At 65.7% G+C, this 112,905-nt stretch carries 102 protein-coding genes and 3 tRNA genes (1 of these 105 cut by a window edge); 51 read left to right on the forward strand and 54 right to left on the reverse strand.

Annotation, left to right across the window (positions count from 1 at the left end):
- The 3 genes from H7A85_RS09310 to H7A85_RS09320 all read right to left on the reverse strand — a co-directional run.
- On the reverse strand, positions 1–170 hold the 5' end (the start) of the coding sequence (locus tag H7A85_RS09310; protein WP_182085659.1) for an ABC transporter ATP-binding protein. It extends 508 nt beyond the left edge of the window; the window shows 170 of its 678 coding nt (coding positions 1–170); the start codon lies at positions 168–170; the stop codon falls past the left edge of the window.
- Positions 167–730, reverse strand: coding sequence for a biotin transporter BioY (locus H7A85_RS09315; RefSeq protein ID WP_182085660.1), 564 nt, complete (start codon positions 728–730; stop codon positions 167–169). The genes H7A85_RS09310 and H7A85_RS09315 overlap by 4 nt, the downstream gene beginning before the upstream one ends.
- 92 nt (positions 731–822) lie before the next feature.
- The gene (locus H7A85_RS09320) at positions 823–1,680 is read right to left on the reverse strand and encodes a D-amino-acid transaminase (RefSeq protein WP_182085661.1); all 858 of its coding nucleotides are present in this window, start codon (positions 1,678–1,680) and stop codon (positions 823–825) included.
- A gap of 191 nt (positions 1,681–1,871) precedes the next feature.
- On the opposite strand from H7A85_RS09320, the gene xylB reads away from it, so the two are divergent.
- Positions 1,872–3,329: a xylulokinase gene (gene xylB / locus H7A85_RS09325; protein WP_182085662.1), complete on the forward strand. Its 1,458-nt coding sequence runs from the start codon at positions 1,872–1,874 to the stop codon at positions 3,327–3,329.
- A 98-nt stretch (positions 3,330–3,427) separates the two neighbouring features.
- On the opposite strand, the gene H7A85_RS09330 is transcribed toward xylB, so the two are convergent.
- From H7A85_RS09330 to H7A85_RS09355, 6 genes are all read right to left on the reverse strand, one after another.
- Positions 3,428–4,537, reverse strand: a complete 1,110-nt coding sequence (locus H7A85_RS09330; RefSeq protein WP_182085663.1) for a branched-chain amino acid ABC transporter substrate-binding protein — start codon at positions 4,535–4,537, stop codon at positions 3,428–3,430.
- 143 nt (positions 4,538–4,680) lie between these two features.
- A complete protein-coding gene (locus H7A85_RS09335) occupies positions 4,681–5,049 on the reverse strand; it encodes a DUF6867 family protein (RefSeq protein ID WP_182085664.1) in 369 nt (122 codons plus the stop codon).
- On the reverse strand, positions 5,049–5,819 hold the full coding sequence (locus H7A85_RS09340) for an ABC transporter ATP-binding protein (RefSeq protein WP_182085665.1): 771 nt from the start codon (positions 5,817–5,819) through the stop codon (positions 5,049–5,051). The genes H7A85_RS09335 and H7A85_RS09340 overlap by 1 nt, the downstream gene beginning before the upstream one ends.
- Entirely contained in the window at positions 5,816–6,802 is a 987-nt protein-coding gene (locus tag H7A85_RS09345) for an ABC transporter ATP-binding protein (protein ID WP_182085666.1), read from the reverse strand. The genes H7A85_RS09340 and H7A85_RS09345 overlap by 4 nt, the downstream gene beginning before the upstream one ends.
- Before the next feature lie 2 nt (positions 6,803–6,804).
- Positions 6,805–8,190 (reverse strand): high-affinity branched-chain amino acid ABC transporter permease LivM, encoded by a 1,386-nt coding sequence (gene livM, locus H7A85_RS09350; protein ID WP_182085836.1) that lies wholly within the window; start codon positions 8,188–8,190, stop codon positions 6,805–6,807.
- Between the two features lie 77 nt (positions 8,191–8,267).
- A complete protein-coding gene (locus H7A85_RS09355) occupies positions 8,268–9,170 on the reverse strand; it encodes a branched-chain amino acid ABC transporter permease LivH (RefSeq protein WP_182085667.1) in 903 nt (300 codons plus the stop codon).
- A gap of 258 nt (positions 9,171–9,428) precedes the next feature.
- Between H7A85_RS09355 and rirA the strand changes: the two genes are divergently transcribed.
- Positions 9,429–9,917, forward strand: a complete 489-nt coding sequence (rirA, locus tag H7A85_RS09360) for an iron-responsive transcriptional regulator RirA (protein WP_182085668.1) — start codon at positions 9,429–9,431, stop codon at positions 9,915–9,917.
- On the opposite strand, the gene H7A85_RS09365 is transcribed toward rirA, so the two are convergent.
- The 5 genes from H7A85_RS09365 to H7A85_RS09385 all read right to left on the reverse strand — a co-directional run bounded on the left by H7A85_RS09365 (position 9,918) and on the right by H7A85_RS09385 (position 17,683).
- On the reverse strand, positions 9,918–11,147 hold the full coding sequence (locus H7A85_RS09365; protein ID WP_244631071.1) for a glycosyltransferase family 4 protein: 1,230 nt from the start codon (positions 11,145–11,147) through the stop codon (positions 9,918–9,920).
- 86 nt (positions 11,148–11,233) lie between these two features.
- Positions 11,234–12,619: an HlyD family type I secretion periplasmic adaptor subunit gene (locus H7A85_RS09370; RefSeq protein WP_182085669.1), complete on the reverse strand. Its 1,386-nt coding sequence runs from the start codon at positions 12,617–12,619 to the stop codon at positions 11,234–11,236.
- A gap of 25 nt (positions 12,620–12,644) precedes the next feature.
- Positions 12,645–14,423, reverse strand: a complete 1,779-nt coding sequence (locus H7A85_RS09375) for a type I secretion system permease/ATPase (RefSeq protein ID WP_244631072.1) — start codon at positions 14,421–14,423, stop codon at positions 12,645–12,647.
- Between the two features lie 694 nt (positions 14,424–15,117).
- Entirely contained in the window at positions 15,118–15,993 is an 876-nt protein-coding gene (locus tag H7A85_RS09380) for a sulfatase-like hydrolase/transferase (protein ID WP_182085670.1), read from the reverse strand.
- Between the two features lie 79 nt (positions 15,994–16,072).
- Positions 16,073–17,683, reverse strand: coding sequence for a calcium-binding protein (locus tag H7A85_RS09385; protein WP_182085671.1), 1,611 nt, complete (start codon positions 17,681–17,683; stop codon positions 16,073–16,075).
- A gap of 942 nt (positions 17,684–18,625) precedes the next feature.
- Here H7A85_RS09385 and H7A85_RS09390 point away from each other — a divergent pair.
- The 9 genes from H7A85_RS09390 (at position 18,626) to pssA (ending at position 28,617) form a co-directional block, all read left to right on the forward strand.
- The gene (locus H7A85_RS09390) at positions 18,626–20,986 is read left to right on the forward strand and encodes a hypothetical protein (protein WP_182085672.1); all 2,361 of its coding nucleotides are present in this window, start codon (positions 18,626–18,628) and stop codon (positions 20,984–20,986) included.
- The gene (locus tag H7A85_RS09395; protein ID WP_210270238.1) at positions 20,976–22,151 is read left to right on the forward strand and encodes a glycosyltransferase; all 1,176 of its coding nucleotides are present in this window, start codon (positions 20,976–20,978) and stop codon (positions 22,149–22,151) included. The genes H7A85_RS09390 and H7A85_RS09395 overlap by 11 nt, the downstream gene beginning before the upstream one ends.
- A gap of 186 nt (positions 22,152–22,337) precedes the next feature.
- Positions 22,338–23,078 carry a FadR/GntR family transcriptional regulator gene (locus H7A85_RS09400; protein ID WP_182085673.1) on the forward strand — a complete coding sequence of 247 codons (741 nt, stop codon included), beginning with the start codon at positions 22,338–22,340 and terminating at the stop codon, positions 23,076–23,078.
- A gap of 114 nt (positions 23,079–23,192) precedes the next feature.
- Positions 23,193–23,282 (forward strand) — tRNA-Ser (locus tag H7A85_RS09405).
- Positions 23,283–23,399: 117 nt separating this feature from the next.
- On the forward strand, positions 23,400–23,606 hold the full coding sequence (locus H7A85_RS09410) for a hypothetical protein (RefSeq protein WP_182085674.1): 207 nt from the start codon (positions 23,400–23,402) through the stop codon (positions 23,604–23,606).
- A 167-nt stretch (positions 23,607–23,773) separates the two neighbouring features.
- Positions 23,774–25,015, forward strand: coding sequence for a LysM peptidoglycan-binding domain-containing protein (locus H7A85_RS09415; RefSeq protein WP_182085675.1), 1,242 nt, complete (start codon positions 23,774–23,776; stop codon positions 25,013–25,015).
- 177 nt (positions 25,016–25,192) lie between these two features.
- Positions 25,193–27,043 carry an ABC transporter ATP-binding protein/permease gene (locus H7A85_RS09420; protein WP_182085840.1) on the forward strand — a complete coding sequence of 617 codons (1,851 nt, stop codon included), beginning with the start codon at positions 25,193–25,195 and terminating at the stop codon, positions 27,041–27,043.
- A gap of 41 nt (positions 27,044–27,084) precedes the next feature.
- Entirely contained in the window at positions 27,085–27,834 is a 750-nt protein-coding gene (locus tag H7A85_RS09425; RefSeq protein WP_280514914.1) for a phosphatidylserine decarboxylase, read from the forward strand.
- Positions 27,835–27,837: 3 nt separating this feature from the next.
- Complete coding sequence (gene pssA / locus H7A85_RS09430; RefSeq protein WP_182085677.1) at positions 27,838–28,617, forward strand: CDP-diacylglycerol--serine O-phosphatidyltransferase; 780 nt, start codon at positions 27,838–27,840, stop codon at positions 28,615–28,617.
- Here the strand turns inward: pssA and H7A85_RS09435 are convergent, their stop codons facing one another.
- The 4 genes from H7A85_RS09435 to radA form a co-directional block, all read right to left on the reverse strand.
- A complete protein-coding gene (locus tag H7A85_RS09435) occupies positions 28,618–29,358 on the reverse strand; it encodes an SDR family NAD(P)-dependent oxidoreductase (protein ID WP_182085678.1) in 741 nt (246 codons plus the stop codon). It lies immediately after the preceding gene.
- Positions 29,359–29,401: 43 nt separating this feature from the next.
- A complete protein-coding gene (gene purF, locus H7A85_RS09440; protein ID WP_182085679.1) occupies positions 29,402–30,877 on the reverse strand; it encodes an amidophosphoribosyltransferase in 1,476 nt (491 codons plus the stop codon).
- A gap of 151 nt (positions 30,878–31,028) precedes the next feature.
- Positions 31,029–31,664: a CvpA family protein gene (locus H7A85_RS09445; protein ID WP_182085680.1), complete on the reverse strand. Its 636-nt coding sequence runs from the start codon at positions 31,662–31,664 to the stop codon at positions 31,029–31,031.
- A 78-nt stretch (positions 31,665–31,742) separates the two neighbouring features.
- Positions 31,743–33,131 carry a DNA repair protein RadA gene (gene radA, locus H7A85_RS09450; protein ID WP_182085681.1) on the reverse strand — a complete coding sequence of 463 codons (1,389 nt, stop codon included), beginning with the start codon at positions 33,129–33,131 and terminating at the stop codon, positions 31,743–31,745.
- A gap of 200 nt (positions 33,132–33,331) precedes the next feature.
- Here radA and poxB point away from each other — a divergent pair, with 200 nt between their 5' ends.
- A complete protein-coding gene (gene poxB / locus H7A85_RS09455; RefSeq protein WP_182085682.1) occupies positions 33,332–35,050 on the forward strand; it encodes a ubiquinone-dependent pyruvate dehydrogenase in 1,719 nt (572 codons plus the stop codon).
- 6 nt (positions 35,051–35,056) lie between these two features.
- Here poxB and H7A85_RS09460 read toward each other — a convergent pair whose 3' ends face one another.
- From H7A85_RS09460 to H7A85_RS09490, 7 genes are all read right to left on the reverse strand, one after another.
- Positions 35,057–36,541 (reverse strand): replicative DNA helicase, encoded by a 1,485-nt coding sequence (locus H7A85_RS09460; protein ID WP_182085683.1) that lies wholly within the window; start codon positions 36,539–36,541, stop codon positions 35,057–35,059.
- Between the two features lie 120 nt (positions 36,542–36,661).
- Entirely contained in the window at positions 36,662–37,942 is a 1,281-nt protein-coding gene (locus tag H7A85_RS09465; RefSeq protein WP_182085684.1) for a cyclopropane-fatty-acyl-phospholipid synthase family protein, read from the reverse strand.
- Positions 37,943–38,102: 160 nt separating this feature from the next.
- The gene (gene rplI, locus H7A85_RS09470; protein WP_182085685.1) at positions 38,103–38,687 is read right to left on the reverse strand and encodes a 50S ribosomal protein L9; all 585 of its coding nucleotides are present in this window, start codon (positions 38,685–38,687) and stop codon (positions 38,103–38,105) included.
- 27 nt (positions 38,688–38,714) lie between these two features.
- A complete protein-coding gene (locus H7A85_RS09475) occupies positions 38,715–39,656 on the reverse strand; it encodes a hypothetical protein (protein WP_182085686.1) in 942 nt (313 codons plus the stop codon).
- 134 nt (positions 39,657–39,790) lie between these two features.
- Positions 39,791–40,039 carry a 30S ribosomal protein S18 gene (gene rpsR, locus H7A85_RS09480; RefSeq protein ID WP_062011642.1) on the reverse strand — a complete coding sequence of 83 codons (249 nt, stop codon included), beginning with the start codon at positions 40,037–40,039 and terminating at the stop codon, positions 39,791–39,793.
- Positions 40,040–40,486, reverse strand: a complete 447-nt coding sequence (gene rpsF, locus H7A85_RS09485) for a 30S ribosomal protein S6 (protein WP_182085687.1) — start codon at positions 40,484–40,486, stop codon at positions 40,040–40,042. It lies immediately after the preceding gene.
- A 266-nt stretch (positions 40,487–40,752) separates the two neighbouring features.
- Positions 40,753–42,456: an EAL domain-containing protein gene (locus tag H7A85_RS09490; RefSeq protein ID WP_182085688.1), complete on the reverse strand. Its 1,704-nt coding sequence runs from the start codon at positions 42,454–42,456 to the stop codon at positions 40,753–40,755.
- 279 nt (positions 42,457–42,735) lie between these two features.
- On the opposite strand from H7A85_RS09490, the gene fabD reads away from it, so the two are divergent.
- The 7 genes from fabD (at position 42,736) to gmk (ending at position 49,064) form a co-directional block, all read left to right on the forward strand.
- Positions 42,736–43,677: an ACP S-malonyltransferase gene (gene fabD, locus H7A85_RS09495; protein ID WP_182085689.1), complete on the forward strand. Its 942-nt coding sequence runs from the start codon at positions 42,736–42,738 to the stop codon at positions 43,675–43,677.
- Positions 43,678–43,716: 39 nt separating this feature from the next.
- On the forward strand, positions 43,717–44,454 hold the full coding sequence (gene fabG / locus H7A85_RS09500) for a 3-oxoacyl-[acyl-carrier-protein] reductase (RefSeq protein ID WP_182085690.1): 738 nt from the start codon (positions 43,717–43,719) through the stop codon (positions 44,452–44,454).
- A 178-nt stretch (positions 44,455–44,632) separates the two neighbouring features.
- The gene (locus H7A85_RS09505; protein WP_009209380.1) at positions 44,633–44,869 is read left to right on the forward strand and encodes an acyl carrier protein; all 237 of its coding nucleotides are present in this window, start codon (positions 44,633–44,635) and stop codon (positions 44,867–44,869) included.
- 41 nt (positions 44,870–44,910) lie between these two features.
- Positions 44,911–46,176 carry a beta-ketoacyl-ACP synthase II gene (fabF, locus tag H7A85_RS09510; RefSeq protein WP_182085691.1) on the forward strand — a complete coding sequence of 422 codons (1,266 nt, stop codon included), beginning with the start codon at positions 44,911–44,913 and terminating at the stop codon, positions 46,174–46,176.
- A gap of 152 nt (positions 46,177–46,328) precedes the next feature.
- Complete coding sequence (gene mltG / locus H7A85_RS09515) at positions 46,329–47,453, forward strand: endolytic transglycosylase MltG (protein ID WP_244631092.1); 1,125 nt, start codon at positions 46,329–46,331, stop codon at positions 47,451–47,453.
- A gap of 34 nt (positions 47,454–47,487) precedes the next feature.
- On the forward strand, positions 47,488–48,378 hold the full coding sequence (locus tag H7A85_RS09520) for a YicC/YloC family endoribonuclease (RefSeq protein WP_182085692.1): 891 nt from the start codon (positions 47,488–47,490) through the stop codon (positions 48,376–48,378).
- A complete protein-coding gene (gmk, locus tag H7A85_RS09525) occupies positions 48,375–49,064 on the forward strand; it encodes a guanylate kinase (RefSeq protein ID WP_182085693.1) in 690 nt (229 codons plus the stop codon). The genes H7A85_RS09520 and gmk overlap by 4 nt, the downstream gene beginning before the upstream one ends.
- On the opposite strand, the gene rsmA is transcribed toward gmk, so the two are convergent.
- From rsmA to H7A85_RS09555, 6 genes are all read right to left on the reverse strand, one after another.
- The gene (rsmA, locus tag H7A85_RS09530) at positions 49,061–49,888 is read right to left on the reverse strand and encodes a 16S rRNA (adenine(1518)-N(6)/adenine(1519)-N(6))-dimethyltransferase RsmA (protein WP_182085694.1); all 828 of its coding nucleotides are present in this window, start codon (positions 49,886–49,888) and stop codon (positions 49,061–49,063) included. The two genes, gmk and rsmA, sit on opposite strands and share 4 nt — an antisense overlap.
- A complete protein-coding gene (pdxA, locus tag H7A85_RS09535) occupies positions 49,888–50,934 on the reverse strand; it encodes a 4-hydroxythreonine-4-phosphate dehydrogenase PdxA (RefSeq protein ID WP_182085695.1) in 1,047 nt (348 codons plus the stop codon). Before pdxA ends, rsmA begins: the two co-directional genes overlap by 1 nt.
- 2 nt (positions 50,935–50,936) lie before the next feature.
- A complete protein-coding gene (locus H7A85_RS09540) occupies positions 50,937–51,878 on the reverse strand; it encodes a peptidylprolyl isomerase (protein ID WP_182085696.1) in 942 nt (313 codons plus the stop codon).
- 101 nt (positions 51,879–51,979) lie between these two features.
- Positions 51,980–54,427, reverse strand: a complete 2,448-nt coding sequence (locus H7A85_RS09545) for an LPS-assembly protein LptD (protein ID WP_182085697.1) — start codon at positions 54,425–54,427, stop codon at positions 51,980–51,982.
- A gap of 3 nt (positions 54,428–54,430) precedes the next feature.
- Positions 54,431–55,510, reverse strand: a complete 1,080-nt coding sequence (gene lptG, locus H7A85_RS09550) for an LPS export ABC transporter permease LptG (protein ID WP_182085698.1) — start codon at positions 55,508–55,510, stop codon at positions 54,431–54,433.
- Entirely contained in the window at positions 55,510–56,700 is a 1,191-nt protein-coding gene (locus tag H7A85_RS09555) for an LptF/LptG family permease (RefSeq protein WP_182085699.1), read from the reverse strand. The genes lptG and H7A85_RS09555 overlap by 1 nt, the downstream gene beginning before the upstream one ends.
- Before the next feature lie 245 nt (positions 56,701–56,945).
- On the opposite strand from H7A85_RS09555, the gene H7A85_RS09560 reads away from it, so the two are divergent.
- Positions 56,946–58,448 carry a leucyl aminopeptidase gene (locus H7A85_RS09560; protein WP_182085700.1) on the forward strand — a complete coding sequence of 501 codons (1,503 nt, stop codon included), beginning with the start codon at positions 56,946–56,948 and terminating at the stop codon, positions 58,446–58,448.
- 7 nt (positions 58,449–58,455) lie between these two features.
- Entirely contained in the window at positions 58,456–58,908 is a 453-nt protein-coding gene (locus H7A85_RS09565; RefSeq protein ID WP_182085701.1) for a DNA polymerase III subunit chi, read from the forward strand.
- A gap of 1 nt (position 58,909) precedes the next feature.
- Here H7A85_RS09565 and H7A85_RS09570 read toward each other — a convergent pair whose 3' ends face one another.
- The 3 genes from H7A85_RS09570 to H7A85_RS09580 all read right to left on the reverse strand — a co-directional run bounded on the left by H7A85_RS09570 (position 58,910) and on the right by H7A85_RS09580 (position 62,281).
- Positions 58,910–59,704 (reverse strand): alpha/beta fold hydrolase, encoded by a 795-nt coding sequence (locus H7A85_RS09570; protein ID WP_182085702.1) that lies wholly within the window; start codon positions 59,702–59,704, stop codon positions 58,910–58,912.
- A gap of 116 nt (positions 59,705–59,820) precedes the next feature.
- On the reverse strand, positions 59,821–61,722 hold the full coding sequence (locus H7A85_RS09575) for an ABC-F family ATP-binding cassette domain-containing protein (RefSeq protein WP_182085703.1): 1,902 nt from the start codon (positions 61,720–61,722) through the stop codon (positions 59,821–59,823).
- Between the two features lie 52 nt (positions 61,723–61,774).
- Positions 61,775–62,281, reverse strand: coding sequence for a DinB family protein (locus H7A85_RS09580; protein ID WP_182085704.1), 507 nt, complete (start codon positions 62,279–62,281; stop codon positions 61,775–61,777).
- A 26-nt stretch (positions 62,282–62,307) separates the two neighbouring features.
- On the opposite strand from H7A85_RS09580, the gene H7A85_RS09585 reads away from it, so the two are divergent.
- Entirely contained in the window at positions 62,308–63,006 is a 699-nt protein-coding gene (locus tag H7A85_RS09585) for a glutathione S-transferase family protein (RefSeq protein WP_182085705.1), read from the forward strand.
- 81 nt (positions 63,007–63,087) lie between these two features.
- Positions 63,088–63,510, forward strand: coding sequence for a nucleoside-diphosphate kinase (gene ndk / locus H7A85_RS09590; RefSeq protein ID WP_182085706.1), 423 nt, complete (start codon positions 63,088–63,090; stop codon positions 63,508–63,510).
- A gap of 58 nt (positions 63,511–63,568) precedes the next feature.
- Here ndk and H7A85_RS09595 read toward each other — a convergent pair whose 3' ends face one another.
- The 4 genes from H7A85_RS09595 to uvrC all read right to left on the reverse strand — a co-directional run bounded on the left by H7A85_RS09595 (position 63,569) and on the right by uvrC (position 67,067).
- On the reverse strand, positions 63,569–64,030 hold the full coding sequence (locus H7A85_RS09595; RefSeq protein WP_182085707.1) for a molybdenum cofactor biosynthesis protein MoaE: 462 nt from the start codon (positions 64,028–64,030) through the stop codon (positions 63,569–63,571).
- Position 64,031: 1 nt separating this feature from the next.
- Entirely contained in the window at positions 64,032–64,283 is a 252-nt protein-coding gene (gene moaD, locus H7A85_RS09600; protein WP_182085708.1) for a molybdopterin converting factor subunit 1, read from the reverse strand.
- A 37-nt stretch (positions 64,284–64,320) separates the two neighbouring features.
- The gene (pgsA, locus tag H7A85_RS09605; RefSeq protein ID WP_182085709.1) at positions 64,321–64,902 is read right to left on the reverse strand and encodes a CDP-diacylglycerol--glycerol-3-phosphate 3-phosphatidyltransferase; all 582 of its coding nucleotides are present in this window, start codon (positions 64,900–64,902) and stop codon (positions 64,321–64,323) included.
- A gap of 122 nt (positions 64,903–65,024) precedes the next feature.
- Entirely contained in the window at positions 65,025–67,067 is a 2,043-nt protein-coding gene (gene uvrC, locus H7A85_RS09610; protein WP_182085710.1) for an excinuclease ABC subunit UvrC, read from the reverse strand.
- 384 nt (positions 67,068–67,451) lie between these two features.
- On the opposite strand from uvrC, the gene H7A85_RS09615 reads away from it, so the two are divergent.
- Positions 67,452–68,105: an outer membrane protein gene (locus H7A85_RS09615; protein WP_182085711.1), complete on the forward strand. Its 654-nt coding sequence runs from the start codon at positions 67,452–67,454 to the stop codon at positions 68,103–68,105.
- A 57-nt stretch (positions 68,106–68,162) separates the two neighbouring features.
- On the opposite strand, the gene H7A85_RS09620 is transcribed toward H7A85_RS09615, so the two are convergent.
- The 3 genes from H7A85_RS09620 to rlmJ form a co-directional block, all read right to left on the reverse strand.
- Positions 68,163–68,759 (reverse strand): glutathione S-transferase, encoded by a 597-nt coding sequence (locus tag H7A85_RS09620; protein WP_182085712.1) that lies wholly within the window; start codon positions 68,757–68,759, stop codon positions 68,163–68,165.
- A gap of 35 nt (positions 68,760–68,794) precedes the next feature.
- A complete protein-coding gene (locus H7A85_RS09625) occupies positions 68,795–69,247 on the reverse strand; it encodes a hypothetical protein (protein WP_244631074.1) in 453 nt (150 codons plus the stop codon).
- A 73-nt stretch (positions 69,248–69,320) separates the two neighbouring features.
- Complete coding sequence (gene rlmJ / locus H7A85_RS09630; RefSeq protein WP_182085714.1) at positions 69,321–70,163, reverse strand: 23S rRNA (adenine(2030)-N(6))-methyltransferase RlmJ; 843 nt, start codon at positions 70,161–70,163, stop codon at positions 69,321–69,323.
- Between the two features lie 122 nt (positions 70,164–70,285).
- Here rlmJ and H7A85_RS09635 point away from each other — a divergent pair, with 122 nt between their 5' ends.
- The 3 genes from H7A85_RS09635 to H7A85_RS09645 all read left to right on the forward strand — a co-directional run bounded on the left by H7A85_RS09635 (position 70,286) and on the right by H7A85_RS09645 (position 75,893).
- A complete protein-coding gene (locus H7A85_RS09635) occupies positions 70,286–71,398 on the forward strand; it encodes an alkene reductase (RefSeq protein WP_182085715.1) in 1,113 nt (370 codons plus the stop codon).
- 113 nt (positions 71,399–71,511) lie between these two features.
- Positions 71,512–73,617, forward strand: a complete 2,106-nt coding sequence (locus tag H7A85_RS09640) for a molybdopterin oxidoreductase family protein (RefSeq protein ID WP_182085716.1) — start codon at positions 71,512–71,514, stop codon at positions 73,615–73,617.
- 194 nt (positions 73,618–73,811) lie between these two features.
- Entirely contained in the window at positions 73,812–75,893 is a 2,082-nt protein-coding gene (locus tag H7A85_RS09645) for an ATP-binding protein (RefSeq protein ID WP_182085717.1), read from the forward strand.
- A gap of 4 nt (positions 75,894–75,897) precedes the next feature.
- On the opposite strand, the gene purN is transcribed toward H7A85_RS09645, so the two are convergent.
- Complete coding sequence (gene purN, locus H7A85_RS09650; protein ID WP_280514911.1) at positions 75,898–76,578, reverse strand: phosphoribosylglycinamide formyltransferase; 681 nt, start codon at positions 76,576–76,578, stop codon at positions 75,898–75,900.
- Entirely contained in the window at positions 76,575–77,645 is a 1,071-nt protein-coding gene (gene purM / locus H7A85_RS09655) for a phosphoribosylformylglycinamidine cyclo-ligase (RefSeq protein ID WP_182085719.1), read from the reverse strand. The genes purN and purM overlap by 4 nt, the downstream gene beginning before the upstream one ends.
- Before the next feature lie 293 nt (positions 77,646–77,938).
- On the opposite strand from purM, the gene H7A85_RS09660 reads away from it, so the two are divergent.
- The 4 genes from H7A85_RS09660 (at position 77,939) to H7A85_RS09675 (ending at position 83,713) form a co-directional block, all read left to right on the forward strand.
- Positions 77,939–79,111, forward strand: a complete 1,173-nt coding sequence (locus H7A85_RS09660; protein ID WP_182085720.1) for an AI-2E family transporter — start codon at positions 77,939–77,941, stop codon at positions 79,109–79,111.
- Entirely contained in the window at positions 79,108–79,785 is a 678-nt protein-coding gene (locus tag H7A85_RS09665) for a hypothetical protein (RefSeq protein ID WP_182085721.1), read from the forward strand. The genes H7A85_RS09660 and H7A85_RS09665 overlap by 4 nt, the downstream gene beginning before the upstream one ends.
- A 222-nt stretch (positions 79,786–80,007) precedes the next feature.
- The gene (locus tag H7A85_RS09670; protein ID WP_182085842.1) at positions 80,008–82,206 is read left to right on the forward strand and encodes an RNA degradosome polyphosphate kinase; all 2,199 of its coding nucleotides are present in this window, start codon (positions 80,008–80,010) and stop codon (positions 82,204–82,206) included.
- Positions 82,207–82,243: 37 nt separating this feature from the next.
- Positions 82,244–83,713, forward strand: coding sequence for a Ppx/GppA phosphatase family protein (locus tag H7A85_RS09675; RefSeq protein WP_244631076.1), 1,470 nt, complete (start codon positions 82,244–82,246; stop codon positions 83,711–83,713).
- A 69-nt stretch (positions 83,714–83,782) separates the two neighbouring features.
- On the opposite strand, the gene H7A85_RS09680 is transcribed toward H7A85_RS09675, so the two are convergent.
- Together H7A85_RS09680 and rnd are read right to left on the reverse strand one after the other, a co-directional pair.
- Positions 83,783–84,727, reverse strand: coding sequence for a hypothetical protein (locus H7A85_RS09680; RefSeq protein ID WP_210270239.1), 945 nt, complete (start codon positions 84,725–84,727; stop codon positions 83,783–83,785).
- Positions 84,728–84,782: 55 nt separating this feature from the next.
- Positions 84,783–85,934, reverse strand: a complete 1,152-nt coding sequence (rnd, locus tag H7A85_RS09685; RefSeq protein WP_182085723.1) for a ribonuclease D — start codon at positions 85,932–85,934, stop codon at positions 84,783–84,785.
- A 189-nt stretch (positions 85,935–86,123) separates the two neighbouring features.
- Between rnd and aspS the strand changes: the two genes are divergently transcribed.
- Positions 86,124–87,914, forward strand: a complete 1,791-nt coding sequence (gene aspS, locus H7A85_RS09690; protein ID WP_182085844.1) for an aspartate--tRNA ligase — start codon at positions 86,124–86,126, stop codon at positions 87,912–87,914.
- 45 nt (positions 87,915–87,959) lie between these two features.
- On the opposite strand, the gene H7A85_RS09695 is transcribed toward aspS, so the two are convergent.
- Positions 87,960–88,469, reverse strand: coding sequence for a 2'-5' RNA ligase family protein (locus tag H7A85_RS09695; protein WP_182085724.1), 510 nt, complete (start codon positions 88,467–88,469; stop codon positions 87,960–87,962).
- Positions 88,470–88,487: 18 nt separating this feature from the next.
- On the reverse strand, positions 88,488–89,663 hold the full coding sequence (locus H7A85_RS09700) for a hypothetical protein (protein WP_182085725.1): 1,176 nt from the start codon (positions 89,661–89,663) through the stop codon (positions 88,488–88,490).
- Between the two features lie 192 nt (positions 89,664–89,855).
- On the opposite strand from H7A85_RS09700, the gene parC reads away from it, so the two are divergent.
- Complete coding sequence (gene parC, locus H7A85_RS09705) at positions 89,856–92,105, forward strand: DNA topoisomerase IV subunit A (RefSeq protein WP_182085726.1); 2,250 nt, start codon at positions 89,856–89,858, stop codon at positions 92,103–92,105.
- 138 nt (positions 92,106–92,243) lie between these two features.
- The gene (locus H7A85_RS09710) at positions 92,244–93,455 is read left to right on the forward strand and encodes a multidrug effflux MFS transporter (RefSeq protein WP_182085727.1); all 1,212 of its coding nucleotides are present in this window, start codon (positions 92,244–92,246) and stop codon (positions 93,453–93,455) included.
- Between the two features lie 45 nt (positions 93,456–93,500).
- On the opposite strand, the gene H7A85_RS09715 is transcribed toward H7A85_RS09710, so the two are convergent.
- The 3 genes from H7A85_RS09715 to hemB all read right to left on the reverse strand — a co-directional run bounded on the left by H7A85_RS09715 (position 93,501) and on the right by hemB (position 95,940).
- Positions 93,501–94,250 carry an arginyltransferase gene (locus H7A85_RS09715; RefSeq protein WP_182085728.1) on the reverse strand — a complete coding sequence of 250 codons (750 nt, stop codon included), beginning with the start codon at positions 94,248–94,250 and terminating at the stop codon, positions 93,501–93,503.
- A gap of 119 nt (positions 94,251–94,369) precedes the next feature.
- Positions 94,370–94,837, reverse strand: coding sequence for an RDD family protein (locus H7A85_RS09720; protein ID WP_182085729.1), 468 nt, complete (start codon positions 94,835–94,837; stop codon positions 94,370–94,372).
- 80 nt (positions 94,838–94,917) lie between these two features.
- Positions 94,918–95,940, reverse strand: coding sequence for a porphobilinogen synthase (gene hemB / locus H7A85_RS09725; RefSeq protein ID WP_244631079.1), 1,023 nt, complete (start codon positions 95,938–95,940; stop codon positions 94,918–94,920).
- Between the two features lie 243 nt (positions 95,941–96,183).
- Here hemB and H7A85_RS09730 point away from each other — a divergent pair, with 243 nt between their 5' ends.
- The 9 genes from H7A85_RS09730 (at position 96,184) to nusB (ending at position 103,675) form a co-directional block, all read left to right on the forward strand.
- The gene (locus H7A85_RS09730) at positions 96,184–96,612 is read left to right on the forward strand and encodes a DUF6163 family protein (RefSeq protein ID WP_182085731.1); all 429 of its coding nucleotides are present in this window, start codon (positions 96,184–96,186) and stop codon (positions 96,610–96,612) included.
- Positions 96,613–96,787: 175 nt separating this feature from the next.
- Positions 96,788–97,303, forward strand: a complete 516-nt coding sequence (locus tag H7A85_RS09735) for a MarR family winged helix-turn-helix transcriptional regulator (protein ID WP_182085732.1) — start codon at positions 96,788–96,790, stop codon at positions 97,301–97,303.
- A gap of 283 nt (positions 97,304–97,586) precedes the next feature.
- On the forward strand, positions 97,587–98,915 hold the full coding sequence (locus tag H7A85_RS09740; protein ID WP_182085733.1) for a L,D-transpeptidase family protein: 1,329 nt from the start codon (positions 97,587–97,589) through the stop codon (positions 98,913–98,915).
- A gap of 145 nt (positions 98,916–99,060) precedes the next feature.
- The gene (gene glyA / locus H7A85_RS09745) at positions 99,061–100,380 is read left to right on the forward strand and encodes a serine hydroxymethyltransferase (RefSeq protein ID WP_182085734.1); all 1,320 of its coding nucleotides are present in this window, start codon (positions 99,061–99,063) and stop codon (positions 100,378–100,380) included.
- A gap of 9 nt (positions 100,381–100,389) precedes the next feature.
- Positions 100,390–100,869 (forward strand): transcriptional regulator NrdR, encoded by a 480-nt coding sequence (nrdR, locus tag H7A85_RS09750; RefSeq protein ID WP_182085735.1) that lies wholly within the window; start codon positions 100,390–100,392, stop codon positions 100,867–100,869.
- On the forward strand, positions 100,862–101,971 hold the full coding sequence (gene ribD, locus H7A85_RS09755; RefSeq protein WP_244631080.1) for a bifunctional diaminohydroxyphosphoribosylaminopyrimidine deaminase/5-amino-6-(5-phosphoribosylamino)uracil reductase RibD: 1,110 nt from the start codon (positions 100,862–100,864) through the stop codon (positions 101,969–101,971). Before nrdR ends, ribD begins: the two co-directional genes overlap by 8 nt.
- A 2-nt stretch (positions 101,972–101,973) precedes the next feature.
- On the forward strand, positions 101,974–102,588 hold the full coding sequence (locus tag H7A85_RS09760) for a riboflavin synthase (protein ID WP_182085845.1): 615 nt from the start codon (positions 101,974–101,976) through the stop codon (positions 102,586–102,588).
- A gap of 138 nt (positions 102,589–102,726) precedes the next feature.
- On the forward strand, positions 102,727–103,173 hold the full coding sequence (locus H7A85_RS09765) for a 6,7-dimethyl-8-ribityllumazine synthase (RefSeq protein ID WP_182085737.1): 447 nt from the start codon (positions 102,727–102,729) through the stop codon (positions 103,171–103,173).
- Between the two features lies 1 nt (position 103,174).
- On the forward strand, positions 103,175–103,675 hold the full coding sequence (gene nusB, locus H7A85_RS09770) for a transcription antitermination factor NusB (protein ID WP_182085738.1): 501 nt from the start codon (positions 103,175–103,177) through the stop codon (positions 103,673–103,675).
- Positions 103,676–103,733: 58 nt separating this feature from the next.
- Here the strand turns inward: nusB and H7A85_RS09775 are convergent, their stop codons facing one another.
- The gene (locus H7A85_RS09775) at positions 103,734–104,207 is read right to left on the reverse strand and encodes an outer membrane protein assembly factor BamE (protein WP_182085846.1); all 474 of its coding nucleotides are present in this window, start codon (positions 104,205–104,207) and stop codon (positions 103,734–103,736) included.
- 221 nt (positions 104,208–104,428) lie between these two features.
- Between H7A85_RS09775 and H7A85_RS09780 the strand changes: the two genes are divergently transcribed.
- From H7A85_RS09780 to H7A85_RS09810, 7 genes are all read left to right on the forward strand, one after another.
- A complete protein-coding gene (locus H7A85_RS09780) occupies positions 104,429–104,974 on the forward strand; it encodes a ubiquinol-cytochrome C chaperone family protein (RefSeq protein ID WP_182085739.1) in 546 nt (181 codons plus the stop codon).
- The gene (locus H7A85_RS09785; protein ID WP_182085740.1) at positions 104,975–105,544 is read left to right on the forward strand and encodes a DUF177 domain-containing protein; all 570 of its coding nucleotides are present in this window, start codon (positions 104,975–104,977) and stop codon (positions 105,542–105,544) included. It abuts the gene before it with no gap.
- A 40-nt stretch (positions 105,545–105,584) separates the two neighbouring features.
- Positions 105,585–106,667 (forward strand): phosphate acyltransferase PlsX, encoded by a 1,083-nt coding sequence (plsX, locus tag H7A85_RS09790; RefSeq protein WP_280514912.1) that lies wholly within the window; start codon positions 105,585–105,587, stop codon positions 106,665–106,667.
- Positions 106,664–107,638 carry a beta-ketoacyl-ACP synthase III gene (locus H7A85_RS09795; RefSeq protein ID WP_182085742.1) on the forward strand — a complete coding sequence of 325 codons (975 nt, stop codon included), beginning with the start codon at positions 106,664–106,666 and terminating at the stop codon, positions 107,636–107,638. Before plsX ends, H7A85_RS09795 begins: the two co-directional genes overlap by 4 nt.
- Before the next feature lie 108 nt (positions 107,639–107,746).
- Entirely contained in the window at positions 107,747–108,088 is a 342-nt protein-coding gene (locus tag H7A85_RS09800) for an integration host factor subunit alpha (RefSeq protein WP_182085743.1), read from the forward strand.
- Between the two features lie 16 nt (positions 108,089–108,104).
- Entirely contained in the window at positions 108,105–108,647 is a 543-nt protein-coding gene (locus H7A85_RS09805; RefSeq protein ID WP_182085744.1) for a MerR family transcriptional regulator, read from the forward strand.
- A gap of 74 nt (positions 108,648–108,721) precedes the next feature.
- A tRNA-Pro gene (locus H7A85_RS09810) sits at positions 108,722–108,798 on the forward strand.
- Between the two features lie 22 nt (positions 108,799–108,820).
- Here H7A85_RS09810 and H7A85_RS09815 read toward each other — a convergent pair.
- Complete coding sequence (locus H7A85_RS09815) at positions 108,821–109,456, reverse strand: isochorismatase family cysteine hydrolase (protein ID WP_182085745.1); 636 nt, start codon at positions 109,454–109,456, stop codon at positions 108,821–108,823.
- Positions 109,457–109,615: 159 nt separating this feature from the next.
- On the opposite strand from H7A85_RS09815, the gene H7A85_RS09820 reads away from it, so the two are divergent.
- Positions 109,616–111,709 carry an NAD(+) synthase gene (locus H7A85_RS09820; RefSeq protein WP_182085746.1) on the forward strand — a complete coding sequence of 698 codons (2,094 nt, stop codon included), beginning with the start codon at positions 109,616–109,618 and terminating at the stop codon, positions 111,707–111,709.
- Positions 111,710–111,878: 169 nt separating this feature from the next.
- Here H7A85_RS09820 and H7A85_RS09825 read toward each other — a convergent pair.
- Both H7A85_RS09825 and H7A85_RS09830 read right to left on the reverse strand, forming a co-directional pair.
- Positions 111,879–111,953 (reverse strand) — tRNA-Val (locus tag H7A85_RS09825).
- An 81-nt stretch (positions 111,954–112,034) separates the two neighbouring features.
- Positions 112,035–112,832, reverse strand: a complete 798-nt coding sequence (locus H7A85_RS09830) for an HAD hydrolase-like protein (RefSeq protein WP_182085747.1) — start codon at positions 112,830–112,832, stop codon at positions 112,035–112,037.
- Between the last annotated feature and the right edge of the window lie 73 nt (positions 112,833–112,905).

Consider the following 112,905-nt stretch of genomic DNA (forward strand, 5'->3'; position numbering starts at 1 on the left):
ACCGAACCTTCGCTGGGGGCGAGCAGTCCGTTCAGGAGCCGCGCGAAGCTGGATTTTCCGGACCCGTTCGCGCCTACGACGCCGATGCGCCGCTCCACCAGTTCGAGGTCGAGACCCGACAGAACGCGGCGGCCGCCGCGCTCCAGACCAACACGATCGAAGCGGATCATCCCGCTCGGCGGGCCGAGCGTGCATCCATCAGCGGATAGGCCTTGGCGACGGTAACGACGATCGCGGCAGCCAGTCCGGCCTTGACGAGGTCGCCGGGAATGAAGGCCATCGAGCCGGCGGCAGCCTTCAAAAGAGGAACGCCGGCGATCAGCGTGATGGCGGGGATGCCGCAGGCATAGAGCGTGACGATGCCGCCGACGACGGCCGCGAGGAACGCGGTGACGAAGTTCAGACGGGGCAGGAAACGCTCGGTCAGTGCGCCCGTGACGAAGGCGGCCGGCAGCCAGCCGAGGAAAAAGCCGACCGTAGGCCCGGCCAGCACGGCAAGACCGCCGCGCCCGCCCGACAGAAGCGGAAGGCCGGTGAGAACGAGAACGATGAACAGGATGATCGCCAGCGTTCCGCGCCGCGCACCGAGCATGCCGCCGGCCAGCATCACGCCCATCGACTGCGCCGTGATGGGAACGCCGATCACCGGGAGCGTGATGGCGGGAAACGCGCCCAGCACCGCCATCAGCGCGGCGAAGAGAGCGATCAAGACGATGTCGCGGGTGCTCATTCCAAGGATACTCCTATCGGCATCTTGCACTGTGCCGCGTTGCACAAAGTCTCTTAGCCGGGCGGTCGGAAGGCGTCGAGATGACGGATGCGTCAGATCGCCTTGGCGATCGCCTCGGCAAGATAGGTCGCCCGCAGGCGACGCGCGATTGGTCCGGGGCGCCCATCGCCGATCGGCTGTCCATCGATCTCGACGACGGGGGTCACGAAGGCCCCGGCCGAGGTGATGAAGGCTTCTCGGGCCAATTGCGCGTCGGTGACGGTGAAAGGCTGCTCCTCCACCCGCAATCCGGCTTCCGCAGCGACCTTCAAGAGCGCGGCCCGGGTAATGCCGTGCAAGATATCGTGGCTGAGAGCGCGGGTGCGGATCGCGCCGTCCTGCGTCACGATATAGGTGTTGTTGCTCGTGCCCTCGGTAACGAAGCCGTCTTCCACGAACCAAGCGTCGTCCTTGCCCTGCGCCTTGGCCGCCATCTTCGCCATCGCGGGGTAGAGAAGCTGCACCGTCTTGATGTCCCGGCGCGCCCAGCGCAGGTCCGGCACGGTCGCGATGCGTAGGCCCCGTTCCACCTCCGGCGTTTCGATCGCGCCCCGCGCCTGCGTGAAGAGAACGAAGGACGGTGCCGTTCCCGTGGGCGGAAAGGCGAAGTCGCGGTCCGCTTCCCCGCGCGTGACCATCATATAAACGTGACCGAGTTCCAGCGAATTGCGAGCCACGAGTTCCCGGTGCAGCACGAGGATCGTCTCGTCGTCCGCCGGGGAGGGGAGAGAAAGTTCGGCGAGCGAGCGACGAAGCCGGGAGCAATGGGCCGGGAAATCGATCAGCCTGCCGCCGATCACCGCCGTCACCTCGTAGACCGCATCCGCGAACAGAAGGCCGCGATCGAACACGGAGACCTTGGCGTCCGCTTCCGGAACGAAGGCGCCATTCACATAGACGGTTCGGCTCATCGGTGCTCTCACGGCTCGTGTCGTCGAGCCGAACTCCTATCCCGCCGCGCCACGAATCGAAAGAAGCGCAAGCCCGCGCCCGTGTTAAATCGCATCGGGTGTTGAAGGCGGCCGCGATCCGCAGTTACCTGTCGGCCACAACGGAATCGACGCGTCGCGATCGGTTCCCACGCGGAGGAGAAGGCGTTCGCATGGGCCATTATCTTGGGCTGGATCTCGGCACATCGTCGCTGAAGGCTCTGATCATCGACGAGAACCAGACGCCGCTGGCCACCGTCAGCGCGCCGCTCGAAGTGGCCCGGCCGCACTTCGGCTGGTCCGAGCAGGCCCCGGCGGACTGGATCGCGGCGTGCGAACGGGTCTTCGAGCAGCTTAAGGCAGAGCACGGCCAAGCGCTGTCGGAGGTGGAAGGGATCGGCCTGTCCGGCCAGATGCATGGGGCGACGCTTCTGGATGAACGGGACGAGGTGCTTCGCCCCTGCATCCTGTGGAACGACACCCGCTCGCACGAGGAAGCGGAGGAACTCGACGACGAGGACGCGCGCGCCATCACCGGCAATATCGTGTTTCCCGGCTTCACCGCCCCGAAGCTCCTCTGGGTCGCGCGCAACGAGCCGCGCCTGTTCGACGAGGTTCGCCGCGTTCTCCTGCCGAAGGATTATCTTCGCCTTTGGCTGACGGGCGAGGCAGCATCGGACATGTCGGATGCCGCTGGCACGGCTTGGCTCGACACCGGCGAACGCCGTTGGTCGGCGGAGATGCTGCGCCGGACGCGGCTGTCCGAGGACGCGATGCCGCGCCTCGTGGAGGGCAGCGAGGCGAGCGGCACGCTGCGCGCCGAACTTGCCCAGCGCTGGGGGCTGCGCCCCGGCATCGTCGTGGCGGGCGGAGGCGGCGACAACGCCGCCTCGGCCTGCGGCGTCGGTGTCACGCGGCCTGGAACCGGCTTCCTGTCGCTCGGCACGTCCGGGGTCCTGTTCACCGCAAGCGCGGGATACGATCCGGTTCCCGACACCGCCCTCCATACGTTCTGCCACGCAATCCCCGGCCTGTGGCACCAGATGGGCGTGACGCTTTCGGCCGCCGGTTCGCTGGAATGGCTATCGGGCGTCCTCAAGGAAAAGCCCGGCGACCTCGTCGCCAGTGCCGGTAGCGAGCTGACGGCGCCCGGCCGGCTCCTCTTCCTGCCCTACCTTTCCGGCGAGCGGACGCCGCACAACGACGCCGCCGTGCGCGGGGCCTTCATCGGGCTGGAGGCGAGCACGACGCGGGCGGAAATGGTCCGTGCGGTTCTGGAAGGCGTCGCCTTCTCGATCCGCGACTGCCTCGACGCGGCGCCCGATGCGTCCTGGGTGCGCCAGCTGATCGCGGTCGGCGCGGGGTCGCGCTCCGAACTCTGGCTCCGGATCATGGCGAGCGTCCTGGAAACGCCCGTCGCACTGCCGGCGGCCGGCGACTTCGGCGCGGCCTTCGGCGCTGCCCGCCTCGGCCTGTGTGCCGCGACGAACGCGGACCCGAGCTCGGTGATGACCGATCCGCCGATCGCCGCGCGCTACGAGCCGGAGGAGCGCCTCGTGGAGGCTTTCGGCCACGCGCACCGCCGCTACCAGTCGATCTACCCGGCGCTGAAGACGGCCGCCCGCACTTAAGAAGCCGGCGCGCGACTCCTGCGCGCAGTTTCAACGACCCACACAGCAAGAAGCCCGGCATCCTGCGATGCCGGGCTTTTTCACCTCGAGGCCGACGCTTACTTCGCGGCGGTCTGGATGTAGTCGTACTTGCCAGCCTTCCACTCGTAGATCACGTAGCCCGGCAGGGTGACGTCGCCCTTGTCGTCGAACTTGAGATCGCCGATCACGGTCGGGAAGGTCTCGGAATCGAGCGTCTTGACGACGTCCTCGTACTCGGTAGAGCCCGCCTTCTTCACCGCATCGGCCCAGGCCTGGATCGCGGCGTAGGTGTAGAGGACGTAGCCTTCGGCCGTCTTGCCGGACTGGGTGATCTTCTCGACCACCGGGGCGGCGATCGGGTTCTTGCGCGGATCGGGCGAGAAGGTCATCAGCGTCCCTTCGCCGGCATCGCCGGTGATCGCCCAATATTCGTCGGTGACGATGGCATCGCCCGACATGATCTTGGCCGCGACGCCCTGTTCCTTCATCTGGCGAGCGATCAGGCCGGCTTCGGTGTGGTAGCCGCCGATATAGACCAGCTTCACGTCGGCCTGCTTCAGCTTCGACACGAGCGCCGTGTAGTCCTTTTCGCCAGCGGAGTAGGACTCGACGAGCGTCGGCTTCTTGCCGTTGGCTTCCATCGCCTTGGCGGTCTGCTCGGCGAGGCCCTTGCCGTAGGCCGACTTGTCGTCGAGCACGGCGACGTTCTGGTCCTTGTAGGTTTCGGCGATGTAGGCGCCGGCAACCTCGCCCTGCTGGTCGTCACGGCCGCACACGCGGTAGATGCCGTCCGACGGGCGCTTGTCGGTGAAGTCCGGGTTGGTGGAAGCCGGCGAAATCTCGACGATGCCTTCTTCCGAGTAGACCTGGCTCGCGGGGATCGAGGAGCCCGAGCAGAAATGACCGGCGACGAAGCCGACGCCCTGCGAGGCGAACTGGTTGGCGACCGCCACGGCCTGCTTCGGATCGCAGGCATCGTCACCGATCGAGAGCTTCAGCATCTCGCCATTGACGCCGCCCGCCGCGTTGATATCGGCCACGGCCTGCTCGGCGCCGACGCGCAGCTGCTCGCCGAAGGTCGCGTACTGACCCGTCATCGGGCCCGCGACGCCGATCGTGATGTCTGCGAAGGCGGCGCCGCCCAGCACGACGTTGAGGGCCACACCGGCCAGAAGCGCTTTCATCATCTCTTTGTTTTCCCTGTTGCTTCGCGGACCGCGATCCCGGTAGCCGTGCCGATCGGAACCACGCGTCAAGGGCGAGTAAAGACCAAGGCGGTGGTTTGCGGAATAGGGATTCTCATTTCGATGGACGAATTCGGCCGATTTTTTCAGCGCTGAACGGCCTGCACAAGTCTTGAGCCCTCGAACCGGTACTGACGCGCCATCTGCCCCTTCCGGGTGAGCATTCGCCCGAGGGAAGCGAACAGGAGAATCACCACCGCGTCGACGATGCCGTAGTGCAAGGCCGTCGCGATCGTCGCGGGTGGGAGGAAGAACGTCCCGTTGAACAGGCTGAAATGTAGGAAGCGTATCGCCACCGTCAGAAGCAGGCAGTAGAACACCATCATGCCCCAACCGCTCCAACTGCGGGCGGTGGAACGGCCGATCGCGAAGGCGAGGGCGCCGCCGATGACGACGCTGACGAGAAGAAACTCGAAGAACGTCACTTCCCAGAGAAAGGCGAGTTCCTTTTCCATCAGTGATGCCCCCCTTCGAGATAGGCGCTGCGCACTTCCTCGCGGGCCAGAAGCTCGCGCCCCGTTCCGCTCATGGTGATGCGCCCGTTGACCATGACATAGCCGCGATGGGCGAGGCGAAGCGCATGGAAGGCGTTCTGCTCGACGAGGAACACGGTCAGACCTTCGGTCTGGTTGAGTTCGCGCACGGCCTCGAAGATCTGCTTGACGATCAACGGCGCGAGGCCAAGCGAGGGCTCGTCCAGAAGAAGAAGACGAGGCCGGCTCATCAGGGCACGAGCGATCGCCAGCATCTGCTGCTCGCCGCCCGACAACGTCCCGCCGCGCTGTGTCGCGCGCTCCTTCAACCGCGGGAAAAGATCGAAGACGCGGCGGAGGTCCTCGTCGAAATGGTCCTGCCCGACGAGCGTCGTGCCCATCTGCAGGTTTTCCATCACCGTCATGCGGCCGAAGATGCGCCGCCCTTCGGGCGACTGCGCGATGCGCCGCGTCATGATCGTGTGGGTGGGAAGCTGCGAGATGTCCTCGCCGTCGAAGAGGATCTGGCCGGACCGCGCGCGCGGGTTGCCACAGATCGTCATCATCAGCGTCGACTTGCCCGCGCCGTTGGCGCCGATCAGCGTGACGATCTCGCCTTCGGCGACATCGAGATCGACGCCCTTCAGCGCCTGGATCTTCCCATAGAAGGTCTCGACGTTGCGGATCGACAGAAGCGGTCGCGCATCGGCGGGCAGGGCGGACACGGTGCGCTCGGAACTCAGCGTGCTCATGCGCCGACCCCTCCCGCCAGCCCCGCGTCGCGGACCGCCCCGTCGATGTCGCCTCGATCGAGCTTTTCTTCCACCGCTTCGACCTCCTCGTCGTCGACCCCGAGATAGGCCGCGATGACGCGCGGATCGTTGCGCACGGCGTGGGCTGTCCCGTCCGAGATTTTCTGTCCGTAGTCGAGGACGACGATATGGTCCGAAATTTCCATGACGACGCCCATGTCGTGCTCGATCAGGAGAATCGACACACCGAAATCGTCGCGCAGCGAGCGCAGGAGCGTGTTGAGTTCGGCCGATTCGCGCGGGTTGAGGCCGGCGGCCGGCTCGTCCAGGCACAGGAGCACTGGGTCGGTGCACATGGCGCGCGCGATCTCGAGGCGCCGCTGATCGCCGTAGGACAGGTCCGCCGCCGGGTCGTCGGCGCGGTGCAGGAGCGCGGTGCGCTTCAGCCAGTCCACCGCCAGATCCTGCGCCGCTTGCCTCGCCCGGCGGTATCCCGGCAGGCCGAGAAGACCGCCGATGGTGAAGCCGGAGGCGGCCATCAGCTTGTTGTGCTGGGCGACGAGGAGGTTCTCGAACACGGTCATCCCGCCGAACAAGCGGATGTTCTGGAACGTGCGCGCGACGCCCGCGACCTCCGTGATCCGGAAATCGCTCATGCGCTCGAGCAGGAAGATCTCGCCGCCGTCCGTCTTGAGGCTCTGGGCGCCGGAACGGGTGACGCGGTCGACCGCTTCGGCGCCGAAATCCTTGCCGCGACGAAGCGCGATACGGCCCTCGGTCGGCTTGTAGAAGCCGGTGACGCAGTTGAACACGGTGGTCTTGCCGGCCCCGTTCGGGCCGATCAGCGCGGTGATGTCGCCGCGCCCGACCTCGAAGGACAGGTCGTTGATGGCGACGAGGCCGCCGAAGCGCATCGTCAGATGCTCGACGGTCAGCACCGGGTCGCGGGTCCAGCGACCCGCCGTCGGGTGAAGCTCAGCCATGATCAGTGTCCTTCGCCCTGGGCGACCATGTCCGCGCCAATGGCCTTGCGCTCCTTGTAGACGGCCGACGGTTGGCGCGAGGACACGAGACCGCGCGGCTTCCAGACCATGATGCCGACCATCGCGACGCCGAAGATCAGCATGCGGTACTGCGTCGGATCGAAGCCTGCGCCGAAGATCGCCTGGAGGAAGCCGAGGTTTCGAAGTAGCTCGATGCCGCCGATCATGACGATCGAGGCGATCACCACGCCGATCTGCGAGCCGAGGCCGCCCAGAACGACGATGGCGAGGATGATCGCCGATTCGAGGAAGGTGAAGCTTTCGGGCGAGATGAAGCCCTGGCGCGTGGCGAAGAAGGAGCCGGCAAAACCGCCGAACATGGCGCCGGTGGCGAACGCCGTCAGCTTGACGTTGGTGGTGTTGATGCCGAGCGCCCGGCAGGCGATCTCGTCCTCGCGCAAAGCTTCCCAGGCGCGCCCGACCGGCATGCGGCGCAGCCGCAGGGTGACGAAGTTGGTGAGGAGGGCGAGTGCGAGGATGATGTAGTACAGGAAGATGAAGCGGTGGATGGCGTCGTAGGGAATGCCGAAATAGTTGGAGAACGAGCCTTCGCCGCGGCCGAAGTCCAGCCCGAAAAGCGTCGGGCGGGGAATGCCGAGAAGACCGTTGGGGCCGCCCGTGAACTGGTACCAGTTCAGGAGGACGACGCGGATGATCTCACCGAAGGCGAGCGTGACGATGGCGAGGTAGTCGCCGCGAAGACGCAGGACCGGGAAGCCGAGAACGATGCCCCAAAGTGCGGCGAAGAGCCCCGCCATCGGCAGGCAGACCCAGAAGCCGAGCTCGAAATTGATCGCCAGAAGCGCGAAGGAATAGGCGCCGACGGCATAGAAGGCGACGTAGCCGAGATCCAGAAGCCCGGCGAGACCGACGACGATGTTGAGGCCCCAGCCGAGCATCACGTAGGTGAGGATCAGGATGGCGAGGTCGATCAGGTATCGATCGCTCGACGGCGCGAGGGCCTGAACGAGGAAGGGCAGGGCGAGGGCGACGATCAGGAGACCGAGGCCGAGAAACCGACCGAGACCGGCGCCCTTCGTCGATACCGTCTTGTTGGTCTTGGGAAGCGCGGCCTTACGCTCTCGGCGCTGGAACACGAGAAGGCTGAGAAGGAAGCGGACACCGAAGGCGATCGCAACGGCGACGAGCCAGAGATCCCAGCGCGCCCAGAAAACAAGACCGCCGGGTGCGATGTCGGTTCGCAGCGCCAGGAAGAAGAGCGTCAGCGCGGCGACGATGGCGGCGGTGATCAGGGCCTCGCGCAGGGCGATGGCGACGGGGCTGGCGGTCGGGGGTGGGGGAGCTGCGAAGGGAGGTTCGCCGCGCATCGCGTCGCGGACGCCCTCGCGCTGGACCTGAGCGCCCTCGGGCAAGGCGCTGGTGGTGTTGCTGAGATCCGTCATGATCAGACCTTCTCGACTTCCGGGCGGCCGAGCAGGCCGGAGGGCAGGAAGATCAGAACGATGGCGAGGATCGAGAACGCGGCGACGTCCTTGTATTCTACCGAGAAGTAGCCGGACCAGAAGGTTTCGATGAGCCCGATCGCCAGCCCGCCGAGCATTGCGCCGGGCAGGGAGCCGATACCGCCGAGAACGGCAGCGGTGAATGCCTTAACGCCGGCCAGGAACCCGATGTAGAAGTCGATCACCCCGTAATACAGAAGATACATGGTGCCGGCGACGGCGGCGAGTGCCGCGCCCATGACGAAGGTCAGCGAGATCGTCCGATCGACATTGACGCCGAGAAGCGCCGCCATCTTCGAATCCTGCTCGCAGGCCCGCTGCTGCCGGCCGAGCGGTGTGCGCGAGATGATCAGCGAGAACACCGTCATCAGAACGAGCGTCGTCACGATGATCAGAATCTGCATGTAGGAGATCTGCACGCCGTCGATGACGCTGACAGCGCCCTGGACCTGGGGCGGCAGCGGCTTGACGCGCGCGCCCTGCGACACCTGGACGAAGTTCTGCAGGAAGATCGACATGCCGATGGCCGTGATCAGCGGCGCCAGACGAAACGAACCCCGAAGCGGGCGATAGGCGATGCGCTCGATCGACCAGCCCCAAAGCGCGGTGAAGACCATGGCCGCAACGATCATCAAAAGGAGAATGATGGGCAGAAAGGTGAGGCCGGCCGCAACCAGCAGCAGGAAGGTCGTGAGGGCGATGAACGACCCGATCATGAACACCTCGCCATGGGCGAAGTTGATCATGCCGATGATGCCGTAAACCATGGTGTAGCCGATCGCGATCAACCCGTAGATCGATCCAAGCGTCACACCGTTGATCAACTGCTGGAGAAAGTATTCCATGAACCCTCTTCGATTCGGCCGACCGCTGGAATCCTTCGGTCGCAACCGCCGGAAGCCGCTCAACCCTGATGCATGTCGGTTTTTTTAGCAATCGGCCACGCGACGGCCAAATCGGTGATCCATGAAATGAAGGTGGAAAAACTCCGACATATGCGATCTCGTGACCGGCGCAGAGGACGCTGGCCGCTTCTCTGGAATTGCTCTAAATAATTGCCACATGACGAGAATGGCGAACGGCCTACCTTTGGGAGACGACCGATGCGGCTGACCCGCCAGACGAACTATGCGATCCGCCTCCTGATGTATTGCGCAGCCAATCCCGATCGTCTCAGTCGGGTGGGGGAGGTCGCCGCCGCCTACAACGTGTCGGAACTGTTCCTGTTCAAGATTCTCCAGCCCCTGGTGGAGGCGGGCTTCGTCCAGACCGTACGCGGCCGCAACGGAGGCATCCGTCTGGCCCAACCGGCTGAAGCGATCACGCTGCGCGCCGTGGTGGAGGTGACGGAAGAGAGCTTCGCCATGGCGGAATGCTTCGAGACCGGTGCCGTCGATTGCCCGTTGATCGACAGCTGCGCCCTGAACGCCGCCTTGCGAGCGGCGCTCGATGCCTTTCTCGGCACGCTCGGCGGCTTCACGATCGAAGGGCTGGTCTCGTCCAGCGGTTCGATCCGGCATCGTCTGGGGCTCGCCGACCCGGTTCCATCCTCGTTTGGCGCTCCGCCCGCGCTTGTCCCTCTGGCCGGCTGATCAGCCGAGCATACGCTCGATCAGCGAGATCTGACGAGGGAGTGCGACGCGCTTCAGATCGTAGTCGCGCACCACCGTCTCGCGGGCTGCCCGGCGCATGTCGCGGAACCGCTGCGGGTTCGCCAGCGCCTCGACCACGGTATCGGCAATTTCCTGCGGATCGAAGAAGTCGACGAGCAGGCCGTTTTCGCCATGGCGGACGACCTCCTCCACCGGCGCCGTCCGCGAGCCGATCAGGAGGCATTCGGTCGCCATCGATTCCAGCATCGACCAGGACAGGACGAACGGGTAGGTCAGATAGACGTGCGCGTCCGACACTTGAAGCAGCTTCTTGAAGTCGTCGTACTCGACCCGGCCGACGAAGTGGACCCGGCTTTCATCGACCGGGTTCTCCTTCAGGAAGCGCGCCTTGTAGGTTTCGCCCTCCGGCAGGCGCGCGCCGTAGGAAACCCCGTCGCCCCCGACCAGCACGATATGTGCGTCCGGCGCCTTCTTCAGGATGCGGTCGATCGTGCGCATGAAGATGTGGAAGCCGCGATAGGGCTCCAGATTGCGCGCGACATAGGTGACCAGCGGAAACGAGCCGTCGAAGGTCCGGCCGTTCAACGTGACGCTCGGGCGTTCCGAGGGCCCGATCTGGTCGGTATCGACGCCGTCGTGGATGACCTCGACCTTGGACTGGAAGATTTCTGGAATTCGGCTGTGCTGCCAGTGTGTCGGCGATAGGCCGACATCGGTCGACTCGAGGCAGGACAGAATCATCTGGTTGCGGCAGCGCAGCTGGAACTTCAGCTCCGGGTTGCTCGGGAACTCCGGATCGAACCCGACGTCGGCCCCCTGGGCGCTATAGTAGAACTCGATGTAGCTGAGGAGGGGAACGTCGGGAAAGATGTCTTTGACGAACTGCGTCTCGCCCCAGCCGCTGTGGCCGATGATGATGTCCGGCCGGACGTTTTCCTTCTGCATCTGAAGAAGCAGCCGCGCCACGCCTTGGCCGTGCAGGATCGCGTCTTCGGTGGTGCGCAGATAGTTGTGGATCTGCGGGTTGGGTGCGCGATGGGGCGTGTATTCCACCAGCCGGACGCCGGGTAGCCGGTTCTTGGTCGGCTTGGTGATGAAGAAGATGCGGTTGTCCGCTGCGAGCGCCCGGCAAAGGTGGAGGAACTGGCCGGGGAAGTTCTGATGGATGAAAAGAAGGGTCTTGTTCTTGATCATGTCGGGACAGGCCATACGCAACGGGACTTCATCCCGGCGCGTCTGTCACGAGCGGGACAGGCGGGGCGGCGCACTCCCGAAGAGGCGCGCCGCCGAAAGGCTCATTCCTCTCGGAAGGCGCGATCCATCGAGTTGGTGATGGGCGACAGGAGATAATCGAGCGCGGTGCGCTCGCCGGTCGGCACCATCACTTCTGCCGGCATGCCGGGATAGAGGCGGATGTCGTGCGACAGGTGGGAAAGCGCCGTCGGGGGAACTTCGATATCGGCCTTGAAGTAGGCGGTGCCGTTCTCGGTGGTGAGGCGGTCGGGCGAGACGCGCAGGATCTTGCCTTCCACGGACGGGGTGACACGCTGGTTGTAGGCGGTCAGCTTCACCATCGCCATCATGTTCGGCTCGACCTTGGCGATGTCCTGCGGATTGATCATCGCCTCGATCACGAGCTGCGTGTCGTCGGGGACGATATCCATGATGCGCTCGCCGGCGCCCACCACGCCGCCGTTGGTGAACTGGGTGAGCCCGAGAATCGTACCCTTCACCGGGGCGCGCACTTCCGTCAGGTCTAGCGTCGCCCGGGCCGATTGGAGGCGGGGCACGATGTTGGCCATGTCGGACTGAACGGTGCTGATGCCTTCGTTCGCTTCCGTCAGGCGGTCCTGCTTCAGACGGTTGATCTGCATCTCCGCTTCGCCCTGCGTCTCGCGAGCTTCGGCGATCTGCGAGCGGAGGCTTCCGGTCTGGCCGCCGAGATCGACGGAGGCGCGCTCCAGCGCCAGAACCTGCGTCTTGGGCGCGAGGCCCTTGGCGAGGAGGGAGGCGACGCCCTTCTTCTCTTCCTCGATCAGCTCCTGCTGCCGGTCGATCGAATTGATCTGCACCTCGTAGCCGCTGATGCGTGTCGAAAGCTGCTGCTTGCGCTGCTCCAGGATGTCGATCTGGGTTTCCAGGCCCTGCTTGCGGGTCTGGAAGAGGATGGTCTGATCGGTGACCAGCTGCTCGATCGACGGGTCGTCGCGGCGCTCCAGAACTTCGGGCGGGAAGGTGATCTGGTCCTCGCCCTTGCTTTCCGCGGTGAAGCGGGCGCGGCGGGCGAGGAGGTTCATCAACTGGTTGTCGTAGACCTCGTAGGCCGAGCGCGCCTGCACGTCGTCCATGCGCAGGAGGATGTCGCCGGCTTCGACGCGCTGCCCGTCGCGCACGAGAACCTGCGAGACGATGCCGCCGTCGCGATTCTTCACGACCTTGCGGCTGTCTTCCACCTTGACGACGCCGCTGGCGACAACGGCGCCGCTGAGCGGCGCGAACGCGGCCCAGACGCCGATGCCGACGATGAAAACGGCGACGATGGCAGAGCCGAGCACGATCGGGCGCCGAAGGCCGAAGTCGAAGGCGGCGTCGTCGCTCATCGGCGGGGGTGGGAGCTTGGCCGCCTCGGGCGAGACGTTCGGGTCGAGCTCGGGCTTTTTCCTGAAAGCGATCACGGACATGGCTGTATCTCTTGCGGCTTCAGGTTCAGGAGGAGGCCGGAAGCGCCTTGGCCTCCGGCGCCTTCGCAACGGCGGAGGGCTGCTGCTGAGGCGCGGCAGCGGGGGCGGCGCCGGTGGGTGCGGGGGCGACGACGCGGGCGAGGACTTCGTCGCGCGGGCCGAAGCGCTCCACCATGCCGTCGCGCAGAAGGAGGATCTTGTTGGAATAGTTCAGCGCCGACATCCGGTGCGAGATGACGACGACCGTGGAGCCGATGCGGCGTAGCGCAACAATGGCGGCCAGAAGCGCCTGCTCGCCTTCGGAATCGAGCGAGGCGTTGGGCTCGTCGAGGACGACGAAGGAGGGCTTCTCGTAGACCGCGCGGGCGAGCGCGACGCGCTGGCGCTGCCCGACCGACAGCATGGCGCCGCCTTCGCCGAGTTCGGTGTCGTAGCCTTCCGGCAGGCGCAGGATCAGGTCGTGGACGCCGGCCATCTTGGCGGCTTCCAGCACGGCCTCGTCGTTGGTGTCGGGCGCGAAGCGGGCGATGTTCTCGCGCACCGTGCCGGAGAAGAGTTCGACGTCCTGCGGGAGGTAGCCGATGTGGCGGCCGATGTTGGAGCGCGACCAGGAATGCATCTCCGCGCCATCGAGGCGCACGGAGCCGGAGGAGGGGCGCGCGACACCGATCAGGAGGCGGGCGAGCGAGGACTTGCCGGCGCCGGACGGGCCGATGAGGCCGAGGCAGTCGCCCGGCTCCAGCGCGAAGTTGAGGTTCTTGAGGAGCGCCTTGTTGGTGGCGGGGAAGGCGTAGAAGCAGGCTTCCACCGACAGGCGGCCGGCCGGGCGCGGCAGGGCCATGCCGGCTTCGGGAGCCGGGAACTCCTTGAGAAGGGAGTTGAGGCGCTCGAAGGCCTGGCGCGAGGCGGTGATGGCGGACCAGGAGCCGACGGCGCGCTCGACCGGGGCAAGAGCACGCGCCATTAGCATCATCGAGGCGAACATGACGCCGGGGCCGGTCAGGCCTTCGATGACGAGGACGGCGCCGCCGGCCAGAATCGCGACCTGGAGGAACTGGCGGGTGAAGCGGATGGTGGCCTGGATCGTGCCGCCGCGCTCGGAGGCGAGCTCCTGCGCCGAGAGCATGGCCATGCGGTCGCGGTTCCAGCGCTTCGACAGGCCGGGCAGCATGCCCATCGCGTAGATGACTTCGGCGTTGCGCAGGCCCGAATCGGTGGCCGAGTAGGAGCGCTGGCCGGCGACGTTGGCGTCCTTGAGGGCGGGCTTCGTCAGATGCTCGTTGAAGAGGGCGAGGCCGAAGAGGACGACGGCGCCGATCAGCGACAGGAGGCCGAGGCGCCAGTCGATCGCCATGATGACGATCAGGAAGATCGGGGCCCAGGGCGCGTCGAGGACGGCGTTGGTGACGTTGCCGGCAAGGCCCTGGCGGAACGTGTCGAGATCGCGAAGCGCGGAGGAGCGGACGGGGCGGCCGGCACGAAGGCCGGCGTTGACCACCGCGTCGAGGAGGCGCGGGGCGAGGCGGCGATCGAGCATGGAGCCGATCTTGATGAGGATGCGCCCGCGCAGCTCCTCGAGTGCTGTCATCACGCCGAAGGCCATGACGACGGCGATCGTCAGATACAGAAGCGTTTCCTCGGAATGCGAGGTCACGACGCGGCTGTAGACCTGCGTCATGTAGATCGGCAGCGCGAGGTAGAGGAGGTTGGATCCGAAGGAGAAGAGCGCGGCGAAGGCCATGGGCCGGATGCCGGACTTCAGCGCGTCGCGCATTTCAGGCGCGAGATCGGAGGGCTTCTGCATGGATCGCCTTTGCGCACGGACGCTGCGGAACACGACGCTTCCGCGAGGAGCCCGCCCACACCAGCCAAACGCGGCTTCTTGAAGGCGAAAGGCGGCCCTGCGCACAAGCGACGGGGCGACCATATAGACAAAGTCTTATTTTTCCTACGCCCGTTCTGCAATCCCCGCGTGCATATCCCAAGCCCGGACGCGCGAAAGCGCCCGCACCGCTGATCGCGGCCGGGGTGATGGGGTCGATAGGTGTCGCCCTTTTGATGGTGGGCGACGGGACGCCGGAGGCGAACCTCCGTGGGTAGTGTAGTTGAGTGGTCCGCCTCCGGCGTCCCGCGCGGTGTTGATCGGTTCCGGACCGGGGTGCGAAGCCGGCCCTGGCCGTTTGTCGAGGGTTACGCAGGGCATCTCGGCCTGTTGGGCGATCGCGCTCTCACTCGCATCGCTTCGAGGCTGTCTCCGACGCCGTAGTTGTCCAAGAGCCGCTTCGTTTTGAGCAGCCAACCCTCATGTGCTCTTCAGGAACCGTCCGGGCCAGCGCATCCTCCGGCAGGATGCGTGTCGCGGACACCGCTCGCCAGCCCCTCCGAACGATCCCGGTGATCATTCGCGCCCATCCAGATCGGGCCGGCGATGGGAGCCAAGATAGAAGAGGCGGCAAGGGGCAGGGATAGAAGGAGGGAAAGTTTTCCGGTCCGATCCGTCAGCGTGACGACAGGAGGCGTCGCAGCCAGGGCTGTTTGACGGCTGAGGGAGACGTGCCCTGGTTCGGCTGGCGCTCGACGGGCTTTCCCTTGAAGCGGATCAGGAGCGGGACCGTCGTGGTCATCGGATGCATGATGCCGTGCTCCCACAGACCGTCTTCGCCCCAGCAGTCGCCGTGGTCGCCGCAGATGATGATCGTGCCGTCCATGTGGCGCTCGATCAGGGGGGCGAGGAGGCGGTCGGCGAACTCGAGGCAGGCGGTCTGGCGCGAGCGGCATTCGGAGGAGCGGTCTACCGTCTGGAAGGGGTGGCAGGGGTTGTCGTCCGCCGACCAGGGAGCGCCTTCGTGCCAGTAGGGGACGTGGGTTTCGCCGACATTGACGAAGGTGAAGGTGTTGCCCTCCGCTTCAGCCAAGCGCTCGTTCACCCACGCCATCTGGTTTCCCAGGTAGTAGGCGCCGGCATAGAAGAAGTGTTCGAAGCTGTCGCTGAGATGGCCGCCGGTGACGGTGGCGGGATCGAACCAGCCCATGGCGGCGGTGCCGATCGTGGTGTAGCCGAGACGTCGGAAGCCGTCGACGATGTTGCGGCCGACGAGTTCGTAGCCTTCCGTGCCCTTGCCGGGATGACCGGCACCCACGATCTTGAAGAGCTTGCCGAACTTCGGATCGAGGAGAGGCTGGGCAGCGCCGGAGATGCCGGGCGTGAAGCCGACGAACATCGCGGAATGGGAGCCGTAGGTGAAGTAGCTCGGCGACTGGGCCTTATGCAGCGGCGCCACGGCCTTGATGTTCGGCGCGGCGCCGGCCGCGAACGTGTCGTAGCGGCAGGAGTCCAGGGTAACGAAGAGGACGTGATCCGAGGCGTCTGACATCGAAGGCTGCTCCACAAACACAAAGGGCGGCCGAAGCCGCCCTTTGCTCAACTACTGAATGTAGTTGGACTTCGCTAGATTAAGCGACCGAGAACGAGTCAGCCGAGATCGTGCCGGTGAAGCCGGTGACCTCAACGACCTGATCGTCGTACACCGCGTACGTGCCAGCCAGATCGCCCGACGAAACCGTCACAAGGGTAACTGCACCAGCAGTAGCGCTGGCAGCACCCGTGATCGCCGCGAAGTCACCAGTTGCCAGGGTCGTCTGCACAACACTCGTCACAGCAGCGGCTGCATCGAACACGATCGTGTCTTCGCCGAACGTGAAGTCGGTGATGGAAACGATTTCGTCCGCAGCCGTCGTGTCAGCAGCACCTGAGAAGTCGAACGTATCATCACCAGCACCGCCGGTCAGGACGTGGTTCAGCGAGCTGTTGATGATGAGGGTATCATTGCCCTGACCACCGAAGACGGTCGCAAGACCAAGGCCATCGATGGTGATCTCGTCGTCGCCACCGTTGCCGTAGACAACAGCGGTGTCGTCAGCGGTCGTCAGCGTGACCGAGATGATATCGTCGCCGTCAGCCGCGTCCGTGGTGCCGTTGCCACCAACAACCGTCACGGTTGCATCGGAGCCAGCGGTAGTGACAGTAAGCGTGTCACCGCCAAGACCACCAACGATCGATGCGGAGTTGCCAGTGAAGGTGATCTGATCATCATCAGCGCCGCCGAATACGGTCGCATTGCCAAGACCCGTCACAGTGATGACGTCTTCGCCAGCATTGCCGTAGATCACAGCCGAGTCACCATCAGCCGTCAGGCCAACGTTGATTACATCGGCACCGTCGAGGCGATCATTGTTGCCATTGCCGCCATAGACGGTGACAGCTGCGTCATCACCAGCGGTGGTGACCGTGATCTCATCTTCGCCGAGTCCGCCGACGATCGACGCAGAGTTGCCGGTGAAAGCAACCGTGTCGTCACCCTGTCCGCCGAAGATCGTTGCCGAACCCAAGCCGGTTACAGTGATCTCGTCGCTACCGCCGTTGCCGTAGATAAGGGCAGTGCCGGTGTTGGAAAGCGCAGCAGTGATGGTGTCGGCGCCGTCCGTCGGATCATTGGACTCGTTGCCGCCATAAACCGTCACATCGCCAGAATATGCGAATGCGGTCCCAACGGTGATCTCATCGAGACCGAGACCACCAACGAGTAGCGAGCTATCGTTAGCGGAGTCAGCCGCAGCGGCGAAATCGAGCGTGAGGGTATCAGCATCCTGGCCGCCGTAGAGGCGAACGTTGCTGAAGCCGGCGTTGTCGAGTTCATCGTTGCCCTGATTGCCGAACAGAACCGAACCGTCCGCCGAAGCGGCCAATTCGTCGTTGCCAGCGAGGCCGAGAACTACGTTACCCTCGAGAGAGTTGAGGCCGGCATCGTCACCAGCCGTGCCGTAGTCGAGGACGATGTCCGACTGAAGGCCAGCAATGATGTTCGAGGTTGTCAATGCCGCAAAAGTCACGCCGGTGAGCGTGAGAACCGCACCGCTCGTCGAAATGATCGAGATCGAGTTACCGCGGGCGTCTTCCGAGATCGAAGCGATGTCCGCAGCGTTGAGGTTCAGGATCACGCGGTCCTGAGCCGGATCGAAAGCAACGGTCTGGCTTTCGGTGCCATTGAAAGGATAATTAGCCATGTGGTCTCCTGGAGCCCCAAAGGATGGACAGGATGCGAGCGTGCACACTGCGCACCCTCCCTGCGGTTGAGACCATTACCCTTCGGCAATGGAATCTGCCGGGAGGATATGCATGTGGAGGATAGAGGAGGCAATATGCAAAACGGCCTATTTCTCCTGCCGTTCAACCATGTGATGCAGGCGCGCCACAAAAGGGCGCGGATATGAGATTTCAACGGGCTGCGAGATCAGGTTTACGCAAGTTTAGGAATTCGTACGGCATGGCGTGGGGCCTACGAAGCCTTGTGTTGCCGTTCGTTCAGCGGGGCGCGAGTGGATGCGTTGGTGCGTCGTCGAAAGGTCGCCCCGATCGCGTTGCTGGTCCGGACTGACCGGCGGTTCGCTCCGGTTCTAGGACGACGTCATTGTGAAGCGGCCGGTCTCAGTTCGCGTCAGGGTGGTGCTTACGCGAGGCCAAGTCGCGGATGCGCGGGCCGGTAGTCGAACGCTGCCGTCAAGTCGTTCGGGGCCCATTTGGACGCTCGAGACCGCTCGCACCGAATGGAAATCCGTTTCCCGGTTTTCGGCGTTCGCCGATCCGTTTTCTAGGCTGCGGCTTAACGATGGATTAGTCCTTGTGTTGCGGCAGGTTGACAAGGAATGGAGCCGCTTCCACACAGAGCGTGACCGACGGGGTGTTGCGTCCTGTCGGCCGCTCGATCTCGCCCCCATGCCGAATCCCCGCGCTAAGCGCTTCGCGCTAAGCGCCTCGAAGAAGCGATACACGCCTTGAACTCATCCTCCAGCCGTCCCGCGACGCCTCTCGGCCTGCTCGTTTTTGGAATGCATCGAAGCGGGACGTCCGCCCTCACCGGAGTGCTGGAGCGGCTGGGAATTCCCGTATCGGGCGAGCTGCTGCCGGCCGAAGAGTATAATGAGAAGGGAATTTATGAAAACCGCGCGGTGAACGCGTTCCACGGCGAGCTCCTGGCCCATCTCGGATCGAGCTGGGACGACCCGATGCCGGTTTCCAACGCGTTCGTCGAAACGCCAGCGGGGGAGGGGTTCGTCCGGCGACTGGCGGCGATCATCGACGGTGAACTCTTCGCGGGTGCGCCGATCTTCGCGGTGAAGGACCCGCGCATGTCGCGCTTCGTGCCGCTGTGGCGCGCGGCGATGAAGGCCGTCGGCGCCGAGCCGAAGGCGCTCCTGCCGCTGCGTCATCCGCTCGACGTGGCGGCCTCGCTCGGCCGGCGGGACGGATTTCCCCGGGCGAAAAGCCTTCTCCTCTGGCTCGACCATACGTTGGCGGCGGAGGCGGAGACGCGAGACATGACCCGCGCGGTTCTGTCCTACGACGATCTCCTGGCTGATTGGCGCGGCGTCATGGACAAGGTCGGGCGCGAGCTCGACCTGACCTGGCCGAAGGAAAGGGCGCGCGCCGAAGCGGACATCGACGCATTCCTCAGCCGAGACCTTCGTCATCATGCCGAGCGCGGCGAGATCGGCAGCGGGACGCGGCTGGACGCGCTGACGACACAAGCGTGGTCCGCCCTGATGCAACTCGCGGCCGGCGACGCCCCGTCTGCAAGGGCGGCGCTGGACGCGGTTCGCGACGAGGTGGCCGCGGCGTCCTCTCTTCTTTCACCTTACGTGGCCTGGGAGTTCCGCGCGCTCGAGGCGAAGACGAAGGAGGCCCGCGATCTCGACTTCCATTTGCGGGCGCGGGAGAACGAGCTGGCTGCAGCGGTGGCGACGGGTCGCGGCGAGTTGCGCGCCGCCCAGGCCGAGCACGCGCGCGAACATGCCCGCATGCGGAGCGAACTCGCGCTCGCCAGTGCCGAAAACGATCGGCTGAAGCTGTTTCCCGAGCAGCTGCGCGACGCCGAGTTCCAGATCAGCAGTCTGCGGCAGGACATCCTCCAGCGTGAGGCAGCGCTGGACGCGCTGACGAACTCGACGTCGTGGCGCGCCCTGCAGCCGATGCGAAGAATGGCACAGGCACTTCCGCCCGAAAGCCGCGCAGCCCTACGCGCCCTGGCGCGCGGCGGCTGGCAGCTGATCACGCCTTGGCGGGCGGGAGCCCGGCGCGAGGTGGCGCGCACGCGACTGGCGATGCAGGCCGGGCTGCCGATGCATCCCGTAGACCATTCGCTGCATGCGTCCGCCACGGAAGGGGGTGCTGCCTGGCGGCCTCATCTCGGGCAGCCGCCGCTGAGTGTCTTCGAAGCGCCGGCCGATCGTCCTCGCGTCTCGATGGTCACCGACAGCATCAACGAGGGAAGCCTGTTCGGAGGCGTGGCGACCGCGCTGATCTTCTCGGCCCTGTTCGCTCAGCGGACCGGGCGCAAGCTGCGCATCGTCACCCGCACTCAACCCCCGGCGGCCGAGAACGTCGCGGCGTTGTTTCGCGCGCAAGGCATCCAATACGACGACAATATCGACTTCGCCTTCGCCGACATCGCCTCGGCGGATGCGCAGATCGACATCTCGGCGGACGAGCTTTTCATTACGACGAGCTGGTGGACGACACGCGCCACGCTTCAGTCGATCGCCGAGGAGAAGGTGATCTACCTCCTCCAGGAAGACGAGCGCATGTTCTATCCATTTGGCGACGAAGCGCTTCTGAGCGCGGAAACGATGGGTCGGAAGAGGGTTCGCAAAGTCATCAACTCCGAACTCCTGCACCGACATCTGGTGGCGGACGGCATCATCGATGCCGACACGCCCTTTTTCGAGCCAGCGTTCCCCGATCGAATCTATTTTCCGAACCGACAGGCGAAATCCAAAAAGGTCTTCTTCTTCTACGCGCGGCCCAACAATTCGAGAAACCTGTATGCTCGGGGCCTTGAGGTCATCGAGAAGGCGATCGTTCAGGGCATTCTCAGCCCCGACGAGTGGGACATCGTGTTCGTCGGCAAGGATCTCCAACCGCTGAGCATCGCCGGCGTCCGGCCGATCATCAGGCAGGGCATGGCGTGGGAGGAATATGCCGAGTTCACTCGTTCCGTGGATCTCGGTCTGACGCTGATGTATACGCCCCACCCCAGCTATCCCCCGCTCGACATCGCCGCTTGCGGAGGGGTTGCCGTCACCAACACGTTCGGAGTGAAGACGGATCTGGCGCAATACAGCCGTTCCATCCTGTGCGTCGAGGGCGAAGTGGACGCTCTGGTCGAGGGATTGCGCGATGGCGTGGCGCTGGCCGCCGATCTGTCGAAACGCGATCAGAACCTATCCGAAAGCGGTTTGAAGCGCGACTGGAACGATACGCTCACCGCGTCCATCGAGCATTTGGCGCAGGTCGATTCCATTGTTCATTGATCTGCCGGCCGACGAGCCTTACGCTGACCCCTGGCATGCGTCTCTTTCCTACCGTCTCAGCAAGTTGAGGAGGGGAGGCTACCGGGTCGCGTATTTCTACGAGCAGCCGGACAACAGTACCTTCCGCTATCGCGTCTTCAACATGATAGAGGCGATCGACAAGGGATTGGCCGGGGTTTCCGCATCCTACTTCCATCTTGGAGATAGCGGATCTTTCGACGAGATCGTGTCGGCAGCCGACGTGCTCGTCATATGCCGCGCGCGATACGGCGATGGAGTCGCGACGCTTATTTCTCTGGCGCGACAGCGGGGCGTGCGCGTCCTCTTCGATGTCGACGACTTGGTTTTCGACACTCAGTACGTCCATCTGCTCACGAAGAGCCTAGCACAATCCATGAGTACAGACGCGGATTGGGACTTTTGGTTCGCCTACGTTGGCCGCATCGGAGCGACGTTGCGGCAATGCGATGGTGCGATTTGCACGAACGCCTATCTTGCAGAACGCATCAAGGAGTTCGCGAAAGTCGAGGTTTGCATCGTTCCCAATTTCCTCAACGATCTGCAGTTGACGCGCTCGGAGGCCATCGTGCGTGCCAAGCGCGCTTCGAACTACGCTCGCGACGCGGATCTTCACATTGGGTATTTCAGCGGGTCTCCAACGCACAAGAGAGACTTCGACATCGCGGCAAGTGCGATAGCGGCCATCTTGGACGAATTTCCAATGGTTCGGCTGCGCATGGCGGGATATCTCGAAGTTCCCGAACAGCTATCTCATCATTCTGACCGCATTGATCGCCTCGGTTTTACCGATTTCGTCAATCTTCAAGGCCTGATTGCTTCGACGGAGATTAATATTGCCCCTCTACAAGATAATCGATTCACCAATTGCAAATCAGAACTTAAGTATTTTGAAGCTGCTGCAGTTGGTACTGTTACGATAGCTTCTCCATCCTACACATTCAAGGAGGCAATTTATCATCGTCGGAATTCATATATTTCCAACAACCATGAATGGTATTCGTCCATAAAGAGTGTAGTCGAGGGCATCATCGAATTTAACGGCGAGTACAAGACTGTCGCGGAAAATGGTGTCGAAGATGCGCAATCCCATTTCACGTCTGCGAATCAGGCAAAAAGGTTGAGCGAAGTGCTCGTTCACCGTTGAACTTCAGCAAGCTAACCAGGCATGTATGAGCTTTGAGGGCCATGGTTCTTTCACGTTGGTAAGCTTTGCTGCGTTTGAATGATCGAGTACCCCATCAAGCGATCTCTACAGGTGGGTAGATCCGACGGATGACGTGCTTTGCAATGTCCAGGGGAGTTCCAAGCCCCTGCCGCCTCGGAGGCGAAGATGATCGCTGCTAGCACGCTAAGAGGGCGAGCCCAGAGGCTTCATGGATCCATCGCGCAGGATATCGGGACGGCGATCCTCACCGGGACTTATCGACCCGGTGATCTTCTGGCCAACGAGGTTTCGTTCAGCGAGAAGCTGAGCGTTTCACGGACGGCCTATCGGGAGGCTGTGCGAATCCTCGCTGCGAAGGGGCTGGTCAGCAGCCGGCCGAAGGCGGGGACGCGGATCAACCCGAGAGCCAACTGGAACTTCCTCGATCCCGAAGTGCTGCGCTGGGTGTTCGAGAACGGTCCCCCGCCGCCCGCCTTCGTGCGCGATCTGTTCGAGTTGCGACAGATCGTGGAGCCTGCGGCCGCTTCCTTCGCAGCGGACCGCCGGACCGCCGCGCATCTTCTGGCAATGCGCGAGGCGCTGGACGCCATGTCGCGGCATGGTCTCGGCGTCGAAGAAGGGCGCAATGCCGATCGACAGTTCCACGAAACCATCCTCCTGGCCACCGGCAACGAAGTTCTGGGCACACTGGCCAGCGGCATATCAGCGGCGGTGCGCTGGACGACGCTGTTCAAGGCAAGGGACGGGCGCATGCCGCGCGATCCCGTGCCCGAGCACGCAAGGGTTCTGACGGCCATCGAGGACGGGAACGCCGTCGCCGCGCGCTCGGCCATGGCCATGCTCGTCGAACTCGCCTTTAACGACATCCGCTCGGTGGACCCGAGACTTGTGGACGTCGCGGTTTGACGAGTGCGCCTTTCGCGCGGCGTACGCGACCAGAGTTGCGGCCGGGCATTCGATCCGAACGCCGCCGCTTTGCCCTTGATCATTTCCGGTGCTTCCGCTAGTCGGAACAGCGTCGGAGAGGTGGCCGAGTGGTCGAAGGCGCTCCCCTGCTAAGGGAGTATACCGGGAACGGTATCGTGGGTTCGAATCCCATCCTCTCCGCCATTCGAAATCTTCTCGTATCGGTTGACGGTCGCCGTGCCGACAGCAGCGCCCAGCCGGTTGCGGCTTCAGGCTGATGCCAGCCCGGGGAGGGAGAATGCGCTCCGAAGGAGCCGTCTCATGGAAGAAACTCTCGACATGAACAGTCTCGCGCAGCGTCTCGGGCAGACGCTGGCGCTGATCGAAACGATGTTGCGGGACGACCGCGCGGAGGCGGAAGCCAAGCGGGCGCATTATTTCGATGCCCTACGCCGCAAGGCCGCCGGCGAGCACAACGACAACGTGACCTCGCAGTTCTTCTCGGACGCGATCCTGACGGCGGGATGACGCTGTTTTGGGGTGGTGCCGGGAATTGGGCCGCGGCTGGGTCGTTTCCATCGCGCCGCCGGAACAGGCTTCATCTCATTCAAAGCAAAGCATGATTCGCATTGTGAGGCGTGTCCGCGCCTTATATGGTCGGCGCTCGATGAAACCACGCGGGGACGGACGGCGCGATGATCAGACGAAAGGGGCCTCTTCTGGCGGTCGCGGTGATCGCGGCCTTTGCCCTTGGATGGTATCGCGGCTTGTTCGGGCTGGATCAGGTGGTCGAAACGGCGGGCACTCCGGTCGCGCCGCCAAGCGCGACGCCTCCCGCGGCGCCGAGCCCATCACCGCCCGCCGCGCAATCACCGGCAAGTGCCGAGGTGCCTCCGGCTGCCGAAGCGGCGAAGGGGAGCCAAGCGCCGGGCTTCGACGTCGTGCGGGTCGAGCCGGACGGGTCGGCCGTGATCGCCGGACGCGGGGCGGCGAACGAGAAGGTTGCCCTCAGCGACGGCGTTCGTAGTTATGGAGAGGCGCAAACGGACGCCAACGGCGACTTCGTCATGACGCTGTCGCTGCCGACCGGCTCACGCCGGCTGCAACTGGAGCAGCCGGGCACGGGCGGCGTGTCGCAGGATGCGGCGGTGGTCAACGTGCCGCCGAAGGATCGGTCGCACGAGCTGCTGGTGATGATGGAGCGCGCGGGCCAGCCTGCGGAGGTTCTGGTGCGCCCCGAGGCGGCGCCGGCGCCGTCGCCGTCGATTGCCGCGCCGACGCAACCGGATACGGCCGAGGTCGCTACCGCCGAGGCCAAGGCTGCCCCGGCGCCTGCTCCCGTTGCTCCTCCTGGCACTTTGGCCGTGGAGGCCGTGGAAGTGGAAGGCGGCAAGCTGTTCATCGCCGGTGCCGCGCCCGAAACGTCGAAGGTTCGCGTTTATCTCGACGACAAGCTCGTCGCGGAAACGAAGGGTGGCGAGGGAGAGCGCTTCATCGCCAGCGCGGCCGCGCAGGTGCCGATTGGCGACCATACGATCCGGGCGGACGAGGTGAATGCGAGCGGTCAGGTGGTGGGCCGGGTCGAGGTGCCGTTCCAACGGCCGAACGACGAGCCGATGGCGGCTGTCGCCTCGGCTGCTTCGCCCTCGATCAAGGCCGGAGATGTGCCTGCGAGTGAAGCGGCGACCGCTGGAAGCGCTGCCGATCTATCGGGCCTGCGAACCACCGTTCAGGCGCCCCTCGAAGCGGCGCCTCCGCGCGTCATCATCCGCCGGGGGGACACACTATGGCGCATTTCGCGCGCGACCTACGGTCGCGGCAGTCGATACACGGTGATCTATCTGGCCAACGGCGACCAGATCCGCGACCCGAACCGCATCTATCCCGGGCAGATCTTCCGGATGCCGAACGGCGACGAGGCGGAGCGGAAGGGCTGACGCCGCACGGCCAACAAGTCGTGCCGCCGGGCCATCTTGGGCTGGTTCATCGGCCGGCAGAGGTTTAGAAGCGGTCGAAACATGAGACGGGCGTTTCGCCGTCCGCCGTTCCCGCACCGGAAATCTTTGACCTTGTCCGATCCCGATACTGCACCGGCCGCCGGTGAGAGCGGCGCCATGTGGCGCACGCTCCAAAGCCTCTGGCCCTACATGTGGCCGGAAGGCCGACCCGATCTGCGGGCGCGCGTCGTCTGGGCGAGCTTCTATCTCGTTCTGGCGAAGCTCCTGACGGTCGGCATTCCCTACTTCTTCAAATGGGCGACCGACGCGCTCGACGGAACGAACTCGGCCATCCAATGGCTGCCGCTGGTTCTCACCGGCGCGGTGACGCTGGTGGTCGCCTACAATGTGGTGCGGGTCCTCTCGGTGGCGCTCAATCAGCTGCGCGACGCACTGTTTGCCAGCGTCGGGCAGCATGCGGTGCGCATCCTCGCCTTCAAGACGTTCGTCCACATGCATCAGCTCTCGCTGCGCTTCCATCTGGAGCGGCGCACCGGGGGCCTGAGCCGCATCATCGAGCGCGGCACCAAGGGCATCGAGACGATCGTTCGCTTCGCCGTTCTCAACACGGTGCCGACGATCCTCGAATTCGCGCTGACGGCCGCGATCTTCGGCTTCGCCTACGGCTGGCGTTATCTCCTCGTCGTCACCGCCACGGTGGTGGCCTACGGCTGGTTCACGGTGAAGGCCAGCGACTGGCGCATCGCGATCCGGCGCGAGATGAACGATTCGGACACGGACGCCAACACCAAGGCGATCGACTCGCTCCTGAACTTCGAGACTGTCAAATATTTCGGCAACGAGGCGATGGAAGCCGAGCGCTTCGATCGCTCCATGGCGCGATACGAGAAGGCGGCGACGCAGACCTGGACCTCGCTCGGCTGGCTGAATTTCGGGCAGGGCGTGATCTTCTCCGCCGGCATGGGCGTCGCGATGGTGATGTCGGCGCTCGAAGTGCGGGCGGGGACGCAGTCGCTCGGCGACTTCGTCTTCATCAATGCCATGCTGATGCAGCTCTCCGTGCCGCTGAACTTCATCGGCTTCGTGTACCGCGAGATCCGTCAGGGCCTGACGGACATGGAGGAGATGTTCCGCCTCCTAGGGCTCCGGCAGGAAGTGCGCGACCGGGCGGGGGCGCCCGACCTCGCGGTCGGCGAAGGGACGATCCGCTTCGAGAACGTCCACTTTTCCTACGAGCCGGAACGGGCGATCCTAAAGGGGATCTCGTTCGAAGTGCCGGCCGGCAAGTCGGTCGCCATCGTCGGCCCGTCGGGGGCCGGAAAGTCCACCATCTCGCGGCTTCTGTTCCGCTTCTACGACATCCAGAGTGGGCGCATCACCATCGACGGGCAGGACATCGCCGAGGTGCGGCAGGCCAGCGTTCGCTCGGCCATCGGCATCGTTCCGCAGGACACGGTTCTGTTCAACGATACGATCGCCTACAACATCCGATACGGGCGCACCGAGGCGGCCGACGATCAGGTGCGGCAGGCGGCGGCGCTCGCGCAGGTCGATCGCTTCATCGAGAGCCTGCCGGACGGCTACGATACGATGGTCGGCGAGCGGGGCCTCAAGCTGTCGGGCGGCGAGAAGCAGCGCGTCGCCATCGCGCGCACGATCCTGAAGAGCCCGCCGATTCTCGTTCTGGACGAGGCGACCTCCGCGCTCGACACGCACACCGAACAGGAGATCCAGAGCGCGCTACAGCTCGTCTCGCATCAGCGCACGACGCTGACGATCGCGCACCGCCTGTCGACGATCGTCGATGCGGACGAGATCATCGTCTTGCGCGCCGGCGTGATCGTCGAGCGCGGCTCGCACCGGGCGCTGCTGGCCGAAGGCGGTCTTTACGCCGAAATGTGGACCATGCAGCGCGAGGAGAACGAGGCCGAGGAAGCGCTTCGCCGCGCCCGCGACGCGGACGCGCTCGGTGTCCTCAACGCCAAGCGGACCGCGCCGGTCGAATGAGCGTGAACGGCGCGGCGTTGAGCGCTGCGCCGTTTCCCCCTATGTGTCGACCCCAGGCCGATTTGCGGCGATGCAGAAGGAAATTTTCGCCGATGGATATGATCGCCTCGATCCGCAACGTCTTCGTGCCGATCCATCGCGCAGGCTATCCCTTCATCATCGGCTTCTTCGTCGCTTCCGTGCTGCTCGGCCTCCTCTGGGAACCGCTGTTCTGGATCGGCCTCGTATTGACGGTCTGGTGCACCTACTTCTTCCGCGACCCGCACCGCGTGACACCGGTCGGCGACGACCTCGTGGTGAGCCCCGCGGACGGCAAGGTCTCGCTCGTCGGTCTCGTGCGCCCGCCTGTCGATCTCGGCCTCGGCGACGAGCCGCTGCTTCGCGTGTCGATCTTCATGAACGTCTTCGACTGCCACGTGAACCGGGCGCCGGTGCGTGGGCGGATCGAGCGGATCATCTACCGGGAAGGCCTGTTCAAGAACGCCGAACTCGACAAGGCCAGCGAGGTCAACGAGCGCTCCGGCATGGTGATCGACACCTCGCATGGCGAGGTCGGCGTCGTGCAGATCGCGGGCGCCGTCGCGCGGCGCATCATCGTCTTTTCGCGCGCGGGCGAGCATCTGGAGACCGGCGAGCGTTTCGGCCTCATCCGCTTCGGCTCGCGGCTCGACATCTACCTGCCGGACGGCGCGGTCGCCCGCGTGGCGGAGGGGCAGAAGGCGATCGCGGGCGAGACCGTGATCGCCGAGTTCGGGGCGGGCCGCGCCGCCTGGTCCTGGCGCCGGGACTGATCGATGCCCGATCTCGACCCCGCGCCAGCGCCCGTGGCGTCTTCGCGCATCCCGTTCCGGCAGATCCTGCCGAACCTGATCACTATCCTGTCGATCTGCGCGGGCGTCACCGGCATTCGTCTAGCCTTCGAAGGGCGGTTCGAGCTGGCGGTCGGGCTCGTGCTCGGCGCGGCATTCCTCGACGGGATCGACGGGCGCATCGCGCGCCTCGTCAACGGGCAGAGCCGGTTCGGCGCGGAGATGGATTCGCTGGCCGACATCGTCAATTTCGGCGTCGCCCCCGCGCTTCTCCTCTACGCCTACACCTTGAACGACGCCGGGTCCTTCGGGTGGATCTGCGCGCTTCTCTACATTTCGGGTTGCGCGCTGCGTCTGGCGCGCTTCAACACGATGCTGGACGAGCCGAACAAGCCAGCCTGGAAGAGCGCCTATTTTACCGGCATTCCGTCGCCGGCGGGCGCGGGTCTCGCGTTGTTCCCGATGTATCTCGGCTTCACCAGCAACCTCGCATTTCCCGATGTGACGCCTGTCGCAGCCTCGGTCTATCTCGTGATGGTGGGCGTGCTCATGGCGAGCCGGATCCCGACCTATTCGGGCAAGACGTTCAGCATCCCTCTGCGCCGCGAATACGTCGCGCCGGCGATCCTGTTCGTGGTTCTGTATATCGCGCTGCTGCTCAGCTTCTTTTGGGAAACGCTGACGGTCTCGGCGATCGTCTACTACGCGACGATCCCGTTCTCCATCCGATCCTATCGCCGGCAGGCGCGCCGGGACGCCGCCTGATCAGTCGGGCGCGTGGTAGGTGAGGAAGCGGTTCTGCCGGACGTCGAACAGGCGTCCGGTTTCTGTCATCGAGGGGAGTGCCAGCGGCACGATGCGCGCGGCGACGTCGGCGGGCTTGGGCAGCGTTTCCGGGTCCTCGCCGGGCATGGCGAGCGCACGCATGGCGGTGCGCGTGCCGCCAGGATTCACCGAATTGACGCGCAGGGGCAGGTTCTGCGTTTCCGCCGCCCAGGAACGTCCGAGCGCTTCGAGAGCGGCCTTGGTGGCGGCATAAAGGCCCCAATAGGCCTTGCAGGAATGGGCGGCGCCCGACGACAGCAGAACGGCGCGCCCGGCGTCGGATAGGCGCAGAAGCGGGTCCACCGAACGGATCAGGCGCCACGCCGAGTTGACGTTGATCGCCATGGTGCGATCGAAGGTCTTGGCTTCGATATGGCCGATCGGGCTGAGCGTGCCCAGCGCGCCGGCATTGATTACGAGAACGTCGAGCTTGCCCCAGCGCTCGTGGATCGCGCCGCCGAGGCGATCGATGCCCGCCATGTCGGTGAGGTCCAGCGGCACGAGGGTCGCAGCGCCGCCCGCCGCCTTGATCTCGTCGTCCAGCTCTTCCAGCCCACCCACCGTGCGAGCGACCGCGATGACGTGAGCGCCCTCGGCGGCCAACTGCTTGGCAAGGTGGTAGCCGATGCCGCGCGAAGCGCCGGTGACAAGCGCGACGCGCCCTGCGAGCTGGCCGGACATGGGCGAAGACTCCTGGAACTCTGAGATGCGATGAAGGGGCGGCTCAGCCGCTCGCCATCACCGCGAGGCGGTGAACGTTGCCAGTGCCTTCCTTGTCGAGAAGGCGGGTGGGATAGTCGCCTGTGAAGTAGTGGTCGGTGAACTGCGGCCGCGCCGCATCGCGAGGGCTCCCGCCGACAGCGCGGTATAGGCCGTCCAGCGACAGGAAGGCGAGCGAGTCGGCGCCGATGTGTCGGCCCATCGCTTCGACCGACTCGTGCTGGTTGGCCAGCAGCTTCTCGGCGTCCGGTGTGTCGATGCCGTAGAAGTCGGGATAGTGGATCATCGGGCTGGCGACGCGGATATGCACTTCGCGCGCGCCGGCATCGCGGATCATTTGGACGATCTTGACCGATGTCGTGCCGCGAACGATCGAATCGTCGACCAGCACCACGCGCTTGCCCTCGATCATCGCCCGGTTGGCCGAGTGCTTCAGCTTCACGCCGAAGGCGCGGATCTGCTGCGTCGGCTCGATGAAGGTGCGGCCGACATAATGATTGCGGATGATGCCGTATTCGAAGGGGATGCCGCTCGCCTGCGCGAAGCCCAGCGCCGCCGGTGTTCCGCCATCGGGCACGGGCACGACCACGTCGGCCTCGACCGGGGCTTCCGCCGCGAGATTGATGCCCATGTTCTTGCGCGCGACATAGACGCTGCGCCCGCCCACCACCGAATCGGGCCGTGCGAAGTAGACGTATTCGAAGAGGCAGAGGCGCTCAGGCGCTGCTTCCGGGGCCTTGCGGCTGTCGATCGAGATCGAGCCGTCCGGCTGGATCTCGCAGATGACGACTTCGCCGTTCTCGACGTCGCGCACGTACTTCGCACCGATGATGTCGAGGGCGCAGGTTTCCGAGCAGAAGATCGGCTTGCCGTCGAGCTCGCCCATGACGAGCGGGCGGATGCCGATCGGATCGCGCGCGGCGATCAGCTTGGTGCGGGTGAGGGCGAGCATCGAGTAGCCGCCTTCGACCTTGCGGATCGCGTCGATGAAGCGATCTGAGGAAGAGGTGTGCTTGGAGCGAGCGATGAGGTGGAGGACGACCTCGGTGTCGGAGGTCGACTGGCAGATCGCGCCGTCGGCGATCAGTTGGCGGCGCAGCGTCAGGCCGTTGGTGAAGTTGCCGTTGTGGGCGACGGCGATGCCGCCGACCTCGAGCTCGGCGAACAGCGGCTGCACGTTGCGCAGCGCGACCTCGCCCGTGGTGGAATAGCGCGTGTGGCCGATGGCGATGAAGCCGGGGAGCTTCGCCAGCGTCGCCGGGTCGGTGTAGTGGTCGCCGACAAGGCCCATGCGCTTTTCGGTATGAAACTGCTGCCCGTCGAACGTGACGATGCCGGCCGCTTCCTGTCCGCGATGCTGGAGCGCGTGGAGGCCGAGCGCGGTCAGCGTCGCGGCGTCGGGATGGCCCAGAATGCCGAACACGCCGCATTCCTCATGCAGCGTGTCGCCGTCGAGTTCGTCGAAGGAGAGCTTGGTCATCTCGATTCCGTTCTGGCCGATCCGGGCCCGGTGACCGGTTCAGCCCGCCATATGGGGGCGTGGACCGGATTTCGCGAACAAAAAGACGATCGGCGCGGGTGCCGCGCCGACCCATGCTGCTCCCCCATGACCGCCGGGTCGCCCCGTTCGGTCAGTTGGCCGGTGCTTCGGCCGGTTGCTCTTCGCCCTGCTCGATCGCGTCCTCGATCGAGTTCGGTTGTTCGGCGGTCGGGTTCTCGCCTGCCGCGCCGGCGTCGCCGGGCGCGGCGGGCGTGCCGAAGCGTTCCTGGATGGCTTCCTGCGGGTTTTCCGGAAGAAGCGCGACGAGCTGGCCGCCGAGATCGTCCAGCATCGGCTTGGAGCGCGCGTTGGCGACCCAGGGCGGCTGGTTGCCGGACTGCGGCGGGGTCAGCCAGTTGAAGAACACCATGGCGACCACGACCAGCAGCAGACCGCGCGCCGCGCCGAAGAGGAAGCCAAGCGTGCGGTCGATCGCGCCGACGCGCGAATCGATGATGAAGTCGGCGATCTTGAGTGTGATGAACGAGACCACGATCAGCGTCAGCAGGAAGATCCCGGCGGCCGAGGCGGCGAGCGCCAGCTTCTCGTTGTGGATGTACTGCGCAGCAAACGGCGTGACCCGCTCGTAGAGCAGGAAGGTGGCGGCGGCCGCCGCGACCCAGCTCAGGACCGAGAGGATCTCGCGGGAGAAGCCACGCACCATCGCGAGCAGCGCCGAGACGAGCATGATGACGATCAGAATCGCATCCAGCAGAGTGACGGTCATTCGATACCCGGTCTGACTTGAGTGTTGCGTCGCAAACGTCGCTTGCTTGTCGTCTTACACTGCGAAGGCTTTGAAAAATCAAGTCTCCGATTGCACCTGACGCCCGGCGACCCGCGCCACGAGATGGGGCAGGCTCTCGATCTCGTGGGCCGCGACGTCCCGGTTGCGAGGCAGATCGGCGCTGGCGGAGGGCAGGACGGACTGCCGGAACCCCAGCTTTTCCGCTTCCTTCAGGCGCTGCCCGGCGTGAGCCACCGGACGCACCGAGCCCGACAGGCTGATTTCCCCAAAATACACGCAGTCGGACGGCAAGGGCTGGCCGGAGAGCGAGGACACGAGCGCGGCGGCGACCGCGAGATCGGCCGCCGGCTCCTGGATGCGATAACCGCCCGCGACGTTGAGATAGACGTCGTGCTGGCCGAGGCGCACGCCGCAATGGGCTTCGAGGACGGCAAGCACCATGGCGAGGCGCGGCTGGTCCCAGCCCAGCACCGAGCGACGCGGCGTGCCGAGCGTCGAGGGGGCGACGAGAGCCTGGATCTCGACGAGGACCGGACGCGTGCCCTCCATGCCGGCGAAGACGGCCGCGCCCGGCGCCTGGCCGTTGCGCTCGCCCAGAAAGAGTTCGGATGGGTTCTGAACCTCGCGCAGGCCGATGTCGCTCATCTCGAAGACGCCGATCTCGTCGGTCGGCCCGAAGCGGTTCTTCACCGTGCGCAGGATACGGTAGTGATGGCCGCCTTCGCCCTCGAAATAAAGGACGGCATCGACCATGTGCTCGACGACGCGCGGGCCGGCGATCTGGCCTTCCTTGGTGACGTGGCCGACGAGGATCACGGCTGCGCCGCTGGATTTCGCGTAGCGGATCAGCGCCTGCGACCCGGCGCGAACCTGGGTGACCGTCCCGGGAGCGGACTCGGCCATGTCGGTCCAGACGGTCTGGATCGAATCGATGATGACGAGATCGGGGCGCTTGTCCTGACCGAGCGTCGCCAGGATGTCCTCGATATTGGTCTCGGCCATGAGCTGGACGCTGGTGTCGGCCGCATGGAGCCGCTGGGCGCGAAGACGGACCTGCGCCACCGCTTCTTCGCCTGATACGTAGATGACCTTGTGCCCGCCGCGCGCCAAGGCGGCGGCCGCCTGCATCAGAAGGGTCGACTTGCCGATGCCGGGATCGCCGCCGACAAGGAGCGCCGAGCCGCGCACGAAGCCGCCGCCGGTCACCCGGTCGAGCTCGGCGATGCCGGACACGATACGCGGCGCCTCCTCCGTTTCGCCAGAAAGGGGAAGGAGCGCAGCGGGGCGGCCCTTGCGCTTGGAGCGGATGGGGCCGCCGCCAATGCCGTTGGTGTCGCTTTCCTCGACGATCGTGTTCCACTCGCCGCAGGCTTCGCACTTGCCCTGCCAGCGGTTGAAGACCGAGCCGCAGTTCTGGCAGATGAAGGTAGTCTTGTTCTTGGCCATGCCCGCCGCCGCATCCTGTATCGACCCCTAGATGCCATGCGAACAAAAGGGAAACAAGCGCCGAGCCCCTTCGCGGGTCGGGCAGCACAGCCTTGCGCGGGGTACATGCCAGCCCTGACCGCGCTTCGAGGAACGAGGCTTCCGGGCAGCCGTTCTACCCGGCACCACGCCATGCGCGGCATGCGGACCGGAGCCAGCAGATGACCACGATTTCCGAACTCCTGATCGAAACGCTGGCAGAGGCCGGCGTTCAGCGGATCTGGGGTCTGACTGGCGATAGCCTGAACGCCGTGAACGCCGCGCAGGCGAAGGACGGGCGCATCGCCTTCATGCATGTCCGCCACGAGGAGGCCGCCGCCTTCGCCGCCGGGGCCGAAGCCGCCGCGACGGGCCGGCTCGCCGTGTGCGCGGGTAGCTGCGGCCCCGGCAACCTGCATCTGATCAACGGTCTCTACGACTGCCAGCGCAACCACGTTCCCGTGCTCGCCATCGCCGCGCAGATTCCCTCCAGCGAGATCGGGCTCGGCTACTTCCAGGAGACGCATCCGACCGAACTGTTTCGCGAGTGCAGCCATTTCTGCGAGCTGGTGACGAACCCGAAGCAGATGCCGGAGGTGCTGCATCGCGCCATACGCACGGCCATCGCCCGGAAGGGCGTCGCGGTGATCGTGCTGCCGGGTGACGTGTCGATGCTGGAGATCGAAGGTGCCGCACCGGCGTTCGCACCCCCGATCCCGGCGCGCAAGCTGCCGGACGAGGCGGCGCTGGCGCAGGCCGCGGCGATCCTGAACCTGTCCGAGCGCGTGACCATTCTGGCCGGCGCGGGGACGGCCGGGGCGCACGATGCCGTCGTGGCGCTGGCCGACCGGCTGGCCGCGCCCGTGGTCCATGCCTATCGCGGCAAGGAGCACGTGGAATGGGACAACCCGTTCGATGTGGGGATGACCGGACTGATCGGCTTCTCGTCGGGCTACCATGCGCTGATGGACTGCGACGTCCTTCTGATGCTCGGCACCGACTTTCCCTATCGCAACTTCTATCCCAGGGGCGCCAAGATCATTCAGGTGGACGTTGATCCGAGTGCGCTCGGCCGCCGCGCCGTGCTCGATCTTGCGGTTGAAGCCGACGCGGGCGCGTTCGCCTCCGCTTTGGCGGCGAAGGTCCCGGACGGTCGTGATCGGCGCTTTCTCGACGCCGCACTGGCGCATTATCGCAAGGCGCGTGAGGGGCTGGACGATCTTGCGACACCGCGCGGAGAGGGCAAGCCGCTCCATCCGCAATATGTCGCGCGGCGCGTCAGCGAGATCGCCAGCGACGATGCAGTCTTTACCGCCGATGTCGGCACGCCGTCCGTCTGGGCGGCGCGTTACCTCCAGATGAACGGCAGGCGCCGGCTGATCGGCTCGTTCAATCATGGCTCGATGGCGAACGCGCTGCCCCAAGCGCTGGGAGCGCAGGCGGCCTTTCCGGATCGGCAGGTCGTGTCACTGTCGGGCGACGGCGGGCTGGCGATGCTGATGGGCGAGCTTCTGACGGCGGTGCAGTCTCGCTTGCCTGTGAAGGTCGTCGTCTTCAACAACGGCTCCCTCGGCTTCGTCGAGATGGAGCAAAAGGCGGCCGGCTATCTGCCGACCTATGTCGACCTCCAGAACCCGGACTTCGCGGCGATGGCGGAGACGATCGGCCTCCGCGGCATCCGCGTCACCGATTCGTCGGCTCTGGACGGAGCGCTGCGCGACGCCTTCGCGCATGACGGGCCGGCGCTGGTCGACGTCGTCACCGCGCGCCAGGAACTGTCGCTGCCGCCGAAGATTCAGGCCGAGCAGGCCAAGGGCTTCAGCCTCTACGCGCTTCGGGCGATCATGACCGGGCGCGGCGACGAGATCGTGGAGCTCGCCGAAACCAATCTGTTCCGCTAGTTCGGCCTACTCGTAGCGCTCGGGCAGGTGACTGTCTTCGGCGAGATCCGTGAAGCGCGTGAACTCGGCCTGGAAGGCGAGGGGGACCGAGCCCGTCGGGCCGTGGCGCTGCTTGGCGATGATGACCTCGGCCTTGCCGCGCGCCTCGTTCATGCCCTGCTGCCATTTCAGATGGTCGTCGGTGCCGGGCTTCGGCTCCTTGCTCTGCAGGTAGTATTCCTCGCGGTACACGAAGAGCACGACGTCGGCGTCCTGCTCGATCGAGCCGGATTCGCGAAGATCGGAAAGCTGCGGGCGCTTGTCGTCGCGGTTCTCGACCTGACGCGACAGCTGCGACAAGGCGATGATCGGGACGTGCAGTTCCTTGGCGAGCGCCTTGAGGCCGGTGGTGATCTCGGTGATTTCCTGGACGCGGTTGCCGGACGACTTGGACGAGCCCTGCATCAGCTGGACGTAGTCGATCACCATCACGTCGAGCCCGCGCTGGCGCTTGAGGCGGCGGGCGCGGGCGGCGAGCTGGGCGATCGAGATGCCGCCCGTCTGGTCGATGAAGAGCGGCGCCTTCTGCATCATCTCGGTGCAGGCGACGAGCTTGGAATATTCGGCGTCCGTGATGGAGCCGCGACGGATCTTCGACGAGGACACTTCCGACTGCTCGGAGATGATACGCGTCGCCAGCTGCTCGGCCGACATTTCCAGCGAGAAGAAGCCGACGACGCCGCCGTTCGCCGCCTTGAACGAGCCGTCCGCCTGCTCGGCGGGCTCGTAGGCCGAGGCGATGTTGAAGGCGATGTTGGTGGCAAGCGACGTCTTGCCCATGGCGGGGCGGCCGGCGAGGATGATGAGATCCGAATGCTGGAGGCCGCCGAGGCGCTTGTCCATCTCGCGAATGCCGGTGGAGATGCCCGACAAGCCGCCGTCGCGGTCCTTCGCCGCGCCCGCCATCTCGATGGCCGTGGCCATCGCGTCCTCGAAGGACTGGAAGCCGCCGTCGTAGCGCCCGGTCTCGGCGAGCGAGAACAGCGCCTTTTCAGCCTCCTCGATCTGCTGCTTCGGCTCGGCGTCCACCGGCGCTTCGAAGGCCGAGTTCACCATGTCCTCGCCGATGCGGATCAGCGAGCGGCGTAGCGCCATGTCGTAGATCGCGCGGCCGTAGTCGTTGGTGTTGATGATGGTCGTCGCCTCGGCCGCAAGGCGGGCAAGGTACTGCGCCATCGTCATCTCGCCCACGCGGTCGTTGGCGGCCAGAAACGTCTTCAGCGTCACGGGCGTCGCGATCTTGCCCATGCGGATCATCGTCGAGGCCTTCTCGAAGATCTCGCGGTGGATCGTCTCGAAGAAGTGCTCCGGCTTCAGATAATCGTGGACGATGTAGTAGGCATCGTTGTTGACGAGGATGGCGCCCAGGAGCGCCTGCTCGGCTTCGATATTGGCCGGGGCCTCGCGATAGAGGGGGGACTCCTCCTCGAACTTGCGTGCGGCTTCCGCCATCGCGCGGGTCTCCTCGGACTTGGGTAAAGATTCCTCATACCCGAGATCGTGCGCAAGGGCCACCGATGCGAGCCTCAAAGAGGCGTTACGGCGGGAAAATCGAACGTCCGCTAAGCCGTTCTAGTGGACCGCCGGCATCGGCTCCTGCGGCCGATGAAGGACGCGTGGCGAGGGCGCCTCGCGCGCGCGAAACCGGTTCTCGCCCTCCGCGATGTAGTCCCGCGTGATGGGCAGGGCTTCGACCCGGCGCGTGAGCTGGATCTGGAAGACGACGAGCCCCTGCCAGCGGAAGCCGGCTTCCGCGATGGCGAGATAGAACTCCCACATCCTGCAGAAGCGCTCGTCATAGGTCGAGCGAGCCTCCTGCCGCCGCGCCATGAAGGCTTCGCGCCAGGCGCGGCAGGTTTCGGCGTAATGGAGGCGCAGGACCTCGACATCTGTGACGATCAGCCCTGCCTTCTCGATCGCGGGAAGAATTTCGGACAGGGCGGGCGTGTAGCCGCCGGGGAAGATATGCTTCTCGATGAAGGCGTTGGTGTTGGCGGGCGCGGTGGAGCGGCCGATCGTGTGGAGGAGCATGACGCCGTCGTCCTCCAAGAGGTGCTCGGCCTGCGCGAAGAACGTGTCGTAGAAATCGCGCCCGACATGCTCGAACATGCCGACCGAGACGATCCGGTCGAACCGCTCGTGGATATGGCGATAGTCCTGCAGGCGGAAATGCACGCGGTCGTCGCGGCCGGCGGCGTGCGCGCGCTCGCGCGACAGCGCGAGTTGCTCGTCCGAAAGCGTGATGCCGGTGACGTCCGCCCCCGCGACGTCGGCGAGATACAGGCCCATGCCGCCCCAGCCGCTGCCGATGTCGAGAATGCGCAGGCCCGGCCGCTGGATGTTCAGCTTGGCGGCGATGTGCCGCTTCTTGGCGAGCTGGGCCTCCGAAAGCGTCTGATCGGGCCGCTCGAAATAGGCGCAGGAATATTGCAGGTCTGGGTCGAGGAAGAGCGCGTAGAGCTCGCGCGACAGGTCGTAGTGGTGCTGGACGTTGCGGCGCGAGCGTTTGGGCACGTTGTTCTGCGCGGTGCGCCGGAACAAGAGACGGCCGCGCTCCAGCGCGCGCATCCAGGGCTCGCGCGTCGCGTCCTTTCCGGCGTTCTCGCAGGCGAGGCGCACGAGATCCATGATCGTACCTTCGACCATGTCGAGCTCGCCGTTCATGTAGCATTCGCCGAGTGCCAGCGCCGGGTTGTGCGCGATGATGAGCTCGGCCTTGCGGGATCTGAGGCGCAGGGCGACCCGCTGTCCCGAACCGTCGCCGAAGCGGTGGATACGGCCGTCCGCCGTTTCCAGCTGGAGTTCGCCGTGCTGGAACAGGCGGCGAAGATAGAATGCGAGCAGAGGATACATGCGAAACGCTTCCCCAACGCAGACGAGGCCGCTCGTTCCGGCGGCGATGGGAAAAGATTGGCATGCGTTCACGAAAAAGAAAGGAGCCCGTGATCGCTCACGGGCTCCTTTCCCACAATATTCGTAAGGCTTGCGGACAAAACGTGTCCGCCAGCTCGGGTCAGGCCTGTTCGGCTTCTTCTTCGCCGACGCCTTCCTCGAAGACGTCCTGGTCGTCGGCGACTTCCTCTTCCTCGTCGATGCCGTAGATAGCGTCGGCCGAGGTGAGCTTCTCGCCGCGCGCCTGGCGCTCGGCCTCATCCTGCGAACGGGCGATGTTCACCTCGATCGAGACGTCGACTTCCGAGTGGAGCGCGATCTTAACCTTGTGGATGCCGATCGCCTTGATCGGGAGGTTGAGCTCGACGGCGTTGCGGTTCACCTGGAAACCCTGCTCGCGCAAGATGTCGGCGATGTCGCGCGCCGAGACCGAACCGTAGAGCTGGCCGGTTTCGCCCGCCGAGCGCACGATCACGAGACGCAGGCCGTTGAGCTGGTCGGCAACACCCTGAGCTTCCGTGCGGCGCTCTTCGTTGCGCGCGACGAGCTGGGCCTTCTGGGCCTCGAACTTGGCGCGGTTCGCTTCGTTGGCGCGAAGCGCGCGGCCGGTCGGCAGGAGGTAGTTGCGGGCGTAGCCGTCGCGAACGCGAACGGTGTCGCCGAGGCCGCCGAGACGGGTGATGCGCTCGAGAAGGATGACTTCCATGGGTTTGTTTCCTTGAGGGTTGGAGTTTCAGGTTCGGGTTTCGTCCGCTGTCCGGTTTCGCGCCGTGTCGAAGACGCCGAGAACCAGGAAGGCGAAAAGCGGAAAGGACAGAAGCAGGATCGCGGCGTAGGTCGTGAACAGGAGAAGACCACGGGCCGCGCGCCCACGGGTGCGCCGATGGATGAAGGCGAGGCCGACGAGGGTGAAGGCCATCGCGAAGGCGCCTGTCACGACGGCGCCGAGCGTACCGACAAGACCGGGCAGGAAGGCGAGCGCCAGCGCCACGGCGAAAAGCGGAAGCGCCAGCTTCGGCAGGCCGGCATGGGCGGGGATGTCGTCCTTGGGGCGCGGAAGACGCCCGCTCAGGCGCACGACGGCCACCGATACGTAGAGGCAGGCGACCAGCGTCAGCACCTGGAAGGCCGGCTGCACGAAGGGGATCGCGGCAACGACAAGCCGGACGAACTCCCCGACCTGCTGCGGATCGGCGATCGAGCTGTCGGCCTGCGCGGCGACGGCGGCCGCGACTGCTGCGTCGAGCGCGGCCGGATCGTATCCGATGATGGTGCCGAGCGCGACGCAGGAGGCGGCGGCCAGAAGCACGATGGCCAAAAGCAGGCGCGGCAGGGGATACCAGTCCAGCGCCACAGCGCCTCCGCCATCAATGCGGCCTTCCGCCGGGCGGGCAAGGCCGGCCATGTGCCCGATCAGGGCGGCGGGAAGCGCGGAGCCGAGAAGCATGGTGAGGCCGGCCAGAACCGTGCCCATGAAGGCGGCGATGGCGATGGCGGAGGTGGCGGCTGCAATGAAGCCGGCGCGGCTGCCCCAGCCGAGGCTGGCGATCAGAATGGGGATGGGGGCGGCGAGCGCTAGAACGACCGCTCCCGGCGACTGGGTGACCAGTCCGGCAAACAGGAGCGCCGCGGCCATGCCGGCGACGATTCCGATCGGGAGGGATGCAAGGTTCATGCGGTTCGTTTCGCTGTCCTGCCTTGAGGCAGTTAGGGGACGGGATGCCCCAACTCGGCTGGTGGTCTCCTCCCGTCGGCGCCGAACTTAAGCGGGAAGTAGGAGGCGGCGGGCCGGAACCCGCCGCCGTTCGATTACTTCAGGACGTAGGGCAGGAGGCCCAGGAAGCGGGCGCGCTTGATCGCCTGGGCGAGGGCGCGCTGGTTCTTCTGGGAGACCGCCGTGATGCGGGACGGAACGATCTTGCCGCGCTCGGAAATGTAGCGCTGCAGGAGACGGACGTCCTTGTAGTCGATCTTCGGCGACTCTCCGCTCGCGAACGGGTCGGACTTGCGGCGACGATGGAACGGGCGACGCGTGGGAAGCTGGGCGATGTCGACCATTTAAGCGGCCTCCTCGTTGCGACGGGGGCGATCTTCGCGCGGACGGTCGTCGCGCGGGCGATCGTCGCGGTCACGACGGGGCGGACGGTCGCCGCCGTCGCGGTCGCCGCGACGCGGACGGTCGTCGCGCTTCTGCATCATCGCGGACTGGCCCTCGTCGTGCTCCTCGACGCGGATCGTCAGGTAGCGGAGGATGTCCTCGTTGAAGCGCATCTGGCGCTCCATCTCCTCGACCGCCGCCGAGGGGGCGTCGATGTTGAGGAGCGTGTAGTACGCCTTCCGGTTCTTCTTGATCCGGTAGGTGAGGGTCTTCAGACCCCAATTCTCGACCTTGCCGACCTTGCCGCCATTGGCCTCGATCACGCCGCGGTACTGTTCCACGAGCGCCTCGACCTGCTGGCCGCTGATGTCCTGTCGGGCAAGGAAAACGTGCTCGTAGAGAGCCATGGCGTTTGCCTTTCCTTCGGTTTCGCATGCCCGGCGCCAGCGGCTAAGCCTCTGCGACTCTCCTGGATGGCCTAAAAGGCCGAAGGGGAAAGGCGCTGCAAGTGAGACGGTCGAGAGCGGGAACACGGGAGGTCGAAGAGCCTGGAAATGCCCTCCATCGGCCTGGAAACCAAGCCGTCCTCCGTTCAGCCCCCGGCTGACGGTCGGGCATTGACGGGGCAGGCCATAGCCGAAACGGCATGCGATGGCAAGCCGGCGCATGCACCTCAGTGCCGGCGGCGATCCGCCTCCGTCCCATCGCGCAGGCGACGGGCGATCTCGTCTTCGCTGTCGGGGTGGCCGAGGAAGTTACCCTGACCGCGCAACGGCCCGAACCCGCGCAGCGTCTGCCACTGTTCGGCCGTTTCCACGCCTTCCGCCGTCATCTCGATGCCGAGTTCGTGGCACAGGGCGCGGATGGCGCTCATGACGCCCGGCGCCTCGGAGCCGGCCATCACGCGCTTCGTCAAGGCGCGGTCGACCTTGATGCGTTCGACGCCGAGCGAACGGACGAACGCGAAGTTCGCGCGCCCGGCGCCGAACGAATCGATGACGATCCGAACCCCGATCTCGCGTAGCTGCCGAATGGCGCTTTCGAGTTCGTCGCTCCCCGACAAAGCGGCCTGTTCCGTGATCTCGATCTCGATCCGACCGGGATCGAGACGCGTTTCCGCCAGAACGCGCCGGAGCGCGACGGGTATCTCGTGCGTCTGCAGCGAGACGGTGCGCAAGTTGATCGACAGAACCGGACAGTCCCATCCCGCCCTTGCCAGGCGGGCATAGCCTGGAATCGCGTTGCGGATCACCCAGAGATCGACGAGATGCATCAAGCCGAGCTGTTCGGCGATGGCGATGACCTCGTCCGGCATGATCAGCCGGCCGAGGCGCGCGTTGTGCCAGCGCAGCAGCGTTTCGGCGCCGTGCAGCGCCTGCGTGTCGGCGTCGATCTGGGGCTGGAACACGAGGTCGAAGCCGCCGTTGGCGATCGCCAGGATAAGGTCGGTCTGCAGGAGCCGACGTTCCAGGAGATGCTGCTCCTGGAGCGGTTCGAAGCAGGCGACGCTTCCCCGCCCGGAGCGCTTCACCTCGTAAAGCGCGAGGTCCGCGCAGCGATGGAGCTGATCGCGCGCCAGCCCGTCCGCCGGCCCGGACGCCACGCCGATCGAGCATCCGATCCGAAGTTCCATTCCCTGCACTTCGAAGGGTGCCTGGAGAAGCTTCACCACGCGCTCAGCGACGCGAACGGCCTCCGCCCGGTCGACGCCGGGAACGAGCGCGAAGAATTCGTCGCCGCCGAAGCGGAAGATGTCCGCGCTCGCGCCGATCGCGGCGCGAAGGCGCTCGGCGACCTCGCGCAGGAGCACGTCGCCGATGGCATGGCCATGCAGGTCGTTCACCTGCTTGAAGTGATCGAGGTCGAGCGCGAGGGCATGGACCTCCATCGACCCGTCGGCGAGCCCGGCCTCCACTCCTTCCCATGTGGAATTCAGGAGCGTGCGGTTCCCCAAACCCGTCAGCGGGTCATGGTGCGCAAGAAACTCGATCCGCGCGTTGGCCTGCTTCAAAGGCGTGATGTCGGTGACGCTGACGACCGTCAGGTCCCCGAAGCTCGCGTCCGTCGCGACAGACAACATGACGTGCCGGTCGAGATAAGGACCGGGAATCACCGCCTCGACCTGACCGCCCTGTGCGAGCAGCGCATCGAGGTCGAGGCCGCTGGTGGTCCGCACGCAGTCGGCGAAGCTGGCCGCCTCGTCGCAGCCTTCGAAGAGCCGGCCGGCGGCCTTGTTCATGTATCGGGTCGTGCCGTTCCGCTTTACCAGGACGATGCCCGTCGGAACGTCGTCCAGAATGGCGAGCGCGTCGCGGCCGCCGATCGGATGCTCGGCTTCTCCAGACAGGTTCGCGGCAGCGCGTTCCATACGGTTCATCACTCGATGGTGCTCCCCGACCTTGTTTCGCTTCGATGTTCGGTTGAAATCGTTTGACCGGTCCTGGACCGGGACGAGCGCCCGCTTTCCTCCGAAAGTCGGGGCCGTTCAAGGAATGACGCAACGTAAGCCTTCGGGGGTTGCCTGATCCTTAATGCTGCGGTGCGGATTCGCGTCGAGCCTACGAACTCCGGTTGAAAACCTCCGGCCCGCGCGCCTTGACAGGTCGGGGTCATCTCCCCAAGACCCCCACGCAACGGAAGTCGGAAGGAGCCAGCGATGACGCTTGCAGTCATTTTTCCCGGACAAGGCAGCCAGTCCGTCGGCATGGGACGCGAGCTTGCCGACGAATTCGTTGAAAGCCGCCGCGTCTTCGAGGAGGTCGACGACGCGCTGGGCGAAAAGCTGACCGACGTCATGTGGAACGGGCCGGAGGACCAGCTGACGCTGACCGCCAACGCGCAGCCGGCGCTGATGACGGTTTCGCTTGCCGCCCTGCGCGCGATGGAGGCGAGGGGCTTCGATCTCGGATCCTCCGCAGCCTTCGTCGCCGGCCACTCGCTCGGTGAATATTCGGCGCTCGCGGCCGCCGGTTCGCTATCGATCTCGGATGCTGCGCGGCTCCTGCGCATTCGCGGCGAGGCGATGCAGGCGGCCGTGCCGCTCGGGGAAGGGGCGATGGCGGCGATCCTCGGTCTCGACGCCGATCGGCTTCAGGCGATCTGCGCCGAAGCCGGCCAAGGCGGCGTCTGCCAGATCGCCAACGACAACGGCGGCGGACAGATCGTGATCTCCGGATCGAAGGCGGCGGTCGAGCGCGCGATGGCGGCCGCTACCGAGGCCGGCGCCAAGCGAGCCATTCCGCTTTCGGTCTCTGCGCCGTTCCACAGCGCGTTGATGCAGCCGGCGGCCGAGCGCATGCGTGAGGCTCTGGCTTCGGCCGATCTTGCCGCACCGCAGGTGCCGCTCGTCGCCAACGTCCTCGCTTCCGCCGTTTCGGACCCGGAGGAAATCCGCTCTCGGCTGGTGGAGCAGGTGACCGGGCAGGTCCGCTGGCGCGAAAGCATGGCGTATCTCGCGGACGCGGAGGTCGATCTCCTGTTCGAGGTGGGCAGCGGCAAGGTGCTGGCCGGCCTTGCCAAGCGCATCGATTCGCGCCTTTCGGCACTCAGCATTGGAAAGCCGGCCGATATCGAACCGGCGCTGGCGCGGCTTGGCTGAGATCGCTACGAAGACCGATCGATATAAGGAATCCGTGAGATGTTCGATCTGACCGGCCGAAAGGCCCTCGTTACCGGCGCCAGCGGCGGAATCGGCGAGGCGATCGCCCGCACCCTCTACGGCGCGGGCGCGACCGTCGGCCTGCACGGCACGCGGCGCGAGAAGCTCGACGAACTGGCCGGCGAGCTCGGCGAGCGGGCCCATGTGTTCCCGGCCGATCTCGGCAGCCGGGATGGGCAAAAGTCGCTGGCCGAGGCCGCCGAGGCCGGTCTCGACGGCGTCGACATCCTCGTCAACAACGCGGGGATTACCAAGGACGGCCTGTTCGTGCGCATGTCGGACGACGACTGGGACCGCGTGATCGAGGTCGACCTGACCGCCGTGTTCCGCCTGACGCGCGGCCTGACGCACCAGATGATGCGCCGCCGCTACGGGCGCATCGTCAACATCACCTCGATCGTCGGCGTGACCGGCAACCCGGGGCAGACGAACTATTGCGCCGCCAAGGCCGGGATGATCGGCTTCTCCAAGTCGCTGGCGCAGGAGATCGCCTCGCGCAACGTGACCGTCAACTGCATCGCGCCGGGCTTCATCCAGAGCGCGATGACGGGCAAGCTGAACGAGAAGCAGACCGAGGCGATCATGGGCGCGATTCCGATGAAGCGCATGGGTCAGGCCGCCGAGATCGCGTCCGCCGCGCTTTATCTCGCCTCGGAGGAGGCGTCCTACGTCACCGGCCAGACGCTGCACGTCAACGGCGGCATGGCGATGATCTGAAGCTCTTGAGCTTGGCCCGGGCATGAACGGCATGCTAAGGGCCGGGCTTCGCCGAAATCCGTTGGCCTTTGCGCTGCAGCAAAAGCCGGAGGGGAACAACGACGACCGGGTAATGCTTGATTAACGCGGCACCGGCGTCTAACGAAACGGCGAAAGCCATCGCAACAGAGGAATGACCATGAGCGATACCGCTGAACGGGTGAAGAAGATCGTCGTCGAACACCTGGGCGTCGAGCAGGAGAAGGTGACGGACAACGCTTCGTTCATCGACGACCTGGGCGCGGACAGCCTCGACACGGTCGAGCTCGTCATGGCTTTCGAGGAAGAGTTCGGCGTCGAGATCCCGGACGATGCCGCCGAGACGATCCTCACCGTGGGTGACGCGGTGAAGTTCATCGAGAAGAACCAGGCCTGACGCGCTGGCGGGCGCGCCCGCCTTTGTATGAAGAGTTCGGAATGAGACGAGTCGTCATTACGGGCGTCGGCATGGTCAGCCCCCTCGGGGCCGGTGTCGACGCAACCTGGAAGCGTCTTCTGGAGGGCCGCAGCGCGGCCGCCCGGATCGAGAACTTCGAGGTTGCCGACCTGCCTTGCCAAATCGCCTGCCAGATCCCGCGTGGAGACGGCACGGACGGCACGTTCAATCCCGACCTTTGGATGGAGCCGAAGGAGCAGCGCAAGGTGGACGATTTCATCGTCTACGCCGTGGCTGCCGCGGCCGAAGCGCTCGACGATGCCGACTGGCATCCCGAGACCTACGACGATCAGATCGCCTCCGGCGTTCTGATCGGCTCGGGGATCGGAGGCCTTCAGGGCATCGAGCGCAACTCCCTGATCCTGGCGGAGAAGGGGCCCCGCCGCATCAGCCCGTTCTTCATTCCCGGCAGTCTGATCAATCTGGCCTCCGGCCACGTGTCGATCCGCAACGGGTTGAAGGGGCCGAACCATTCGGTCGTCACCGCCTGTTCCACCGGCGCCCACGCGATCGGCGACGCCGCGCGCCTGATCATGCTGGGCGACGCCGAGGTGATGGTCGCGGGCGGCGCCGAATCGCCGGTCTGCCGCATCTCGATGGCCGGCTTTGCCGCCTGCCGCGCCTTGTCCACGAGCTACAACGACGATCCGACCGCCGGATCGCGCCCTTACGACAAGGGCCGCGACGGGTTCGTGATGGGCGAGGGCGCGGGCATCGTCGTGCTCGAGGAACTCGAACACGCGCAGAAGCGCGGCGCGCGGATCTATGCCGAGCTCGTCGGCTACGGCCTGTCGGGCGACGCCTACCACATCACCGCTCCGGCCGAGGACGGCGACGGCGCTTATCGCTGCATGAGCGCCGCTCTCAAGCGCGCCGGCATCACGCCCGACCAGATCGATTACATCAACGCCCATGGAACTTCGACGCCGCTCGGCGACGAGATCGAGCTTCGCGCGATCGAGCGGGTTCTGGGCAGTGCCGCTTCGACGATCAGCATGTCGTCCACCAAGTCGGCGATTGGGCATCTGCTGGGTGCCGCCGGTTCGGTCGAGGCGATCTTCTCGGCGCTGGCCATTCGCGACAACGTCGCCCCGCCGACGCTCAACCTCAACGACCCCTCGGTGGAAACGCCGATCGACCTCGTGCCTCTCGTCAAGCGCGAGAAGCCGATCGATATCGCGCTGTCGAACTCGTTCGGCTTCGGCGGCACCAACGCCTCGCTCGTTCTGCGCCGCTTTGCGGCGTAGGCTTCGGTCTTTCGCCACATTCGGATGATGGTTGCTGGGTTCGCGATGGGGCGGTGACCCTCGTTCCCGCCGCGAGCTCGATAAGGCATGCCGTCGATGTCGCCATGCGAGGCGGCGTCCGGCCGAAGAACACAGGAGACGCCCGCGTGACGATCGGTCCCGACGAACGGTTCGAGACGGCGCCCGACGCGGGTGACGGGCGCCGCAAGAAACCCAAGCGGCGTTCGCGCCACGCGCGCAACGGCCTCGTCATCTTCCTGAGCTGGATGTTCTCGCTGGCGCTGATCGCGGTGATCGGTGCCGGGTTCCTTCTCTACTGGGGGCAGCAGCAGTTCGACGGTCGCGGTCCGCTGGAAGCCGACGCCACCTATCTCGTTCAACGCGGCGCGGGCGTCGCCAACATCGCGGACGGGCTGGAGCGGGCCGGCATCGTCAGCAATGCGCGCGTGTTCGAATATGGCGTCCGGCTCAACAAAGGTGGCCCGGACCTGAAGGCTGGCGAATATGCCTTCGCCCCCGGCGCCAGCATGCGCGACGTGTTGGACACGCTGCGCAGCGGTAATTCCATCCTTCATGCCGTCACCATCCCCGAGGGGTGGACGGTCCAGCAGATCTACGCACGTCTCGCCGGCGACCAGGTGCTGGAAGGGGATATGCCGGCAATGGTTGCCGAAGGGTCGCTCCTGCCTGAGACCTACCGTTTCACGCGCGGCATGACCCGCGCGCAGATGGTCGATCAGATGAAGGACGCGCAGTCGAAGCTGGTGCAGGAAATCTGGGATGGGCGGCAGGACGGATTGCCGGTGCGCGATATCGGCGAGTTCGTCACGCTCGCGTCCATCGTCGAGAAGGAAACCGGCATCGCCTCCGAACGGCCCCACGTCGCCTCGGTCTTCGTCAACCGGCTTCGCGACGGAATGCGCCTTCAGTCCGATCCGACCATCATCTATGGCATCTGGGGCGGGGCGGGGAAACCGGCGAACGAGCCGATCCGCCAGTCCCATATCGCCGGCGAAACACCCTACAACACCTATGTGATCCGCGGCCTGCCGCCGGGACCGATCGCCAATCCGGGGCGCGCCTCGCTGGAGGCGGTGGCCCATCCGCTCGACACGCGGGATCTCTACTTCGTCGCCGACGGCACCGGAGGCCATGCCTTCGCCGCGACGCTGAACGAGCACAACGCCAATGTGCGCCGCTACCGACAGATCGAGCGGGACGCGGCCGCCGCGCGCGCACAGACGCCGGCCGACCCCGCTGCGACGCCCACTCCTTGAACGAAGCACGCTGCGACGCGGAAAGGACGAGCGAATGCCCGTGACCAGCATGACGGGCTTCGCTCGTGCCGACGGCGTGACGGGCGAGGAGACGCTCGCCTGGGAACTGCGCTCGGTGAACGGCAAGGGGCTGGAGGTGCGGCTGCGGCTGCCCCAGGGCCTGGAAGGCCTCGAGGCCGATGTTCGGCGCATGGTCGCCGGCCGCCTGTCGCGCGGCAACGTCCAGGTTTCGCTGAGCGCCCGCCGGGGCGAAGCTGCGGCACCCCCGTTCACCATCAATCGCGAGATGCTCGATGCGGTGCTGCGCTTGTCTGACGAGCTCGTTCGCGGCGGACACGCGACGCCTCCATCCGCCGATGGACTGCTGGCGCTGCGCGGCGTGATCGACGTCGTCGAAACGCCGCCGACGACGGAGGCGCTTGCCGCGCGAAGCCGCGACGCGCTCGCGCTTCTTGATGTGGCGCTCGACGGACTGGTCGATTCCCGCCGAACGGAAGGGGCGCAGCTCGAAGCGATCCTCCGGCAGCGGATCGACGAGATCGAAGCGCTGACGATGCGCGCGGAAGCGGATCCCAACGGGAGTCTCGGTGTAATCCGCGAGCGCATGGCGCGGCAGGTGGCCGACCTTCTCCAAGCGTCTCCATCGCTCGACCCCGCTCGGCTCCACGCAGAAGCGGCGTTGATCGCCACGCGCGCCGATATCCGCGAGGAACTCGATCGGCTGCATGCCCATGTCGCGGCAGCGCGCGATCTCCTGACCGGCGGCGGGCCGATCGGGCGACGGCTGGACTTTCTGGCGCAGGAATTTAACCGCGAATCGAATACGCTCTGCTCGAAGTCCAATGCGGCTTCGCTGACGGCGATCGGGCTGGAGCTCAAGGTCGTCGTAGATCAGTTTCGCGAACAGGTACAAAATCTCGAATGAAGCCGCTGTCCGACACCGACTCGCAAGTTCAGATCGCCCGTCGCGGCTTGATGCTGGTGATCTCCTCGCCATCGGGCGCCGGCAAGTCGACGATCGCCCGCAACCTTCTGGAGCTCGACCAGCGCTTCTCGCTCTCCGTCAGCGTGACGACGCGCACTCGGCGGCCGAGCGAGATCGACGGCGTGCATTATCACTTCATCTCGCGGGACGAGTTCTTCCGCCTGCGCGACGGGGATGCGCTTCTGGAATGGGCCGAGGTTCACGGCAACCTCTACGGCACGCCGCGCGCGGCCGCCGAAAAGGCGATGCGCGAAGGGCGCGACATGCTCTTCGACATCGACTGGCAGGGCGCCCTACAACTGCAGGAGCAGGCCAAGGCCGACATCGTGTCGATCTTCATCCTGCCGCCGTCCATGCAGGAGCTGAAGTCGCGCCTCCTCCGGCGTGCTGAGGATTCGGACGCCACGATCGCCATGCGCCTGCGCAATGCCAAGGTCGAGATCGAGCGCTGGCGGGACTACGAATACGTGGTGGTCAACGACGATCTGAACAACGCCTTCTCGGCGGTTCTCTCCATCGTCAACGCCGAGCGCCTTCGCCGCGATCGCCGCCCCGGTCTGTTCGACTTCACGTCGAGCCTTCTGGAACAAGCGTCGAAGGATCTCGACCAGTTGGGCAGCGCTTAAGCGAGGGCGTTGGCGAGCGCCACGAATTCCGCGACATCCAGCGTTTCTGCCCGGCGCCTGGCGTCGATACCGACCCGCTCCAGCAAGGCTTCGCCGCCCAACGGCTTGAGGCTTTGGCGCAGCATCTTGCGGCGCTGGCCGAAGGCGGCCGCCGTCACCGCTTCGAGCTTTGCGAGATCGACGGGCAGGGGATCCTCGCGCGGGCGCAGCTGCACAATCGCGGAGGTGACTTTCGGCGGCGGGGTGAAGGCCTCGCGCGACACATCGAAGAGGATTTCCGCCTCCGTCCGCCAGCCGCACAGGACGCCGAGGCGCCCGTAATGGTCGTCGTCGGCACCGGCCACGATGCGCTCGGCGACCTCCTTCTGGAACATCAACGTCAGATCCGTCCAGCGCGGCGGCCATTCGGGAACGGTGATCCAGTTCAGGAGAAGCTGCGTGCCGACATTGTAGGGCAGGTTGGCGACGATCTTGAACGGGCCGTCGCAGAGCGAGGACGGATCGATCCGCAGCGCGTCGCCCTCGATCACCTGGAGGCGACCGGGATAGTGCTTGGCGATCTCGGCAAGCGCCGGCAGGCAGCGCGCGTCCTTCTCGATGGCGACGACGCGAGCGGCTCCGTGCGCCAGGAGCGCCCGGGTCAGGCCGCCGGGGCCGGGACCGACCTCGATCACCGTCTGCCCTTCGAGCGGCAATGCCTGACGCGCGATGCGGCCCGTCAGGTTCAGGTCTAGGAGGAAGTTCTGGCCGAGCGCGCGGCGCGGGTCGAGCCCGTGCGCTTCCAGCACCTGCCGGAGCGGTGGCAGACCGTCGAAGGCGACCATCAGACGGTGGGCGCGATGTCGGCGCCGACCGCGCCGATGCTGGCCATACGCCCCGCCAGCCGAAGGGCGGCGATGAAGCTGTTGGGCCGCGCGGCGCCGGTCCCCGCGAGGTCGGCCGCCGTGCCGTGGTCGGGCGAGGTGCGGATGATCGGGAGCCCGAGCGTGACGTTGACCGTCTCGTCGAAAGCCAGTGTCTTCGCCGGGATCAGCGCCTGATCGTGGTACATGCAAAGGGCGACGTCGTATCGGCTGCGCGCTTCCGGATGGAACATCGTGTCGCCCGGCAGTGGGCCGGAGACGTCGAAGCCTTCGGTGCGCAGGATCTCGATCGCCGGGCGGATCACCGTCTCGTCCTCTTGGCCGATCGCGCCCTTCTCGCCGGCATGCGGGTTGAGACCCGATACGGCCAAGCGGGGCCGCGAGAGGCCGAACCGCTCGGCAAGGTCACGCGCGACGATGCGAGCGGTGGAAAGGATCAGCTCCTGCGTCAGCGCGCGCGGAACCTCGACGAGGGGTATGTGGATCGTGACGGGAACGCAGGAAAGCTCCGGCCCTGTCAGGAGCATCACAGGCTGAGACGGGTGCCCCGTCAGTGCGGTGCAAAGCTCGGCGAGATATTCGGTATGGCCGGGGTGGCGAAAGCCCGCGTCGTAGAGCGCCTTCTTGTCGATCGGATTGGTGACGAGCGCGCTGGCCGCGCCTTCGAGCACCAGCCGGGTCGCCCGGTCGATCGCCTCGATCGTGCCCGCCGCGTTGGCCGGGTCGGGGCGCCCGGGAGCCTCGCCGTGCGGATTGACGAGCGGGAGAACGGCGAGGCTTTCACGATCGGACGACGTTTCGGACGGCGCGCCGATGGTTCGGATCGCAATGTCGAGACCGAGGCGCTCTGCGCGACGCGCCACCATCTCGGGGTCGGCGAGGAGGAAGAATTCCGGAAGCCCCAGGCTTTCGCGTTTGGCGAAGGCTGCGAGCGTGATGTCGATGCCGACGCCGGACGGTTCTCCCGCGGTGACGGCGAGCGGAGGGCCTTCGGGGGAGGAACTCACCGTCAGCGCCGGACGATCGTCGCCTTCTTCTTCAATTCGGCAAGGAAGTCCTTGTCGGGCTCCTTCTTGCCCATGGCTTCCAGGTCCTTTTCTTGGAACACCATCGCCGCCGTCTGATCATCCGACACGGTGCGCGTGTCGCAGATGCCGATCAGCTCGACGCCGCGCTCGGTCGCCTGCGGCTTGGTCGCGCGGCCTCTGGAGGATTCCATGATGTCCTTCTTCCAGCGCGGCGGAAGCTCTGGCTCGGCGACGCGGCCGAGGTCGCGGACGGTGACGTCGCGCAGGCCCTTGGCCGTCTCGTAAGTGGCCGGGCAGCTGGTGAAGCGCTGGCGCAGGCTGTTGGCTTCCGCCATCCGGCGGTCGAGCTGGGCGCCGCGCTTGTCGTTGGGTACGACGAAGATGACCTGCTGCAGCGTGTATTCCGTGGTCTTCGGCTTTTGGCCGCCCTGGCTCAGCATGCGCTGCACCACGTCCTGTTCGGACAGGCGATCGCGCTGGCGAACGTTGGCGACCACGGCCTGGCCCCAGCCCATCTGGACGCGGATATAATCCTTGAAGGCCTTTTCCGAGAAGCCGGCCTGGCCGAGAACCTGGGACAGCTGAGCGACCGTCAGCTTGTTGCTTTTGGCGAAGTTCCCGAAGGCCTCGTCCACCGCCGCGTCCGGGATGGCGATGCGGCGACGGGCGATCTCCTGCCGCTTCAGCATCTCGTCGATCAGCTCGTCCGTCGCCGCCTCGTTGCCGCCGGCCATGCGGCGGAGCTTGAGGAAGGCGGCGCGCTGCTGGATCTGGTAGGAGGTGATCGGCTGCTTGTTGACGACGACCTTCACTTCGGAGGCGGCCGAGGCCGCCGTGGAAAGAGCGGCGGTCGTCACGGTCGCCGCCGGAATCGCGAGGAAGGAACAGACAGCCAGACGGGCGGCGAAGGAACGTGCGATCATGGCCTCTCGAAACTCCCGGTCGGGGCGAGGTGCCCGAACGAACCTGTCAATTCCGCTTCCTAGCGGCGAGCTTTGGCGAAACGATGGTCTTTTAGCCCCAATCAGCCGCCGCTTCCAAGCCCATATCCGAAATCGGCATCCACCAGCGTGCGCAACTCGAACTTGAAGAGAACCTTGGTCTCCGACGAGCTGAGGTTGTACCGATCGTTGGTGTTCTGGTATTCGGCGATCAGGCTGAAGCATTCGTCGGCATAACCGATGCCGAAGGACCGGTTGATCAGCGCATCGTTCTCGATGTCGTAGGACAGGGAGCCGAAGGTGCGGATTTCGTCGGTGACCTTATAGGATGCCGATGTCGTGATCTGATTGCGATCCTCGGGGAAGCTGTAGATCGGCTGGGCGCCGATCAGCGAATACGTGACCGCCGTATCCAACTTGCCGATCGTCAGGCCGGCCATCACGTCGGCGCGGTTGACGTCCAGCGTCTTCTCGTCGAACCGGCCTTGCGCCCCGAGGCTGATGCCGTAGGGCGTCGCGAGCGAGACGGCGGATACGTAGTCCGAACGGTCGGTTTCCAGACCGGAGTCGAAGCCGACGAGCGCGTAGTCGAGCTGCGAGTACGGGTTCTCGCCGGCCAGATGATAGGACTGGCCGACCACAGCATCGAGGGAGTATCCGGCGCCGAAGACGCCCGAGTACTGGACGCCGACATTGGCTCGCGTCCCGCCCTCGATCCGGTCGTAGCCGGAGAACTTGTCTTCCTCGAAGAGGTTGAACGCGTTGAACACGAGGCTCTGCGCGTCCTCGTTCGGCAGTCGGCCGGCGTCCATCTCGTTCGGCCGAACGAGAACTTGTGCGATCGGCGTGATCACGTGGGAGGTATTGGCCGTCTCGATCAGATAGGGGTAGCGCGCTTCCAGCCCGGCCGTCGCCATGGCGCGCCCGCCCGCTTCGTCCACCTCGACGCCGCCGAGGCCGTAGGCGGTGCCGTCCGGATAGCCCGTCGCGCTCATGTCGGCGCGGTAGAGGTCGCCGCGCGCCGAAAGGGACGGGGTCAACTGGAGACCGGCGTCGGTCGTATAGGTCCGGCGCCAGCGCGCATCGAAGCTGGCGCGCGAATAATCGCCCTCCAGCGCGTTGCGGCGGAAATAGTCGGTGCGGAACGGGAAGCCCGAGCTTTGGTCGCAGACGCCCGAGATCGTGTATTCGCTCTGGCACAGGAGCAGGAAGCCGGGGCTCGAGGCGTTGCGGCTGAGATTGGCGACGTTGACGTTGTATTCCAGCTGTCCGCCGAGAACCGGATTCTCCTCGATGCGCTGGTAGTCCAGCGTCGGCCAGACATAGGGCTGGACGCGGTCCGTCAACGTATTCTCGGTCTGCACGTCGAACTTCTGGGCGCGCAGATCGAAGAAGCTCTGGTCGCCGAGACCGGTCAGGTAGATCTCGGACGTGCGGTAGATGTTCGAGAAATTCTCGATCTCGTAGACGTTCGAAAAGTTCGAATCGGTCTGGGCGAGGACGTCCCAGCCGAAGGTCCAGCGCTCGTTCAGCGCGAAGCGGCCGGTGGTGCCGATCATCCCGCGACCGTCGTCGACCGGATCTTCGAACGCCGTCACGTTGTCGGAGCGGAAATCGTTGAACCGGTCGGGGTTGGATTGCGAGATGCCGGCGGTCTGCAGCGTGATGTAGCCGTTCTCGAACGCCTTGCGGTATTCGGCCTCGGCGAGGAAGCCCTGCTTGGAAAAGTAGGTGCCGGCAACCGTCGCGTCCGAGCTTTCGTCGATCGCGAAGTAGTAGGGGATGCGCACGCCGAAGCCGGTCTTGCTCGACGACTTGAACGAAGGCGCCAGCAATCCGCTCTGCCGCTTCACCGTCGGGTCGGGCGAGGCGAAGTAGGGCAGGTAGGCGAGCGGCTTGCCGAACAGTTCGAACCGGGCACCGTAGTAGCGGATGACCTTGTCGTTCTGGTCCCAAACGATGCGCCGCGCCTTGACCTGCCAGAGCGGGGGGCGATCGGGATGCTTCTCGCAGGCTTCGCAGGCGGTATAGACGCCGCGTTCGAACGTCGTCACCGCGCCATCGCGGCGCACGGCCTGTCCGGCGGCGAAGCGCGTGTTGTCGGGCGTTTCGATACGAAGCGCTTGGACGAAGCCGTTGGCGAAGTCGTCGGTGACGTCGATCGAGTCGGCATAGATGCGGTTGCCGGTCGGCTCGACCAGTTCCACGTCGCCCGACGCCACAAGCCTCCGGCTAGCTTGGTCGTAGACGATATTGCGGGCGACGAGCTTGTAGGCACCGTAGTCGATCTGGACGCCGCCAGCGGCGGTGACGACCTGTTTGTCGCTGTCGTAGGTGACCGTGTCGGCTTCCAGGAAGAGCTGGGTGCCTTCGGGTACGGATACCGAAGCGCCGAGTTCGCCGAGCGCGGCCTGCGCGAAGACGGGCGTCGAGAGGCCGAGCGCGGTCAGAGCCACGCCGGCCAAGAGAGCGCCCTTGGCCGACGACCAACCCCCGGTCCCGGCACGGCGCGAGTTCCCCCTCGCTGTCATACTCTACCCATCCTCTTGGTGGAGCAGGATCGTCGTCCCGAACAAACCTGCCGCCACGACCGGGAACCACGCCGCGATGATCGGCGGAATCACGGAATTGCTTCCCAGCGCCTGCGCCAGGAACGTAACGACGTAAAGCACGAAGCCGGCTGCGACGCCACTGACGATCATGCGGCCGGATTGTCCGATGCGGGTGTAGCGCACGGCCACCGTGGCGGCCACCAGCGTCATCGCCACGAAAAGCGCGGGACGGGCCAGAAGTGCATGAAGGCGCATGGCGAAGGCTTCGGCGTTGTAGCCGAGACTGCGGGCGACTTCGATCTTGGAGCCGAGCTCCCAAATCGAGATGGATTCGGGGTCCGCCAGCCTTTGCTCGATATATTCCGGCAGAAGGGTCGTCGGAATCAGCCGTTCGCCCTCGCGGATCGGCGGAGAGCCGATGCGGGTCACGGTGGCGTCGTCGATGTGCCACGCGCCGTCGCTCAAGGTGGCGCGCGGCGCGTCGATGCGCTCGCGCACCGTTCCGTCGCGGTCGAGCAGGAACGCCGTGACCCCGCCGAGCGTCGCGCCCCGATCGGCCACCGCCTTGGCGCCGATGATGGACTCGACGCCTTGACCGACCTGCCGCAGCCAGGGCGCGCGATCGGCCGTGGTCGGGATCGCCGAGGCGTTGGCCGTCTGGAGGAGGGCGGCATGGCTCTGCGCGATGGCGGCCAGCGGATTGTAGAGCGTGACCGACACGACGCCGATCAGGAAGGCGCCGACCGCGAAGGGCGCGAGGATCTGCCAGACCGACACGCCCGAGGCACGCGCCACCACCAGTTCCATCTTCCGGTTCAGCGACACCATGGTGAAGATGGCCGCGAACAGGACGATGAAGGGAAACGCCTGCTCGATGAAGGCGGGAACGCGCAGCGCGGAAATGGTCGCGATCGTCTCGAACCCGACATCGCCCGGAAGCCCGCGGCGGCTGACCTCGACCATGTCGATCAGGTAGGTCAGCGCGAACACGGCGACTAGCGTCGACAGGAAGCTGACCACGAAGCGGCGAAAGAAGTAGATGTTGAGCGTGCGCCGGGACATCAGGACGAAGCTCCGCCTGTTGCCGCGCCGCCCGGCATCAGCCGTTGCAGATACCGTCCGATCCAGCGCGCGCATTCGGTCAGGGCGCGGATGGCCCGCATCTCGGTGACGTTGACGTTGCGCCAGAGGAGCCAGAGATCGAAGGCGATTGCCCCGATCGGCAGTCCATAGACCGCCGCCGTGTATCGCGGATCGTCGCTGACGAGCGACAGGCTGACGAAACCGAGCGCCTTCAAGGCGAGCGCCCCGGCCAGCCCCATCGCCATCGCCGGGCCGGGACCCTGCCGATTGGTCCGCGGATGTCCCGCCACCACCAGCGCCCAGAGGGCGAAGGCGAGGGGATAGAGCCAATCGGAACGGCGCTGGGCCAGCTCCTCCGTAAAGCGGTTGGGGTGGAGCTGGTAGACTCGGTCGTTCGGGTCCGGGTTCAGAAGTTCGCGCGTCGATCGCTCCGACATGCGCACCCAGTCGCGCGTTTCCACCGGCCGAAGGTTGGCGAGGTCGAAGGCGTAGGTCTGGAACTCGATGATCGACACCGACCCGTCGGCATTGCGCTTGCGGTGAAGCTGGCCGTCGTCGAGCACGAGGTAGGACTGGCCTTCTCGTTCGACGATGTGTGCTTCGCGCGCGAAATAGGTGAGATCGAGCGTCGGATCGCGGGTATCGGCCAGAAACAGGCCGCGCACGTTGGGCCCACGCGCCTCGTCGATGCTCATGACCAGCCCGTCCTGCACCTGCTCGAAGCGACCGGGCTGGAGGAAAAGGCTGATCGCATCGGCGTTGATCGTGCGGATGCCGTTTTGAAAGGCGCTGGAGGCGGCCGGGCCGACGATGTGCGAGTTCAGAAGGGTCAGCGCCGAGGCGACGAAGGCGAGGATGAGGATCGGCTTGGAGATCACCATGCGCGATCCGCCGGACGCGGCGATCACCGCGCGCTCCGAATCGGCGTTCAGCGAGTTCAGCGTCTGGATGGCGCCGATCAGGATGGCGAAGGGCAGGACGCCCGCCGCCAGATCCGGCATCAGCATCAGGGCGATCCAAACGATGTCGCCGGCCGCCGTCGCACTGGTGCGGACGATGTCGAGCCGCTGGAGGACCTGAACGATCCAGACGATCAGAACGAGGGCGGCGAGGGAGCCTGCGCTGAAGGCGAGGGCTCGCCGGAAGATATATCGTTCGATCAGCTTCATGCGTTCGTCGTCTCGACAGTCCCGTTCAAACCGCCGAACCCGGCGAAGTACCGAACCGCCGCGGTTCGACATTCCTGGCCGGGGTAGAGTGGGCCAGCTTGGCTAAAGAAGGGCAAACAAGGATGGTTACCCGTTTCTGAACCATGTCGCCACACTTGCATTACAACACACCGTCCCCAGAATGAGAGGGATTCGTTTCCGCTGCCGAGCGCCGGAACGAGGCGATTCCATGCACTGGAGACATCATGTCCGTTCAGCCGACCGTCGACTTCTCGCCTCTGGAACTGCCCAAGAGCGGAACGCTGGTAATCCTCGCGGGTGCGGAAGGGCAGTTGGCCGCTTCGGTGCCGTCGGAGATTTCCGGCGCCGTGGAAAAGGCGATTGCGATCGGCAAATTCAAGGGCCGCAGTCTTTCGAGCGTCGAAGCGGTGGCGCCCGGCGCTTCCGCGCTCGAACGGATCGTGGTGATCGGCACGGTCGGCGAGCAGCCCTTCGGCGAGGAGGACTGGCTCAAACTCGGCGGCACGATCGCCGGTGGGGCGAAAGGCTCGGGCCCGGTCACCGTCTGGGCGGACGGCGCGGCGACCGAAGCCAGCGCGCGCGACGTCGCGACGATCGGTCTCGGCATTCTCCTGCGCTCCTATAAGTTCGATCGCTACAAGTCGCGCAAGGCCAAGCCCGGCGAAGAGGCTGATGCCGGTGATGAAGCGAGGGCCTACACGATCGCCACCGGCGCGGCGGACGCGGCGAAGGCGGAATATGCGGCGGCCCGAGAGATCGCCGAAGGCGTGATCCTGGCTCGCGATCTCGTCAACGAGCCGACCAACGTCCTGACGACCACGGAATACGCCTCGCGCATCGAAGCGCTTTCCTCGCTCGGGCTCGAGATCGAGATCCTCGACGAAGCGCGGATGGCCGAACTCAAGATGCATGCGCTTTTGGGCGTCGCGCAGGGCTCGCCGATGCCGCCGCGCCTCGTCATCATGCGCTGGAACGGTGGAGCCGAGGGTCAGGCGCCGGTCGCCTTCGTCGGCAAAGGCGTCGTGTTCGACACGGGCGGCGTTTCGATCAAGCCGGCGGCCGGCATGGACGAGATGAAGGGCGACATGGGCGGCTCGGCCGCCGTGGTCGGTCTGATGCGGGCGCTGGCCGGGCGCAAGGCCAAGGTCAATGCCATCGGCGTCGTCGGTCTCGTGGAGAACTCGGTGGACGGCAACGCCCAGCGCCCGGGCGACATCGTCACCGCCATGTCCGGCACGACTATCGAGGTGCTCAACACCGACGCGGAAGGCCGTCTCGTTCTGGCCGACGCGCTCTGGTACACGCAGGAGCGGTTCAAGCCGCAGTTCATGATTGACCTTGCGACCCTCACGGGTGCGATCATCGTCGCGCTCGGCAACCACCACGCCGGCCTCTTCTCCAACAGTGACGAGCTTTCCGAGCGTCTGACGCAGGCCGGTCTCGACACGGGCGAGAAGGTCTGGCGGATGCCGCTCGGCAAGGAGTACGACAAGCAGATCGAGGGCAAGTTCGCCGACATCAAGAACATCGGCAATGGGCGTTCGGGCGGCTCGATCACCGCCGCGCAGTTCCTCCAGCGCTTCGTCAACGACGTGCCTTGGGCTCATCTCGACGTCGCCGGCACGGCGATGGGCTCGCCCGCCAACGAGTACAACCAGTCCTGGGCTTCGGGCTACGGGGTGCGTCTTCTCAACAAGCTGGTGGAAGACCACTACGAGACCCGCTGAGGCCGCCATGGCCGAGGTGCTGTTCTATCACCTGACGGAAAGCCGCATGGAGGAGGCCCTGCCGGACCTTCTCGAGCGGTCCGTCGCGCGCGGCTGGCGCGTCGTAGTCCAGGCGGCGACGCCCGAGCGCCGCGACGCGCTGGACCAGCACCTTTGGACCTACAAGGACGACAGCTTCCTGCCGCATGGATCGGACGCCGACGGAAGCGGCGCCCTGCAGCCGATCCTCCTGACGGTGGAAGCCGAACAGCGCGCCAACGATCCGCATGTGCGCTTCATGGTGGAAGGCGCCGTCCCGCACGATCTTTCGGCCTACGAGCGCGGGGTCTACCTCTTCGACGGCCACGATCCCGACCAGCTCGCCACCGCGCGCGAGCGCTGGAAGGCGGAAAAGGCGGCCGGCCATGCCGTCACCTATTGGCAGCAGACCGAGGACCGGCGCTGGGTGAAGAAGGCCTGAGCTAGCTGCCGATCCCGTCGACGAAATCGAGCACGGCGGACGCATAACCGCTCGGGTCCTCGACCGGGGCGGAGTGGCCGACGTCGGGCAGGATCAGGAGCCGGGCGCCGGGAATGGTGGCGGCCATGTATTCGGTGTGCTCACGACTGATCGCCTCGTCGTGGTCGCCGATCGCGATCTCGGTCGGCACGGGGATTTCAGCGAGTTCCTCGGCCGTGAAGTTCGGCTCGTTCGCCCAAAGGGCATGGATCTCCTGCACCACGTCGTCGTAGTGCTTGAGTTCTGGCCGGGTCGAATCGTCCGGGTTGTAGGCAAGGGCGCCATCCGGCGTCGCGTTCGCGGCTTGGACGAAGAGGCTGGACAGGCGTTCGGGATGGTGAATGGCGATGTCGAGGCCGATGATGCCGCCGTCGCTCCAGCCGACCAGCGCGACCTTGTCGATATGCAGCGCGTCGAGAAGGCCGAGATAGTCCTCGGCCATCAGGTCGTAGGTGATCGTGTCCTCGGTCGAGGTCGAGCGTCCCTGGCCCCGGCTGTCGGCGACGATGACCCGGTGATGCTGGGAGAGCGTCGCGATCTGCGAGTGCCAGATCCGGCTGTCCGACAACCCGCCATGGATCAGCAGGAGCGGTGGCCCTTCACCGTAGACGCGGAAGAAGAGCTGGATGCCGTTGACGTCGGCAAAGCCGGTCTGCTCGGGGACCGGCTCGTTGGACGCCTGCCCGCCGCGGATGCCGAAGGGGAGTGCCGTCGCCAGGGCGAGCGCCAGGATGGTGGTGCCGATCGTATGCCGCATGGGTCCGGGCCTCGCGACAGGCGGTGAGACTTCGTTCACCGCGAGTTGATAAGCCAGACCTAGCGCTCCACCCGACCACCCTCAAGCGGTCGGCCGTTGGTTTTCCCCCGCGACCTTTAGTCCGCCATCGCGAGATCGTGCTGCTCCGTCAGGTCGAGCCATTCGGCTTCGGCCTTTTCCAGCGTCTTTTCGGCCGTGGACTTGCGCTTGCCGAAGTCGGCGGCGGCCGCCGGGTCCTTGGTGTAGAGGGCAGGGTCGCCGAGCTTGGCGTCGAGGTCGGCGATCGTCGCCTGAAGGCGCTGCATCTGGATTTCGAGCGCGGAAATCTTCTTCTTCAGCGGCTTGAGCGCCTCGCGCTTTTCCGCCGCCAGCCGTCGCTGATCCACCTTGGACACGGCGGCGGGCGCCGGCGTGTCGTCGATCAACTCGCCCTGGTTGCCGCCGCCCGAACGCGCGCCGGACAGGATCAGCTTCTTGTAGTCATCGAGGTCGCCGTCATAGCGCGACACCGTGCCGTCGCCAACGATCCACAGGCGATCCATGGTGGATTCCACCATGTGCCGATCGTGGCTGATGAGGATGACGGCGCCGGGAAAATCGTTCAGCGCGTGGACGAGGCTTTCGCGCGCCTCGATGTCGAGGTGGTTGGTGGGCTCGTCGAGGATCAGGAGGTTGGGCGCGTCGATCGTGGCAAGGCCCATGAGGAGGCGCGCCTTCTCGCCGCCCGACAGCGAATCGGCCACCGTGTCCATCTTCTGCGTCGGCAGACCCATCTGCGCGACGCGGGCGCGCACCTTGGCTTCCGGCGCGTCCGGCATGAAGCGACGCACGTGCTGGACGGCCGTCTCGTTCGGCCGGAGGTCGTCGATCTGGTGTTGCGCGAACATCGCGATCTTCAGCCCTGGCGCGCGGGTGACGCTCCCGGCCTGCGCGGCGAGGCGCTCGGCGATCAGCTTGGCGAAGGTGGACTTGCCGTTGCCGTTGGCGCCGAGAAGCGCGATCCGGTCGTCCGCGTCGATGCGGATGTCGAGCCCGCGCAGGATGGAGCGTTCGGCCGAGTAGCCGACCGACACGCCCTCCATGCGGATGATCGGCGAGGCCAGGATCTTTTCGGGCTTGGGAAAGACGAAGGGCGTAACGTGTTCTTCGACGATCGCCTGGAGCGGCTTCATACGCTCCAGTGCCTTGAGGCGGGACTGCGCCTGACGCGCCTTGGAGGCCTTAGCGCGGAAGCGCTCCACGAAGGCTTCCATGTGCTTGCGAGCGGCTTCCTGCTTGACGATGGCCTTGCCGAGCAACTCCATCTTCTCGGCGCGCTGACGCTCGAACGAGTCGTAGTCGCCCCGGTAAAAGACGAGCTTCTTCTGGTCGAGATGGATGATCGCGTTGACCGCGTTGTTCAGAACGTCGCGGTCGTGGCTGATGATGAGGACGGTATAGGGATATCGGGAAACGAAGTTCTCCAGCCAGAGCGTGCCCTCGAGGTCGAGATAGTTGGTCGGCTCGTCGAGAAGCAGAAGGTCCGGCCGCGAGAACAGGACCGCCGCGAGAGCGACGCGCATGCGCCAGCCGCCAGAAAACGACGAGACGGGTCGGGCCTGCGCCACCGCGTCGAAGCCGAGGCCGTCGAGGATCGCGGCGGCGCGTGCTTCGGCCGAATGGCTCTCGATATCGGCCAGGCGAAGGTGGATCTCGGAAATGCGCTGCGGATCGCTCGCCGTTTCCGCCTCGGCCAGTAGCGAAACGCGCTCCAGATCGGCCGCAAGCACGACTTCGAGCAGCGATTGCTCGGTGCCCGGCGCTTCCTGCGCCACCTGACCGATGCGCGTGTTACGCGGGATCGAGACACCGCCGGTCTCGGACGCGAGATCGCCGGTGATGACGCGGAAGAGCGTCGATTTGCCGGCGCCGTTGCGCCCGACCAGCCCGGCCTTGGTCCCCGTCGGGAGCGAAAGGCTCGCATGGTCGATCAGGAGGCGGCCGGCAACGCGGGCGGACAGGTCGTTGATCTGAAGCATGGCGGGCTTTTGCCATGTTTGAAAAAAAGGCGAAAGACCGCCCGTTCGGGGTTCAGGCGCGCCCGGTTTCCCGCAGGAAGGCGATCATGTCGAGCGAGGGTGCGTCAACGCCGAAGCCCGTGAGCACCGCATGCGCCTGTCCGCGATGATGGGTCTGATGGTTGAAGACATGAAGAAGCGTTGGGCCGACGCGCCCTTCGACGGGTTCGGGCCGGGTGATCGGCGAATAGCGGAACGTTGATGCCAGATCGGCTTCGGAGAGTGAGACGACGTAGGTTTCGAAGCGCGCATCCTCGCTTCGGCGCGCAGCGCGCAAGGCGTCGAAGTCCTCGAACAGGATGGCGTCCAGGCGGTCCGGCGCCTCGCCGGCTCCGGTCAGGCGACGAAGCCAGATCCGGTCGGCGGTGAGGATGTGGTTCAGCGTGCCGCAGAGCGAGCGGAAGAAGACGCCGCGATCCTCGTGGAAGCGCGCGTTGTCCATGGAGGCGACGACATCGTAGAGACGGGCGTTCGCCCAGGCGTTATAGGCGGCGAGCGCGACGAACTGTTCATGATACATCGAGTGAACCGGGCAAAGAGGTACTGATGGCGATCCTACTCTACGATCTCGTCGGTCGCGATCCGTCGCGACCGTTTTCGCCCCACTGCTGGAAGACCCGCATGGCGCTGGCCCACAAGGGCCTACCCGTCGACATCGCCCCGGTCCGCTTCACGGACGTGCCGGCGATCGAAGGCGGGGAAGGCAAGCGGACGGTACCGATAATCCGCGACGGCGACGTCGTGGTCCAGGACAGTTTCGCGATCGCCGAATATCTCGACGACACCTATCCCGATCGCCCGGCTTTGTTCGAGGGCGCGAGCGGGCGGGCGCTCGCGCGGTTCGTGGAAAGCTGGTCGCAGCGCACGATCCATCCGGCCGTCGTTCGCGCTTCGATCATGGATATCCACGACGCGCAGGACGATGAGAATCGCGCCTACTTCCGCCGGTCTCGCGAGGCATCGTTCGGTCGATCGCTGGAGTCGGTTCAGGACGGGCGGACGGACGAGCGGCTGAAGGCCTTTGCAGAAGCGCTCGCGCCGCTTCGCGCGACCCTGGCGCGGCAGCCCTTCGTGGCCGGAGCCCAGCCGATGTTCGCCGACTACATCGTGTTCGGCGCTTTCCAGTGGCTGCGGATCATCTCCCGCTTCGAGCTTCTCGCATCGGACGATCCGATCCGCGACTGGTTCGAGCGGTGCCTCGATCTGCATGGCGGGATCGGGCGTTCGGTTCCGGCGGCGGCGTGAACACGCCCTGCCTTGCCTTTGCGGCCGGCACATGGGTATAGAGCGCGCCATCTCCAGCCCTTATCAAGAGGACTACGGCCTATGGCGATCGAACGCACCTTCTCCATGATCAAGCCCGATGCGACCCGTCGCAACCTGACCGGCGCGATCACCAGGATCCTGGAAGAGGGTGGCCTGCGCGTCGTCGCTTCCAAGCGCGTCTGGATGAGCCGCCGCGAGGCCGAAGGTTTCTACGCCGTCCACAAGGAGCGCCCGTTCTTCGGCGAGCTCGTCGAGTCCATGTCGTCGGGCCCGACGATCGTGCAGGTCCTGGAAGGCGAGAACGCCATCTCGCGCAACCGCGAGATCATGGGCGCCACCAACCCGAGCCAGGCCGCCGAAGGCACGATCCGCAAGGTGCACGCGCTTTCGATCGGCGAGAACTCCGTCCATGGTTCGGACGCCGCCGAGACGGCGCGCGAGGAGATCGCCTACTGGTTCTCCGAGACCGAGATCGTCGGCTGAGCTGAAGCCCGACCCGTTTTTCGTATCGACGCCGGCCTTCGGGCCGGCGTTTTCGTTTTCAAAGCCGATGCCAGCGTCCGGCCGCCGCGTCGTCCGTGTCCTTCGCCTCGACCCAGCCGCCGACCGAGCCGTCGCTGAGGTGCTCGCGCTTCCAGAATGGGGCCTTGGACTTCATGAAATCCATGACGAAGCCGGCCGCCTCGAACGCCGCATGTCGATGCTTCGAGGAGCAGGCGACGAAGACGATCTCTTCGCCCGGCGCGATCATGCCGTAGCGGTGGATGCAGCGCAGGTTCAGAATCGGCCAGCGCCCGGCGGCCTCGGTCGCGATACGCTCGATCGCCCGCTCGGCCATGCCGGGATAATGCTCGATTTCCAAAGCCTGGAGCCGCCCGTCCTCGTCACGGCAATAGCCTGCGAAGGTGACGACCGCGCCCGCGTCGCCGCCGGGCGCCGCGCGCTGCGCCTCCGCCGCGAGGTCGATCGGGCCGGGCTGGACGAGGACGCTGATGTCAGTCATCTCAGCCGCCCGTCATCGGCGGGAAGATCGCGATCTCAGAGCAATGTCCGATCGGCTGCGAATGGGGAACGTGCTCCTGGTCGATGGCGACGCGGATCATCTCCGGCGCTTGGAGCGCGGCGGCGTAGTTGTCTCCGCGCCCCTTCAGCCAGTGCAGGAGGTCGTCGACGGTAACGATGCCGGCCGGCAGGGCGACCTCTTCCTCGGCGGTTCCGATCCGCTCGCGGACCCAGGCGAAATAAACGATCTTCATGGCAGCCTCGCTTCCGGCCGGCGATCGCTTGCCGGCCCTAGACGTCGATATGGCGCAGTCCGGCGCGGAAGTAATCGTATCCGGTGTAGAGTGTGATGATCGCCGCCGCCCATAGGAGGACGATGCCCCCCTTGGTGACGAAGGGGAGGACCTCGTCGCCCGCCGGCCCAGCCAGCAGGAAGCCGATGGCGACCATCTGCGTCGCCGTCTTCCACTTGGCGAGGCGCGTGACGGGCACGGACACCTTGAGTTCGGCCAGATACTCGCGCAGGCCCGACACGAGGATCTCGCGGCAGAGGATGACGATCGCGGCCCAGATCGTCCACCCCGCGATCGTCCCGTCGGCGGCGAGAAGCAGAAGCGCTGCGGCCACGAGAAGCTTGTCGGCGATCGGGTCGAGCATGCGCCCTATCGTGGACGTCTGCTGCCAGATGCGCGCGAGATAGCCGTCGAGCCAGTCGGTCAGGCTCGCGACCACGAAGATCACGAGCGCCGTCCAGCGCGCGGCGTCCGAGCCGTGCAGCCGGCCTTCCACGAAGAAGCATAGGACTACGAGCGGCACGGCGGCGATCCGAGCGTAGGTGAGGATGTTCGGAAGGCTGAGCGCCTGTGATGCCATGGGTTCGGTCCGGTTGGCTGAGAAGACTCGGCCGAAGAATACAGGAGTCTGCGTGACGGTTGTTCAAACGCGGGGCGGCGCCCGCGTCAACATCGCCCCGACAAAAACCGGGTTTCTCCGCTTCACTGCCGTTCGTGGAAATGGTCGTAGATCGTCTTGGCCATCGCCGCCGAAATGCCCTCGACCTTGAGGAGGTCGTCGAAGGCGGCGCGTGACACCGCCTTGGCGGTGCCGAAATGATGAAGAAGCGCGCGCTTACGCGAGGGACCGATGCCGCCGATCTCATCCAACGGGTTCTTGGTCAGCTCCTTCTTGCGCTTGGCGCGGTGGGTACCGATGGCGAAGCGATGGGCCTCGTCGCGAAGGCGCTGGACGAAGTAGAGAACCGGATCGCGCGGGGGGAGAGCGAAGGGCTCGCGCCCTTCGACGATGAAGCGCTCGCGCCCCGCATCGCGGTCGACGCCTTTGGCGACGCCGATCGTCGTCACCTTGTCGGCGATGCCGAGGTCCTTCAGAATCGTGCGCACGGCCGAAATCTGCCCCTTGCCGCCGTCGATCAGGACGAGATCCGGCCAAGCGGGCATCTCGGCCGTATCCGCCGGCTCGTCGGGCGAGGGTTCCATGACGCGCTCGGGGCCGGCGTCGCCATGCTCCTTGATCAGGCGCGAGAAGCGGCGCGTCATCACCTCGCGCATCATTCCGAAGTCGTCGCCCGGAGTGATGTCCTGGCCGCGGATGTTGAACTTGCGATACTGGTTCTTGGCGAAGCCCTGTGGCCCGGCGACGATCATCGCGCCGACCGCGTTGGTGCCCGAGATGTGCGAGTTGTCGAACACCTCGATCCGGCGCGGCACCTCGGCGAGGTTGAAGGTTTCCTTGAGACCGGCCAGCAGGCGAGCCTGCGAGGACGTTTCGGCCAGACGGCGGCCGAGCGCCTCGCGCGCGTTGGCGCTGGCATGGTCCACCAGATCCTTCTTCTCGCCGCGCTTCGGGATGGCGATCTCCACCCGCCGTTCGGCGCGGTCGCTGAGCGCGTCCGACAGAAGCTCGCGATCCTCGACCTCGGTCGGTAGCAGAACGAGGCTCGCCGGTGGCTTGTCGTCGTAGAACTGCGCGAGAAAGGCGCCGAGCACCTCGCCAGGCTCGAGCGACGGATCGGCCTTCGGAAAATAGGCGCGGTTGCCCCAGTTCTGCCCGGTGCGGAAGAAGAAGACCTGGATGCAGGTCAGCCCACCTTCCTGGTGGATGGCGAAGACATCGGCCTCCTCGACGCCGTGCGGGTTGATACCCTGATGCGACTGGATGTGGGCCAGCGCCGACAGGCGGTCGCGGTAGACGGCGGCGCGCTCGAAGTCGAGATCGTCGGAGGCTTCCTGCATGGCACGCGAGATCGACTGCTTCACCTGGCCCGATTTGCCCGACAGGAACGCCTTCGCGTCGCCGACGAGGCCGGCATAGCCTTCCAGCGAGATCTCGCGCGTGCAGGGGCCGGAACAGCGCTTGATCTGGTAGAGGAGGCAGGGGCGGGTGCGCGTCTCATAGACGCTGTCCGTGCAGGTGCGCAAAAGGAACGCTCGCTGCAGCGAGGCCACGGTGCGCCCAACGGCGCCGCCGGAGGCGAACGGGCCGAAGTAGCTGCCCTTTCGCGAGCGCGCACCGCGATGCTTGAAGATCGCCGGCGCCTCGTGGTCGTCGGAGACGAGGATGTAGGGAAACGACTTGTCGTCCCGCATCAGGACGTTGAAGCGCGGGCGAAGGCGCTTGATGAGGTTGGCTTCCAGAAGAAGCGCCTCGGTCTCGGTGCGTGTGGTGACGAACTCCATGTGCCGCGTCGCGCGGATCATGCGCATGATGCGGTTGTTGTGGCCGGCGAGGCGCGTGTAGCTCGCCACGCGCTTCTTCAAGGACTTCGCCTTGCCGACGTAGAGAACCGCGCTCGCTTCGTCGAACATGCGGTACACGCCGGGGCTGTTGGGCAGTCGCTTCTGGAAGGCGGAGATCAGTTCGGCGCCGACGAGCGTCTGGTCCACCTCGCGCCCGCCGTCATCCCAGTCGATCGAGGCGATCAGGGATGCGTTGGACGAGGGTTCGGCCGCATCCTGCCCGAGATCCTCGTCGGTCTCGAACTCGTCGTCCTCGATGTCTTGCGTCAGCTGGTCTGTCATCTCGTCTTCGCCGGGAAAGCGCGGTTGGATCCCTCGTGCCCGGCGAGCGGGTCGAAAGCGTCTGCGCCGATGGGAGGCCGCGCGTCGGGCCGCCTTCGGCGCATCCTGACCCTTTATATGATTCACCATACCGGCGCTTTGCAGGGGCAATTCGTCCGGAGGAGGGCGGAAAAGCGCCGGTTGTCGCGACAAGAAACCCGGGAGTGTCACCGCCTTGCAATTGGCGACGAGCGACATAGCGATACAAGATCGGACCTGTCGAGAATACCGGGCAGGCCGCTATGGCTCCGGTCTCCTCGCGCGGCGCCGAGGCCCCGAGCCGGCGTTTGTGTACCAGGTTTTGCATCGAAGGGCGCCGGGCTTGCCCTTTGCCGGAGTCGGACCATGAAGGTGTTTCGCACCTTGGCCTTGAGCGGTTTGATGATGTGGCCGATGGCGCAAGCCATGGGGGCCGACGCGATCGTGCCCGAAGCCGACATCGCGCTGGCACCCGCGGCTTCGGTCTATACGTGGTCCGGTGCCTATGCCGGTGGTTTCGTCGGCTACAATTTCGCGAATTTCGATCAGTCCGGGGGCGCCAGCTTCAATGGCGAGGGCGTGGTGGGCGGGCTTTATGCCGGCTACAATCTCCAGACCGAGCGCTTCGTCTACGGCGTGGAGGGCGATGTCGGCGCCTCCGATCTTTCGGCCGGCGGTTTCAACGTCGCGACGGGCGTCCCAATCTCGGCCGACTCCACCGCGTTCGGCTCGCTGCGCGCGCGCGTCGCCATCGCCTACGATCCGATCATGCTGTTCGCCACCGGCGGCCTTGCCGTCGCCCACAAGGAACTGTCCCTCGGCGGGGCCGAGGACGGCCAGACCCATGTCGGGTATACGGTGGGCGCAGGCGTCGAGGCGAAGGTCACGAACGACGTCACCTCGCGCGTCGAGTATCGCTATTCCGACTTTTCCTCGAAGACCTACGAGCTCGGCAACGTGACCGTTTCCTCCGGCTTCGACGAGCACTCGATCCGCGCCGGGCTTGCGCTCAAGTTTTGACCGGGCAAAGGACGCAGCCTCATCCGGCTGCGCTCCATATCGTATCGAGCAGACGCGTCAGGCCTGCGGTGCGAGCGCCTCGTATTGCGGATGGGCGGAGAAGAAGTCGCCCAGCCAAGCCACCAGGGCGGGATGCTTCTCCTCGACGATCTCAGGGAAGCGCAGCCCCAACCAACCCAAATCCGACGCCACCGCGAAATGAGCGAGGTTCGGACGTTCGGGAAGGCTGCCGACCTCCTGCGCGAGGACGTCGAGCGCGCGGTGAGCGCGGCGCCATTGCTTATCGATCCAAGGCTGGTGCCAGAGCTCTTCCGGCCGGTAGCGCTTCTCGTAGAGCGCCGCCATGGCCGCCTCGGTCGCGCCGTCTGCCAGCGCCTCGATCCTTTTGGCGTGCAGCCATGCGTCTGACGCCTGCGGGATCAGGAGGTTGCCGCTCCGACGATCCAGATATTCGCAGATGACGCGGCTGTCGTAGATCGCCGAACCGTCGTCCAGAATCAGCGCCGGGATCTTGCCGATCGGGTTGGCGCCGGTGAGCTGGTCGCCTTCTGCGCCGGTATCGGTCGGAACAAGATCCAGTTCGATGTCGCAAAGATGCGCGGCCATGCGCACCTTCGATGAGTAGGGCGAGGGCTTGGAATACAGAAGACGCATGGACGCTGGGACCTTGGTTGCGGCAGCGGAGGCGATCAGAATCGGCGAAGCGATTCGCAATTCGCGCCGTAGACCTTCCAAGGGTCGAGCCCAAGCACGCAGCCTTCCGCACGCCAGCCGAGGCCGGCGTAGCCCATCGGATATTCGATGACGTAGTAGAGCGTGCGCTGCTCGCCGGTGGAGATCAGGGCGGTGCCTTGGCAGTAGCGGCGCTCGATCTCCTTGTGGCCGCCGAGCGGCTGGTAGCTCTTTTCGAAGAGACCGCTGAACTCGACCACCGCGAGCGCGGCGGGGATGGTGCGCGGCGCGCCGTACTCGAACTGGTCCTCGACCTGCGCCATGACGCGGGCGTCGTCGCAGGCCGGCACCTTGGCCGGCTGCAGCATGACCGTCTCGGCCGGGGCGGGCTGGTAGTAGTCGGCGGCGAATGCGGGGGCGGCTACCGAAGCGGCGACCAGGGCGGAGACGGCGGCAAGACGGGTGCGCATTCGTCGGATCCTTCGATGGGCGAACGGCTTCGGCGCGCGAAGCATCTGATGAAAGGTTTATATCGCATCACCATCATTCGGCCACCAGCGCAATGATGCCACAATCGGCCTTGCCCGAAATGCCGATCGCCGGTCGGAGCGCCTCCATGATGCCCATTGCCTCGTCGGCGAACGTATAGGGAGAGTTGACCACCGCGAAGCCTGTGCCGACCAGCCGCTCTTCGCTCGCGAACGGCTCGCGGAAGAAGTCGGCGGCCACGACGTTCCGAATGCCGCTCGTGCGCAGCGCCTCGTGAAACCGCTCGTAGGCGGCGCGGCGCTTGATCGGATACCACACGGCGTAGGTGCCCCCCGGCCAGCGCCGCCAGGCTTCGCCAAGGCGCGCGACGATGCGCTCGTACTCGTCGGTCGCCTCGTAGGGCGGGTCGATCAGCACGAGTCCGCGCTTCTCCTTCGGCGGGAGATGCGCGCCCAGCGCCAGCCAGCCGTCGAGCTCGATCGTCTTCACCTGCACGTCGCCCGCGAACTCGCCCGCCAAAAGTTTGGCGTCCGTTGGATGCAGCTCATAGGCGGAAAGCCGGTCCTGCCGCCGCAGGAGACGGCGCACGATCAGCGGCGAGCCGGGATAGGCATCCCGTCCGAACTCGCGGCGCACCGCCTCCACCGTCTCGCGATAGGGCGCGAGCAGCGGCTCGTCCCAGGCCGGGGAGGCGACGAGCGCGTCGATACCCTCACGGCGCTCGCCCGTCCGCGAGGCTTCGTCCGCCGAAAGGTCGTATCGCCCGATCCCGGCATGCGTATCGAGCACGCGGAAGGCTTTGTCCTTTCGCTTGAGATATTCGACGAGGCGGCAGAGCAGAGCATGCTTCACCACGTCGGCGAAGTTTCCCGCATGGAAGGCATGCCGGTAGTTCAAGGGAGGGTCCTCCGAGAGGCGATGTTTGCGCACGCGATGCCGCATCTGCGAAACGCGTTCCTATATGGCGCGTTGGTAGCGCGAAACGCGCTGCGTCGCGAATGGAAATCGAGGACTCCCGCATGGCCCAAAAGAAGCTCTTCCAACCTTACGATCTCGGACCGCTCCACCTGTCGAACCGCACCGTCATGGCGCCGCTCACGCGCAGCCGGGCGACGAGCGACGGCGTTCCGAAGGACATCCACGTCGAGTACTACCGCCAGCGGGTGGGCGCCGGCCTCATCATCTCGGAAGCCACCAACATCACCGTGGAAGGGCGCGGCTACGCCTGGACACCCGGCATCTTCTCAGACGAGCAGGTCACGGCCTGGAAGAAGGTGACGGATGCCGTCCACGAGGAGGGCGGCAAGATCGTCCTCCAGCTCTGGCATGTCGGTCGGATCTCGCACCCCGACCTGCAGCCCGGCGGCCAAGCGCCGGTGGCGCCCTCCGCGGTGAAGCCGGAGGGCAAGGCGTTCACGGAAGCAGGGTTCAAGGACCACGAGACTCCACGCGCGCTGGAGGAAGCCGAGCTTCCGCGCGTCGTCGCGGACTACGTCAAGGCGACGCGCAACGCGCGCGCGGCCGGCTTCGACGGGGTGGAGGTCCATTCGGCCAACGGCTACCTCCTCGACCAGTTCCTGCGCGACGGCACCAACACGCGCACCGACCGCTATGGCGGCTCGATCGAGAACCGGATGCGCTTCCCGCTGGAGGTTCTGGATGCCGTGATCGCGGCGTGGGACAAGGAGCATGTCGGCGTCCGCATCTCGCCCGTCACCGTCATGGGCGGCTCCAGCGAGAGCGACCAGCAGACGCTGTTCAACGCCTATGTGGAGGAGCTGAACAAGCGCAAGCCGCTGTATCTCCACGTCATCGAGGGGCAGACGGGTGGCGATCGCGACAAGGACGGCTTCGACTACCGCGCTTTGCGCGAGCGGTTCGATGGCCCCTACATGGGCAACAACGGCTACGACGCGAAGCTTGCGATCGAGCAGGTCGAAAGCGGCGAGGTCGATCTTGCCTGCTTCGGCAAGCTCTTCATCTCCAACCCCGATCTGGTGACACGCCTCGAGATCGGAGCGCCGTTGAACGATTGGAACAAGGACACGTTCTACGGCGGCGACGAGAAAGGCTATACCGACTATCCCTCGCTGACGGCCGAGGAGCGGGCACGCTACGCGCAGGCCGCCTGAGACCCATCGGCGAAGCCGAGCCGAGTGGGCTCGGCTTCGCATCACGCGGGTCGATTTCGCGCATCCGAAAAAAGAATGGGATGCGGCGGGCGCGGTCGAATATGCTGGACGCCATGAACCTGCACGTCTCGACCCGCAAGGGCTACACCGCCTGTCCGCACGACTGCCCGTCCACCTGCGCGCTCGAGGTCGATATCCTCGACGATCGCACGATCGGTCGCGTGCGGGGCGCCGAAGCCAACACCTATACGGCCGGGGTGATCTGCGCCAAGGTCGCGCGCTATGCCGAGCGCGTGCATCATCCCGACCGCCTGTTGAAACCGTTGCAGCGTGTCGGCGCCAAGGGGGGCGGCGACTGGCGCGAGATCGGCTGGGACGACGCGCTGGACCTCGTGGCCGAACGTTTCGTCCAGGCCGAGACACGGCATGGTTCGGAAGCGGTCTGGCCCTACTACTACGCCGGAACCATGGGGCTGGTGCAGCGCGACGGCATCCATCGCCTGCGCCATGCCAAGCGCTATTCCGGGCAGTTCGATTCGATCTGCACCAACCTCGCCTGGACGGGTTTCGTCGCGGGGGCGGGGCGGCTGGCCGGCGTCGATCCGCGCGAGATGGCCCAGTCCGACTGCGTCGTCATCTGGGGCACCAACGCGGTGGCCACGCAGGTCAATGTGATGACCCATGCGATCCGCGCTCGGAAAGAGCGCGGCGCGCGCATCGTCGTCATCGACATCTACGACAACGCCACGATGAAGCAGGCCGACACGGCGCTGAAGCTTCGGCCCGGTACGGACGGGGCGCTCGCCTGCGCCCTGATGCATATCGCCTTCCGCGACGGGACGGCCGACCGCGCCTATCTCGATCGCTACACCGACGACCCCGCCGGGCTGGAAGCGCATCTGCGCACGCGCACGCCCGAATGGGCCGCCGCGATCACCGGGCTCGCCGTCGCCGACATCGAGTCCTTCGCCGAGCTTCTCGGGCGAACGCCGCGCTCCTTCTTCCGCCTCGGCTACGGCTTCTCGCGCCAGCGCAACGGCGCGGTCGCGATGCATGCCGCTTCCTGCGTGCCGACCGTCTTCGGGCACTGGCAGCACGAGGGCGGCGGGGCATTCCATAGCAACAGCGGCATCTGGAACTTCGACAAGCGCGCGATCGAAGGCCGGGCCTACCAGGACGAGACGATCCGCCATCTCGACCAGTCTCGCATCGGCGCCATGCTGACGGGAGAGGCGGAAGCCCTGCAGGGCGGCCCGCCGGTGACGGCCATGCTGGTGCAGAACACCAACCCCGCCAATGTCGCGCCCGAGCAGCGGCTGGTGAAGCGCGGACTCTTGCGCGAGGACCTGTTCGTGGCCGTCCACGAGCAGTTCATGACCGATACGGCCAAGCTGGCCGACCTCGTCCTGCCGGCGGCCATGTCGGTCGAGTACGACGACATCTATCGTGGCGGTGGCCAGAGCCACATCCTGTTCGGGCCGAAGCTGATCGAGCATCCCGAAACGGTGCGATCCAACCATTTCGTGATCGAGGAACTGGCCAAGCGGCTGGGCGTCGACCACATGCCCGGCTTCGGCCTGACCGAGCGCGATCTGATCGACGATCTCCTGCACGCCAGCGGCTACGAGGGGCTGGCCTCGCTCGAGGCGGAGCGCTGGCTCGACGTGCAGCCGGCCTTCGCCCGGGCGCACTATCTCGACGGTTTCGGACAGCCGGACGGACGTTTCCGCTTCCGACCGGATTGGCTCGGGATGGCCGCGCCCAACCGGCCGCCGACCGCCATGGGTCTCTTCGGCCCGCACGCGAAGCTGCCGGAATTCCCGGACCATGCGGAGATCATCGAAGACACGGATGACGACCATCCGTTCCGTCTTGCGACGCCGCCGGCGCGTCAGTTCCTGAACTCGACCTTTTCGGAAACGGAGGGTTCGCGCAAACGGGAAGGGAGCCCGGTCCTGAAGGTTCATCCGGCCGATGCCGAAGGCCTCGCGCTCGAAACCGGGACGCGGGTGATCATCGGCAACAGGCGAGGCGAAGTCGTGCTGCCCGTCGAAATCGATGGTGGCGTGTCGCCGGGGGTGCTGATCCACGAAGGGCTATGGCCGAACGACGCGTTCGAAAACGGGGAGGGGATCAACGTCCTGACCGGAGCCGATCCGGCTGCCCCGTTCGGTGGGGCTGCTTTTCACGATAATCGGGTGTGGATGCGCCCGGCCTGATTGGTGGAGGTGTTCGTCGGGCTGCTTGGTCGAGAATTCAAACGTAACTTGGCGATCGTGGGAACGCCCGCTAGGAGTGGGTGCGAGATGTTTGGCGTCTGCGGGAATCACTTCGGGTGGTTTCCATGCGACCTTGGCTCCCTTGCTCCGTTAGCCCTTGAGAGTACGAACACGTGAATACCGAACGCCCGAAAATGGTGTCCGACAGCGCGATGGGCGATGCGCGATCGGTTGCCGAGGCCCTGGAACGCAGCCAGGCTCGCTATCATGCCCTGTTCGAGGCGATCGACGACGGGTTCTGCATCATCGAGTTCATCGACGGTCCCCACGGACCATCGAGCGACTACGTCCACATCGAGGCCAATACCGGCTACCATCGCCACACCGGCATCGTCGATATCGTCGGGAAGCGACTGCGCGAAATCGCGCCGACGGAGGCCGACGCCTGGGTCGATCTCTACGGCACCGTTCTGCGAACCGGGCAACCGATTCGCTTCGAGCGTCAGTTCGTCGAGGTCGACCGGCATATCGAAGTGGCGGCGGCACGCGTGGAGCCCGCCGGCCTGCGCCAGGTTTCGGTGCTCTTCCGCGACATTACCGAGCGCAAGCGCGCGGAGGCGGCGCTGCGCGAAAGCGAAGCGATCGCGCGCGAGAACGTCCAGCGGGTTCGGCTGGCGCTCGCCGCCGGCGCCATCATCGGAACCTGGTTCTGGGATCTGCCGACCGACCGCTTCACCGTGGACGAGGCGTTCGCCCGCTCTTTCGGCCTCGATCCCGCGCACGGGCGAGAGGGCCTCAGCCTCGCGCAGGTGGTGGAAACCGTTCACCCCGACGACCGGGAAGGGCTGGCCAGGGCCATCAACGAGGCGATCGCGCGGGGCGGCGCCTATGCCCACCAGTACCGAACGCGCCGGGCGGACGGGAACTACTACTGGCTGGAAGCCAACGGACGCGTCGATCGCGCACCGGACGGAACGCCGCTGAGCTTTCCCGGCGTTCTGCTCGACGTCGAGGAGCGTCGGGCCGCCGAGGCCGAGCGGCGCCGCGTCACCGAGATGCTGCGCGAGTTGAACGAGACGCTGGAACAGCGCGTCGCCAGCCAGACGGCCGAACTCATGGCCGCCGAGGAGGCGTTGCGCCAGTCTCAGAAGATGGAGGCCGTCGGACAGTTGACGGGCGGTCTCGCGCACGACTTCAATAACCTCCTGGCCGGCATTTCCGGCTCGCTCGACCTGATGCAGTCCCGGCTGGCCCAAGGACGCTACGGGGAGCTCGACCGCTACATCAACGGCGCGCAAGGCGCGGCAAGGCGCGCTGCCGCGCTGACGCACCGTCTTCTCGCGTTCTCGCGGCGTCAGACGCTCGACCCGAAGCCCACCGACGTCAACCGGCTGGTGGCGGAGATGGAGGACTTGATCCAGCGAACGGTGGGTCCGCAAATCGCCGTGGAAGCGCATATGCAGGAGGACCTCTGGAGCACCCTGGTCGATCCGAACCAGCTCGAGAACGCGCTCCTGAACCTCAGCATCAACGCGCGCGACGCGATGCCCGACGGTGGTCGGATCGTGATCTCGACCGCGAATCGGACGCTTGACGCGCGGGCGGCCAAGGACCTCGACCTGCCGGCCGGCGAATATGTCGCCATGTGCGTGTCCGACACCGGCACCGGCATGACGCCGGACGTGATCGCCAAGGCGTTCGACCCGTTCTTCACCACCAAGCCGATCGGCGTCGGCACCGGGCTTGGCCTGTCGATGATCTACGGCTTCGTCCGGCAGTCCGGGGGGCATGTCGAGATCACGTCGGAGGTCGGCCGGGGAACGCAGATCTGCATCTATCTGCCGCGCGGTCTGGCCGCCGAGGCTCCGGCGCCCGCTCCGGAACCGCTGCCCGTTTCCACCAAACCGCAGGACAAGACCGTGCTCGTGGTGGACGACGAGATGCTGGTTCGCATGCTGGTGGTGGACGCGGTGGAAGATCTCGGCCTCACCGCACTCGAAGCCGGCGACGGGCCGCAGGCCATGAAACTTCTGCGCTCCGACGTCCGGATCGACCTTCTCGTCACCGATGTCGGCCTGCCCAACGGGATGAACGGACGGCAGGTGGCAGACGCGGCGCGCGAACTGCGACCTGACCTGAAGATCATCTTCGTGACCGGCTATGCCGAGAACGCCGTTCTAAGCCACGGCCATCTGGACGCCAACATGCAGATCGTGACCAAGCCGTTCGACATGGCGGTTCTGTCCAACCGTATCCAGGGAATGGTCGGGGACTGACGCGTTAATTGTCGCGCGCGTCGGGCGCGAGAAGGATCGAGGTCGGGTTCCGAGGCGGCGCCTCGCTTTCGAAGACGGCCGTGTTTCCGGCCTGTCGGACCGCACCGTCCAAGACGAGACGCAGGGCATGCGGGTAGAGCCGATGCTCAGCGCGCAGGAGGCGCTCGGCGAGCGAATCGGGCGTGTCGCCACGCTCCACCGGGATCGCCGCCTGCGCGATGATCGGACCTTCGTCCATATCCTCGGTTACGAAATGCACGGTGCAGCCGTGGATGCGCATGCCCGCTTCCAAAGCGCGCTCGTGCGTGTGCAGCCCAGGGAAGAGCGGCAGGAGGGACGGGTGAATGTTGATCATCCGCCCCGCATAATGGCCGACGAAGCGAGGCGTCAGAAGTCGCATGTAGCCCGCGAGGCAGACGACGTCCGGCTTGTGGACGTCGAGCGCCTCGATCAGCGCCGCCTCGTGTGCTTCCCGATCCGGGAAGGCTCGCTGGTCCACCGCCTGGGCATGGATGCCGTAGCGCCCGGCGGTGGCGAGACCGCCGGCGTCCGGCTTGTTGGACAGGACGGCGACGATCTCACCCGGAAAGCCCGGATCCATCGCGGCGCCGATCAAGGCGCTCATATTGGACCCACGCCCGGAAATCAGAACCGCGACGCGCTTGCGGGGCGAGGCGTCGTTCACAGCGCGAGCTGCCCGTTGAAGGTGACCGCAGCCTCGCTCCCGCGCGGGAGAATGCGCCCGAGCGGCACGACGGTCTCGCCTTCGCCCTGCAGGATCGCGGCGACGGACGCCGCCTCCGCTTCGCTGACGACGACGATCATGCCGATGCCGCAGTTGAAGGTACGCAGCATCTCGCTTTCCGCGATGCCGCCCTGTTCGGCGAGCCAGGAGAAGACGGGCGGCACGGAAACGGCGCCGAGATCGATATCGGCGCGCAGCGCCTCGGGCAGGACGCGCGGGATGTTCTCCGGGAAGCCGCCGCCCGTGATGTGGGCCAGCGCCTTGATGCCGTCGTTCGCCTTCAGCGCGACCAGGAGCGAGCGGACGTAGATGCGCGTCGGCTCGATCAGGGCGGCCGCCAGCGTCCGGTCGGGATCGAACGGGGCGGGGGCGTCGTAGCTGGCACCCGCTGCCTCGACGACGCGCCGTACCAGCGAATAGCCATTGGAATGGACGCCGGACGAAGCGAGGCCGAGGATCACGTCGCCGGACACGAGATCGGCGCTCGGCAGGAGGCGGCCGCGCTCGGCGGCACCCACCGCGAAGCCCGCGAGGTCGTAGTCCTTTTCGGCATAGAGCCCCGGCATCTCGGCCGTTTCCCCGCCGATCAGCGCGCAGCCTGCCTGCCGGCACCCGTCCGCGATGCCCGACACGATCGCCTCTCCCTGCGCCGGGTCGAGCTTGCCGGTGGCGAAATAGTCGAGAAAGAACAGGGGCTCGGCGCCCTGAACGACGAGATCGTTGACGCACATGGCTACGAGATCAATGCCGATCGTATCGTGCAGGCCGGTTTCGATCGCGATCTTCAGCTTGGTGCCGACGCCGTCGTTGGCGGCCACGAGAACGGGGTCCGTGAAGCCTGCGGCCTTCAGGTCGAACAGACCGCCGAAGCCGCCGATCTCGCCGTCTGCACCAGGACGCCGGGTGGAGCGCACCAGCGGCTTGATGCGATGCACCAGTTCGTTGCCGGCGTCGATGTCGACGCCTGCGCTCCGATAGGTCAAACCCTTGGCGTTTTCAGCGGTCATGGCTCGGTCCCCTTTGGGGGCGAGTTCGCACGATCGCGAAGCCTGGGCAAGTCTTGCGGCCCCCGGCGGACCGCAAAAGTGGCGCCGAACCCGAGTGGCAATGCATCGACGCTCGCCGCACCCGCGCCAGCTTGTGGAAAGCGGGCATCGATCACCGGGAAGCCGGCACGCGGATGCCCGACCCGTTCTGCGAGAGCGAACCGACACTTGACCCGACTTTGCCGCCCTGCCTATCTCGAATCCATTCGCCCGCGCACCCGTTTCGTTCGCGCTCGGGGATGCGGAGCCAGCCTATGATCCGAGACAGAAGTCGGCTTCTCAAACGTCAGATCCTGTTCTGGAGCCTGGCCGCGCTCGGCGTCGTTCTGTTCCTGTGGCTGTTCCGTGGCATTCTCCTGCCGTTCGTTCTCGGCATGGTCATGGCCTATTTCCTCGATCCGATCGCGGACTGGCTGGTGCGTCGCGGCTTCTCGCGCGTGGCGGCCAGCATCGTCATTCTCATCATGTTCGTCATCGTGATCGCGCTGGTGCTTCTCGTCCTGGTGCCGGTGATCGGCGGGCAGATCGCAGGCTTCGTCCAACGGCTGCCGCAATATCTCGGCCGGTTGCAGGAACTCGCGGTGGACCTGCGCAACGGCCCGCTGTCGCGCTTCGTGGAAAACGATCCGCAGACGATCCAGCAGGATTTCCAGGCCGTCGTCCGCCAGCTGTCGGGTTTCGTCACTTCGCTCGTCGCCTCGCTTTGGACGTCGAGCCTTGCGGTCGTGAACTTCCTGTCGCTGTTCGTCGTCACGCCCGTCGTCGCCTTCTATCTCCTGCTCGACTGGGATCGCATGATCCTGAAGATCGATGCGCTCGTGCCGCGCGAGCATGTCGCCACCGTGCGCCGGCTGGCGCGCGAGATCGATCGCTCCGTCGCCGGGTTCGTGCGCGGGCAGGGCAGCGTCTGCCTGATCCTCGGCACCTATTACGCCGTGGGGCTGACGCTGGTCGGCCTGAACTTCGGCCTCCTGATCGGCTTCTTCGCAGGGCTGATTTCCTTCGTGCCTTATGTCGGCTCGGCGCTCGGGCTGGTGATCGCGCTGGGTGTGGCGCTCGTCCAGTTCTCGCCGGACTGGGTCTGGGTCGCGGCGGCCGCCGGCGTCTTCTTCACCGGCCAGTTCGTCGAGGGCAATATCCTCCAGCCCAAGCTTGTCGGCGCGTCCGTCGGGCTTCATCCGGTCTGGCTGATGTTCGCGCTCTTCGCATTCGGCGCGATCTTCGGCTTCGTCGGCCTTCTGATCGCAGTGCCGGCGGCCGCGGCCGTTGGCGTCTTGGTGCGCTTCGCCATCCAGAAATATCTCGACAGCGAGATGTACTTCGGACGTGAGATCACAGCCGCGCCCGCCGCCGCGCGCATCGAAAGCGACACGCTCGGAACCGCGATCCGCGAACAGTTCGATCCGCGCGCAGGGAAGACGGAATGACCATGCGTCGCCCCGCGCAGATCCCGCTGGATCTTCCGGCCAATTCCTCGCTGACGCGCGACGACCTCGTCGTCGGCGCGGCCAATTCGCTCGCCGTGGATGCCGTGGATGCGTGGCCCGCTTGGCCGCACCCCGTCGTCGTGATCGTCGGGCCGCCGGGATCGGGCAAGACGCATCTCGCCGCCGCATGGAGCGAGACGAGCGGCGCCGTCGACTGGACGGGGGACCTGCCGGACGAAACGCCCTTCGCCGTTCGCGTCGAGGACATCGACCGCGCACCGTACGACGAGTCCGCGCTGTTCGCGCTGGTGAATGCCGCGCGTCTCGGCGGCGGCAGCGTTCTCCTGACATCGCGCACCCCGCCGTCGGCGCTCGATATCAAGCTGCCCGACCTGCGCTCGCGCGTTCGCGCCGCGACGGTGGTGGAACTCCAGGTTCCCGACGAGGACCTCCTGTTCGGCGTCATCGTCAAGCTGGCGGCCGATCGCCAGATCGGGATCGACCCGAAGATGATCGCCTACGCGCTGGCCCGCATGGAGCGCTCGTTCCAGGCGGCCAGCGAGTTCGTTGCGCGGGTCGATCGTGAGGCGTTGGCCACGAAGGAGAAGATCGGGCGACCCCTGGTGCAGCGGATTCTCGCCGAGATGGAAGTGGAAACGAAATCCTCGTCATGAAACAGTCGCCGAACGCACGTAGGTGGCCATATCTGCGTTCGAAAGCCCGAGTTTCCGATGAGCGAAGCGATCACCCCCGCGCAACCCAAGCCAAGCCGCCCGTCGAGCCGCCGCCGGACGCCCAAGACCGACGCCGCCCAGGTTTCCGACGCCGCCGCCGAGGAGTTCGAACCGGTCCTGTCGGACGACGATACCGGCGAGCCGGAGCCCGATCAGCCGCTGATGGAGGCGATCGGCATCGTCCCGGTGCCCGCCGCGCCGCCACCGCCCGTCGCGCCGATCGTCGAACTGCCGGCCGATCGGTACATCAACCGCGAAATCTCCTGGCTCCAGTTCAATCGGCGCGTTCTGGAGGAGTCGCAGAACCTCAACCATCCGCTTCTCGAGCGCGTTCGCTTCCTGTCGATCTCGGCCGGCAATCTCGACGAGTTCTTCATGGTGCGCGTGGCGGGGCTCGCGGGCCAAGTGCGCGCCAGCCTTTCGGTGCGCAGCGACGACGGCCTGCTTCCGCAGGAGCAGCTCGACCGGGTGCTGACCGAAGTGACGCAGTTGCAGGAGGAGCAGCAGGCATCGCTCGCCGAGCTGGTCAAGGCGCTGCGCGCGGAAAACATCCTGATCGTGGGCGCGGGCGAGCTTAAGAAGGACGATCGCGCTTGGCTTGAGCGCTATTTCGACGATGCGATCTTCCCCGTCCTGACGCCGCTATCGATCGACCCGGCCCATCCGTTTCCGTTCATTCCGAATCTCGGCTTCTCCATGGCCCTGGCGCTCGTCCGCGAGCGGGACTCGCAGGGCATGAACGCGCTTCTGCGCCTGCCGACCGCGCTGCAGCGCTTCGTCGAGATGCCGCTGACGGAGGCGGGCGTCGCGCGCTTCGTGCCGCTGGAAAGCGTCGTCGCCCTCTTTATCGCCAAGCTCTTTCCGGGATACCGGGTGCGCGGGCAGGGCACGTTCCGCATCATCCGCGACAGCGATATCGAGGTGGAGGAAGAGGCCGAGGATCTCGTCCGCCTGTTCGAATCGGCGCTCAAGCGCCGTCGTCGCGGCTCGGTGATCCGCATCGAGTTCGACCATGTCATGCCGGAAGGTCTGCGCAACTTCGTCGCCAGCGAGCTCAACGTTTCGGAAAGCCGCATTTCGGTGATGGACGGCATGCTGGCGCTAGACGCCGTGTCGCAGATCGTCAGGGTGCCGCGCGACGACCTGAAGTTTTCGCCCTACATCCCGCGCTTCCCCGAGCGCATCCGGGAACACAACGGCGACTGCTTCGCCGCGATTCGCGAGAAGGACATCGTCGTCCATCACCCCTACGAGAGCTTCGACGTGGTGGTGCAGTTCCTGCGCCAGGCGGCGTTCGACCATAACGTCGTCGCCATCAAGCAGACGCTCTATCGCACCTCCAACGACTCGCCGATCGTGCGCGCTCTGATCGACGCGGCGGAGGCCGGCAAGTCGGTGACGGCGCTGGTCGAGCTGAAGGCGCGCTTCGACGAGGAAGCCAACATCAAATGGGCGCGTGATCTGGAGCGCGCCGGCGTTCAGGTCGTGTTCGGCTTCATCGAGAAGAAGACCCACTCGAAGCTCTCGCTCGTGGTCCGCCGCGAGGAGGGCAAGATGGTGTCCTTCTGCCATATCGGCACGGGCAACTATCACCCGATCACGGCGAAGATCTACACCGACCTGTCCTACTTCACCGCCGATCCGGACATCGCGCACGACGTCTCGCATATCTTCAACTACATCACCGGCTATGCCGAGCCGACCGAACTGCGCAAGGTCGCGATCTCCCCGCTGACGCTGCGCAAGCGCATTCTCCAGCACATCGAGGAGGAGATCGCGCACGAGAAGGCGGGGCGTCCGGGCCAGATCTGGATGAAGATGAACTCGCTCGTCGATCCCCAGATCATCGACGCGCTCTACCGGGCGAGCCAGGCCGGGGTCGAGATCGATCTCGTGGTGCGCGGCATCTGCTGTCTGCGGCCGCGTGTCGCCGGCCTGTCGGACAACATCCGCGTCAAGTCGATCGTCGGGCGCTTCCTGGAGCACAGCCGCATCTTCTGCTTCGGCGCGGGCCACGGGTTGCCATCGGAAAAGGCCATCGTCTACATGGGGTCCGCCGACCTGATGCCCCGAAATCTCGATCGGCGAGTCGAAACGCTGGTGCCTATCACGACGCCCACGGTCCACAGTCAGGTCCTGTCGCAGATCATGCTCGCCAACATCCTGGACAACCAGCAGAGTTGGTCGGTCCTGTCGGACGGCACCTCGCGGCGGATCGAACCTTCGGAAGGCGAGCAGCCTTTCAACGCCCAGCGCTACTTCATGACCAATCCAAGCCTCTCGGGACGAGGAAAGGCCCTGAAATCGAATGCGCCCAAGCTCATTGCCAGACAACGCGCGGAGCATTCCCGCTTCGATTGACGAACCGGCGCACGGACGCATTCCCGACCGCGAGCCGGTGGCGGTCGTCGATATCGGCTCCAATTCCGTCCGCCTCGTGATCTACGAGGGCAACACCCGCGCGCCCACCGTCCTCTTCAACGAAAAGGTGCTGAGCGGCCTGGGGCGCGGGCTCGCCGACACCAATCGGCTGGACGACAAGGCGGTCGCGAGCGCCATTGCCGCGCTGACCCGATTCCGGGCTTTGTGCGATCAGTCGCGCGTGCGCGAGATCCATCCGATCGCGACGGCCGCCGCGCGCGAGGCCGTCAACGGGCCGGAGTTCGTGGCCGCCGCCGAGCGCGCGATCGGCTGCCCCATCACCATCCTGTCCGGCGCCGACGAAGCACGGTTCGCCGCCGAGGGCGTGATCGCCGGTTTTCACGCCCCCAACGGCATCACCGGGGATCTGGGCGGCGGCAGCCTCGAGATCGTGGACGTCGCGGATGGCAAGATCGGCAACGGCATCACGATGCCGCTCGGCGGCCTGCGCCTGCAGGACCTGTCGGGCGGCGACGTGTCCAAGGCGCGGGGTATCGCGGACAGCCATGTCGGCGGCTCGGGCTTCGGGCCGATCGCGATTGGCCGGCCTTTCTACGCCGTGGGAGGAACCTGGCGTAACCTCCTGAAGCTCCACATGGAACAGACGGGTTATCCGATCCATGTGATGCACGGATATTCGGTGAAGCCGGGGGAGATCGCCGAGTTTCTGGCGGCGGTGGTGAAGAGCGATCCGGAAAAGCTGCCCGGGATCGCGGCCATCTCGCGCAGCCGTCGCTCGCTCTTGGCGTTCGGCGCGGTCACGCTCCAAGCCGTGATCCAGCATTTGAAGCCGTCCGAGATCGTCCTTTCCGCCTACGGCGTTCGCGAGGGCTACCTTCACGAGCGCCTGTCGGCCGAGGAAAAGGCCAAGGACCCGCTGATGGAGGCGGCGAGGGAGCTTTCGTTCCTGCGATCGCGCTCGCCCCGCCACAACGAGGAACTGATCGACTGGTCGACGCGCACCTTCACCGCGCTCGGCATTGCCGAGTCGGTGAACGAGCAGCGCTTGCGCAAGGCGGCCTGCCTCCTGACCGACATCGCATGGCGCGCGCATCCCGATTATCGCGGCACGCAGGCCTTCTCGATCGTCGTCAACGCGGCCTTTCCCGCGATCGACCATCCGGGGCGTGCCTATCTCGGCCTCGCCAACTATTATCGATACGAGGGCAACTTCGACCCCGTCTCGCTCGATCGGATGAACGGTGTCGTCGATCCGCGCATGCTGCAGCTCGCAAGACTCCTGGCAGCTCTGTTCCGTGTCACGTATCTCCTGACAGCCGCCATGCCGGGCGTTCTGGAGCGCCTACGCTGGGCGCAGGACCCGCGAGGCGGCTTCACGCTGGCGGTGCCCAAGGACCTGGCCGGGCTCCTCGGCGAACGGCCGGAGGCTCGCTTGCAGGCCTTTGCCAAGGTGGTGGAGCGAACGCTGCGGTTGGAGGTTCGCTAGGGGCGTCCGGCGTTCAGACGTTGCGAGGTCTCTCGACCTGCCGGCGGGCGATGGCGCAAGGGCGCTTTTCTACCAGCGTTTCGCCTGGGCAGGCGCCGTGATCGGCTCGAAGCGCGATGCGTTGAGATCGGCGACGAGATGCAGGGCGCTCTCGCCATCGTCCGGGTATCGCCGGAAATCGCTCTTTCGCAAGCGGAAGAGTTTGCCGTCTCGCGCCATTAGAAGGTCGCCCCGGTCCCAGTCCGCCCAGTCGGTGGCCGGTAGGTCGAACAAGGGCGTCTCCTCGCCATCGAGAACGCGAAAGCTCGTCCCGTACCAGGGATGGCCACGCCGCCCGACGGAATGGAGATGTTCTTCCAGAAGCCGGCCGTTGCGCCCGCGCTTGCGCCAGACCTGAGGGGGCTCGATGGTCCAGCCACCACTGTATGGATCGTAAGGTAAGCTGCTTCCCTCGCAAACGAGGCTCCAGCCATCCCGTCGCCGTCGATGCGACAGGATGGGCTCGTCCTCTCCGCGGCCGGAAACGGGGTCGAGCGGGGCGACGGTCATTCCCCGTTTCAGTTGGAACCCCGCCGCCAGATCTCGTTCGTCTTCCCGATGGTTCAGAAGAAGACGCGTTTCGTCCTCGAACAGGCCGCCACCGCCATAGGTGCCGTTCCGCTTCGGCCAGAGAGCCAGGGCGGTCAGATAGGGCGGGCGCGAGACCGCCGTCCAGGCCTCGAACTCGTTCGGGTATTTCGTGGCGAGATAGACGAGGAGGTCGCCGGACGGCGAGAGATCGCAGCGTCGTTCGTAGATTCGACCTTTAAGCCACTGGCCGGAAGTCACGCGATCCGTTCGCAGATCCCAGCTGAGAAGCTGCACGTGTTTCGAGGGGCCGCGTCGAAACACGACCCCCGTCGGAGCGTCCCGAGCCAGGATGACGTAGAGGCGCGTCGCCGCTGCGCGTTCCCCACCGTCGCCGTCCTCGTCGGGGGAAGCGGCTATGGGGGGCTCCGATGGTGCTTCGACCATGTGGCCTCCATGCTTTTCGACGGGGATCGCCGGGCCTTCGCCGAGGGAGCGAGGTCTAAAGCTTGACGACCTCGACCCGCCGGTTGCGGTAGACGAGCGCGGCATCGCCCGCCAGAAGCTCCAGCGCGCGGTTGCCGAACAGCTCGCGGCGCCAACCCTCCAGGGCCGGAACCTCGGCGCTCTCGCCGCGAACGGCCAGCTTTTCGAGATCGTCCCCGGAAGCGATCAAGCGTCCGGCGACGCCGCGCTCGTCCACCACGATCTTGAGAAGGACGCGCAGGAACTCCACGGCCGAAGCGGTGCCTTCGGGAAGGTTCGGGGGCTTTGGGATGGCGGGGAGGTCGGCCTTCGGGATCGCCAGCGCGCGGCCGACGGCCGCCAGGATCTCTCGGCCCGCGCTCGAGCGCTCGAAGCCCTTGGAGAGCGTCCGCAGACGGCCGAGCGCCTGCTCGTCCTTGGGCTGTTGCTGGGCGATCTCGTAGACCGCGTCGTCCTTCAGAATGCGCGAGCGCGGCTGGTCGCGCCCACGCGCTTCCCGCTCGCGCCACGCCGCGACCTCTTTCAGGACGGCCAGTTCAATCGGTTTCCTCACGCGCAGCTTGAGCCGCCGCCAGGCGTCGTCCGGGTGGATGTCGTAGGTGCCTGGGTCGGTAAGCACCGCCATCTCGTCGGCAAGCCAAGCTTCACGGCCCTCCACGGCCAGCGCCGACTTTAGGAAACGATAGGCGTCGCGCAGGTAGGTGACGTCGGCGAGCGCATAGTCGAGCTGCTCCTTCGACAGGGGGCGGCGGCGCCAGTCGGTGAAGCGTGAGGACTTGTCGATGTGGCCCTTCGATGTGCGGGCGACGAGCTGGTCGTAGGCGATCGACTCGCCGAAGCCGCACACCATGGCGGCGACCTGGGTGTCGAACAAGGGCTTGGGGATCAGCCCGCCAAGCTTGTGGACGATCTCGACGTCCTGGCGCGCGGCATGAAAGACCTTCACGACCCTCTCGTCGGCCATCAACTCAAAGAAGGGAGCGAGATCGATCCCCTCGGCGAGCGGGTCCACCAGGACGGCCAGTTCGTCCGACGCCATCTGGACGAGGCAAAGCTCCGGCCAGAACGTCGTCTCGCGAATGAATTCGGTGTCCACCGTGACGAATTCGGCGCGGGCAAGGGTTCGGCACGCTTCGGCAAGGGCGGCGGTCGTGGTGATCGGTTCCATGCGTTCTTATAGATCACGAAATCGGTAGGCGTGCAGGCCGCTCGCACGAGGTCACGGAGAATCCACCGCTTTCCGCGCCGCAATGTCAGAATTGTTGACATAACGGGACCCGCATGCGCTTTTCCGCGAAAATTCGAAGCCGGGCCGAGCGCGCCCGGCTATGCCGGACAAGCCCGAGAGATGACCGCGATGCACCGTTACCGCTCCCACACCTGCGCCGAGCTCCGTCCCAGCCATGTCGGGCAGTCGGTTCGCCTGTCGGGTTGGGCGCACCGCGTTCGCGACCACGGCGGCCTTCTGTTCATCGATCTGCGCGACCACTACGGCCTGACCCAGATCGTGGTCGATCCCGAATCGCCGGCCTTCAAGACGGCGGAAGCCGTTCGCGGCGAGTGGGTGATCCGCATCGACGGCGAGGTGAAGGCGCGCACGTCCGAGACCGTCAACGCCAAGCTGCCGACGGGCGAGGTCGAGGTTTTCGCCCGCGAGATCGAGGTCCTTTCCCAAGCGAAGGAGCTGCCGCTCCCCGTCTTCGGGGAGCCGGACTATCCGGAGGACGTGCGCCTCAAGTACCGCTTCCTCGACCTTCGCCGCGACACGCTGCACCGGAACATCGTTCGCCGCACGCAGATCATCGCGGCGATGCGCCGGCGCATGCAGGACACGGGCTTCACCGAGTTCTCGACGCCGATTCTCACCGCCTCTTCGCCCGAGGGCGCGCGCGACTTCCTGGTGCCGAGCCGCATCCACCAGGGCAAGTTCTATGCGCTGCCGCAGGCGCCGCAGCAGTACAAGCAGCTGATCATGATGAGCGGCTTCGATCGCTACTTCCAGATCGCGCCCTGCTTCCGCGACGAGGACCCGCGCGCCGACCGCCTGCCCGGAGAGTTCTATCAGCTCGATCTCGAAATGAGCTTCGTCGAGCAGGAGGACATCTTCCAGACGATGGAGCCGGTGATCCGCGGCATCTTCGAGGACTTCGCCGAGGGCAAGCCGGTGAGCCAGGAGTTCCGCCGTATCCCTTACGCGGAATCCATGCGCAAGTACGGCTCCGACAAGCCGGACCTTCGCAACCCGATCGAGATGGAGGCCGTGACCGAGCACTTCGCGGGCTCCGGCTTCAAGGTCTTCGCCAACATGATCGCGAACGACCCGGCGGTCGAGGTCTGGGCCATTCCAGCCAAGACCGGCGGAAGCCGGGCGTTCTGCGACCGGATGAACGCCTGGGCGCAAGGGGAAGGCCAGCCGGGCCTCGGCTACATCTTCTGGCGCGAGGAGAACGGGGCGCTCGGCGGCGCCGGGCCGCTCGCCAAGAACATCGGCGAGGAGCGCACGGAAGCCGTTCGCACGCAGCTCGGCCTTGGCGCGGGCGATGCCTGCTTCTTCGTGGCCGGCAACCCGAAGGCCTTCGCGCCTTTCGCCGGCGCCGCGCGCACCCGCGTCGGCGAGGAGTTGAACCTCGTCGATCGCGACCGGTTCGAGCTCGCCTGGATCATCGACTTCCCGTTCTACGAATGGGACGAGGAGTTGAAGAAGGTCGACTTCGCGCACAACCCGTTCTCCATGCCGCAGGGCGGCATCGAGGCGCTGAACAGCCAAGAACCGCTGTCGCTCAAGGCGTTCCAGTACGACATCGTCTGCAACGGGTTCGAGATCGCGTCGGGCGGCATTCGCAACCAGCTGCCCGAGACCATGGTCAAGGCCTTCGAGATCGCCGGCTACGCCCAAGCCGATGTCGAGGAGCGTTTCGGCGGCCTCTACCGCGCTTTTCAGTACGGTGCCCCGCCGCATGGCGGCATGGCGGCCGGTGTCGATCGCATCGTGATGCTTCTGTGCGGGGTCAAGAACCTGCGCGAGATCACCATGTTCCCGATGAACCAGCAGGCCTTCGACCTCCTGATGAACGCGCCCTCCGAGGCGACGCCGACGCAGCTCCGGGAACTGGCGATCCGCCCCATCCCGCAGGCCCCCAAGGCCTGAACCAGACGACGAGAAGGGCGCATCGAGCGCCCTTTTTCTCGTGCCTCAGCCGGTGAACGCGTATTCGCCCGCCGGCTCCCAGGGGCCGCCGCGATAGTGCCAGAGAAGAAGGCCGGTCGCGGATGCGTCGAAGGGCGAGAAGGTCGCCTTGAGATCCGCGAACAAGGTCTTGGCTTCGCCAGAGGGTGCCTTGTTCTGGATCGTGACGTGCGGCGAGAAACCTTGCGCATCCTGGCGCCCGAGATCGGCCGCCCACGCTTCGGCTAGGTCGGCGCGCAGGCGCTTCAGCTCCGGTGATTGGATCGTGTAAGCGGAGCCGTACCCTAAGAACCGCAGGCCATCGACCCGCAGCGGCAGGGGGCCGGCCGTCGAAGCGAGCGTAGTGAGCTTGCGATGAATTGCGGCCCAGCGCTCGGCCGGCAGCTTGTGGAACAGCGTCAGATGCGCGGGGATGTGGTTTCGCGCAGGCGGAAAGTGCCGCCTGCGCATCGTGTCGAAGCGCTCGAAGCTCACCTCGTCGAACCGCAGCGTCAGGATCAACGGATCGTCGTTCATCCCGGCGCCTCGCTTCGATCAGCCGCCGGACTTGACCGAAAGGTTGAGCACCTGCGGCAGGGTCTGCGGCGCGCCCATCGCGGCACCCATGATCTGCGTCACGGGAACCGCGCTCGGTGGCGCGATGGCGATCGTCAGCTGCTCGGGGTTTTCGAGGAAGCTCTTCACCGCGGCCGTCACGTCGGCCTGGAACTGCGGGTTCTGGAGATAGCCGAGCGCGAGCGGCAGCGAGCCGAGGACACCGGACACCATCTGCTCGCGCGTCTGGTTGTTCTGCTTGGCGAAGTAGTCCAGCACGCGGTTGGTGAGCGAATCGTCGGCGAAGCTGAGGTTGGCCGACTGGAGGTTGAGCTGCGACAGGAGGCCGATCACCGCCATGCCGGACCCTTCCGACTGGCCGCCGCTGGCTTTCATCTGCTCGCTCATCTGCGACAGCGACTGGATGAACGACGGCGTGTAGCCGGTGATCGTGTAGGAGAAGTCCAGCTTGCCCGCGTCATTGACGACGACCTGCAGCGGATCCAGCGTCAGGGCGCCGCTCTTGGGATCCCAGGACGCGTTGCCGCTCATGTTGCCGGTCAGCGTCTCGTAGCCGAGCTCCTTCAGCGTCGAGGAAGCGGGCTGATCGCCGGCGGTATCGGCCGTGAAGGAGCCGACGCCGAACGTCGTCCGATAGGCTTCGCCCTCGGCGCCCTCGTTCTTCAGGTCGATGTTCTCGACGCTCAGGACGGACTTGCCGTTTCGCTCGGCTGCGACGGAGGCGATGCTCGCCCGCTCGAAGAAGATCGGCGAAAGTGCCTTCGTCGTGGCGTTCGTTCCCTGGATTGTCAGGCCCTCGACCGCGATGCCGCCGATCTGCGTGCGCATGTCGCCGTCCGTCCGGTCGATGTCGGCGGGCGCTACGCGTGTCGCCTTCCAGCCGTCTGGTGTCGAGCCTGTGACGCCCTCGAAGTGGAGGTCGCCGAGTGCCACGGGATCCTCGCCCGGCTGATTCCCGCGGACGCGGACCTCCGGCAGCACGACGTCGTCGCCCTCGCTCGCGGGCGTTCCCGTTTCGAGCGTGACGTTCTGCTCGCCCATCACGGCCTTCAGGCGGTCTGCGAATGCCTGCGCATCCGCCGCAAGCGACGAGGTCGCGCTTGCCAAGACCAGAGCCAGGCTTGCGACGATGCGGCGGGAAGGCAGGACGATCATGCGGTAACCTTTCGGATGGGACCCACACCTAACAGGCCGAGTCGGGGGTAGCGGACTTCGCCAATCGGAAAACGTCGGTAATATGGCTCGGCTATCGCGCAGGAAAAGGCCCGAACCGCCCGAGTGGTGGCGCCGGGTCTCGGTTTGTTCCGGTCTTGTTCCGGTTCGGCCTTTCGGATATGGCCTGAGCCCATGGGTAAGCCAGTGGACACACCGCCCGGCGGCGGCGACATCGAACCGATCGACCTGAAGACGGCGCTGGAAGAGCGCTATCTCGCCTATGCGCTGTCCACCATCATGGGGCGCGCGCTGCCCGACGTTCGCGATGGGTTGAAGCCCGTCCACCGGCGGATAGTCCATGCGATGCGCGTGCTGCGGCTTGATCCGGGGCAGGGCTACAAGAAGTGCGCCCGCATCGTCGGCGACGTGATGGGCAAGTTCCATCCGCACGGCGACGCCTCGATCTACGACGCGCTGGTACGCCTCGCGCAGGACTTTTCGATCCGTTATCCGCTGATCGACGGGCAGGGCAATTTCGGCAACGTGGACGGCGATAGCGCGGCGGCCATGCGCTACACCGAAGCGCGGATGACCGACGTGGCGACTCTGCTTCTGCGCGGCATCGACGAGAACGCCGTCGATTTCCGACCGACCTACAACGAGGAGGATCGCGAGCCGATCGTCCTGCCGGGCGCCTTCCCGAACCTCTTGGCCAACGGCGCCTCCGGCATCGCGGTCGGCATGGCGACTTCGATCCCGCCGCACAACGCGGCCGAGATCTGCGACGCCGCGCTCAAGCTGATCGAGGAGCCCGATGCGGGGCTCGACGCGCTTCTCAAGTTCGTCCAGGGGCCGGACTTCCCGACGGGCGGCGTGGTGGTCGATGGTCGCGATACCATCCGCGAAGCCTATGCGACGGGGCGCGGCTCGTTCCGCGTCCGCGCCAAGTGGGAGCGGGAAGAACAGGGGCGGGGCGGCTATGTCGTGGTCGTCACCGAGATCCCGTATCAAGTCCAGAAGTCTCGCCTGATCGAAAAGATCGCCGATCTCCTGTCGGCCAAGCGACTGCCGCTTCTGGCCGACATTCGCGACGAGTCGGCGGAGGACGTTCGCATCGTCCTGGAGCCGAAGGCGCGCACCGTCGATCCCGTGCTTCTGATGGAATCGCTGTTCCGGACGACCGATCTGGAATCGCGCATCTCGATGAACATGAACGTCCTGTCCGGCGGCAAGGTGCCGAAGGTGCTGTCGCTGAAGGAGGTTCTGACGGAATGGCTCGCGCACCAGCGCGAGGTGCTGGTCCGGCGCTCGCAGTTCCGGCTCGACCAGATCGAGCGACGGCTGGAGATCCTATCCGGCTACATCATCGCCTTCCTGAACCTCGACGAGGTGATCCGCATCATCCGCGAGGAGGACGAGCCGAAGGCCGTCCTCATGTCCACCTTCGAGCTGACGGACACGCAGGCCGAGGCGATCCTCAACATGCGCCTGCGCTCGTTGCGCAAGCTCGAGGAGTTCGAGCTGAAGCGCGAGTTCGACACGTTGAGCGAGGAGCGGGCCGACAAGCAGGCGCTGCTGGCTTCGACCGAGATGCAATGGGCGCGCGTGGCGGCCGAGGTTCGGGAGGTTCGCGAGACCTTCTCGAAGAAGACCAAGCTCGGCAAGCGGCGCACCCAGTTCGCCGATGCCCCGGAGCATTCGTCGGACGACATCGCCGTCGCGCTGATCGAGCGGGAGCCGGTGACGATCGTCCTGTCGCAGAAGGGGTTCCTTCGTGCGCTTCGCGGGCACCTGACGGACCTGTCGGGCTTGACCTTCCGCGAGGGCGACAAGCTGAAACTCGCCTTCCCGGCGCTGACCACCGACAAGCTCGTGTTCCTGTCCACCAACGGACGAGCCTTCACGCTAGGCGCCGACAAGCTGCCGGGCGGGCGCGGGCACGGCGATCCCATTCGCCTCGCCATCGAACTCGAGGACGACCAGGACATCGCGCTCGGCTTCGTTCCGGACGCGACAGCCAAGCGGCTTCTGGTATCGAGCGACGGCAACGGTTTCATCGTCGCGGAGAGCGAGTTGATCTCGTCCACCCGCAAGGGCAAGCAGATCCTCAACGTCGCAAGCCCCGTCAGCCTGGCGCGCGCCGAGCCGATCGGCGGCGGCGACACGGTGGCGGTCGTCGGAGACAACCGCAAGATGCTGGTGTTTCCGCTGGCGCAGATCCCCGAGATGGTGCGCGGCAAGGGCGTCCGCCTCCAGCGCTACAAGGACGGTGCGCTTCTCGACATCCGCGTCTTCGCCCTGGCGAACGGCCTGACGTGGACCGATACGGCCGGCCGCGTCTTCAACCGCGGGGATGCCGAGCTGATGGAATGGAAGAGTGACCGGGCGCAGGCCGGGCGTCTGGTGCCCAAGGGTTTCCCGAAGAGTGGCCGGTTCGGATAAGGGGGGGCTGCGACCCTCTGGGGTCGTTCCGATCGCAGAACTTGCGAACCGAAGGCGTGCGCCTGTCCTGGCAGCTTCCCCAGCTGCGTCTCGGGCGTTAGGAAGCCCCGAGAACTCAGAACCAAGGATCGCGGCCGCATGTCGCCTGGTGTCCCTCGCGGTCGCATCGTCCTCTACGCGCTTCTCACGGCTCTGACCGCCGTCAGCATCGACGCTCTTCTTCCAGGATTGCGTGATATCGGCGTAGAGTTCGGCGCCGCGCCGCCCTTCTCGACGCAGCACGTCGTGTCCCTGTTCATCTTCGGCATGGTGTTCGGCGAACTGGCTCTCGGCCCCATCTCGGATGCGATCGGGCGGAAGCGGGCGCTGGTCGCCGGGCTCGGCGTCTATGCGATCGGTACGCTTATAGGTCTGTTCGCCTCCTCGCTCGAAGTGCTGATCCTCGGGCGCGTCTTGCAGGGCGTCGGCGTGGCGGGTCCGAAGATCGCCACCCGCGCCATGATCCGTGACCAGTTCGAGGGCGAGGCGATGGCTCGCGTCATGTCCTTCCTGTTCTCGCTCTATATCCTCGTGCCCATGATCGCTCCCGCGATGGGGCAAGGCGTGATCGCGCTGGGAGGATGGCGGGCGATGTTCGCCGTCTACCTTGGGCTGGCTGTGTTGATGGGAGCCTGGCTGATCTGGCGTCAGCCCGAGACCCTCCCGCCCGGGCGACGCATTCCGTTTCGCCCGCGCATCCTTTTCGCCAACGGTGTCCGCATTCTGGCCAACTGGCGTGTGACGCTTCTGATCGCGGCGACCGGTTTCGTGTTCGGCGCGCAGCTGCTGTATCTCAGCGTCGCCGCCGATCTCTTCGCAGACGTCTATGAAGTGCGCGAAAGCTTCCCGTTCTACTTCGCACTGCTCGCCGGCGGCGTTGGCCTTGCCTCCTATTTGAACGCGCACCTCGTCGGGCGCTTCGGCATGGACGCCATGGCGCGGTTCGGCTTCCTCGGCCTGACGCTGGCCGGATTATCGATGCTGGCCGTTTCGGTCGCCTTCGGCGGCCGACCGCCGCTCGTGCCGCTTCTGGCGTTCGGCTTCGCTGCCTTCTTTTCGATCGGCATTCTGTTCGGCAATCTCAACGCCATGGCGATGCGCTCGCTGGGCGAGGTCGCAGGCCTCGGCGCATCGCTCATCGCATCCGGGTCGAGCCTGGTCGCGACCCTTTTCGCAGTCGGGCTGGGCGCCTTCTACGACGGCACCGTCACGGTTCTGGCAGGCGGTATCTTCCTGGCGGGCATTGCTTCGCTCCTGCTAGGAGCGTTGTCGGCCCGTGGACGCGATGGGAACGTCGCCGCGGTCCGGTGACCGCCGAGAAGGGGTCTCAACGGCAGGTTGGCGGTTCCGCCGACATCAACCGCCGTATCTCTCCCAACCCTTGGCCATCAGGTGCTCCTGCGGCTGGAAGCGGATCTTGTAGTCCATCTTGCGCGAGCCGTGGACCCAGTAGCCGAGATAGAGATAGGGGAGTCCGAGTTCCCTCGTGCGTTGGACGTGGTCGAGGATCATGTAGGTCCCGAGGCTCCGGTCCGCTTCCTCCGGACGATAATACGAGTAGACCATCGACATGCCGTCGGCCATCACGTCGCTGAGGGCGACGGCCATCAGATCCTCGTCGGATCGGCCGTTGATCCGGTAGTCCGGACCCTTGCGGCGATACTGGATCAGGCGCGTGTCGACCTGGCTGTCCTCCACCATCATCGCGTAGTCCATGGCGGACATTTCGGCCATGCCGCCATGGGCGTGACGCGATTCCAGATATCGGCGGAACAGGGCGAACTGCTCGGAGGTCGGCTCCGCGTCGCCCATGCGGCCGAAAAGATCGCCGTTGGTCTGGAGAACGCGCTTCATGGAGCGCGTCGGCTCGAACTCGTCGACGAGGATGCGCACCGATATGCAGGCGCGGCAGCGCTCGCAGGCGGGACGGTAGGCGATGTTCTGGCTGCGGCGGAATCCGCCTTGCGTCAGAAGGTCTAGGAGGGCGGGCGCGCGCGATCCGGTCAGATGGGTGAAGACTTTCCGCTCGAACTGCCCGTCGAGATAGGGGCAGGGCGAGGGCGCCGTCAGAAAGAATTGCGGGCTTTGCGGATGGTGAGCGGTCATGCTGCCCGGACGCCTCGAACCACGGACGGCGACAGCGCCCGAACCCGATCAATGTGAGGTCTGCGCTCGCCCGTGGAAAGCGAAACCATCCCGGGCGAGCGCAAAAATTTAGGTGTCGGTTAGCGCCGGCGCACCACCACGGTACCGAGCAGAAGGTCCTGAACCAGTTGCTTGCGGGGGGTGAACAGGGCGACGAGGACGATGAAGCCGGACGTCACCGCACCCGCCACCCAGAACAGGACGGAATGCGCTACGCCGATCGCGGGATCGACGCGGGCGCCGTCCAGCCGCTCCAAGCGCAGGCCGAAGAGGCGCATGCCGGGCGTCGCCTGCGCGCGGCCGCCGAGCGTAAAGGCGACATAGGGAAGGGCGACCAGCGGAAACAGGATGGCGTAGAGACCCCATCCGATGCCGAGCGTCAGGATGCCGAGAACGCCGATCACGAACCAAGCGGGAATGCAGAGCGCGAGAACGATCGCATAGTCCACGAGGAACGAGAGGATGCGCCGCGTCCGGACCCCCTCATAGGCGCGGGGCTCGTCCAGCCAGCCGTTGGCCGCACCGTCCAGCGTCGTCGCGTTCGTCATGGTTCGAAATCCTCTGCATGTTCCTTGAGCCTTACGGGAACAACATGGGTCTCGATCCGGGGCCTCGCAATGGCCTGGAGTTAGCCGCGATGCAACGCCTCGGCGACCTTCGGGGCGAAATAGGTGAGGATGCCGGCGGCGCCCGCGCGCTTGAAGGCGCGAAGGCTTTCGAACATGGCGCGGTCGCCGTCGATCCAGCCGTTCTGCGCCGCCGCCATGATCGTCGCATACTCGCCCGACGTCTGGTAGGCGAAGGTCGGCATGCGGAACTCGTCGACGAGGCGTGCCAGAACGTCGAGATAGGGGAGGCCGGGCTTGACCATGATCATGTCGGCGCCTTCCGCGATGTCCTGCGCCGCCTCCCGCAGGGCTTCGGCCGTGTTGCCCATGTCCATCTGGTAGGTCCGCTTGTCGCCCTTCAGCGCGCCGGCGGAGCCGACCGCGTCGCGGAACGGGCCATAGAAGGCGGAGGCGTATTTTGCGGCGTAGGACATGATCATCGTGTCACCGAACCCATCCCCGTCCAGCGCCGCGCGGATGCAGGCGACACGCCCGTCCATCATGTCGGACGGGCCGACGATGTCGCACCCGGCACGCGCCTGCACGAGCGCCTGCCGGCAAAGGACGTCCACCGTCTCGTCGTTGAGGATCACGCCGTTACGCACCAATCCGTCGTGCCCGTGGGTCGTGTAGGGGTCGAGCGCCACATCGCACAGGATGCCGATCTCGGGTTCCGCATCCTTGATCGCGCGGGTCGCGCGGCAGACGAGATTGTCGGGGTTGAGAGCTTCGCTTCCCGTCTCGTCGCGCTGCGAAGCGTCCGTATAGGGGAAGAGGGCGACGACGGGGATGCCGAGCGCAGCCGCCTCGCGTGCAGCCTGCGCGCAGCCCTTGACCGAGCGGCGGAAGACGCCGGGCATGGAAGCGACCGGTTCGGGATCGCCGTCCCCCTCGCGCACGAAGATCGGCCAGATCAGGTCCTCGACGCGGATGTCGGTTTCGCGAACGAGACGGCGCACCCAGTCGCTCCGACGCAGGCGCCGCAGACGCGTGCCGCCCGTCACCCGGTCGATCGTGCTGGTGGTCGCGCTGCGCTCTGCCATCGTTCTTCCATGCATTCCAGACTACGGCTCGGTCGGCGCACCTATGCGCGCGATCGACGGTGGAGAACAACCCCGAAAACCGTTCGCATTTGAGCGATCGTTGACCTCGCGCCGAAGCACCCCTAGCCTTCACGCATCGCGCGGCGCGCTCGAAAGGGCGGACCGTGCCCCGGCAGGACCCTTCATGACCGCATACGTAACCGAGCTTCCGGTTCGCCGAAGCCATGCCCGCCGCACGCACGCATGACCCTCGAAATCTTCGAGCGCGACAAGGACGAGACCCTCAACCGCCGACTGACCATCTGGCTTTGCCGACTGGTCGGGTTGGCGCTCTTCGGCATGGGCCTTCTCTACTGGTCGCGGCTGATCGGTGTGTTCGACGGAGCGCTGTGGCGTTTCGACCTGATGCCGGTCTGGTGGCGCGTCGCCGCGCCCGTGCTGGCCGTTCTCTATCCCGTGGCGGGGGCGGGCATGTGGATGACTGCGTCCTGGGGAAGCGTGATCTGGATCCTGGTTGCCGCCTGCGAAGGTGTGATGCGGGTTGGTTTTCCACAGCTCTACGGCGCCGATCCGCTGACCGTGGGGCTGCACGTCTTCGGGCTGGCGCTGTTTGCGACGCTTCGCACGGTTGCCTTCGTCGAGCGGCGGCGGCGTCTCACCGGTCCGAAATAGGCGTTTGGCGGCATTTGGCCGCTTGGGGAAAGGTTATGTTCAGCAAGAACAGAGCTTTGCCCTGTCAAGATGGCATTAAGGCTGAGGTTTAAGTCGAATTTTAGAGGCCGAAACGTAGGTTGTTGCTCAAGACGAGGTCGAACAAGAACCTCGAAAAGCAACAGCGGGGCCTATCATGAACAATACGGCAGCCAAGCGCGCGCCCGACTTGCAGCGGCAGGACGGCAAGGTCGAGTTGAAGTCGCTCTATCTGGAAACCCTGCAGCTGGTGGAGCGTCTCCATCGCCGCCTGCTCGACGTCATCAAGGACGAGTTCGACCGCGCCGGGCGCACGGACATCAACGCCGTCCAGGCGCTGCTCCTCTTCAACATCGGCGACTCGGTGCTGACGGCGGGAGAGCTTCGGACGCGCGGCTTCTACCTCGGCTCCAACGTGTCCTACAATCTGAAGAAGCTCGTCGAGCTCGGCTTCATCGATCACCAGAAGTCGCGGGTCGATCGACGCGCGGTGCGCGTGTCGCTGACGAAGGCCGGGCTCGAAGTGGCCGAGATCGTAGCGGACCTCTACGACCGCCATATCGGCTCGATCGACAAGGTCGGCGGCCTCGACGAGGGCGAATTCCAGAAGATGAACAAGTCGCTGCAGCGCCTCGACCGCTTCTGGAACGATTCGATCATGTATCGATTGTAGGAGCAACCTCCCGGCGGGTCGCGCCCCTCCAGTCCGCGACCAACCCTCGAACCCCACGAGCGTCGTCCCGCTCGTGGGGTTTTTCGCAACACCCGACAAAAACCTGCTACCCGTCAGACGCTTAAGCCCGCCATCCACGGTTTCGCCGTATTCGGATGCGCATCGAACGGCATCTGCCGACATCGATGATATCGGCTCCGTGATTGCCCGTTACGCATTGGTTTACCAAGCCGCCCCTATGTTGCGGCGCAAGTGGGCAAGACTTGCCGAAGGGGTTTCGAAAATGACCGAGGACGCCGCCAACCATCCGTTCCGCCTGAGCCGTCGCCGCTTCGTCACCGGTGCCGCCTCGCTCCTGGGTGCCGGTGCGTTCGCGGGCGCAGCCCGTGCGCAGTCGGCTCTCGACGGCGTTCTGGCCGCGCCGAACCGTGGCGGATGGAACGACCAGTTCGATACCCGCCAGGCGAGCGTGCGCAATGTCGCGTCCAACCAGCCGGTGTTCTCCGAGAACACGCTGTATGCGATGCAGTCGGCCGGCAATCAGTACAACCAGATCGTCATGGCCGGCGGCTGGCCGAACGTGCCGGACTCCGCCAAGCTCGAGCTCGGCGCGCAGAACGGCGCCGTGCCCTATCTGCGCCAGCGCCTGATTGCGTCGGGCGATCTCGATCGCTCCGCCGGCACCTCCGCCGCGTTCGACACCTATGTCGAAGCCGGTGTGAAGCGCTTCCAGGCGCGCCATGGCCTGCCGGCGGACGGCAAGGTCGGCGAGTACACGTTCAAGGCGCTCAACGTGCCAGCCGACACGCGGCTGAACCAGCTCCGCACGAACATTCAGCGCCTGTCGGCCATTCAGGTCGATCCCGGCCGCTTCGTGATGGTGAACATCCCTGCCGCCTCGATCGAGGCGGTGGAGAACGGTCGCGTCGTGCAGCGGCACACGGCCGTGGTCGGCAAGATCGACCGCCAGACGCCGATCCTCGATTCCAAGATCACCAACCTCAACCTCAACCCCTACTGGCATGCGCCGGCGTCGATCGTCCGCAAGGACATCATCCCGTTGATGCAGAAGGACCCGACCTACCTCACGCGCAACGACATCATCATCTATGCGTCGGACGGCAGCGTGATCCCGCCCGAGACGATCAACTGGAACACGGACGAGGCGGTGAAGTACCTTTTCCGCCAGAACCCGGGCCGAATGAACGCGATGTCCTCGGTGAAGATCAACTTCCCGAACCCCTACGCGGTCTACATGCACGACACGCCGCAGCAGAGCGTCTTCTCGCAGCTGATGCGCTTCGAATCGTCCGGCTGCGTGCGTGTTCAGAACGTGCGTGACCTGATCGTCTGGCTGGCGCGCGACACGCCGGGCTGGGACCGCGCCGCGATCGAGAAGACCATCTCCGCCCGCACGCGCCAGGACGTGAACTTCGTCAATCCGGTGCCGCTGCACTTCACCTACCTGACGGCCTGGGCGACGGACCCGACCGTCGTCCAGTTCCGCGACGACATCTACCGCCGCGACGGCTCGGAGCAGCTGGTGATGACCGACGCACAGCCGACGGCCTATGCCGCCGGCGAACAGGCTTCTGCCGACCTGCCGTACTGATCGGCTCGACATCGCTCGATCCAAACGGCCGGGCAGGGATGCCCGGCCGTTTCTCGTTTCGTTCCCGTCTGTGGCATCGCGCGGCGGAACATGGTAAGGCGCCGCCCATCGCGGCCGGAGGCCGCCGAAGCGAGGAACCTCGGAAATGTCGCACGCACACGCCATCGATTCGATTCCGAACGCGAACGGCTTCTTCTCCGAGGGTATCGCCTCCGTCGATCCCGGCCTGTTCGGCGCCATGCGCGACGAGCTGCACCGCCAGCAGTATGAGATCGAACTGATCGCCTCCGAAAACATCGTCTCGCGCGCTGTCCTGGAAGCGCAGGGCTCCGTTTTGACCAACAAGTATGCGGAAGGCTATCCGGGCCGCCGCTACTACGGCGGCTGCGAGTTCGTCGACGTGGTGGAGCAACTGGCGATCGACCGCGCCAAGGCGCTGTTCGACTGCGGCTTCGCCAATGTCCAGCCGAACTCCGGCAGCCAAGCCAATCAGGCCGTACTTCTGGCGCTGTCGAAGCCCGGCGCGACCATCCTTGGCATGAGCCTCGACGCGGGCGGCCACCTGACGCACGGCGCCAAGCCCAACCTGTCCGGGCGCTGGTTCAACGCCGTCCAGTACGGTCTCGACCTCGCCACCGGCCTCATCGACTACGACGAGGTCGAGCGTCTGGCGCATGAGACCAAGCCCGACATCATCGTGGCGGGCGGCTCCGCCTATTCGCGCGTGATCGACTTCGCGCGGTTCCGCGCGATCGCCGACGCGGTTGGTGCCTTCCTCTGGGTGGACATGGCGCACTTCGCCGGTCTCGTCGCCGGCGGCCAGCATCCGAGCCCATTCCCGCATGCCCATGTCGCGACCTCGACCACGCACAAGACCCTGCGGGGCCCCCGCGGCGGCCTGATCCTCACCAATGACGAGGACATCGCCAAGAAGATCAATTCCGCGATCTTCCCCGGCCTGCAAGGCGGCCCGCTGATGCATGTCATCGCCGGCAAGGCGGTGGCCTTCGGCGAGGCGCTGCAGCCGGCTTATCGCAGCTATATCAAGGCGGTCGCCGACAATGCGAAGGCTTTGGCCGAGGTTCTGGTGGCGGGCGGGCTGGATATCGTTTCGGGTGGCACGGACACGCATCTGATGCTGGTGGACCTGCGCCCCAAGATGCTGACGGGCAAAGCGACGGAAGTCGCGCTCGGCCGTGCCGGGATCACCTGCAACAAGAACGGCGTTCCCAACGACCCGGAAAAGCCGACGATCACGTCCGGCATCCGCGTCGGCACGCCGGCGGCAACGACGCGCGGCTTCGGCACGGAAGAGTTCCGCGAAGTCGGCCGTTTGATCGTCGAGGTGTTGGACGGCTTTAAGTCGTCGAACTCCGAGGACGGCAACGCCGCGACGGAAGCGCGCGTCAAGGAAAAGGTCCTCGCGCTGACCGAGCGCTTCCCGATCTACGCCAATCTCGGCTGATCGCTCCGCATGCGCTGCCCCTTTTGCGGGTCGCCCGACAGCCAGGTGAAGGATTCGCGCCCCGCCGAGGAAGGCGGGGCGATCCGTCGCCGCCGTATCTGCCCGGATTGCAACGGACGCTTCACGACCTTCGAGCGCATCCAGCTGCGCGAGCTGGTCGTGGTGAAGAAGTCCGGCCGGCGCGTACCCTTCGAGCGCGAGAAGCTCGCGCGCTCCATTCACACCGCCTTGCGCAAGCGGCCGGTGGAAGAGGAGAGGGTGGAGCGGATGATCTCGGGGATCGTCCGCCAACTGGAATCCACCGGCGAGACCGACATTCCCTCCGAAGCCATCGGCCGCCTGGTGATGGAGGCGCTGCGCGGCTTCGACGATGTGGCCTATGTCCGCTTCGCTTCCGTGTATCGCGACTTCCGCGAGGCGCGAGACTTCGAGTCCGTGATCGGCGAATTGACCGCGTCGCTGGATGCGACGCCGGAAGACCGTGGCTGATCGGGACGACGGTCGGGCCGAGGAGGATCGTCGCTTCCTCGCCGCCGCCGCGCGTCTGTCGCGCCGGCATTTGGGGCTGACATCTGAGAATCCATCGGTCGGCGCGATCCTGGTTCGGGGAAGAGGCGCCGAAGCGCGCATCGTCGGTCGCGGCGTCACCGCGCCGGGCGGGCGTCCGCACGCTGAGCGCGTCGCCTTGGCCGAGGCCGGCGATGCGGCCCGAGACTCTACAGCCTACGTCACCCTCGAACCCTGTGCCCATCATGGCCGGACGGGTCCCTGCGCCGAAGCGCTCGTTGAAGCGGGCGTCTCGCGCGTCGTGATCGGCGCGTCCGATCCCGATCCCCGAGTGGACGGGCGCGGTGTAGCGATTTTGCGGAATGCGGGCGTCGGGGTAGTCCGGCTCGAAGGATGCGATTGTGAGCGCGCGTTCGAAGGGTTCCTGTCCCGCGTAACGCGGGGACGCCCCTTCGTGACACTGAAGATGGCGATCTCCGTGGATGGCGCCGTGGGGCGCTCGGGCGTCGGGCGCGTCGCGATCAGCGGTCCGATCGCCAACCGGCAGGTTCACCTCCTGCGCGCCGAAAGCGATGCGATCATGATCGGCATCGGAACCGCGATCGCCGACGAGCCGCTCCTCACGTGTCGCCTGCCGGGGCTCGATGCACGCTCGCCGGTGCGCATCGTAGTCGATCCCTCGCTGCGTCTGCCGCTCGGCAGCCCGCTCGTGCGCACCGCGAAGGCAACGCCGACCTGGATCGCGACGGGTGTGGACCCATCCGAGTCAGTCGCTGCACCGTTCATGGAGGCGGGGTGTCGTTTGGTGCCGCTATCGGGAACCGGCGCGGTTGAGCTCGCCGAGTTCATGCAGCGTCTCACAGCTCTCGGCGTCGGGACCCTCCTCGTCGAGGGCGGGCCGACCCTTGCCGATGCGCTGCTGAGAGCCGATCTGGTGGATCGATCGATCATCGTTCGCGCGCCGCTCGTCATCGGAAATGGCGGTGTGGCTGCCCCCGCCGAGCTGCTGAGGTCAACCCGCTTCGTGCTCGGCCCGCGGGAATATTTCGGGCCGGACGTCTGGTCCGAATGGGAAAGGATCTGACCATGTTCACCGGGATCGTGTCGGACGTCGCGCGTGTGGCCTCCGTCGAGCAACTCAAGGAAGGCCGGCGCTACCGGATCGAAACCGCCTACGATCCGAGGACCATCCTGATCGGCGCTTCGATCGCCTGCTCGGGCACCTGTCTGACCGTGACGCGGCTGCCGGAAGAGGGTGCCAACGAGCGCTGGTTCGAGGTCGAAGCCTGGGAGGAGGCGCTGCGCCTGACGACGGCGGGGCGCTGGAGCGAGGGCACGCGTCTGAATCTCGAGCGGGCGCTGAAGGTGGGTGACGAACTCGGCGGTCATCTCGTGTCCGGTCATGTCGACGGAACCGCTTTGATCGTTTCGCGCACCGACGAAGGCGACGCCGTGCGCTTCGTGATCGAGGCGCCGGCGGAACTTGCTCGTTTCGTCGCGCAGAAGGGCTCCGTCTGCCTCGACGGGACGTCGCTGACCGTCAACCGCGTCGAGGGCAATCGCTTCGACGTTCTCCTGATCCGCCACTCGCTGGAGGTGACGACTTGGGGCGAAAGGCGGGAAGGTGATTCCGTGAACCTTGAGGTGGATCAGATTGCGCGCTATGCGGAGCGCCTGTTCGGGCTCGGGCAGGCCGCGTAACGACGGAACCCCGCTGCTCCCGGCATCGGCTTTCGACTGGTCTGACCGCCCACCCCTAGCGTTTCCGTTCGTTCGCATCGCGGATCTCGGCGCCATCGCGCGTCGGAACCGCGATCGACTGCCGTTTGAAAGGTCACCATGTCCGCGCCCCACCTCCTGATCATCGAGGCTCGTTTCTACGACCATATCGCCGACCATCTCCTGAACGGGGCGAAAGCCCGGCTGGAGGAGGCGGGGGCGACCTATGACGTGGTCACCGTGCCCGGTGCTTTGGAAGTTCCGGCGGTGATCGGCTTCGCGCTTTCGGGCGCGGACGAGGGGGGCAAGCATTACGACGGGTTCGTCGCGCTCGGCTGCGTCATCCGAGGCGAGACCTACCATTTCGACATCGTCGCCAATGAATCCTGCCGGGCCATCATGGACCTTTCGGTTCAGGAGGGCGTTGCGGTGGGGAACGGCATCCTGACCGTCGAGAACGAGGAACAAGCCTTGGAGCGCGCGATCCCCGAGCGGAAGAACAAGGGCGGTGACGCCGCCTCGGCCGCGCTCACGATGATTTCGCTGCGCGAACGATTCGGAGCCTAAGATGACCGGAACTGCCGCCCGCCAATTTCGCCCGGCCAATAAACGAGGCGCCGCTCGCCTCGCCGCTGTGCAGGCCCTCTACCAGATGGACGTCGGGGGAACCGGCCTTCTGGAGACCGTCGCCGAGTACGAAGCGTTCCGCCTCGGCCAGGAACTCGACGGCGAGACCTACCGCGATGCCGACGCCGCCTGGTTCCGCGACATCGTCTCGGGCGTCGTGCGGGGGCAGACCTTCATCGACCCTCTCATCCATTCCTCGCTGACCAACGACTGGCCGCTCGCCCGCCTCGACACGACGCTTCGCGCCATCCTTCGCGCGGGCACCTACGAGGTCACGGCCCGCAAGGACGTGCCCGTCGCTGTGATCGTCAGCGAATATGTCGATATCGCCCGGGCCTTCTACGAGGAGGAGGAGCCGCGGCTCGTCAATGCCGTGCTCGACCGGGTCGCGCGCCGCTCGCGCGGCGAGGGCCGGGGGCAGGACCCCAAGGCGGACGACTGAGACCGGACATGAAAAAGGCCAGCGAATGCTGGCCTTTTTCATGTCTTTCCGGGCCGCCTCAGCGCCCGGGCGAGATGCCGCTCGAGCGACCGCCCATCGTGTCGAGGATGTTACCCTTGCCCGGACCCTCGTCGGACAGGATCGAGCCGAGGAAGCTCGTGTCGCGGCCGCCGGTCGGCGTGGTGCGCGAGATGAAGTCGAAGACCTTGCCGTCCTGCAGGCCGTAGTTGGCGATCTGGCGGACCGTGTTGTCCTTGCCGAAGTAGATCGCGAGAATGCGCTGATCCACGAGCTTGGGCTTCATGAAGGCGACCTGCCGAACCCGCTTCTGCGAGATGTAGTAGAACACCTCGTTGTCGAAGGTCGCGGTGGTGGAGGGGGTGCCGAGGGCGAGGAGAACCTGGTCGCGGCTCGACCCGACCGGCACCTGCGCCAGCGCCTGCTCGTCGACGATGTAGCCCTGGTTGTAGACTTGCGACGTCTGACAACCCGTCAGGGCGATCATGGCGCAAGCGCCGGTCGCCAGGACCATGCGACGCAACGGACGATGGATCTCGATCACGCGGATGCTACTCCTTCCGAGGGAATCGGATTGGCCGAAGGAATCGGATTGGGCGTTCGGTAGGCGCGTTTTGGTCTGAAATTGAGGCGCGACCACCATCCCGAAGGTTGCGACTTGGTAAAGCACCTTTCCGACCGTTGCAATCCGGCCCCATGCGTGCGAGGCGAACGGCGGAAACACGGGAGAGCGAAGTGGGACTTTTCGCCAGCCTGCGGAACGGGCGCCAGAACCGGCAGATCGTCGACGCGCTGTGGGATCAGGTCGTTTCCAGCGCCCGCGACCCCCGGCGCTTTCTGGAAGGCGGCCTTCCCGACACGGTGCAGGGCCGCTTCGAATCCCTGTCGCTCGAGATGATCCTCGTGCTCCGGCGATGCGGGCAGGACGAGCGCCTGAAAGAGTTGTCGCAGGATCTGGTGGATCGGTTCATGACCGATCTCGACCATTCCATGCGCGAGTTCGGCATCAGCTATCTCGCCGTGCCCAAGCGGATGCGCAAGTTCGCGGCGCGCTTCTATACGCGGGTTCGCGACCTCGAACCCGCGATCGAGGCCGGCGATGCCGATGCCCTTCGCGCTGGGTTGGTGGCGTCGAGCTTCCGCGACGCGGAAGGCGGTCGCCCCGATGGCGCGCCTTGGCTGGCCCACCATATGTTGCTGCAAAAGGATCGATATCAGGCGCTGTCGACGGACGGCATCCTGGCGGGCGCGCTTCTCGATCCGCCGCCGCAGGAGACTTGAATGAAAACGCATGACGACATCGACGAGCCGGGGCCGATCACCCTGCCGGTCAGCGTGAACAGGCTGCCGCAGAACGGGATGCCCGTCGAGTTCGTTGCCGACGACGCGCAGCGCGCGGCACTGGCCGACCACCTCGATATCGTCGCGGTCGAGACGCTGGCGGTGGACCTTACCGTGCGCCGCTGGAAGCGCGACGGGATCGCCGTGGACGGTCGGATTCGCGGGCAGGTGGTCCAGGCCTGCGTCGTGACCCTCGACCCCGTTCCCGAAACGGTGGACGAGGAGGTCGACCTCATCTTCGTGCCCGAAACGTCGCGGCTGGCGCGCATCGAGCCGACGAGCGACGGCGAGCTCCATCTCGATCCGGAAGGGCGCGACATTCCGGAGACCTTTCGAGGCGATACGATCGACCTCGGGCCGTTCATCGTGGAACTTGTCGGTTTGTCGCTCGACCCCTATCCCCGTTCGCCGGGCGTCGAGTTTTCCGAGCACGATACCGACCCCGACCCGTCCGGTGGCAAGGTTTCCCCCTTCGCCGCGCTCGGGCGTCTGAAGGCCTCCGATGTCTGACGGCAGAGGCCGGGCGTCATCGAACGAAAGCAGGAACTCCTTGTTGTCGAAACCTTCGATCACCATCGCCATCGACGCCATGGGCGGCGATCACGGCCCGTCCGTGATGCTGGCGGGGGCCGCCACCGCTCTCGATCGCCACCCGGATGCCCGCTTCGTTCTGTTCGGCCAGGAGGGGGAGGTGCTCCCCATCCTCGATACGTTTCCCAAGCTGAAGCAGCGGGCGGTTTTCCACCACTGCGACGTGTCGATCCGCATGGACGACAAGCCCTCTCAGGCGCTTCGGCAGGGGCGTTACAAGTCGTCGATGTGGAAGGCGATCGAGGCGGTGAAGACGGGCGAGGCGGATGTCGCGGTGTCCGCCGGCAACACCGGTGCGCTGATGGCGATGGCCAAGTTCTGCCTGCGCACCATGGCCAATATCGAGCGTCCCGCGATCGCCGCGATCTGGCCGACGCTTCGGGGCGAGAGCATCGTGCTGGATGTCGGCGCGACGATCGGCGCGGATTCGCAGCAGCTGATCGACTTCTCCGTGATGGGTGCGGCCATGTCGCGTGCCCTGTTCCAGATCGAGCGCCCGACCGTCGGCCTTCTCAACATCGGAGTCGAGGAGGTGAAGGGCCAGGACGACATTCGCGAAGCCGGCCGCCTCCTGAAGGAGACGGAGATCGCGGGGCTCGAATACAAGGGTTTCGTGGAAGGAACCGATCTCGGCAAGGGGACGGTCGATGTGGTGGTGACCGAGGGGTTCACCGGCAATATCGCATTGAAGACCGCCGAAGGCACGGCACGCCAGATCGGCTCGTACCTGCGCGCGGCGATGACGCGGACGTTGATGGCGCGGCTCGGCTATCTCTTCGCCAAGAGCGCCTTCGATCGGCTGCGCGACAAGATGGACCCGCGAAAGGTCAACGGCGGCGTGTTCCTCGGGCTCAACGGCGTGGTGATCAAGAGCCATGGCGGATCGGACGCGGAAGGCACGGCTGCGGCCATCGACGTCGCCTATGCCATGGCCTCCAACGGCTTGCTGGCGAAGATCGAGAACGATCTCGGCCGGGTCTATGCGAGCGAAGTTTCGAGCCCGGCGCCCGATGCGCCCGGGACCCAGGAGAGCGTCCAGTGAACGAATTTCGCTCGGTCGTCCTCGGGACGGGCTCGGCCCTGCCGCGTCAGGTCGTCACCAACAAGGATCTCGAAGCGCGCGTCGATACGAGCGACGAGTGGATCCAGCAGCGCACCGGCATCACGCAGCGCTATATCGCGGGCGAGGGGGAAACCACCGTTTCGCTTGGCGAGGCGGCCGCGCGCCGCGCGCTGGAGGCGGCGGGACTTGAGACCGCCGATATCGATCTCGTGATCGTCGCCACGGCGACGCCGGACAACACGTTTCCCGCCTCCGCCACGCAGATCCAGCGCCGCCTCGGCATCACCCATGGCTTCGCCTTCGACATCCAGGCCGTGTGCAGCGGCTTCGTCTATGCGATGACGACGGCCGACCTTTACCTGAAGGCCGGCATGGCGCGCCGCGCGCTGGTGATCGGCGCCGAAACCTTCAGCCGCATCATCGACTGGAGCGACAGGACGACCTGCGTCCTCTTCGGCGACGGAGCGGGAGCGCTCGTTCTGGAGCGGCAGGAGGCCATCGCCGGCGAGGGAGCCGGCGTTCTCATCGCGCGCCTTCGCGCCGACGGCTCGCACGGCGACAAGCTCTTCGTGGACGGCGGCCCTTCGTCCACCGGCACGGTCGGCCGGTTGCGGATGGAGGGGCGCGAGGTCTTCAAGCACGCGGTCGGCATGATCACCGATGTGGTAGAGGATTCGCTGGGCGCCCTCTCGATCTCTGCGGAAGAGATCGACTGGTTCGTGCCCCATCAGGCCAATCGGCGGATCATCGAAGCGTCCGCGAAGAAGCTTGGAATTCCCTTGGGGAAGGTCGTCGTCACCGTCGATCGGCACGGGAATACGTCGGCGGCCTCTATTCCCCTGGCGATCGATCACGCCGTCAGGGACGGGCGTATCAAGCCGGGCGATCTCGTTCTCCTGGAAGCGATGGGTGGCGGGTTCACTTGGGGCGCCGTCGTCGTCCGCTGGTGACGGCCACGCTTGATTCAGCCTTTCTTTTCGGTATTTTCGCCTGAGTTGACCGAGACACGCCGGTGGCTCGGGCGGGGGATACGGTTCGGTTTTCTCAAGGGGATATGCATGGGAGACAGGACGGTCACGCGCGCCGATCTGGCGGAGGCGGTTTTCCGCAAGATCGGACTTTCGCGTTCCGAATCGGCGTATCTCGTCGAGTCGATCCTCGAGGAAATCTGCGCCACCATCGCGCGCGGCGAATCGGTGAAGATCTCGTCCTTCGGATCGTTCCTGGTCCGCGACAAGAACGAGCGCGTCGGCCGCAATCCCAAGACCGGTGAAGAAGTGCCGATCTCGCCGCGCCGCGTCGCGGTGTTCAAGCCGTCCAACGTGATGAAGGATCGCATCCTCGAAGCGCACGAAGCGCGCGCCCAAGGCGCGACTGCCGTTCTGAAGGCTGCCGAGTGAAGGCTTCGATCGCCCCATGACGGACAAGAGCGCGGACGCGTTCCGCACCATCGGCGAAGCGGCGGAGGAGCTCGATCTGCCGCAGCATGTCCTGCGTTTCTGGGAAACGCGGTTTCCGCAGATCAAGCCGATGAAGCGTGGCGGCGGGCGCAGGTATTACCGGCCCGACGACGTGCAGCTTCTGAAAGGCATCCGCTACCTCCTCTACGTGCGCGGCTTCACCATCAAGGGCGTGCAGCGGATCCTGAAGGAAAGCGGCAACCGCTCCGTCATGGCGATCGGTGCCGGCGATCTGTCGGGACTGGAGCGATTGCAGTCGGGGCGTGGTGCGCGCGAGGACGCAGTGGAACTCGAAGCACCGGACGAGGTGCCGGAACTCGACGAGACCATCGTTGCCGAGAAGCCGAGGGGCGGTCTGTCCAACCTCCTGCGTCGCGACCGCGATTCGTACCCCGCAGCGGGCGTCGGTGCCGCGCTCTCGGGCGAGGGCACGCGTAAGCTGAACAGCGTCATCCTGGAGCTTCTGGAGCTCAAGCGGCTCCTCGATCAGGTTCGCTAGGCCTAAGCTTTCGGTGGAAGCCGTCGCTTCCGCCTTGCCAACCGCCTTCGCTTTCATTAGGGAACGTCCTGTGTCGGAGCGTAGCGCAGCCTGGTAGCGCACCTGAATGGGGTTCAGGGGGTCGGAGGTTCGAATCCTCTCGCTCCGACCATCTAACCATCATCCTTCGCCCGTCAGGTTTCGGCCAGCTCTTTCGAGTGCGCCCATGCCTTGATGATCATGTCCGTCGTTACCGTTTCGATCTGCTGACCGTAGCGTCGGCGATAGACAGACAGAAGCGCGTCGTGCATCTCGTCGGACGACGAGCAGAGCGCGTCCACCGCGACGATCACCCTGTACCCCCGATCCACCCCGCCGAGCACCGTGCCCAGCACGCAGACGTCGGTTTCGCCTCCTGTAACGATCAGCGTATCGGCGCGTCGCTGCTTCAAGCGGGAAGCCAGTGTCGGCTCGCACCAAGGCGAATAGGCGGCCTTGTCGATGATTTCGCCCGGCGGACAGAGTTCGACGAGCGAGGGGAGAAGGTCCACCATCTCCTCGCCCATGCGCTCGATCGTCAGGGACGACCAGCGTTCGTAATAGCGTCGCCAAGTCCCTTCGCCCTGGCCGGCTCGTTCGACCGGCAGGAAGCGCGTGTAGATGGTGCGATCGGGAGCCGAGCGTGCCAGCGCCTCGACCTTGGGCAGGACACGCTCCATCCACGGCGTTTGCCATTCCGTGTCCTCGGCGAACATGCGTTGCATGTCCACGCACAGATGGATGCAGTTCGGCCCGAGCGGGCCGAAGCGAAATTCCAGGTCATTGGGCATGGGTCCTCCTGCGAGGGGAAGGCCCCGCATCCAATTGCGGTTCCTGCGACATCCGAGCGCCGGCTAAGGTTCGCTCGGGTGCTGGAACGGGCAAGGCGAATCGGACTTACATCACCATGAGCTCGGTCCAGTCGCTGGAGCGAGGGAAGGAGCATGCCAATGAGCGTTCGGCGAGACGATATCGAGACACGGGCCGAGCGGTTCGCCGCGATCCATACCCATGGCCTCGTGCGCGTCGGCGTCGCGACCCCGCGCGTCCATGTCGCGGACCCCGAGCGCAACGTCGATGCCATTCTTGCCGAGGCGCGGCGGGCCGGGGCGCAGGGCGTCGACCTTCTCATCTTCCCCGAACTGTCCGTATCGGCTTATGCGATCGACGATCTCCACCTGCAGGAGGCGCTCTTGGACGGTGTGGAGGATGGGCTCGTTCGCCTTCGGGATGCGAGCGCCGATCTTTCGACCGTGTTCCTCGTCGGCGCACCGATCCGTCGCAACTCGCGGCTCTACAACTGCGCCGTCGCGATCGCGCACGGGCGGGTGCTCGGCATCGTGCCGAAGGTCTTCCTGCCGAACTACCGCGAATATTACGAGAAGCGGTGGTTCTCCTCCGGCCACGGGATCGTCGGCGCCGAGATCGAACTCGGCGAGGAGGTGGTGCCCTTCGGCACCGATCTCCTGTTCGAAGCCGAGGACCTTCGCGACTTCGTCTTTCATATGGAGGTTTGCGAAGACTTCTGGTCGCCGGCTCCCCCCTCGATCCGGGGCGCGCTCGCCGGCGCGTTGGTTCTTTGCAACCTGTCGGCTTCCAACATCGTGGTCGGCAAGTCGGCCGATCGGCACCTCCTGTGCGCCTCGCATGCGATGCGGTGCACCAGCGCCTACATCTATTCGGCGGCGGGAGCGGGAGAAAGCACCAACGACCTGTCCTGGGACGGGCAGGCGATGATCTACGAGATGGGCGATCTCATGGGCGAGTCCGAGCGCTTCGCTCGTGACCCGCAACTCACCGTCGCTGACATCGATCTTCAGCGGATCCGCCAAGAGCGGCAGCGCACGCCGACCTTCAACGACGCCGCCGCCGCCGAGGGACACCCGGAACAGGCGTTTCGGCGCGTGCGCTTCCGCCACCGGCCGAGCTATGCGGACCTCGGGCTCCTTCGCCCGATCCGGCGTTTTCCCTATGTGCCAAATGCGGCCGATCGTTTGAACGCGGACTGCTACGAGGCTTTCAACATCCAGGTTCATGGACTCGTCAAACGCTTCGAAACGACGCCCGGCGATCGGATGGTGATCGGTGTGTCCGGTGGGCTGGATTCCACACACGCGTTGATCGTCGCCGCCAAGGCTTGCGACTGGCTCGGCATTCCCCGCTCATCGATCCTCGGCTTCACCCTACCGGGTTTCGCGACGGGCGAAGGGACGAAGGCGAATGCCTGGAAGCTGATGCGAGCGCTGGAGATCGAAGGGGCGGAGATCGACATACGCCCGACGGCGCGGCAGATGCTGTCCGAGATGGGCCATCCGTTCTCGCAAGGCGAGCCGGTCTACGACATCACGTTCGAGAACGTGCAGGCGGGTCTTCGTACGGACTATCTCTTCCGACTCGCCAACCAGCGCAACGGGTTCGTGATCGGAACGGGCGACCTATCCGAACTCGCGCTCGGCTGGTGCACCTATGGTGTCGGCGACCAGATGAGCCACTACAACGTCAACGGCGCGGTTCCGAAGACGCTGATCCAGTATCTGATCCGCTGGACGGTCGCGAGCGGGCAGTTCGACGAGTCGACGGGCGAGGTGCTGACCTCGATTCTGGACACCGAGATTTCGCCCGAACTGGTTCCCGCCGACGAAACAGGGGCGATCCAGAGCACGCAGGCCAAAATCGGGCCCTACGAACTGAACGACTTCTTCCTCTTCCACATGATGCGCTACGGCCTGCCACCGTCCAAGGTCGCGTTTCTCGCGTGGCATGCGTGGCGCGAGGCTGCGTCGGGCCAATGGCCGGCGCATTTCCCGGAAGCGGGGAAGAATGCCTATGATCTGGCGACGATTCGGCATTGGCTGGAGCGGTTTCTCGTGCGCTTCTTTCAGACAAGCCAGTTCAAACGGACGGCGATGCCGAACGGGCCGAAGGTCTCGGCCGGCGGCAGCCTTTCGCCGCGCGGCGACTGGCGCGCACCGTCCGACGCGACATCGCGCGCATGGCTGGCCGATCTGGCGGCCGTACCGCTGGAAGAGCCGATGACGAACTGAGAGCGACGTTCTGATCGGGGGAGGCGGACACGCCGCCCCCTCGTCCGGATCAGTCGATGAGATCGAGCCTATGGCCGAACTCACGTCGGACCAGCTGAGGCACAACGGAATCGAACTGTGAAAATGGTAGGATCGTGAAAGGAAATGGCAGCGCCTCGGGCGCTGAGAATGGTGGGCGATACTGGGATTGAACCAGTGACCCCTGCAGTGTGAATGCAGTGCTCTCCCGCTGAGCTAATCGCCCGTCGCCGCCGGCCGGGGCCGCTTGCGAACGAAAGTGGCTATAAGTCCGAACCGGGGTCGTCGTCAATCCGCCTCGACCGGTTCAGCCGAAACTCCGTGCATTTCCATCGTGTCGGCGGTCGTCTTCCAGAAGGCGCAGCATCAGCGCCGGGTCGATGCCGTCGAAATGCGAGACGGTGACCGAGGCTTTTTCGCGGGCGCATGCATCCGGGTCGTAGCCGAAGTCCAGGAGAACGGACGGCATGGAGAGCCGGTGCGCGGCCTCCATGTCGGTGTCCGTGTCGCCGATCATGACGGCGCGCTCCACCGAGCCGCCGGCCGCCAGAACGGTGCTTGCGAGGTGGACGGGATTCGGCTTGCGCTCGGCAAACGTATCGGCGCCGCAGATCGCGGCGAACCGATCGGCAAGCTCCAGTTCGGCGAGAAGCCGAAGAGCCAGCGCTTCCGTCTTGTTCGTGCAGATGGCGAGGGTCGCGCCCTCGCGGACCAAGCGGTCCAGCGCGGCGACCGCTCCGGGAAAGGGGCGCGACGCGACGGCGATGTGCTCGGCGTAGAAGGCGAGAAAGCGAGCGGTCTGCTCGACCAGCTCTTCCGAGTTCATAAGGCGCCCGGCTCGCTCATAGGCCGCCAACAGCATCGCGCGCGCGCCGCGCCCGGCGTCCGGTCGCACTTGGGCGATGGTGGTGGCCTCCACCCCCGCTTGGGCGAGACAATGGTTGAGTGCGCCCGTCAGGTCCGGTGCCGTATCGACGAGGGTCCCGTCGAGGTCGAAGACGATCGTCGAACCACGCAGGGCACGATGCGGCGAGGGTTTCGTCGCGAATCGTCCAGCGCGATCGAAGGGACGGGCCGTCCGATGGATGGGTTTGGCTACGCTCATCGTTCCGACCCTTGGCGAGGACGGGAGGCGGGTCAAGCAAGCCGGGATGCCCGAACCCCCATCCATGGCCGCC

This window comes from Aureimonas sp. ME7 (genome assembly GCF_903970965.1).
In the GTDB taxonomy this organism is placed as follows: Bacteria; Pseudomonadota; Alphaproteobacteria; order Rhizobiales; family Rhizobiaceae; genus Aureimonas.

Excerpts from the sequence above, each read along its gene's own strand:
- purF (WP_182085679.1), bottom strand. The coding sequence starts at position 30,877 with ATGACCAAGCTCTCCTTCGACGAACTCGACGGCGACACGCTGCATGAG.
- H7A85_RS09335 (WP_182085664.1), bottom strand. The coding sequence starts at position 5,049 with ATGGAAAAGGAACTCGCCTTTCTCTGGGAAGTGACGTTCTTCGAGTTT.
- H7A85_RS09695 (WP_182085724.1), bottom strand. The coding sequence starts at position 88,469 with ATGAACGACGATCCGTTGATCCTGACGCTGCGGTTCGACGAGGTGAGC.
- xylB (WP_182085662.1), top strand. The coding sequence starts at position 1,872 with ATGGGCCATTATCTTGGGCTGGATCTCGGCACATCGTCGCTGAAGGCT.
- H7A85_RS09465 (WP_182085684.1), bottom strand. The coding sequence starts at position 37,942 with ATGTATCCTCTGCTCGCATTCTATCTTCGCCGCCTGTTCCAGCACGGC.
- H7A85_RS09720 (WP_182085729.1), bottom strand. The coding sequence starts at position 94,837 with ATGACGAACGCGACGACGCTGGACGGTGCGGCCAACGGCTGGCTGGAC.
- H7A85_RS09420 (WP_182085840.1), top strand. The coding sequence starts at position 25,193 with ATGTGGCGCACGCTCCAAAGCCTCTGGCCCTACATGTGGCCGGAAGGC.
- H7A85_RS09435 (WP_182085678.1), bottom strand. The coding sequence starts at position 29,358 with ATGTCCGGCCAGCTCGCAGGGCGCGTCGCGCTTGTCACCGGCGCTTCG.
- H7A85_RS09505 (WP_009209380.1), top strand. The coding sequence starts at position 44,633 with ATGAGCGATACCGCTGAACGGGTGAAGAAGATCGTCGTCGAACACCTG.
- H7A85_RS09640 (WP_182085716.1), top strand. The coding sequence starts at position 71,512 with ATGAACCTGCACGTCTCGACCCGCAAGGGCTACACCGCCTGTCCGCAC.
- H7A85_RS09785 (WP_182085740.1), top strand. The coding sequence starts at position 104,975 with ATGAAAACGCATGACGACATCGACGAGCCGGGGCCGATCACCCTGCCG.
- rirA (WP_182085668.1), top strand. The coding sequence starts at position 9,429 with ATGCGGCTGACCCGCCAGACGAACTATGCGATCCGCCTCCTGATGTAT.
- H7A85_RS09760 (WP_182085845.1), top strand. The coding sequence starts at position 101,974 with ATGTTCACCGGGATCGTGTCGGACGTCGCGCGTGTGGCCTCCGTCGAG.
- H7A85_RS09580 (WP_182085704.1), bottom strand. The coding sequence starts at position 62,281 with ATGTATCATGAACAGTTCGTCGCGCTCGCCGCCTATAACGCCTGGGCG.
- rplI (WP_182085685.1), bottom strand. The coding sequence starts at position 38,687 with ATGGAAGTCATCCTTCTCGAGCGCATCACCCGTCTCGGCGGCCTCGGC.
- H7A85_RS09585 (WP_182085705.1), top strand. The coding sequence starts at position 62,308 with ATGGCGATCCTACTCTACGATCTCGTCGGTCGCGATCCGTCGCGACCG.
- uvrC (WP_182085710.1), bottom strand. The coding sequence starts at position 67,067 with ATGACAGACCAGCTGACGCAAGACATCGAGGACGACGAGTTCGAGACC.
- rsmA (WP_182085694.1), bottom strand. The coding sequence starts at position 49,888 with ATGGTCGCCTTCGACGGTCTGCCACCGCTCCGGCAGGTGCTGGAAGCG.
- H7A85_RS09555 (WP_182085699.1), bottom strand. The coding sequence starts at position 56,700 with ATGAAGCTGATCGAACGATATATCTTCCGGCGAGCCCTCGCCTTCAGC.
- lptG (WP_182085698.1), bottom strand. The coding sequence starts at position 55,510 with ATGTCCCGGCGCACGCTCAACATCTACTTCTTTCGCCGCTTCGTGGTC.
- aspS (WP_182085844.1), top strand. The coding sequence starts at position 86,124 with ATGCACCGTTACCGCTCCCACACCTGCGCCGAGCTCCGTCCCAGCCAT.
- gmk (WP_182085693.1), top strand. The coding sequence starts at position 48,375 with ATGAAGCCGCTGTCCGACACCGACTCGCAAGTTCAGATCGCCCGTCGC.
- H7A85_RS09565 (WP_182085701.1), top strand. The coding sequence starts at position 58,456 with ATGGCCGAGGTGCTGTTCTATCACCTGACGGAAAGCCGCATGGAGGAG.
- H7A85_RS09670 (WP_182085842.1), top strand. The coding sequence starts at position 80,008 with ATGGAGGCGATCGGCATCGTCCCGGTGCCCGCCGCGCCGCCACCGCCC.
- hemB (WP_244631079.1), bottom strand. The coding sequence starts at position 95,940 with ATGGCAGAGCGCAGCGCGACCACCAGCACGATCGACCGGGTGACGGGC.
- fabD (WP_182085689.1), top strand. The coding sequence starts at position 42,736 with ATGACGCTTGCAGTCATTTTTCCCGGACAAGGCAGCCAGTCCGTCGGC.
- H7A85_RS09400 (WP_182085673.1), top strand. The coding sequence starts at position 22,338 with ATGATCGCTGCTAGCACGCTAAGAGGGCGAGCCCAGAGGCTTCATGGA.
- H7A85_RS09800 (WP_182085743.1), top strand. The coding sequence starts at position 107,747 with ATGGGAGACAGGACGGTCACGCGCGCCGATCTGGCGGAGGCGGTTTTC.
- H7A85_RS09635 (WP_182085715.1), top strand. The coding sequence starts at position 70,286 with ATGGCCCAAAAGAAGCTCTTCCAACCTTACGATCTCGGACCGCTCCAC.
- H7A85_RS09380 (WP_182085670.1), bottom strand. The coding sequence starts at position 15,993 with ATGTCAGACGCCTCGGATCACGTCCTCTTCGTTACCCTGGACTCCTGC.
- H7A85_RS09475 (WP_182085686.1), bottom strand. The coding sequence starts at position 39,656 with ATGAACCTTGCATCCCTCCCGATCGGAATCGTCGCCGGCATGGCCGCG.
- H7A85_RS09700 (WP_182085725.1), bottom strand. The coding sequence starts at position 89,663 with ATGATCGTCCTGCCTTCCCGCCGCATCGTCGCAAGCCTGGCTCTGGTC.
- H7A85_RS09570 (WP_182085702.1), bottom strand. The coding sequence starts at position 59,704 with ATGCGGCATACGATCGGCACCACCATCCTGGCGCTCGCCCTGGCGACG.
- H7A85_RS09460 (WP_182085683.1), bottom strand. The coding sequence starts at position 36,541 with ATGGCGGAAGCCGCACGCAAGTTCGAGGAGGAGTCCCCCCTCTATCGC.
- H7A85_RS09315 (WP_182085660.1), bottom strand. The coding sequence starts at position 730 with ATGAGCACCCGCGACATCGTCTTGATCGCTCTCTTCGCCGCGCTGATG.
- poxB (WP_182085682.1), top strand. The coding sequence starts at position 33,332 with ATGACCACGATTTCCGAACTCCTGATCGAAACGCTGGCAGAGGCCGGC.
- H7A85_RS09730 (WP_182085731.1), top strand. The coding sequence starts at position 96,184 with ATGACCCTCGAAATCTTCGAGCGCGACAAGGACGAGACCCTCAACCGC.
- H7A85_RS09415 (WP_182085675.1), top strand. The coding sequence starts at position 23,774 with ATGATCAGACGAAAGGGGCCTCTTCTGGCGGTCGCGGTGATCGCGGCC.
- glyA (WP_182085734.1), top strand. The coding sequence starts at position 99,061 with ATGTCGCACGCACACGCCATCGATTCGATTCCGAACGCGAACGGCTTC.
- H7A85_RS09445 (WP_182085680.1), bottom strand. The coding sequence starts at position 31,664 with ATGACCGTCACTCTGCTGGATGCGATTCTGATCGTCATCATGCTCGTC.
- H7A85_RS09715 (WP_182085728.1), bottom strand. The coding sequence starts at position 94,250 with ATGACCGCTCACCATCCGCAAAGCCCGCAATTCTTTCTGACGGCGCCC.
- H7A85_RS09575 (WP_182085703.1), bottom strand. The coding sequence starts at position 61,722 with ATGCTTCAGATCAACGACCTGTCCGCCCGCGTTGCCGGCCGCCTCCTG.
- H7A85_RS09740 (WP_182085733.1), top strand. The coding sequence starts at position 97,587 with ATGACCGAGGACGCCGCCAACCATCCGTTCCGCCTGAGCCGTCGCCGC.
- H7A85_RS09595 (WP_182085707.1), bottom strand. The coding sequence starts at position 64,030 with ATGACTGACATCAGCGTCCTCGTCCAGCCCGGCCCGATCGACCTCGCG.
- livM (WP_182085836.1), bottom strand. The coding sequence starts at position 8,190 with ATGCGCGGCGAACCTCCCTTCGCAGCTCCCCCACCCCCGACCGCCAGC.
- H7A85_RS09815 (WP_182085745.1), bottom strand. The coding sequence starts at position 109,456 with ATGCCCAATGACCTGGAATTTCGCTTCGGCCCGCTCGGGCCGAACTGC.
- H7A85_RS09680 (WP_210270239.1), bottom strand. The coding sequence starts at position 84,727 with ATGGTCGAAGCACCATCGGAGCCCCCCATAGCCGCTTCCCCCGACGAG.
- rpsF (WP_182085687.1), bottom strand. The coding sequence starts at position 40,486 with ATGGCTCTCTACGAGCACGTTTTCCTTGCCCGACAGGACATCAGCGGC.
- nusB (WP_182085738.1), top strand. The coding sequence starts at position 103,175 with ATGACCGGAACTGCCGCCCGCCAATTTCGCCCGGCCAATAAACGAGGC.
- H7A85_RS09490 (WP_182085688.1), bottom strand. The coding sequence starts at position 42,456 with ATGAACCGTATGGAACGCGCTGCCGCGAACCTGTCTGGAGAAGCCGAG.
- rpsR (WP_062011642.1), bottom strand. The coding sequence starts at position 40,039 with ATGGTCGACATCGCCCAGCTTCCCACGCGTCGCCCGTTCCATCGTCGC.
- H7A85_RS09375 (WP_244631072.1), bottom strand. The coding sequence starts at position 14,423 with ATGCAGAAGCCCTCCGATCTCGCGCCTGAAATGCGCGACGCGCTGAAG.
- H7A85_RS09410 (WP_182085674.1), top strand. The coding sequence starts at position 23,400 with ATGGAAGAAACTCTCGACATGAACAGTCTCGCGCAGCGTCTCGGGCAG.
- H7A85_RS09765 (WP_182085737.1), top strand. The coding sequence starts at position 102,727 with ATGTCCGCGCCCCACCTCCTGATCATCGAGGCTCGTTTCTACGACCAT.
- parC (WP_182085726.1), top strand. The coding sequence starts at position 89,856 with ATGGGTAAGCCAGTGGACACACCGCCCGGCGGCGGCGACATCGAACCG.
- rnd (WP_182085723.1), bottom strand. The coding sequence starts at position 85,934 with ATGGAACCGATCACCACGACCGCCGCCCTTGCCGAAGCGTGCCGAACC.
- H7A85_RS09425 (WP_280514914.1), top strand. The coding sequence starts at position 27,085 with ATGTGTCGACCCCAGGCCGATTTGCGGCGATGCAGAAGGAAATTTTCG.
- H7A85_RS09735 (WP_182085732.1), top strand. The coding sequence starts at position 96,788 with ATGAACAATACGGCAGCCAAGCGCGCGCCCGACTTGCAGCGGCAGGAC.
- H7A85_RS09340 (WP_182085665.1), bottom strand. The coding sequence starts at position 5,819 with ATGAGCACGCTGAGTTCCGAGCGCACCGTGTCCGCCCTGCCCGCCGAT.
- H7A85_RS09365 (WP_244631071.1), bottom strand. The coding sequence starts at position 11,147 with ATGGCCTGTCCCGACATGATCAAGAACAAGACCCTTCTTTTCATCCAT.
- radA (WP_182085681.1), bottom strand. The coding sequence starts at position 33,131 with ATGGCCAAGAACAAGACTACCTTCATCTGCCAGAACTGCGGCTCGGTC.
- H7A85_RS09625 (WP_244631074.1), bottom strand. The coding sequence starts at position 69,247 with ATGCGCACCCGTCTTGCCGCCGTCTCCGCCCTGGTCGCCGCTTCGGTA.
- moaD (WP_182085708.1), bottom strand. The coding sequence starts at position 64,283 with ATGAAGATCGTTTATTTCGCCTGGGTCCGCGAGCGGATCGGAACCGCC.
- H7A85_RS09820 (WP_182085746.1), top strand. The coding sequence starts at position 109,616 with ATGAGCGTTCGGCGAGACGATATCGAGACACGGGCCGAGCGGTTCGCC.
- fabF (WP_182085691.1), top strand. The coding sequence starts at position 44,911 with ATGAGACGAGTCGTCATTACGGGCGTCGGCATGGTCAGCCCCCTCGGG.
- H7A85_RS09615 (WP_182085711.1), top strand. The coding sequence starts at position 67,452 with ATGAAGGTGTTTCGCACCTTGGCCTTGAGCGGTTTGATGATGTGGCCG.
- H7A85_RS09660 (WP_182085720.1), top strand. The coding sequence starts at position 77,939 with ATGATCCGAGACAGAAGTCGGCTTCTCAAACGTCAGATCCTGTTCTGG.
- H7A85_RS09320 (WP_182085661.1), bottom strand. The coding sequence starts at position 1,680 with ATGAGCCGAACCGTCTATGTGAATGGCGCCTTCGTTCCGGAAGCGGAC.
- pgsA (WP_182085709.1), bottom strand. The coding sequence starts at position 64,902 with ATGGCATCACAGGCGCTCAGCCTTCCGAACATCCTCACCTACGCTCGG.
- pssA (WP_182085677.1), top strand. The coding sequence starts at position 27,838 with ATGCCCGATCTCGACCCCGCGCCAGCGCCCGTGGCGTCTTCGCGCATC.
- H7A85_RS09645 (WP_182085717.1), top strand. The coding sequence starts at position 73,812 with ATGGTGTCCGACAGCGCGATGGGCGATGCGCGATCGGTTGCCGAGGCC.
- H7A85_RS09620 (WP_182085712.1), bottom strand. The coding sequence starts at position 68,759 with ATGCGTCTTCTGTATTCCAAGCCCTCGCCCTACTCATCGAAGGTGCGC.
- H7A85_RS09385 (WP_182085671.1), bottom strand. The coding sequence starts at position 17,683 with ATGGCTAATTATCCTTTCAATGGCACCGAAAGCCAGACCGTTGCTTTC.
- ndk (WP_182085706.1), top strand. The coding sequence starts at position 63,088 with ATGGCGATCGAACGCACCTTCTCCATGATCAAGCCCGATGCGACCCGT.
- H7A85_RS09665 (WP_182085721.1), top strand. The coding sequence starts at position 79,108 with ATGACCATGCGTCGCCCCGCGCAGATCCCGCTGGATCTTCCGGCCAAT.
- H7A85_RS09545 (WP_182085697.1), bottom strand. The coding sequence starts at position 54,427 with ATGACAGCGAGGGGGAACTCGCGCCGTGCCGGGACCGGGGGTTGGTCG.
- H7A85_RS09540 (WP_182085696.1), bottom strand. The coding sequence starts at position 51,878 with ATGATCGCACGTTCCTTCGCCGCCCGTCTGGCTGTCTGTTCCTTCCTC.
- H7A85_RS09805 (WP_182085744.1), top strand. The coding sequence starts at position 108,105 with ATGACGGACAAGAGCGCGGACGCGTTCCGCACCATCGGCGAAGCGGCG.
- H7A85_RS09710 (WP_182085727.1), top strand. The coding sequence starts at position 92,244 with ATGTCGCCTGGTGTCCCTCGCGGTCGCATCGTCCTCTACGCGCTTCTC.
- H7A85_RS09355 (WP_182085667.1), bottom strand. The coding sequence starts at position 9,170 with ATGGAATACTTTCTCCAGCAGTTGATCAACGGTGTGACGCTTGGATCG.
- H7A85_RS09560 (WP_182085700.1), top strand. The coding sequence starts at position 56,946 with ATGTCCGTTCAGCCGACCGTCGACTTCTCGCCTCTGGAACTGCCCAAG.
- H7A85_RS09520 (WP_182085692.1), top strand. The coding sequence starts at position 47,488 with ATGCCCGTGACCAGCATGACGGGCTTCGCTCGTGCCGACGGCGTGACG.
- fabG (WP_182085690.1), top strand. The coding sequence starts at position 43,717 with ATGTTCGATCTGACCGGCCGAAAGGCCCTCGTTACCGGCGCCAGCGGC.
- H7A85_RS09370 (WP_182085669.1), bottom strand. The coding sequence starts at position 12,619 with ATGTCCGTGATCGCTTTCAGGAAAAAGCCCGAGCTCGACCCGAACGTC.
- nrdR (WP_182085735.1), top strand. The coding sequence starts at position 100,390 with ATGCGCTGCCCCTTTTGCGGGTCGCCCGACAGCCAGGTGAAGGATTCG.
- H7A85_RS09345 (WP_182085666.1), bottom strand. The coding sequence starts at position 6,802 with ATGGCTGAGCTTCACCCGACGGCGGGTCGCTGGACCCGCGACCCGGTG.
- H7A85_RS09330 (WP_182085663.1), bottom strand. The coding sequence starts at position 4,537 with ATGATGAAAGCGCTTCTGGCCGGTGTGGCCCTCAACGTCGTGCTGGGC.
- purM (WP_182085719.1), bottom strand. The coding sequence starts at position 77,645 with ATGACCGCTGAAAACGCCAAGGGTTTGACCTATCGGAGCGCAGGCGTC.
- H7A85_RS09830 (WP_182085747.1), bottom strand. The coding sequence starts at position 112,832 with ATGAGCGTAGCCAAACCCATCCATCGGACGGCCCGTCCCTTCGATCGC.
- H7A85_RS09775 (WP_182085846.1), bottom strand. The coding sequence starts at position 104,207 with ATGGTCCTGGCGACCGGCGCTTGCGCCATGATCGCCCTGACGGGTTGT.